We start from the raw sequence: 115,343 nt of genomic DNA, 5'->3' as shown, positions 1-115,343 counted from the left end.
AAAGATTTATCTTTTACAATTGGAAAAGGAGAATTAGTTGGCTTAATCGGCTTAAATGGAGCTGGTAAAAGTACAACGATTAAACATATTATCGGAACGATGTTGCCAAAGGAAGGGGACATTCGTTTAAATGGTGTGACATTGAAGGAAGATACGGACAAATATCGGACAGCATTTTCCTATATTCCTGAAACTCCTGTATTATACGATGAATTAACATTAAGAGAGCATCTAGAATTGACAGCGATGGCTTATGGGATTAATAGGGCAACCCTCGATGCTCGTTCTGAGGTGCTATTAAAAGAGTTTCGAATGGAGAAAAGATTAAATTGGTTCCCTTCACACTTTTCAAAGGGAATGCGTCAAAAAGTCATGATTATGTGTGCTTTTTTAGTGAATCCAAGTCTATATATTATTGATGAGCCTTTTGTGGGATTAGATCCACTAGGTATTCAATCATTACTAGATCAGATGGATGAAAAGAAAAAAGAAGGTGCTTCTATATTAATGTCTACGCATATTCTATCGACGGCTGAAAAGCATTGCGATCGAATTATTTTATTGCACGAGGGAAGAGTGCGAGCACAGGGGACGATGGCGGAATTGCGCCAATCATTTGCTATGCCGAATGCGACATTAGATGATCTTTATATTGCCATGACAAAGGAGCGGGACCATGAAGAATTTGCGTGATGTATGGTCCTCTCGCTTCATGCATTATATAGGAGAAGTACAAAAGTATATGCAATTTATTTTTACAGGGCATATTGCAATTGTACTTGTATTTCTTATTGGAGCAGGGGGCTACCAATATAGCGAATGGCTGAAAGTTGTCGAAACAGACTTTCCAGCAGAAATCGTCATAGCTGTTATGATAGGCATTTTATTGGCCTTTAGCCGTCCTACTACGCTGTTGAGAGAACCAGATCAAGTATACTTATTACCTTTAGAATCAAAAATGTCTCAATATTTTAGCAAGGCATTGGCTTGGACGTTCTGGTCTCAAGTGTGGATTGTAGCGATTGTTTATATTGTATGTATTCCATTATTGAAAGCCGTAACGGCATTAACAACAACTGAAATATGGACGATCTTTTTACTTGTCATTGTATTGAAATATATAAGTGTGCAAGGAGAATTCAGCTACCGATACAGTGAGCGAGGTCAAATGGTTTGGGTGGACAGGCTTATTCGAGCTGTCATATTCGGGGCTGTTTTATACATGGGTCTTCATGCTCAGCTAATACTAGCGGTAATAGCGACAGTTATTAGTGTGATTTATATAATTATCTTTAGGAAAAAATCAGTTGGCGAACCTGTGCCTTATGAACATTTTGTCAAAATTGAACAGAATCGTATGATGAGCTTTTACCGTTTTGCTAATTATTTTACAGATGTACCTCATCTACACGGAAGTATCCGACGTCGACGCTGGATGGACTGGCTATATAGATTTGTGCCATATGGTAAAGAAAATGCTCAAAAATATTTGGTGTTTCGTACCTTTGTCCGTACAGATGACCATTTCTATTTATGGCTTCGTCTTACGGCCATTTCGGCAGTCATCGCAGCTTTTGTAGATATTCCTGTAGTGATATGGATTGTTGCTGGTGCACTCAGCTTTGCGACCACAATTCAGTTAAAACAAGCCTTACTATCAAGTGGTGAATTTCGAATGGACATGCTCTATCCTTTACCAGAGCATGCCCGTCAATTAGCTGTAAAGCAAACTGTCCGTTTAGCAATGGTTACACAAGCTATTATTGTTGGTTTATGTGCTATCACACAGCCAATGTTTTATCTAGCCATTGTCATTGTTATTGTGATTAGCGAATTAACAGCGAAAATTTCCAAATAAACAGATTGTAGCTGACAAATTGAAAAGCTCATTTTCCAATGCTAGTATTCGGAAAATGAGCTTTTATTTTATCTACTATTCTGTATCCTCATTTGGCAGAGCGCTATAAGTTGTTACATAGGAAGCTGCTGAAAAGATATTTTGCTGGCTTACACCTGATGAATCATCTCTTTTAGCATGTGCAGATTCAAAGGCTCTAGAGCTCTTCCATGCTTCAAATGAATGTGGTCCATTCCACTGCGTCATGACAATGTAAGTATCACTCTTGATCGGACGTAATAAACGGAACGCCACAAAGCCAGGCTCATTTTCAATGGCGCGTGAACGCTCTAAAAAGCGGTGTTCGAAAACAGGTCGTCCTTCATCTGTCACAGGAATATTATTAAAAACAAAGAAGCCTCGTTCCTCTAATTCATTTACTGAATCCAGTACCTCAAATTTACGTGGTGTCGCAAAAACTGTCTTTCCTTCTGCCTCATGAATCAGTACAGAGTTTCCATCCCCATGAATTAAAATCATATGCTCATTTGGATACTTATTTTTTACCTGTTCTAAAAAATCACCAGTGCCAGAAGTTAAATAAATATACATCAATTTATCCTCCTTACGATCTTACTAATTATAGCGTGATTATACCCTTTTCAGCGTAAGTCTAACGCTCTGTTCAAAAAGAATCTGCCGAGAAAGAACAATTTTATGACATTTCACTAGGAAAACTATACAATTACGGAGGAAGCGTTTACTATTGGAAACGGATATCAATAATAAAGGAATAAACAAAACATTTTTTAAGACAATTTTATAGTATGAATTTATCGAGGGGAAGGAACTATTCATGACAACTTTTAATGATACACTCCTGCGTGCTGCACGTGGAGAAAGGACAGCACATACGCCAGTATGGTACATGCGTCAGGCAGGACGTTCTCAGCCAGAATACCGTGCCATTAAAGAAAAATATTCCTTAGAGGAAATTACACATCAACCTGAGCTATGTGCATATGTCACTCGTCTACCTGTAGAAAATTATAATGTCGATGCAGCCATTCTATACAAAGATATTGTGACACCTCTTCCGGGGATTGGGGTAGATGTAAAGATCAAAGCAGGCGTTGGTCCTGTTATTTCAAACCCTATCCAATCAGTAGCAGATGTAGAAAAATTAGGTGAATTCAATGCTAATGAGCATACACCGTTTGTATTAGAAACAATCAAGATGTTGGCAGAAGAGCAATTGAATGTTCCTTTAATCGGTTTTGCTGGAGCACCATTTACACTTGCAAGCTACATGATTGAAGGCGGCCCTTCAAGAAACTATAATAAAACAAAATCATTTATGGTATCAGAGCCACAAGCTTGGTTTGCATTAATGGATAAACTAGCTGACATGATTATTGCAGATGTAACTGCTCAAATTAAAGCTGGTGCAAAGGCAATCCAAGTATTTGATTCTTGGGTAGGAGCCTTAAATGTTGAGGATTACCGTGTATTTATTAAACCAATTATGACTCGTATTTTTGCAGAGCTGCAAAAAGAAAATGTGCCACTCATTCAATTCGGTGTCGGTGCGAGCCATTTAGCAAAGGAATGGAATGATTTACCGATTGATGTTGTAGGCTTAGACTGGCGTTTGCCAATAAAAGAAGCGCGTGCGAATGGTATTACAAAACCGGTACAGGGTAACTTAGATCCGTCCCTTTTATTAGCAGATTGGTCAGTCATTGAGAAACGAACAAAAGATATTATTGAACAAGGTTTAGAAATGCCAGGTCATATCTTTAACCTAGGACATGGTGTTTTCCCAGAGGTTGACCCAGATATCTTAAAACGTCTCACTACACTTATTCATGAATACAGTGCACAACAAATTCAAGCTCGTTCTTAATAGAAGTGAATCAAATGTGAAAAATATGTCCCTTTCTACATAGGAAATTTTATTTTCCATATAGAAAGGGAGCTGTCCAATATTAAAGATTGGGCAGCTTCTTTTTGTCACATAATGTATGAAAACATAAAACAATTTTAGAGGTGAAAAGGGTAATGAAAGAAGTTAAAGGCTTATTGGTAATGGCATACGGAACACCTTATAAAGAAGAAGATATCGAACCTTACTATACGCATATTCGTCATGGACGTAAACCTTCGGCAGAGCACTTAGAGGATTTACGTAGCCGCTATGAAGCTATCGGTGGTTTATCTCCATTAGCTGCGGCGACACAAGCACAAGCTGAAGCCCTATGTGCACGTTTAAACGAGGTGCAGGATGCTGTAGAATATAAATTGTTTATTGGCTTAAAACATATTCATCCATTTATTGAAGATGCAGTAGAGCAAATGGTGGCAGAGGGCATAAAAGAAGCGGTTTCTATTGTTCTAGCCCCTCATTTCTCTACATTCTCTATTAAGTCTTATAACGGTCGTGCTGAAGAGGCTGCAGGGGGTCGCTTAACGATTACTTCTGTAGAATCTTGGTATGATGAGCCGAAATTCATTGAGTATTGGGAACAACAAGTAAATGATACATTTAATGCAATGCCACAAGAAGAACGTGAAACAGCTTGTTTAATTGTGTCAGCACATTCATTGCCTGAAAAAATTAAAAACTTGGGCGATCCGTATGAAGATCAATTAATTGAAACAGCACGTCTTATTCAAGCTGCGACAGGTCTAAAAAATGTAGAGGTTGGCTGGCAATCAGCAGGCCAAACACCAGAGCCTTGGATTGGCCCAGATGTGCAAGATTTAACACGTGAGCTATTTGAAGAAAAAGGCTTCCGTTCATTTGTTTATACACCAGTAGGTTTTGTAACAGAACATTTAGAAGTGTTATATGACAACGATTTTGAATGTAAAGTTGTTTGTGATGAACTTGGCGCAAAATACTATCGCCCAGCGATGCCAAATACACACCCATTATTTATTGATGCGATGGTAGATGCGATTCATAAAAAATTAAGCTAAGCGAAAAGAAAGTGATGATGTTGGTGACTCAGAAAAGACGAAAGGTAGTTGTCGTAGGCGGTGGCATTACAGGCCTTACAGCTGCATTCTATATGCAAAAAGAAGCAGGCGCAAAAGGATTGCCATTAGATATCGTACTTGTCGAGTCGTCATTACGTCTTGGCGGAAAAATTCAGACTTTAAGAAAAGATGGTTTTATTATTGAGCGTGGGCCAGAATCTTTTTTTGATCGTGAAAATTATGTTAATGATTTAGCAAAGGATCTTGGGATTGAACAGAAATTATTGACAAGCAATGCAGGGCCTACTTATATTGCTGTTGGTAGTCAGTTATATCCAATACCTAGTCATCTCTTGTCAGGAGAGACACCACATATCTCATCCTTTATAGCATCAGGTCTGTTTTCACTTAGCGGTAAAGTTCGTGCGGCTGGGGATTTTTTCATCCCTCGTTCTGCACAAGATGACGATCAGCCGTTAGGCGCGTTTTTTAGAAGAAGATTTGGTTCTGAAATAGTAGAAAATCTAGTAGAACCATTATTAGCGGGAACATTTGCAGGGGATATTGAGCAATTAAGTATGAGCTCGACTTTCCCGCAGCTTTATAGTTTAGAGCAAAAATATCGGAGTTTGTTGATTGGCATGAAAAAGTCAGGAACAAATTTCTTAAGCAATCATCATATTGATGAAAACAAAGGGATTTTTCAAACTTTTAGTAATGGTCTTGAAACACTCATTGAAAGTATAGAAGAATCACTACTTCCAGGGACAGTCATGAAGGGTGTCAAAGTAGAAGAAATAGAGCATGGCAAAGATGGATCAGTTCAAGTAATGCTCAATAATTTCTCACATATAAAAGCAGATGCTGTTATTATTGCTACTCCCTTTAATATGGCAGAAAAAATGTTTAGTAAGCAAAATCTGTTACATGAATTGGGAACAATGAAGGCTGCAACGATTGCAACCGTTACAATGGCCTTTAAAAAGGATCAGCTTGGTGATCTAGATGCCCTTTCTTTTTATGTCTCTCGAAATAGTGATTTTTCAATCACTTCTTGTACATGGATGAACAGAAAATGGCTAGCTACTACACCAGACGATTATGTACTATTACGTAGTTATATTGGGCGAGTGGGAGATGAAGCGATTGTGGCACTATCTGATACTGAAATCGAAAAAACCGTGCTACAGGATTTAAAGAAAACGATTGGTATAGATGGAGCCCCTCTAACGACAGTGGTTACACGTTGGAAAAATGCGATGCCTCAATATACAGTTGGACATGAGGCGAAAGTTCAACGTATAAAGCAGGAATTACAAGAACATTTTCCAAATGTAAAGCTTGCAGGAAGCTCATTTGAGGGAATATCAATTCCAGAATGTGTGCAGCAAGGTAAACATGTTGCAGATGAAGTATTAATGGAAATGTTTAAATAATAGATGAAAAATAGTACAAACATGCATAACAAATGTTTGTGCTATTTTTTGTTTTTTTGAAAAGGAAAAAGCAAACCACGATTTCGTAGTTTGCTTTTCCACTTGCTTCAAATAGTGATGCCCATCTAAATCTAAGAAATTCGATGACATGACCAAACGATACCACCAGAGTTAGCACCACCTAGTGTAAGACCGATTGTCAAACCATTGGCTTCATAGAACAGATCGATAGTGTCTCCAGCGTTTAATTGTACTTCTCCTGCCAAAGTTACCGTCCCATTTCCAAGAACCGCACGCAATGTTAATATGAGCGCGACGTTTACGTTTAATACAGGGAATAAGCCACTGATTAAATTCGTAGTAGTATTTTGTCGTATTGCAAATGAAGGGTTTATTCCACCCCCTAAAGTGACACTAATAGCCGCTGTAGTAGAGTAGTTAATGGTCGCTTCAAAGGAATATCTACCTGTAGTTGGCACAGTGAATATTCCAGTTGTTGGATTGAAAGCAGGCGTTGTAAAGTAAGGTGATGCTACACTCCAGTTAGTGATGGAGGTAGAAGCATTAACAGCTAAAGTATTTTTAAATGCAGAGAATCCTTCTGTAAACGCTGGTCCAGTAGGTCCGGTAACGCCAGTAGCCCCAGTAACGCCAGTAGGTCCGGTAACGCCAGTAGCCCCAGTAACGCCAGTAGGTCCGGTAACGCCAGTAGCCCCAGTAACGCCAGTAGCTCCGGTAACACCAGTAGGCCCGATATCCCCAGTAGCCCCAGTAGGCCCAGTAACACCGGTATCCCCAGTAACGCCAGTAGTCCCAGTAACGCCAGTAGCTCCGGTAACGCCAGTAGAACCGGTAACGCCAGTAGGCCCAGTAACGCCAGTAGAGCCAGTAACACCGGTAGGCCCGATATCCCCAGTATCCCCAGTAGGACCAGTAACACCGGTATCCCCAGTAGCCCCAGTAGCCCCAGTAGGACCAGTAGCCCCAGTAGGACCAGTAGCCCCAGTAGGACCAGTAACACCGGTATCCCCAGTAGCCCCAGTAACGCCAGTAGGCCCGATATCCCCAGTAGCTCCAGTTACACCAGTAGGCCCGATATCCCCAGTAGAGCCAGTAGCCCCAGTAGGACCAGTAACACCGGTAGGTCCGATATCCCCAGTAGAGCCAGTAGTCCCAGTAGGACCAGTAACACCGGTAGGTCCGATATCCCCAGTAGGCCCGATATCTCCAGTAGAGCCAGTAGCCCCAGTAACGCCAGTAGCTCCGGTAATGCCAGTAGAACCGGTAACGCCAGTAGGCCCGATATCCCCAGTAGCTCCAGTTACACCAGTAGGCCCGATATCCCCAGTAGAGCCAGTAGCCCCAGTAGGACCAGTAACACCGGTAGGTCCGATATCCCCAGTAGGTCCAGTAACACCGGTAACCCCACTAGCCCCAGTAACGCCAGTAGCTCCGGTAACCCCAGTAACGCCAGTAGCCCCAGTAGCCCCAGTAGCCCCAGTAACGCCAGTAGAGCCAGTAACACCAGTAGGCCCAATATCCCCAGTAGCTCCAGTAACGCCAGTAGAGCCAGTAACCCCGGTAGGTCCGATATCCCCAGTAGCACCAGTAGGACCAGTAACCCCGGTAGGTCCGATATCCCCAGTAGCTCCAGTAGCTCCAGTAACACCAGTAACACCAGTAGGCCCGGTAACGCCAGTAGAGCCAGTAACACCAGTAGGTCCAATATCCCCAGTAGCACCAGTAAGTCCAGTAGAACCGGTAACCCCAGTAGCCCCAGTAACGCCAGTAGCACCAGTAGGTCCAGTAACGCCAGTAGAGCCAGTAACACCGGTAGGCCCCGTAACGCCAGTAGAGCCAGTAACACCGGTAGGCCCGGTAACGCCAGTAGCGCCGGTAACCCCAGTAGGCCCGATATCCCCAGTAGCACCAGTAACGCCAGTAGGCCCGGTAACGCCAGTAGAGCCAGTAACACCGGTAGGTCCAATATCCCCAGTAGGCCCAGTAACACCGGTAACGCCAGTAGGCCCAGTAGCGCCTGTAACCCCAGTAGGACCAGTAACCCCGGTAGGTCCGATATCTCCAGTAGCACCAGTTACACCAGTAGGCCCAGTAACGCCAGTAGAGCCAGTAACACCGGTAGGTCCAATATCCCCAGTAGGCCCAGTAACACCGGTAACGCCAGTAGGCCCGGTAACGCCAGTAGAGCCAGTAACACCGGTAGGCCCGATATCTCCAGTAGAGCCAGTAGGACCAGTAACACCGGTAACCCCAGTAACGCCAGTAGCTCCGGTAATGCCAGTAGAACCAGTAACGCCAGTAGGTCCAGTAACCCCAGTAGCACCCGTAGCTCCGGTAACGCCAGTAGGTCCAGTAACCCCAGTAGCACCCGTAGCCCCGGTAACGCCAGTAGCTCCGGTAATGCCAGTAGAACCAGTAACGCCAGTAGGCCCGATATCCCCAGTAGCTCCAGTAACACCAGTAGGCCCGGTAACGCCAGTAGAGCCAGTAACACCAGTAGCCCCAGTAACGCCAGTAGAGCCAGTAACACCGGTAGGCCCGATATCTCCAGTAGAGCCAGTAGCACCAGTAGCCCCAGTAACGCCAGTAGCTCCGGTAATGCCAGTAGAACCGGTAACGCCAGTAGGCCCGACATCTCCAGTAGCGCCGGTAACCCCAGTAGGCCCGATATCCCCAGTAGGCCCGGTAACGCCAGTAGAGCCAGTAACACCGGTAGGTCCGATATCCCCAGTAGAGCCAGTAGCCCCAGTAGGTCCAATATCCCCAGTAGAGCCAGTAGCACCAGTAGGACCAGTAACACCGGTAACCCCAGTAGCCCCAGTAACGCCAGTAGCGCCGGTAACGCCAGTAGAACCGGTAACGCCAGTAGGCCCGATATCCCCAGTAGAGCCAGTAACACCGGTAGGTCCGATATCTCCAGTAGCACCAGTAGCCCCGGTAACGCCAGTAGAGCCAGTAACACCGGTAGGCCCGATATCTCCAGTAGAGCCAGTAGCCCCAGTAGGACCAGTAACGCCAGTAGGACCAGTAACCCCAGTAGCGCCCGTAGCTCCAGTACTACCTGTAGGTCCAGTTATCCCCCCAGTAGGTCCTGTAGGTTTTACAGGCCAAATTGGACAACTGGGAATTGGTCCAGTTTTGCAACAACAAGGGTAAGAATGACACTTAGTGCAAACTCTATCTATAAATTTTCCAAAATGCATAATCTCACCTCCTCTCTCAAATATCGTATTCTGCATAATGATAGAGGAGGTAGACACATATCTACTTATTACTTGTAAATAGAAAGTTATTTATAGATTCGTTGAAACTGCGCTTAAAAATAGTAGAAGTTTTCTATATCGATAGGGGCTAAATCCTTTTTATTTGGTTATTGATATTTTCTAAGAGTCGTTTTGATCGATTGTTAAAATACGATTGAAATATTCTTTATTGTGTAAAATTTTTGGATCATTTGGAATGAAGGAGCTGGCTAGCTCATTATGGGTATTTGCTAGTTCGTATTGCTGTAAACGGTCGAAAAGTACGCACAGCTGCAAGTGTGGGAGCCATGTTGAAAAGCTTTTATTTTGAAAAGGAGCGTTTGGATTTTGTTTAATTACCAGTGCTTGTTCGTACCAAAAAATAGCTTCGTAATTCCTGAATTGTTCCATGAAGTGGTAGCCAAGGCGACAGCAGGCTTCGGGGCGGGGGACATCGTATTCAAAGCTTCGTAAAATAGCACTGAAGTTGTTTTCTCTATCGTCTAAATTGGAATAGCAATCTGCTAATTTAAAACAGGCGCGAATATTATCTTCTACCCAGCCTAACTTTGAGGTTAAAAATAATTCGTAATAGTAAATGGCATCCTCAAACTGACCATGATCTAGTAATTCATTAGCAAAATAAAATGTATCTCGCGGTGTTAGTGTTTCTCCTGCTTCAATAAGTTGCTTATAAATCGTAATATTACGTGAGTGATCATGTGTTAATGGTAAATGGCTAACGGCTATATCACTATCAAACAGCACGCCTCCTACTTCTAAATATTCATGAACTGCACCAATCCATTGAAAATGCTTTTCTCTTTTTACAAGGCGATATCTTCTTATTAAGGCGTCCACATTTCCCTCATGATCATAGCTTAGATGATAATTCATGGACACGGCATCTATATCAGAGGTTAGAGAGGCTTTGAGCAACTTCAATTTTTCTCGATCCTCCTCTAAAAAAACATCATCTGCGTCTAGCCAGAGGATGTATTGCTTTGTTGCTTGTTGAAAGGAAAAGTTTCGTGCCGCTGCAAAATGATGTATCCATTTAAAATCAAAAATTCGGTCTGTAAATTGTGCAACCACTTGTTTTGTACTATCGGTTGAACCGGTGTCAATAATATTAATTTCATCTACTATATCTTTGACGGACTCAAGACATCGACCAATAACATCTTCTTCATTTTTTACAATCATACATAAGCTAATGGAAATCACACTATATTCCTCCTTACCAGTATCTTTGTAGTATATGTAACGCTGACAGTATGGGTTGGATGATTGAACTGAGAGGAGGTTTGTGAGTTTGAAATGTGAAAAGTATTTTTATGGTTTGTCATAAATTTACCTTCCAAGTTTCACCCGAATTTCACAATTGTGAAGTATAGTAAAGGGGCAGAGGTGATAAAGTTGAAAAAATGGGCATTCTTCATTTTTTCGTTACTACAAATTATATGGTTAGCTGGTTGTACTGAAAAATCATATGAACCCATTGAAAGGGATCGGAATTTTATAGCTTCGTTAAACATACAAGAACCATCATTAGATTTTATTGACGAAGATGGCAATGTACTTGCTACTTGGTCATTTGATAAAGCTTATTCTGGGGCAATACTGTTAGGGAATGACCAAATCTTATTGTATGGACACCAATTAAATAATATCGACGTCTATACATTATCGACCGGAGAAAAGCGCTATTCCAAAAAAGTAGAGATTGGTACAACGAATGTGTACTATGATGACAACATTAAGCAATTTTTTATAACGAATAGTAAAACGAATACGGTGACAAGCTTTGATCAAAAGGGAAATGAACTAGTCAGACAACAACTTGGCAATTATCCTATGTCAATGGCATCGTATAAAGATAAACTGTATGTTATTAATTTTAAAGATACAAAATTATCAGTGTTAAACATGAAGGATTTGACCATTGAACAAGAGTGGCCAATTCAAAAATCCGCACATGGCATAGCTATTTTAGAAGAGACACATGAGCTATGGGTAGGTGGGCATGGGGAAGGAAGTAAGCCCAACAGCTCCGTTAAAAAATATGATTTGACTACTGGCCATCTGAACGGAGAGATTGATATGCCTTTAATGCCAGTAGGGTTAAAAAAGACCAAGGATGCCGTTCTTGTTGTAAGTCATGGTCACAATGAGTTGTATGTTGCTGATTTTGATGGCCATATTAAATGGCACCAAGAGGTTGGTGCAAATCCCTTTGTAGTGAACCAGTTTAAAGACTATATTGTTGTCGCTGGTTATGACGATCACACATTGTACTTTATAAAGGGTGATCAGAAGGAAAAAACAGTTGATGTAGGGAAAGGTGCTTTTCAACTGTTAGTAAGGGAGGAACAATGATGACAACTGTGTTAATAGTTGATGATGAGCAGGATATGCGTAATTTAATTGAGATGATGCTAAATAATTCGGATATAGAGACATTTACTGCCGCAAGTGGTACTGAGGCTTATGATGTGATAGTACGTGAAAATATTGATTTAGTATTACTTGATGTGATGATGCCCCATGAAGATGGCTTTGTCGTTTGTCAAAGTATTCGTGCTATGTCCAATGTACCGATTATTTTCCTGACAGCACGTGATGCCAATGAGGACAAGGTGAAAGGTCTTACACTTGGTGGAGATGACTATATTGTTAAGCCTTTTACACATGATGAACTAGTGGCGAGAATTTATGCTGTATTAAGAAGAAGCGGCGCGAATATTACAGAGCTACAGCAAAAATACGTGATTATTGGTCCAATTAAAATAGACGAAATTGCACGTAAAGTATCTGTTGATGGAAAGAGTATTCCGCTTACCTTAAAGGAATTTGAGCTCTTGCACTTATTTATGAAAAATCCGGGAAATGCCTATACGAGAGAGCAATTACTAGAGCGCATTTGGGATATTGATTATGTAGGTGGCACACGCACGGTCGATACACATATTAAAACTTTACGAATTAAGCTTGGAAAGGATGCGGCTGCGCATATTCAAACCGTTTGGGGAGTGGGCTATCGCTTTGATCCTGGCGAATGAAAAAGATTGCCACGCGCATTTGGTTGTTAATTTTTGCATTTTTAATCATTACCGTTGTCTTTATGTATGTTCTCACAAACTTTTTGTATCAACGTTTATATGTCCAAGATACAGAAGAGACAATGGTCGAAGTTGGCTTGAAGCTACAGACCATGTATGACAATGGGAAGGTTACGGATGAATTTATTGCAGATATTGAACAATTTAATGATTACTCAAATTTAAATATATTTGCGGTAAGGAATCCACGTGAGTTAAGTGCCTGTGTTCCATTTGATATAGATTATGAAACCCTGATTGGCCCTGAGGAAAGACAGAAATTATTAGCAGGAAAATATGTGCAAAAAATTGGATATGAGCCAAGGTTTGATCGACAACTTATTTCCGTAGTTATACCGCTAGTTGATCAAAATCGATTAGAGGGTATCATTTATATTTATTTCCCATTAGCCAAAATTAGTGAGTTAGCTAATAGTGGCGTGATTTTGTTGTTTATTAGTGCTTTCATATTTTTAGTAGTGGCTAGCTATTTGATTTATAAAGGTATCCGGCATATTATGCGGCCATTAAACGATTTACAACTTGCAGTGGAACAGATGTCCTATGGGAATTATGAGACACGTGTGCCTGTCAATTCACGAGATGAAATTGGTAAATTATCTAGTACCTTCAATAAAATGGCAGAGGCCATTCAGCAGGAAGATGAAGCACAAAAAACGTTTCTAGCAACCGTTTCGCATGAATTACGCACACCTATAAGCTATGTAAAAGGCTATAGCGAGGCTATGCAAAATGGCATCATTACAGAAAGTCAAAAAGAAGATACCATACAGTTGATCGTCCGTGAGGCGAATCGAATGGAGCGGTTAACAAACGAATTACTTCAACTGGCAAGAACAGAAAATGAACAAACCAATTTAGTTTTATACCCTATTCCACTAGGGGAGACATTACGAGAGGTTCAAAAAATCCTAACACATCAAGCAGATAAAAAGAACATAACATTACATGTAGATGTAGATGATGCGCTCATTATTGAAGCGGATGAAGTAAAGCTAAAGCAAATCTTTATTAATATTATTGAAAATGCAATTAATTACTCGTATGAAAATTCTAAAGTGGAAATTGTTGCTGTTGAAAAGACTGGCAGTGCACAAATTACAATCAAGGATTATGGAATCGGTATTCCATCCGAGGATTTATCACATGTCACAGAGCGATTTTATCGTGTTAACAAAGCACGGAGTCGTGCAGACGGTGGTAGTGGATTAGGGTTATCCATTGTTGAACAGTTATTAAAGCAGTTACAGGGATCGTTAGAAATTGAAAGTGTTGTTGAAAAAGGCACAACCGTTAAAATCCGGTTGCCATTAATGGAGGATTAAAAGATGAAAAAGTGGTTATTCGCGCTAATTGCAGTGCCTACATTATTAGTAGGATGTGGAGAAAAAAAAGAGGCTTTACCAGAACCAGTTGTACCTCAAATTCCAGAGGTAGAGATTTTAACACCAAAAGAAGTAGTACTCAATGAAACAATTGAGCTGGCGGCACACGTTGAACAAGGTGGAGAAAACGTTGATGATGCTGTAGTAGAATTTGAAGTTTGGGAATCAGGGAAACGGGATGAAGGACAAATGATTGATGGGAAATTAGAAAAAGACGGCGTCTATAAAGCAACGACTACATTCGATCATGACGGTGTTTACTATATGTATGCACATACTACAGCTAATGGTGTTCATAATATGCCAAAGCAGCAAATTATTGCTGGTAGCCCAGATATGACACAGGTTTTACCAGAGGATGAGAAATCTAATAACAGCATGGATAACAATATGATGAATCATGGTAATGGTACGTCAAATGATGCTGATCATGATGACGAAGAAAAAGATGAAAAAAATCATCATTAAATGCTTGCATTTTTTTAAAAATAGGAATATGATAATGACCAGATGACCGAAATGGTTTTCTGGTCATTTTTATTGAAGTGTACATTAGAGGTACATAACCTAACAAGAAAGGATGTTACTAATGGATCGTAGGCAGGAAATTCTTGAAGCAGCTGCAAAATCTTTTACATTGTTTGGCTACAAAGCAACAACGATGGAGCAAGTGGCGAAAATCGCTAATGTCGGTAAAGGTACGATTTATACATTCTTTGCAAATAAAGAAATTTTATTTCAAGAGATTGCTATGTCACTTGTACGAGAGATGAAGGCGGAAGCAGATGCAGTGTTGGATGCATCAGCAAGCTTTATGGATAATGCGCATAATGCTTTAATGAAAATGCTACAGTTCCGTGAAAAACATCTATTATTTGCAAAGCTAATCGAGGAAGAAAAAGAATTACGAACACCAGCTGTTAAACAGGTGCTACTTCGCATCGAAACAGAAATCTTATCGTATGTTTCAGAGTTAATACAGCGTCGTATTAAAAAAGGTGAAATTAGAGATTGCGATGCAGAACTGGTCGGTTACTTATTGTTAAAGGCATATCTTGCTTTTGTTGTCGATTGGCATGAGTTACACGGTGATGTAATCCCCGAAGAAAAGATTCTTAATCTTTTCAAGGAAACAATCTTTCGAGGTTTGATTCTAACTTGATTCGATAAAAGACAGATATAAAAGTGTCGAATCAAGTGTCTTTTTGCAAAATTGCCGAGGTTGACTATTTTTTTTGAATGAAAATGACCAAATGACGTTTTCGGTCAAATAGTTTAGGAGTGAGGATATTATATGATTAAAGCTGAGTGGCTGAAGATCTTTAAAACAAGAAAAATGCTTGTTTCAATCATTGCTGTATTATTTATTCCAGTAATGTATGCGGGTATGTTTTTATGGGCGTTTTGGGATCCTTATGCAGGGCTTCCTAATCTCCCAGTAGCTGTAGTTAATGAGGATACTGGTGCTGAGATGGATGGCGTTAAATTAGACTTGGGGGATACCTTAGTTGATAAATTGATAGATAGCGAACAATTTAACTTTATAGAGGTTTCAAAAGATGAAGCTGAAAAAGGTTTAAATAGTCGTGATTATTATATGATTTTAGAAATTCCAACAAATTTCTCTGAGCATGCTACAACATTATTAGATGACAAACCTTCGAAATTAGTGATGAACTACATTCCAAATGAAGGTCTTAACTTCCTTGGTGCTCAAATTGGTGAGACTGCAATGGATCGTGTACGTGCTGAAGTAAATTCACAAGTATCAGCAACATATGCTGAAAAATTATTTGATTCTATTGCAACACTTGGAGATGGCTTTACAGAGGCAGCTGATGGCTCGAATAAGTTAGATGAGGGTGCACAAAAAGTAGCAAATGGTGCAAAAGATTTAAAAGGCTATCTAGAGCAATTAGCTTCAAGCACAGTTGAACTGTCGAATGGGACAGATAAACTGACAAAAGGTGCTGGAGATGCTGCGAAAGGTGCGAATGATTTATCAAGCGGTTTAGTCAAACTACAAGATGGTACTGTCCAATTACAACAAGGTGCACAGCAAGCAGCAAATGGTGCAACTAGTCTTGAACAAGGGTTATCACAATATACTCAAGGTGTTGCAAAAGTTGGTGCAGGTTTAAACACTTTAAACGATAAACAACAACAAATTAGTGCAGGTGCAGCTTCTATAGCTGAAAATGCAGGTTCATTAAATGGTGCAGCCAACCAATTAACAGCTGGTTCTGCGAAAGTGGAGGCAGGTATTACAGCCTTAACTAGCCAACTACAAACGATGATGGCTTCAATGCCTGAGGAACAAGCAGCAGCATTAAAGCAAACATTAGCAGAGCTGCAAGCTGGTAGTGCTAGCGTGCATAACGGGTTAACATCTTTATCTGCTGGTACAGAAAAATTACAAGCTGGTGCTAATCAAGTAAGCTCTGGTGCAAGTCAAATTGCAGCAGGTCAGGCAGAAGTATTAGCTGGTGCAAACGCATTAACGGCTAAAAGCAATGCTTTAATGGAAGGTGCAAAAGGTCTACAAGCAGGTAATGCGACATTAGCTGCAAAATTAGGTGAACTACATGCAGGTGTGAATACAGCTGTAACAGGTTCAAAAACATTAGCATCTGGATTAAATGAATTAGCAAATGGTACAACAACATTAAATCAAGGTACTTCTACGCTTGCTTCGAAATCTGGTGAACTAGCACAAGGTTCCGCAACACTTGCAGATGGTTCTACAGAGCTTGCAGATGGTACGACAACGTTATCTAGCAAATTAGGTGAGGCTAGTGAAAAAGCAAATGAAGTCAAAGCAAATCAAGACACGTATGATATGGTAGGTAGTCCAGTAGAGGTTGAAAAAGAGTCTGTAAACCATGTTCCAAACTATGGTACAGGTTTTGCACCATACTTCATTTCTCTTGGCTTATTCGTAGGGGCATTATTAATTTCGATTGTGTTCCCATTTGTTGAACCAGCTATCCGACCAAAAAATGGTGCAGCTTGGTTTACAAGTAAAGTGACTGTATTAGCCGTTGTAGGTTTAGTGCAAACATTACTAACAGTAGTTATTGTAAAATGGGGTCTAGGACTTGAAGTAAATAACATGGGCTACTTTATCATAACTGCATTATTAACAAGCTATGTATTTTTAGCCTTAATTCAAATGCTTGTTTCGATCTTTGGTGATCCAGGACGTTTCATCGCAATTGTTGTGTTAATTTTACAATTAACAACAAGTGCAGGTACGTTCCCACTAGAATTAATTCCATCACCATTACAAGTATTTAACAAGCTTTTACCAATGACATATACGGTTCAAGCATTTAAATCAAGTATTTCAACTGGCGATATGACATTCTTAATGCAAAACTATGGTGTTCTAGCTGGATTCTTAGTAGCATTCTTAGCCATTACATTCGGTTACTTCATGCTACTTCACAACAAACGTTACTCTAAAGTAGCAGAAGAAAACTAATAATACACTTGAAGCACTCATCAACTATTCGGTGAGTGCTTCTTTTGGTAAAAAGATATATAGACAACTATTGGTTTTCTCTATGAATTGGCGTTTTCCTTGCAAGCTAGCCCTATTGGAGTCTCCACTAAATCCACAATACCTCTCTATATAAATAAAAACAAAACCATCAATAGCATATTTGTGAAAGGTGAAAATAGATTTCCGTTGGCTTTCCTGTGGGCGAGCTGCTTCCTCCGCTACCGCTCCGTTTAGGGGCTCGCCTGTCTTGCTATCCCACGGGAGTCAAGTAGCCTTCCACGCCAATCTATAAAAATGTTAACTTTTTAGCAAAGGTTCAAGGGAAGATGTTCACTACTCATTTTATGAAGGGGTGTTGTCACGCAGCACTTCTCCACATGCTTGATTGGAGCGAACGCAGTGAGTGAAGCGGCTCATCGGACGTCCCCTGGAAAGGACGCTGACGGAACGGAAATTAATCCCTCGCTTGACACTACCTTTTTTCAATAACATAAAACAACAGCTGATATGAGCGTATCAGCTGTTGTTTTTGTAAGTGTAAGAGATTTAATTAAGGGTTCATCAAAATATGATGAAGTGTGTCATAATTGCTACGTGTGGGGCACGTATATGACAAATTACAGTATAGGCAAATGCTTATAGGTGGTTACATTTTTCACAAGTGTTGCTGTAGCATTCACTTTGTTCTTCCATTTTTTCACCGCACTCAGTACATTGCTTTGCAGGTAAATTCTTGAAAAATTCAACTACGTTTTCTAACATTGTGGACTCCTCCTTTAAGTTCATCTGTACTATTACTGTTTTGATATTTCCTAGTGTATTATAACAGATGCTTTTCGTCAACACAAAATGCCTAATTTACGTTAAAATAAATATGGATAATTTGTGAAGGAGGAAACGTGAACTATGATTTTCGTTGATAATAAAGGGATCCATGATCCACGTATTAACCTTGCTATTGAGGAGTATTTATTAAAAACAATGGACGTTGAGAAAGAGCCAGTGCTTCTTTTTTATATTAACCAACCGTCCATTATTATCGGTAAAAACCAAAATACAGTTGAAGAAATCAATACAGACTACGTAGAGGACAATGGCATTATTGTTGTGCGCCGTTTATCAGGTGGTGGTGCTGTCTATCATGATTTAGGGAATCTTAACTTCAGCTTTATTACAAATGATGATGGTAATAGCTTTATGAATTATAAAAAATTCACACAGCCAGTAGTAGATGCTCTAGCTAAAATGGGTGTCAATGCAGAGCTTTCAGGACGTAATGATATTCTAGCAGAAGGGCGAAAGGTTTCTGGAAATGCTCAGTTCTCTACAAAAGGGCGTATGTTCAGTCACGGCACATTAATGTTTGATACAGAAATTGATGCAGTAGTGTCAGCTTTGAAGGTCAAAAAAGATAAGATTGAATCAAAGGGTATCAAATCCATCCGTTCACGAGTAGCAAACATTTCGGAGTTTTTAAAAGAACAAATGACAGTAGAAGAATTCCGTCTTGAAGTTTTGAAATCCATTTTCGGTGGGGAAGAAAATATTCGCTATTATGAGTTAACAGAGGAAGATTGGGCAAATATACACAAGCTATCCGCAGAGCGTTATCAAACATGGGAGTGGAATTTTGGGAAATCACCACGCTTTAATATTCAAAAAACACATCGTTTCCCAACAGGTGGCATTGATATCCGCCTAGAAGTTAATCATGGTGTGATTGAAGAGGCACATATTTTTGGTGACTTCTTTGGTGTAGGGGATATGGCTGATATAGAACAGCTTTTAGTTGGGACAAACTATGATAGAGCTGCCATTGCTAAGGCATTAGCAGATATCGATATTCCTACATATTTTGGTGGAATCTCAACTGAGGACTTTTTACAATTAATTTATTAAGGAAAATACGTTTTCGAGTAATGTTTTAGCCTAAAGGTTCGCTGACAATTATGTCGTCGAACCTTTTTTTGATACAATATAGAAAGAAAGGAGTGTTGATATGGAAAAGCATCGAATATTCATAGTAGAAGATGATGTCAAGATTGCATCATTACTAGCGGAAACGCTTAGAAAATATCAATACGAAGTTGCAACAATTCAAGAATTTGATCATCTCATCGAAGAATTTACAGCATTTAATCCCCATATGGTGCTGCTTGATATAAATTTACCTGCTTATGATGGCTATTATTGGTGTCGCCAGCTACGCCAGCTTACAACATGCCCGATTATTTTCATTTCTGCTCGCTCTGGAGAAATGGACCAAATTTTTGCGCTTGAAAATGGGGGCGACGATTTCATTACAAAGCCATTTAACTATGAAATTGTTTTGGCTAAAATCCGTAGTCATCTACGCCGTACATATGGTGAGTATGCAGCAAGGCAAGAGGAACGGACAATCAAGCAAGGACAGCTTGTACTTCATTTAGAAAGAATGGAGCTACATAAAAATGATTTAGAAATTCCACTTCAGAAAAAAGAATGCATCATTTTAGAACTGCTTATGGGAAATGCACCAAAAGTCGTGACGCGTGAACAGCTACTAGAGGAGCTCTGGGACGATCAGGCATTTGTCGATGAGAACACGTTGAATGTTAATATGACGCGAGTACGAAAAAAGTTAGCAGATTATCACATAGCATCAACAATTGAAACCGTACGTGGTGCGGGCTATCGGTTCATATTAAGCGCAGGTGAGCTATAGTGGGCTGGAAATTATTTTTACGTGACTATGCATCATTTATTGTGTTCCAGCTCTTATTAGTTGGCTTCATTATGGTCATTTATATGCTAGATGGCTTTCGAAATATTGATACGGCTATTTATTCCTTCTGTATTAGCCTTGTCCTATTAGCTTCATTTTTACTTGTGCGGTATTTAATGCGCCAACGTTATTTGATGAAAATCACTCATCTCCCAACAGCAATGGAGGATGTGCTACAAAAAAACGCAAAAACGCCAGAAGCTATGCAAACCGAAAAGTACATGCACGAGTTGTATCGCCTTTATCAGCATGAGCTGCATGCGCTATATGCAAGTCAAAAAAGACATGATCAGTTTATGAACCAATGGGTGCATCAAATGAAAACACCTATTTCAGTGATTGAATTATTATTACAGGATGACCGACCTCTGGATAAAAAGAACGTACAGGAGGAAATTGATCGTTTACGTAGAGGCTTGGACATGGTGCTTGTTAATGCACGTTTAGAAAATTTTGAGGATGATATGCAAGTGGAACAGGTTGCGTTGAAAGCAATTGTCACTGCAACTGTTAATGAAAATAAACGTTTATTTATTACGAAAAGAGTTTTCCCTGAAATTCATATTGAGGATGATCTTATTGTTGCCAGTGATTCAAAATGGCTTCGGTTCATTCTTGGCCAATTTATTACAAATGCGGTGAAATACACGTTTGAAAGCAATAAGAAAATTGTGATTTCTGCCATTGAAAAGGATGACTATGTACAGCTAGCTATTTGCGATGAGGGAATTGGGATTCCAGCTTCCGATCTTTCACGTGTTACGAAAGCCTTTTTTACTGGTGAAAATGGGCGGAAAACAGGAGAATCTACTGGGATGGGCCTTTATTTAGCCAAAGAAATCTGTGAAAAGCTAGGACATGAATTGGCTATTACATCAGAGGTAGGAAAAGGGACAATTGTGACAGTGACATTTACAAATTAGGGGGCGCTAGGATGGGAGAAGTACGTATAGAAGATTGGGTATTAACTATTGATAAGGAGAAAACAAAAGCTCTTTATATGACACAAATGCAAGAGGGTGATCATTTTGCCTATCAAAATTTCTTGAAGGCAAATGAGAGGCTCGATGAAGAACTATTGCATTTTTCAAATAAGCTTGGGTTAAACTTACAGCAACCTACATTATTGAATGCATTTCCTATCGAAGGTCAACAGATGATGTACAGTGGGTATTATACTGTGTGCGGTGAGATCCTAGAGGGAGAAATAGATGCTTGGGATGTGATTGTTGGGGAGCATTGCTTTAGTTTAGTAGAGGAAGAGTCCGTTCTGACATTAACAGAGCCTCATTTTCAAATCGGCTTTGAGGTCGTATTACAGTGGCTTTTACCACAATCCTTAGAATTAATGAAGAAATAAGGTGAATGACGTATGCCTATTTTACAAATTAAAGATGTGACAAAAGTATATGAAGGTAAAGTGACACATAGGGCATTAAATCAGTTGAGCTTTGATGTAGAAGAAGGGGAGTTTTTAGCTGTTATGGGCCCTTCTGGAAGTGGCAAAACGACCTTGCTGAATATTATCTCGACAATTGATGAGCCTACTAGCGGTGAAATCATACTGGATGGCATGAATCCACATAAATTAAATGCAACAGAGCTTGCCTACTTCAGAAGAAGACAGCTCGGTTTTGTGTTTCAGGATTTCAATCTTTTGCACATGTTGACGGTCGAGGAAAATATCGTGCTGCCATTAACATTAGACCAACAGCCTTTAGAAGTAATGGAGGAACGTCTAGCTAGTATTGTAGAAAAGCTCGACTTAACTTCTTTCCTTCATAGACGTCCTAATGAAATATCTGGTGGACAGGCACAAAGAACGGCTATTGGTCGAGCACTTATCCATAATCCGAGTCTGATTTTAGCGGATGAGCCTACGGGTAATTTAGATTCGAATTCTTCACGTGATGTGCTCGAACTTCTAACAAAAGTCAATCAGGATAAACAAACGACGATTGTAATGGTCACACATGATCCGATTGCAGCAAGCTATTGTGATCGGGTGTTATTCATTAAAGACGGTGAATTTTTCAATGAAATTTATCGAGATGATCGTCGTCAAATGTTTTTCCAACGTATATTAAATGTTTTGAGCTTACTAGGAGGAGGGCAAGTAGGTGACCTTTCGACAATTCGCTTACCGTAATGTCGTGCGGAACAGCCGGATATATGGTGCCTTTTTCATGGCGAGCTTTTTTTCTGTGGCTGTATTTTTTATCTATTCAATGCTGATGTTTCATCCTGATATTGAGCGCGGGATATTAGGAGAGGTATCACTTATCGGGATGGTGGGTGCTGAAATTGTCCTCGTCCTCTTTACATTATTCTTTTTGTATTATTCCATGAGTGCCTTTTTAGAGGCAAGATCACATGAATTCGCCATTTTATTGCATTTAGGAATGGAAAAGCGCCAGATGAATAGACTTGTCTTTTTAGAGACAATGATTATTGGGTCAGGCTCTATTATTGTAGGTATCGTATTTGGCTTCTCGTTTTCAAAATTCTTTTTTATGATCGTACGAGAAATTTTACATTTAGATGAGTTACCATTATATGTTTCCTGGCAGCCGTTTTTACTAACAATTGGTGTTTTTACAAGTGCGTTTGTCGTCATTTCATTTATTAGTGTGTATTTTACACGAGAGAGAAAATTACGAGATCTTATTAAAGGTAGTGATTATGTAAATAGCTTAACAACGTATTCCAAAATCCGAGCTATTTACGGTATTGCTTTAATTTTAACGACATATATTTTAGCGTTTATTGTAGGACATACGGCATTCATCTGGCTAACGTTGTTAATACCATTTTCAGCAACATTCGGCACATATTATTTTTTCAGTGATTCCGTTCCGTGCTTTTTAGATTTAGCGCGTGGAAAACGCAAGTTTCATTGGCAACGTTACCGTCTTCTCTCACTAGCTGAACAAACCCATATTATGATGGATAATGTAAAAATGTTTTTCGTTGTTACGATGGTATCAACACTTGCCTTTTTATCTGTGGGCGTTTTAGCGACTATGTCCTCCTATACAACTCAATATGATCGCTTAAATCCATTAGGGCTGGTTTATAAAGGAGATGTGGACAATCCATTTGAGCGAGAGCACATCAATTTATTGCGACTGCAATTAGAGGAGAAAGGTTTATCTTATCAGCTGTCCCGTTTTATTGTTGTGAAGCAAACCTCTTCTTTCACTCGAAATGAAGTGGAGGTATTTCGAGAGTCCGATATGAATGTTTTGCTTTCTTCGTATAGTTATCCATTACTGAATCTGGGAGCTGGTGAGGCAGTATTTATCCCTTATTCAGAGGATTCGTTAAAAAAATTAAAAAATAGAATTGTGCACACCGTTTTAGAAGAGAATAATATTCCGATTACCATCGATAGTGTCTATCCAAAAATAGTGTTTCCAGGTTCAATTGTAAGTGTCAATTCAATTGTCATTAGTGATGAGGACTTCGCAAAGCTGATTCATCCGATCTCTGATCAAAATATTATTCAACCTAGTTATCATCTATTTACATTCGTTATACCACAATGGATGGAAACAAAAGATATCGGGAGGGCTATAGACCATCTAGAATCCAATTTATATTTTCTTAAAAAGGATAAATTTAGTCCATTTTACTTTGAAAATGCAGGATTAAATTATTCTTATATACTAGCTACCTACTCATTATTTACTTTGGTGGGTGTATTGGTTGCCACTGTATTTTTACTTGCGGCTGGGAGCTTTATCTATTTTAAATTGCATACATCACTTGAACGTGAAAAGCGTAAATTTGATGTGTTAAAGCGCATGGGCTTAACTGATGCGGAGCTGAAAAAGCTTGTTAATCGTCATTTATTTCCTCAATTCTTTTTGCCTTGGGGTGTTGCAATGATGCATAGTGCCTTTGCTTTTCTAATGGTACAAGGTATTTTGAGAGACATAGCAAATATTTCGATTGTAAAAGAAGTATTCTTTGCTTTTGGCTTCTTTGTGTTAATACAAGTAGTCTACTTTTATTTAATTCGTTGGCGTTACATCTCACATATCCGCTCGTGATGTCTTTGTTTAAAAGAGAAAAAAATGAATTATTTAACGTAATTTATGACATGAAATAAAAAGATTCATTGTCTTTTAGATACATTTCTTATATAATATTACTGAATAACGATTCATTTTATACGATAAGGGGATGGTGTAATTGAATTTAGTTTCACGTGTTCGTCAACAGGCAACAGAGCAGCCGGAAAAAGTTGCGTATCATTTTATGGGGAAAGATACAACTTACGGGGAATTTGAGCATACGGTTGGTCGTTTTGCAAAGGGATTACAAGATTTAGGTGTTGAAAAAGGGGATCATGTGGCGTTTTTACTCGGCAATACGCCACACTATTTAATTGCCTTGTATGCAACAATGCGTTTAGGGGCAACAGCAATACCAGTTAACCCAATCTATACACCAGATGAAATTTCTTATATTTTGCATAACGGGGATGTAAAAGCAGTCATTGCACTCGACGCTTTGCTTCCATTAGTTGAAAAGGGTGTACAAGCATTTCCACAAGTAAGCACATTTATAGTTTGTGAAACGACGCCAGATATAGCGGAAAAAATGGCAGCGTTATCACCGCAAGCACAAGAAAAAACGCATTTATTTACACAGGTCATCGCCACTGCTGCTGAATCTTTAGAGCCTGTGGAAGTTGCAGATGATGACAATGCTATTATTTTATATACTTCAGGAACTACAGGTAGTCCAAAGGGTGCTATGCTGACACATGGTAATGTGTATTCAAATGCTCGTGATGTTGCCCATTATTTAGGAATCAAGGCAGATGATCGCGTCATTGCTACATTACCAGTGTTTCATGTATTTGCCTTAACGGTTGTGGTCAATGCACCTTTATTAAGCGGAGCAACAGTTTTACTTACACCTCGCTTTAGCCCTACTGAAATTTTTGCTTTAGCGAGAGAGCAAAAAGCAACGGTATTTGCTGGTGTTCCAACCATGTATAATTTCTTGTATCAATTACCTGAAGGTGATCCTGAAGATTTCTCGACAATTCGTTTGGCCATTTCAGGTGGGGCATCTTTACCTGTTGCACTCTTACATAATTTCGAACAGAAATTTAATGTGCGTGTGTCAGAGGGATACGGCTTATCGGAAGCTTCACCTGTTACATGCTTTAATCCACTTGATCGTGATCGAAAAGCTGGCTCTATCGGTACATCGATTAGCAATGTGGAGAATAGAGTGGTCGATGTGAACGGTCAGGAAGTACCTGTTGGCGAAGTTGGCGAGCTGATTGTACGTGGCCCTAATGTGATGAAGGGTTACTATAAAATGCCTGAAGAAACGGCCATGGCGATTCGCGACGGCTGGCTCTATACAGGGGATTTAGCTAGGGTAGATGAAGAAGGCTATTTTTACATTGTCGATCGCAAAAAAGATATGATTATTGTAGGTGGCTTTAATGTTTATCCTCGTGAGGTTGAGGAAGTGCTTTTTGCCCATAATAATATTGTAGAGGCGGCGGTGGTAGGCTTTCCAGATCCTAACTTAGGGGAAGCTGTACATGCATATGTTGTGTTAAAAGAAGTAGCAGCCACTACGACAGAAGATCTGCTATCTTATTGTGCCAAACATATGGTGAAATACAAGGTACCGAAGATGATTGAGATACTAGATGAACTTCCGAAAAACACAACAGGAAAAATATTACGACGTTCATTAAAAGAAAAAGTTTAAACGAGTATAGCTACTATTGAAAAATGGTAGCTTTTTTTTATGTACATTATTCGTATAATAGTAAAATCAGTTGAGAGTAGTTGTCTGTAAGTGATAAAATCAAACATGTGAAATCTTCTACATACTTTTCAAGAGCTTGTCATATAGTGAGGAAGTAATGTAAAAAGACGTACAAAACTGGAACCCTTTGATGTGAAGCTACGTCAAAGCTTTTAGGTAAAATACTATTGAAAGAGAGCATACAAAAACATGTTAGAACTCATTAAGGAGTTAATAAGCTTTATTGTGCATATCGATGTGCATTTAGAAGAAATTATTCGTGATTTTGGCAATTGGAGTTATCTGATTTTATTTGCGATTGTTTTTGTAGAGACAGGCGTTGTCATTTTCCCATTCCTACCTGGTGATTCATTGCTATTTGCAAGTGGAACATTAGCAGCTGCAATGGGTGCCTTTGATATGTGGATTTTAATTCCTGTATTTTTAGCAGCAGCTATTTTAGGAGATACGATGAACTATCATATTGGTCATAAGGTAGGAACATCAATCCCTCCAAAGAGCCTCCTCGGAAGAGTTGTTAAAAAAGAACGTATGGAGGCAGCTGAAAAATTCTTTAATACACATGGTGGGAAAACGATTGTTATAGCTCGTTTCATGCCATTTATTCGTACATTTATCCCGTTTGTGGCGGGTGCAAGTAAAATGAAATATAGTTATTTCTTATTTTATAATATCTTTGGTGCAATATTATGGGTATTCAGCTGTACATTACTAGGTTATTTCTTTGGTAATATTCCTATTATTAAAGATAACTTCTCGGTTGTCCTTATTTTGATTATCTTTATATCAGTTGTGCCTGCAGTTATTGGTGCTATCAAATCTAGAGTAGGTAAATAATGAGGACAGTCCTAAAGTGGTCAATGGATATCACTAGGACTGTCCTTTCTTGTGTTATATGTCTAATAGTGACCATACTAAATTAGTGTGAAGTATAAACAACAGGTCGTAAAAATGATATACTATATATTACTAGAATATGAAGAAATGGGGGCAGCGAAATGGAAGTATTTATTGGCAGACAGCCTATTTTTAATCTTCATGAGCAGGTAGTTGCTTATGAATTATTATATCGTGGCAAAAACGTCAATGCCTTTCCAATGGTCGATTCAGATGCAGCAACGATTGACGTACTTGTGAACTCATTTCTTTCAATTGGTTTTGAAGAGGTAACAAAAGGTAAACCAGGTTTTGTTAATTTTACTGAAAACTTATTGATGAGCTCCATTCATGAATTTTTAAATCCTTCACAGGTTGTGATTGAGATACTAGAAGATGTTCCACTTACTCCTCAGTTAGTGGAACGTGTAATTGAGCTAAAAAAACATGGGTTCCAAATTGCTTTAGACGATTTTATTATGGATGAGCATGTGGAAATTTATGATGAATTATTTGAGCAGATTGATTATATTAAGGTTGATTTTTTAGCATCATCTATCGTTAAACGAATGGAAATTGAAGTTAAAGTAAAGGATAAGTTTCCAAACATTCAATTACTCGCTGAGAAAGTAGAAACGCGTCATCAGTTTGAAGTAGCTAAATCTTCTGGCTATGTGTTATTTCAAGGTTATTTTTTTGAACAGCCTCAAATAATACGAGCAACAGACATTCCAGCGAATACAATTCAATATATTCACATCATCTCTTTATTAAAAGAAGAAGAGCCAAATATCCAATTATTAGCGGAAAATATCGAACGAGATATTTCATTGACGTATAAATTATTACAAATGATTAATAATTCATCTAAACGATCTAAATCGAAGGTACGCTCCATTAAACAAGCCATTGTGTTACTGGGCGTATCAAATTTACGAAAATGGATCTATTTATTGGCCATGCGAGAAATCGATATAGACGCCAATTCTGATCTTTTTAAAGAAGTGCTGTGTACATCTTTATTCCGAGCAAAGGTCTGTGAAAAGCTAGCGAAGCTTTCTTACAAAAAGAATTTCTCAGAATATTTCTTAGTAGGCATGTTTTCACTCATTGATACGTTGCTTCAAAGACCTATAGAGGTTATTTTACAACAATTACCGTTCTCAGAGGATATTACGAGCACCATTTTGGGCATTGAAACGGACATGACACCCTATCTAGAGTTTAGTATCGCACTAGGGAAGTTAGATTGGCCACGTCTAGAAGAGCTAGCGACACAGTTGAATATTCCACTAGTTGATATTGATCATTTATATTATGAAGCCATGGAATGGGCTGAAAAATCATTTTAAACTGTGCAAAAGCTATCTTAACGTTTCATTTAAGATAGCTTTTTTTATATTTCCACAATGGCATGTTCCCTTCATCAAGATGAAGTTCTCAATATGAAGAGTATTTGCTATAATCATCTCGTCTTTAAAAAATTCTGATAGTTGAAGTGGGCGTGGGGAAATGAGACATGATGTGAGAGATAACATTGTGGAGTATGTGTATGTGATTGTTGGAGCGGCAGTAATTGCTATTGGTTTTAATGTTTTTTTATTACCAAATCAAGTCGCTTCAGGTGGGGTAAGTGGAATTAGTACGATTTTGCATGGTTTGTTTGGATGGAATCCGGGAATTGTTCAATATGCATTTAATGTACCATTATTTATTGCTGGTGTATTATTGCTAGGCAAAAAATTTGGGATTAAATCATTTATCGGTACCATTACGTTACCTTTTATTGTCTTGTTAACGAATAGCTGGGAGCCTTGGACTGATAATGCTTTACTGGGAGCTCTTTTTGGTGGAATTGTTGTTGGCTTAGGAATAGGACTGGTCTTTAAAGGGAATGCTTCAACTGGTGGCACTGATTTACTAGCGCAAATCATAACGAAGTTTACTGGGTTGTCGCTTGGAACAAGTGTACTGTTAATTGATGGAATCATCGCAATTAGTGCAGCAGTTGTTTTTGATTTAGAGAAAGGTTTGTATGCTCTGATTGGACTTTATGTTACAACAAAAACGATCGATATCATTCAGTTAGGTTTTAGTCAATCTAAAATGGTCTATATTATTACATTGAAACAAGATGAGGTAAGGGAAGCCATTTATGCTGAAATCAATCGTGGTATAACTAAGTTACCAGCAATCGGTGGCTATACAGGAGAAGCACGACCAGTTCTCATGGTTGTTGTTTATCAAACAGAATTCACAAAGCTGAAACAACTCATTAAAAGCGTTGACCCATCAGCGTTTGTCATCGTTTCTGATGCTTATGAGGTATTAGGAGAAGGTTTCAAACGTGCATAATTTTGGTATAATGGCGGCGTAAGGTATTTATTATGAGGAGGGGTACTAATGAAAAAAGCAATGTTAACATTAGTGTTCGGATCAGCAATCTTCTTAGCTGCATGTGGTGGCGGAGATAAAACTGCAAGTAATAATGAAGGTGCTACAGAGCCAGATGGTGAAGCGATTGCCATGAAATCTTGTGTTTCTTGCCATGGTGGCCAGTTACAAGGTGCAAGTGGTCCAGCATTAAATGACGTAGGTGCTCGTTTATCTGAATCAGAAATTTTAGATATTATCAATAATGGTAAAAACGGTATGCCTCCAGGGGTTGTAAAAGGGGCAGATGCTGAGGCAGTAGCCAAATGGTTGGCAACTCAAAAATAGTATTTATAAAACTAGCGGGCTGGAGAGCCGCTAGTTTTTTTATGGAGGTAAACGCTGTGTTGAGAGTAAATACATTCCTTTTAGACATAGACATGCTAAAATAAGAAGAACCTTATCCATTGATTGGAGGCTTTTTCATTGGTCGTAGTATTAACAAGAGATGTTATGGAGAAATTTAAGTTAGAGTTATTAGCTGGCGAGGAAGGAATTGGAAGAACGATCGTCACTAGTGATATTTCAAGACCAGGACTTGAAATGGCAGGATACTTTACACATTATCCGGCAAATCGTGTCCAATTGCTTGGCAAAACTGAACTGTCTTTTTTCGAAATGCTGCCAGCAGATGTCAAGCTTGAGCGTATGCGTTTACTTTGTTCGCAAGATACACCTGCTATTATTATTTCTCGAGATTTAGAAGTCCCCGAGGAACTGATTCAGGCTTCCAACGAAAAGCATGTTCCTGTCTTTAAAACACATATGACGACAACCAAATTTTCCAGTAGATTAACAAACTATCTAGAGGGACGCTTAGCACCAATGACAGCAGCGCATGGCGTGCTTGTCGATGTGTATGGAATTGGTGTGCTTATTATTGGTAAAAGTGGCGTTGGGAAGAGTGAAACAGCACTTGAGCTTGTTAAAAAGGGTCATCGTTTAGTAGCGGACGATTGCGTAGAAATTCGTCAAGAATCAGAAAACCTTTTAATTGGTAGTCCCCCACCTTTACTAGAGCATTTATTGGAAATACGCGGAATCGGCATTATTGACATTATGACGCTATTTGGTGCAAGTGCAGTGCGTCCGTATAAACGGATTACACTCATTATTGAGCTGGAAATTTGGGACCCGCAAAAAGTTTATGATCGATTAGGCTTAGAAGAAGAGAAAATGAAAATAATTGATACGGAACTAACCAAACTAACGATTCCTGTAAGACCAGGACGGAATGTTTCCGTTATTATTGAAGTGGCTGCAATGAATTACCGCTTAAAGAGAATGGGCGTAAACGCAGCAGAGGAGTTTTCAAGACGTTTAGATGAAGTAATTTCATCTAATGATGAGTTAGATGATTAAACAGTTGTGAACTAAATTATGTTAATGACATATTGAGAGGAGCAGAAGATGGATTTACTACTATTACAGATTGACCCGATTGCCTTTCATTTAGGGCCTATTCCGGTTCGTTGGTATGGATTGTTAATTGTGTCGGGAATCATTTTAGCATATATTGTCGGGCAGAGAGAGGCCGTTAAGCAAGGATTGCCTGAAGACTTCCTGGCAGATTTATTGTTATGGGCAGTTCCTATATCCATCATCTGTGCACGTATTTACTATGTGACCATGCGATGGGATTACTATAGTGAAAATCCAGGTAAAATCATTGAGATTTGGAATGGCGGTATTGCCATCCATGGTGCACTTATTGGAGCATTTGTCACAGCTTACATATTTACTCGTATAAAAAATGTAAGCTTTTTACGAGTAGCAGATATTGCAGCACCTAGTATTTTCATTGGACAAATTATTGGTCGATGGGGCAACTTTATGAACCAAGAGGCTTATGGTGGAGAAGTATCAAAAGCCTTTTTAGAAAATCTAATGCTACCAGATTGGATTATCAATCAAATGTATATCGAAGAATTAGGTTCTTATGTACATCCGACATTTTTATATGAATCCGTTTGGAACCTGATTGGGCTTATCATTTTATTAGTCTTACGTAAAGTAAACTTAAATCGTGGAGAAATTTTCTTTAGCTATCTAGTTTGGTATTCTATTGGTCGCTTCTATATAGAAGGTATGCGTACAGATAGTCTCTACCTAGTAGGCGATTTACGCTCAGCACAGGTAGTGTCCATTATTGGTATTGTAGTTGGACTAGGTGCCATTATTTATCGCAGAATAAAGGTAAAACCAGCCGTAAAATACTTGGATAATAAATAAGGGGATGTAAAATATGGCTGTTAAAGCACTATTGTTTGATTTTGATGGCACGTTACTTAATACGAATGATTTAATCATTCAAACATTTATGCATGTATTAAATGAGCGATTTCCCGGGCAATATTCGCCAAAAGATTGCTTGAAATTCATTGGTCCATCACTCAAACAGACATTTAATGACATTGCACCAGGTGAAGAGGAAGCTTTGATCGCAAATTATCGCGCTTGGAATATAGAGCATCATGATGAACTAGTTAGCGAATATCCTGATGTTGTGTCAACACTAGAGCAATTAAAAGCACAGGGTATTCGATTGGCTATCGTTTCAACAAAACGTAATGAGACTATTGATCGTGGGCTTTCTATTATGGGTGCGACACATTTATTTGATGTGCGTATTGGCACAGATGATGTAAAAAATGTGAAGCCTGACCCAGAGCCAGTACTACTTGCTTTGCAACGTTTAGGAATAGACAAAGAAGATGCCATTATGATTGGTGATAATTCGCACGATATTGAAGCAGGACATCGTGCAGGTGTAAGAGCAGCAGGTGTTGCTTGGGCAATTAAAGGTGAGGCATACTTACAGCAATATCAACCAGAATATATGCTACAGTATATGACAGATTTATTGGATATTGTGAAAGAGGGGTAAGGGCAGATGGCGCGTAAAACAGAACGTTATCGTGTCGAAGGAGCCAATTCGCTTTGGAATATATATGACACGGTGTCCTTTTGGAAGGTGATGAAGTGTTTCATTGTCATTCAAATTGGACGCTTCACACCATTTTTACGTGTGAAAAACTGGCTTTATCGTACATTTTTAAACATGACTATTGGCGAGCGAACTTCATTAGCCTTAATGGTCATGCCAGATACCATGTTTCCCGAACGTATTTTCATTGGTGAAAATACAGTGATTGGTTTTAATACGACAATTTTAGCGCATGAGTATTTAATAGAGGAATATCGCTTAGGTGATGTTTATATTGGAAATGAAGTAATGATTGGCGCAAATTCAACGATTCTACCAGGTGTAACAATCGGAGACGGTGCCATTGTTTCAGCCGCCACCCTTGTACATAAGGATGTGCCGGCAGGGTGTTTGGCAGGGGGCAATCCTATGCGAATTATTTATACGGCTGAACAAATGGCTGAGCGTAAGCGCAATGAGGTTGTAGAATGGTGTACACCCAAAAAATAATAAAAACTCACGTTGTATGACTACATACTTCGTGAGTTTTTTCATATTAAAAAGCTACTCCGGTTTTGGAGTAGCGTTTAATATTTATGCAAGCGCTGCGTCATAGTCTGATTTGAATTCACAATTGTCGTGATCACCTAAGCAAGTTGATTCAACAAAGGTTGATTTAATTGCAGTCCCATCTATGTCTTCTGTTGTATGAAGTGTTACTTTGTCGCCAGGGTAAAACTCACCTTTACAAATACTTACGATCATTTGCTCACTTAGTTGTACGAATGGACATGCCATAATAAATCCCTCCAATGTGTAGTTTATATGTGCTTTTTGTTATTAATGCTATTCTATATTAAGCTTTTTAAAAAGTAAAAGAAAAAATAGAATGAGAGTAATAATCAATAGAAGTATTGATGTTAAGGTATTCTCATTGATAATGAGATTGAGAATCATTTTTAATATTTCATTCAATAATATTATATCTATATAATATATGTGTGACTGTATTGAGAATAGGTTGTTGATAAAACTTATTTTTTTCCAACAATTGTATAAGAGAGAATCATTCTCAATTTTTTAGTGAATACTTTAGTTGATTTATAATCATTGTGTCACATTTTAGACACATTCTCATTCTCAGTAACACATTTATCAAAATCTAAGAGAAATGATGTCTTGTTTTTATACCGTTGTTCACTAAGTAATAGGTATAATTAACAGAATAATAAGTATTTAAATGTTTTGATAATTAAAGAAGAAAAGTTGACTGCTTAAAAGAAATAAGTTAGAATTCTTTCGTAATCTAATTCTCTAACACTCTAGTGAATTAAAGTGAAATGTGAGGAAGTGTTCATATGTCGTCGATAAAAATGTTTGAAAAACCACTTGGAATGCGCGATACATTTCCGCAAATCTATGAGAAGGTTGAAGCCGTTAGGCATGCTGGCAGAGACTTTTTATATAAAAGGGGTTATGAGTTCATTAAAACACCCGCTGTAGAGTATTTCGATACAGTGGGGAAAGCTTCAGCTATTGCTGATGCTCATTTATTTAAGCTAGTGGATAGCCAAGGAAATACATTAGTATTACGACCTGATATGACAACACCGATTGCTCGAGTAGCTACAGCGAAATTATTAAAAGAAATGATTCCTTTACGTCTTGCTTATTTCGCAAGTGTTTTTCGAGCTCAAGAAGCGGAAGGTGGAAGACCAGCGGAGTTCGATCAAATGGGGATTGAGTTAATAGGGGATCAATCTGTATTTGCCGATGCAGAAGTTATTGTGACAGCAATGGAGCTATTAAAACATTTTAAATTAGAAGAGTTTAAAGTCACGATTGGTCATGCGGGTATACTAAATTGCATTTTACAAGATTACACAGAGAGTATTGAACAGCAAGCAACACTTCGAACATTGTTGGTTCAACGAAATTATGTAGGGTTTGAAGAAGCAGTAGAATCATTTGATCTACCCAAAGCTAAATCTGATGCCCTCCTACAATTTATTGGGGAGGCAATGAATGTTAAAGACATCCGAGATATTGAAAAATATGTGCGTAAAAATGATGCATTAGAATACATGCAACAACTTGCTCAACTGCTGGAATTGGCTGACTTAGCTGAGTATGTAGCTTTTGATTTCACCCTTTCGAGTCATATGAGTTATTACACTGGTATGCTTTTTGAAGTTTTTGCGGTAGGAAGTGGCTTTCCATTAGGAAATGGTGGTCGCTATGATGGTTTATTAGAAGTATTTGGCTCAAAAGTTGGTGCAACAGGTTTTAGTATTCGAGTTGATCGTTTATTAGAAACCTTCAAAGGCCAGTCAGAGAAACGACAGGAAGCAACAGTTGTGCTTTTTGAAGAAGAACAATTCGAGGCAGCATTATTAAAGGTGAAAACATTACGGGCAGCAGGAAAATTAGCTACTTTACAGTTACGTAGTAGCCTAGTTGATGAAGCAGCCTTTTTAGCATACTTTACAGAAGTGGTGGTTGTTGGACAGGGGGAAGTAGGCGGTGAATGAATTAACAATTGCAATGCCAAAGGGACGAATCTTTGAAGAGGCATATCAAATGCTGTTAGAGGCAGGTTTTAATTTACCAGAAGAGGTAGAAATGTCACGAAAATTAATGATTGAAATACCAGAGGAAAAAATTCGCTTTATTTTATCCAAGCCAATGGATGTTCCTGTCTATGTTGAACATGGTGTTGCTGATATTGGCATTGCTGGGAAGGATGTTTTGTTAGAACAACAGCGTGAAGTGCATGAGTTATTAGATTTAAAAATTAGTCATTGCTATATCGCATCTGCGGGATTACCGAACACATCAATGAATGAAATTGCGCCTAGAATCGCTACGAAATATCCGAATATCGCAATGAAGTACTACAAGGGCATTGGAGAGCAGGTTGAAATCATCGAGCTGAACGGTTCTATTGAATTAGCACCAATGATAGGTTTAGCTGATCGTATTGTCGATATCGTTTCAACAGGGCGTACCTTAAAAGAAAATGGCTTAGTAGAATATGAGTTTATTACAGCTGTTTCATCACGATTAATTGCAAATCCCGTAAGTTATCGTATGAAGGGTGAGCGTATTATTGATCTTGTGAAGCGATTAAAGAAATGTGTGAATGAGCAAAAAAGGAATCATATTTAGCTACATATGAAGGACTAAAGGGGATTAATCCTATGAAAATAACAAAGCTTGAAAAAGGCATTTCCTTAAAAAGACCACTTGATGGGGGAAATGAGGAACAATTAAAAGTTGTGCGACAAGTGCTAGCGGATGTTAAGACACAAGGAGATGTAGCGCTCCGTACTTACACTGAAAAATGGGATGGCTATGTCCCTGAGAGCTTACGTGTTACAGGGGCAGAAATCGAGGAAGCAGTAAATACGCTAGACCAGCAACTTTATAAGGATTTAGCAGAAGCAGCCGAAAATATTCGTCTTTATCACGAGCAACAAATACGTTCAGGCTATCGCTTAGAGCTAGGACAAGGTTCTTGGCTAGGTCAACGCGTAACAGCACTAGACGCAGTAGGATTGTATGTTCCAGGTGGTACAGCAGCATATCCTTCATCTGTATTAATGAATGTGATTCCAGCTCAGGTAGCAGGTGTGAAGCGTATCGTCATTACTTCTCCAGCAGGTCAGAATGGGAAACTGCCAGCAGGTGTCCTTGTGGCAGCTCATCTTTTAGGGGTGGATGAAATTTATAAAATTGGTGGTGCACAAGCGATTGCTGCACTTGCATATGGTACAGAAACAATTGCTCCAGTTGATAAAATTACAGGTCCAGGGAATATTTTTGTGGCTCTTGCCAAACGTGAGGTATTTGGAGAAGTAGCAATTGATATGATCGCGGGGCCAAGTGAAATTGCGGTTTTGGCAGATGATACAGCATATCCTGATGAAATTGCTGCAGATCTTTTATCACAGGCAGAGCATGATGCATTGGCTTGTGCCATCCTTGTCACTACTTCAGAGCCATTAGCTCAAAGGGTAGCTGAGGAAGTAGAGAAGCAATTGCTGGAACTGCCACGTCAGGCAGTGGCTCGTGCCTCCATAGAAACCTTCGGGGTCATTTATGTAGCTGAAACGATGTCAGACGCGGTGGAAGCCATTAATTCATTAGCGCCTGAGCATTTAGAAATTGTGACGGAAAATGCTGAGATGATTGTTGAGCAAATAAGACATGCTGGCGGTATTTTTATAGGTCGGTATAGCTCAGAGCCTGTGGGAGATTACTTTGCAGGGACTAATCATGTATTACCAACGAATAGCACGGCTCGTTTTGCAAGTGGCTTAAATGTAGATGATTTTGTAAAAAAATCAAGCATTGTTTATTACAGTGAAAAAACATGGCAAGAAAATGCACCGAAAATTGCACGTTTAGCACGTATGGAAGGCTTAGAGGGGCATGCACGTGCAGTGGAATCACGCGGATGGGAGAAGGAATAGGGCGATGACAGAAAAGAAGAGATATGCAAAGGTAGAGCGTACAACAAATGAAACGCAAATTTCAGTAGCAATCGATTTAGATGGTGAAGGGCAAGCAAATATTCAAACTGGTGTGGGATTTATGGACCATATGCTCGATTTATTTATGAAGCATGGATTATTTAATGGGACCGTACAAGCAAATGGTGATACCTATATCGACGATCACCATACAACAGAGGATCTTGGCATTGTCTTAGGGCAGGCTGTTCGTGAAGCACTTGGTGATAAGAAGGGGATAAAACGCTATGGCACAGCATTTGTGCCGATGGATGATGCACTAGCACAGGTAGTTGTAGATTGCTCCAATCGTCCACATTTAGAGTATCGTGTGCCAACTTTAAAGGAAAAAGTGGGAACATTTGATACAGAATTAGTGCATGAATTTTTATGGAAATTTGCGCTAGAGGCACGCATGAATGTTCACGTGATTGTACCTTATGGCCATAATACACATCATATTATTGAGGCGATTTTCAAAGCATTAGCACGTGCGATTGATGCGGCAGTTGAAATTGACCCACGTGTTAAAGGAGTACCATCGACTAAGGGGCTGTTAACGTGAAGATAGGTGTTATTGATTATGGAATGGGCAATTTATTTAGTGTAGAACAAGCATTAAAACGACTAGACTGTGAGGTTGTTGTGACGGCTGATGAGAGCGTGTTAGATGCAACAGGTGCACTACTATTACCGGGGGTTGGCGCATTTCCTGATGCTCGCAAGCGTTTAGCAGAAACTAAATTAGACCTTTATTTACAAAAGGCACAAAGTGAAAATCGCCCTCTATTGGGAATTTGTCTAGGCATGCAATTATTGTTTGAGCAGAGTGAAGAAGTAACCTCAACACAAGGGCTAGGTTTTTTCAAGGGACATATTCAACGCTTTAGTGGTATCGAAGGAGATCAAGCATATCGTGTGCCGCATATGGGCTGGAATGAACTGATCTTGACGAATCGCCCTGCATGGTTGAACGGTGAAGTATCAGCGAAGCATGTCTATTTTGTTCACTCATTTTATGCGACACATATTCAGGAATCTGAGCTTGTTGCCTATGCAGACTACTGTGGTATAAAAGTACCTGGTATTGTAACGAATGGTTCCGTGACAGGCATGCAATTTCACCCTGAAAAATCGGGAGAACTGGGCATTTATTTATTAGAGCAATGGCTGAAAGGTGTGAAGGCATGCTAACAAAACGTATTATCCCATGTCTTGACGTGAAGGAAGGTCGCGTTGTAAAAGGTATCCAATTTGTATCTATCCGTGATGCAGGTGATCCAGTGGAGCTTGCAAAGTTCTATGATGAGCAGGGCGCAGATGAGCTTGTATTTTTAGATATCTCTGCTTCACATGAAGGTCGAGAAACGATGATAGATGTTGTTCGTCAAACAGCTGCTACTCTTGCAATACCTTTTACAGTTGGTGGTGGTATTCGTACGTTGGAAGATATGAAGCGTATTTTACGTGCAGGTGCTGATAAAGTATCCGTGAATACGTCTGCTTTGGAGCGACCAGCTCTTATTCAAGAGGGCGCTGATTTCTTTGGTGCACAATGTATCGTTGTTGCAATCGATGCTCGCTATAGTGAAGAAGATGACACATGGATGGTTTATACACATGGTGGACGCAATAAAACAACTTGGTCAGCCGTTGAGTGGGCACAAGAAGCCGTGCGCTTAGGAGCAGGGGAAATTTTATTAACAAGTATGAATCAAGATGGTGAAAAATCTGGCTTTGATTTGGCCTTAACTAAAGCGGTAAGAGAGGCAGTGACAGTCCCTGTTATCGCTAGCGGTGGAGCGGGACATGCCGAACATTTTTACGAAGTATTAGCACAAGATGTAGATGCAGATGCTGCACTGGCGGCTTCAATCTTCCATTACAAAGAAACGAGCGTATTACAAGTAAAAGAATACTTACGTGACAAAGGAGTGGCAGTAAGATGATAGAGAATATTCGGTTCGATGAGAAAGGTCTTGTTACAGCTGTTGTACAAGATGCCAACACAAAAGAAGTGCTAACAGTGGCCTATATGAATAAAGAATCATTGGCTAAAACAATTGAATCAGGAGAAACTTGGTTTTATTCTCGTTCTCGTCAAGAGCTTTGGCATAAAGGAGCGACAAGTGGTCATAGACAACAAGTGGTGTCCATAAAAACAGACTGTGATCAGGATGCATTAGTGGTGGAAGTGCTACCTGCTGGACCAGCTTGTCATAATGGTACAACTTCTTGCTTTACAGAGGTGATTCAACAACATGAGCAAATCGGCTCTGTAGACATCATCGCTAAGCTTGTGCGTGTGATTGCAAAGCGTGAGCAGGAAATGCCAGAAGGAGCCTATACTACATATTTATTTGATAAGGGTATCGATAAAATTTGTAAAAAGATTGGGGAGGAGGCAACTGAGGTTGTCATTGGGGCTAAAAATCGTGATGCCGAAGAAGTAAAATGGGAGGCAGCTGATTTAATCTATCACCTCCTAGTATTGCTACAAGAACAAAAAGTAAGTATTTATGATGTTCTACATGTGTTGGAAAAACGTCACGAGGAGAAATAACAGCATATTATTGATTGTATGGTATAATAGAAATTACTGTGTAAAGGAACGTAAAATGCGTTCCTTATTTCTTGTTTCGGAGGAAATATATTGGAAAAGAAACGTCAAAATGAGACTCAATCGAATATAGTGTCGTTCATTCCAACAGGCGACTATTATTATAAAAAATCAATTCAAGCAATGAATAGTGGACAAATGAATAAAGCTTATAAATATTTACAGCGTGCGGTAGATTTAAGCCCTGATGATCCTATGATTATCTTGCAGCTAGCCATCGTAGAGTTAGAAGGTCAACGTTTCGAGGAAGCGTATGATCTGCTTCGTCATGCCTATCAAATTGATCCAGATAATCCAGAAATCATTTTCTATATGGCAGAAGTATCAGGATGTGTGGGCATCATGCATGATGCGAAACGTTTTGCAGAAGAATATTTGCGGCTAGAACCAGAGGGTGCTTATGCAGATGAAGCAGCAGAAATATTAGAATTTGTCGCTTTCGAGCAGGATGATTTGGAAGACCCTGAAGAATCTGGTGAGGATTTGTATCGTCAGGAGCAAGCTCGTCGTTGTATGGAAAAAGGGGATTTTCCAGAAGCTATTACTATTTTAGAAGATTTAATTGAAGATCGACCAGCCTTTTGGTCAGCCTATAATAATTTAGCACTTGCTTATTTTTATGTAGGAGAAGAAGAGCAGGCGAAGGCTCTCTTACATACCGTGCTACGTGAAAATAAGGGAAACTTACATGCGCTATGTAATTTAACGGTGATTGCTTATTATGAAAAAAATGAAGAGGATTTACAAGAACTATTAAATATACTTGTCAAAATTCAGCCATACACATGGGAGCACCGCTATAAATTAGGGGCTACATTAGCCTTAATAGGACAGTATGAATTAGCCTATAAATGGTTGCGCAGTATGCAAAAGAGAGGCTATGTTGGAGATGCTGGTTTTTACTTTTGGTTGTCACATGCGGCCTATTTCTCAGGTCATGAGGAAGTATCGAAAAGTGCATGGGATCAGCTACTAGAGCTAGATCCTGACAAAGAGGGCTTCGAGCCATGGCGCCAACAAGAAAATGAATTTGCACTTGATGCACTGGAGCATGACCGTGATTTTATTGTTGAAAAATTAGAAAGCACTTATACGAGTGAGCGCATTTTTGGTTTGTTTTTACTGAAGGGTACTGCACATAAGCAAGAAATTATCGCTCATCCGAAATTGGTTAATGTTGAACAATTAGACACATTTGAGAAATTGTTTTTAGCTTATTCACTCGGCCATGAATTTGATAAGAAGAACAAAGTAGAAGCGAGCTTTTTACGTGCTGTCAACGTACCAGAAATTTTATTAGAACAGTATGGAAAGCTCTCATCACTCATTGTACCAATGTTTCAAATGTGGTTTGTACTATGTGAACAAGCACTAATACAAAACTATCGTTTTACAAACCCTACAGCAATTGCAGGAGCCAATGATTATTTATTTAGATCATCACAGATGCTCAAAGTGACAAAAAAGGAAATTGCCCAACAATATGGAGTATCTGTATCAACGTTATCGAAGTATATTGATGAAATTCTAACGTTTTTACCTAATAGTCATAATTAACGTGTGAGCAACATAGTTGAATAACTTTATACTTTCACATACGATGAACATACTAACGTTATCACCAATGTTCCTTGGCGACATTATCCTATCCGTCAAGGGCTTTATCTTCTTCTGTAGGTGACGTTACACTTATTGGTTGAATGAAGATAAAAAGTATTCTGTTTAGGGGGAAGTATTGATGTCAGAAGAAAAAATTTATGATGTAGTAATAATTGGTGCAGGTCCTGCTGGGATGACTGCTGCTGTTTATACATCTCGTGCAAATTTATCAACATTAATGATTGAACGTGGGATTCCTGGTGGGCAAATGGCAAACACAGAGGAAGTAGAAAATTACCCAGGTTTTGATACCATTTTAGGGCCTGAGCTATCTACAAAAATGTTTGAGCATGCTAAAAAATTTGGTGCAGAATATGCCTATGGTGATGTATCAGAAATCATTGATGGTGAAGAATATAAAACAATTAAATCTGGTGCAAAAGAATATAAAACACGTGCCATTATTATTACAACAGGTGCGGAATATAAAAAAATGGGTGTGCCAGGTGAAAAAGAGCTAGGCGGTCGTGGTGTCAGCTACTGTGCAGTATGTGATGGGGCATTCTTTAAACAAAAAAATCTAGTAGTTGTAGGCGGTGGCGATTCAGCTGTAGAAGAGGGCGTTTATTTAACTCGTTTTGCTGATAAAGTAACGATTGTCCACCGTCGTGACAAATTACGTGCTCAAAAAATTCTACAAGATCGTGCCTTTGCCAATGACAAAATTGATTTCATTTGGAATGCAACTGTAAAAGAAATTAATGAAGCTAATGGTAAAGTTGGTAGTGTCACATTACAATCAACTGTTGATGGTACAGAATCTGAATTTGCAGCAGATGGTGTCTTTATCTATATTGGTATGTTGCCTTTAACTAAACCATTTGAATCATTAGGCATTTTAAATGACGCTGGCTATATTTTGACAAATGCCAATATGGAAACTAAAATCCCAGGTATCTTTGCAGCTGGAGATGTTCGTGAAAAAACACTTCGCCAAATTGTGACAGCGACAGGTGACGGTAGTATTGCCGCACAAGCTGTACAGCATTATGTGGAAGAGCTATTAGAGAAAATTAATGCCTAACATGGCTATTTAAAGGAAAAAAATACAATTTTAATGTGGTTTTAATATTGCTGTAACTTGAATGACATATAAAAGGTGTATGATAAAAATGTAATTAGCAATCCCCCTTTTATTTTGTTTAGTAGGTTGTTTCCGCCTCAATTAGGTGGGAGCAACCTACTTTTTTATTTGTATAAATTAAAAAAATAAACGTATTTTTCGCCTAACATAAAAGCATTACACATGAATAAACCTAAATTGTTAATTGTCTTCACTTGAGAGTTGTAAATGAGGACAAATCTTGCAAGGTCTTGCTATAATGGGGAGTAGAATGCAAAAGTGATTAGAGGTGTGCCTATGCAAAGAATTGCAAATTTAATTGCCATAAAAGACGGTAAAGTATTATTACTTCAGAAACCAAGACGAGGCTGGTATGTTGCTCCAGGAGGGAAAATGGAGAGCGGTGAATCCATCTTTGAGGCTGCTGTACGTGAGTTTCAAGAAGAAACAAATGTCACACCTTTAAATGTTCATTTAAAGGGTGTTTATACGATGATTATTAAAGAAAATAATGATGTAGTGGATGAGTGGATGCTCTATACATTTGTTGCGAAGGATGTAGAAGGTATACCATTCGAAGAAACGAGAGAAGGCAAGCTTGCATGGCACCGGGTAGAGGATTTAGCACATTTGCCAATGGCTGAAGGAGATCGAACTAATTTACAATTTGCGGTTTCGCAATCAGGCATTCAATATGGCACGTTTGACTATACAACGAATTTTGAATTACTTCATCAGAAAATACAAATATCAAAAGAACAATAAAGGAGTTGCATGACAGTGGTGGTTGAAGGCCAACAATGTACACACGAATTGGTTATTATTACAGGAATGTCTGGGGCTGGGAAGACCGTAGCTATTCAAAGCTTTGAGGATTTAGGGTATTACTGTATTGATAATTTACCACCAGCGTTACTTACAACTTTTTTAACTCTGCTAAGAGATTCTGGTAAAAATAGTACGCGTATTGCAGCCGTAATGGATATGCGTGGTGGCGACTTTTTTGATGCTCTTATTGGCGCGTTAGACCATATACTAAAAGAAGGCGATATTGATACTCGTATGTTATTTTTAGATGCAGACGATGCCACATTAGTTAGACGCTATAAAGAAACAAGACGTGCCCATCCACTAGCAGTCAATGGTTTACCTTTAGATGGCATTAAACAGGAACGTGCACTTTTATCTGAAGTAAAGGGCCGTGCTAATTTTGTGTATAACACATCGAACATGAAACCGAAGCAATTACGTGAAAGAATTGTCAATGAATTTGCTAGTGAGGCAGATACTATTTTTACCGTGAACATTATGTCCTTTGGCTTTAAACATGGGATGCCTATTGATGCAGACTTAGTATTTGATGTTCGTTTTCTTAAAAACCCTTATTATGTGGAGGAGCTACGTCCCAAAACAGGACTACAAACAGAGGTATCCTCTTATGTTTTAGCTTTGGAAGATACGCAAATACTCATAAAAAAACTAACGGATTTATTAGATTTTATGATTCCTCTTTATCGACAAGAAGGTAAGTCACAGCTTGTCATTGCTTTTGGTTGTACTGGCGGTCAGCATCGCTCAGTGACATTAGCAGAATTTTTTGGGGCATATTTAGCAGGTAAGGAAAATACGGTTATTACGCATCGTGATATTAATCGTAGAAAGGAATGAGTGAATGGGGAAAAAGCAAACAAGGCTTGTCGTAATAGGTGGTGGTACAGGGCTTTCCACATTACTACGCGGGCTGAAGCATCACCCATTTGATATTACTGCCATTGTGACAGTGGCAGATGATGGGGGTTCTTCAGGCCGTTTACGTGATGACTACGATATTCCGCCACCTGGTGATGTACGTAATGTGATTGCGGCATTATCAGACATTGAACCACTTGTAGAGCAAATGTTTCAATATCGCTTTTCAGCATCAGAGGATTTAAAAGGTCACTCCTTAGGAAATTTAATGCTTACGGCACTTACTGATATTACTGGAGATTTTAACCATGCTATAAGTGAAATGGGCAAGGTTTTAAAAGTTCATGGTCGTGTCATACCAGCTGCAAATAAAAAAATAAACTTACATGCTGTGCTAGAGGATGGTTCAATTATTGAAGGAGAATCAAAAATTCCAACAGCATCAAAGCGCATTGACCGTGTTTTTTTAGTACCAGAAAATGTGCAACCGTTACCAGAAGCCATTCGTGCGATTCAGCGTGCAGACTATATTTTAATAGGTCCAGGAAGCTTATATACAAGTATTATTCCAAATCTGCTTGTGAAGGAGATAGGGGAAGCTGTTGTGAAAGCGAAAGGCAGAAAAATATATGTTTGTAATTTAATGACGCAAAAAGGTGAAACGATTTCTTATACAGCAGGTGATCATGTAACAGCCATACATAAGCATGTTGGCGGCGATTTTATTGATTCTATTTTAGTAAACGACGAAGAACTCCCTAATCCTGTAAAAGAACTATATAAAGAAGAAAGAGCAGAGCCAGTGACATTTGACGTGGCAAAGCTTGAAAGTATGGGCTTAGAGGTTATACAACGTGATATTGCTACAATTCGATCAGATGGAACTGTTCGACATAATGCTATCAATGTTGCAGAATGGCTGGTAGATTATGCTGATATTTACCAGCAAAAAGTAAGAAGACCCATTATAGAAACATAATGGATTGATTGTATATGGTAAGATGAACATATACATAGAAATCATGATTGAAAGGGGGGCATGATATGTCTTTTGCTTCTGAAACAAAAAAGGAATTAACGCAAATAGAAGCGGACAATCATTGTATGAAAGCAGAAGTTTCTGCCCTAATTCGTATGAATGGTTCATTATCCTTTGCAAATAAACAACTAAGTTTAGACGTGCAAACTGAAAACGCTGCAATTGCTAGAAGACTATATACGATTATGAAAAAATTGTATCCGTACAATGTAGAATTGCTTGTTCGTAAGAAGATGCGACTGAAAAAAAATAACGTGTATATTTGCCGTGTAAGAGAAGGTGCGCGCGAGCTGCTAATTGATTTAGAAATCATCTCAGACGACTTTCAATTTAACCATACAATCTCAAGAAAGCTCATCAAAAAGAGTGGTCAAAAAAGAGCTTATTTAAGAGGAGCATTTTTAGCAGGAGGTTCTGTCAACAACCCAGAAACATCAGCCTACCATTTAGAGATTTATTCTTTGTATAAAGAGCATGGTGAGGCATTGATGGATTTGATGAATGAATTTGAACTTAATGCCAAAACAATTGAACGAAAAAAAGGTTTTGTCACTTATTTAAAGGAAGCAGAGAAAATTTCAGATTTCCTTAATATTGTTGGCGCACATCAGGCCATGATGAAGTTTGAGGATGTGCGAATATTGCGAGATATGCGCAATAGCGTCAACCGTATTGTGAACTGTGAAACAGCCAACTTAAACAAAACTATTGGTGCAGCATTACGGCAGGTAGAGAATATTCGATTTATTGAAAATTCAATTGGTCTGGATCAGCTACCAGAAAAGCTACGTGAAATAGCACGTCTACGTGTAGAATATCAGGATGTGACATTAAAAGAGCTTGGTGAAATGGTATCAAGTGGAACGGTTAGTAAATCAGGTGTTAACCATCGATTGAGAAAAATTGATGAGATTGCTGATGCATTAAGACGCGGTGAAAAAATAGGTGGTTAAGTTTTCATACTTTTCAGGTATGAATGTCATGCGTAATCGCTTATTGTTCTTTTGCTAGTAAGTGAGGTAAGATAAAACTAATAGATGAACGGTAGTGAAGGGGAGTTTTGAGTATGATTGAGAGAAGAGTCCAGGTCAAATTAAAATTAGGACTACAAGCTAGACAAGCAGCACTATTTGTGCAGGAAGCAAATCGTTTTAGTGCTGATATCTTTCTGGAAAAAGACGAGAAAAAAGTAAATGCCAAATCCATTATGGGTGTCATGAGCTTAGCAGTCGCTAAAGGCACTGAAGTTACTTTAAGTAGTGACGGCAGCGATGCGGAGCAAGCGGTTACAGCATTGGCTACAATTATCGAAAATGAAGACTAACATTCATTGAACACAAAAGGCATCACAGAGCAAATCTGTGATGCCTTCATAGTGTTGAAAAACAAAACCATCCATAGCATTTTTGTGAAAGGTGAAAATGGATTTCCGTTGCAGGCTACTTGCTTTCCTGTGGGTGAGCGCTGAGCCGCTTCCTCCGCTACCGCTCCGTTTAGAGGCTCGCCTGTCTCGCTATCCCACGGGAGTCAAGTAGCCTTCCACTCCAATCCATAAAAATGTTTCTTTTTAGAAAGGTTTTCAAATAAAGTGAAGGTATTCACTACGCTTTATGGAACGGAAATCAACCCCTCGCCTTTCAAAATGGCTGTTTCTGCCGTTGACATCACCTTTTTTCAACAACACGAAAGGCATCACAGAGCGAGTCTGTGATGCCTTCTCATTTTTATTTATTATCGCTACGGTGCATAATGTGATCGATTAAACCATATTCTTTAGCACGCTCAGCAGTCATGAAATTATCACGATCTGTGTCTCTAGCAATGACTTCAAGTGGTTGGCCTGTGCGTTCAGATAAAATGCCATTTAATTTTTCACGTAAGAATAAAATACGTTTAGCAGCAATTTCAATTTCTGTCGCTTGACCTTGTGCACCACCTAGTGGTTGGTGAATCATTACTTCTGCATTTGGTAATGCAAAACGTTTACCAGGCTCACCAGCAGCAAGTAAGAAAGCACCCATTGATGCAGCCATACCAATACAAATTGTTTGAACTTGCGGTTTAATGATTTGCATTGTGTCATAAATAGCCATACCAGCCGTAATTGATCCACCTGGTGAATTAATGTAAAGAGAGATATCTTTATCTGGATCTTCCGCTTGTAGGAAAAGAAGTTGTGCAACAATGGAGTTAGCTACATTGTCATCAATAGCGCTTCCTAAAAGGATAATACGGTCTTTAAGTAGACGTGAATAAATGTCATATGCACGTTCACCGCGACTTGTTTGTTCAATAACTGTAGGAATTAAATTCATGTTAAATCCTCCTTAAAAAACTAAATTCGAATACCTTTGCTGAAAATTTCCATTGTTATTTCAGCTGTATCCTTATCATACACATTATAGTCAGGGAAGGTCAAATATTAACCCTGCTAAAGTGAAATAAAAAAAATAAAATGTTTTTGCATTCTATGGTTGAATTATATATGATAGGCTTGTATAATAATTAAGGTTATAAGTTTAAAGTACAGTACACTATTTTGCAGGTATGCTTCAAAAAATGAGGGTTATCTACATCATGCTTTTCGTAAGCCTAGAGTGAGTACTTTTTTTTTGTGCTTTTGCCCTCGTGGTGTAATGGATAACACGTAAGATTCCGGTTCTTGCACTGGGGGTTCGATTCCCTCCGAGGGCGCCATTTTACTGAATATAGATATACTTGTTATAGCTCATCTCCTAATAAGTAGTTTAGCAGCCTGCTTAGTGGAGATCGAGAGGGAGATATAGGCGCAATACTGTCCTATTTGGCATTATTCCCCTATTTATTCCTTTCAAACCTTCAAAAAAGCAATAACTCCAAATTATTTTTTAGTGGACATACTGTACGTGAAGACTAGAAATAGTCGAAAAAAAAGAATCCTATCTGAGGGGATTCTTTTTTTTTGCCAAAATTTATCGAAATTTGGTGTGGTTTGTAGTGTATATATATTAATTTTAGATTAGATTTCTTGTTATTTATACATGTTTCTTCTAATTATATAAGTTTATTATAAATTAATATGAAAAAATATTTAGTTTTATGCGAAAAGTTGTTGTCTAAATACTATAATATTAATATAATTGACCTAATAGTCTAACATTTCCGAATTGCGAAAAATAATACGCATTTCGGAAAATTATCGAAATAGGGGGAAATACAATGAAGAAAACAGGTTGGATGCTACTGATGATGGTTGCAGCATTAACATTAGCACTTGCAGGATGTGGTACAAAGGGTGGTTCATCTTCAGGAAGCTCATCTTCAGAAGATGGTAAGAAAATATATAAAGTTGGTACAGAGGCAACTTTCGCACCATTTGAATCTGTTGACGATTCAGGGAAAATTGTGGGGATTGATGTCGATGTTTTAAAAGCTATTGCTGATGAAATGGACTTTGAAGTTGACTGGAATAACATTGGTTGGGAGCCAGTTTTCCAAACAATTAAAAACGGCGAAACAGATATTGGTGCTTCAGGAATCACAATTACTGAAGAGCGTAAAGAATCATTTGATTTTACAGAGCCTTATTATGAGTCTCAATTATTGATTGTTGTAAAAGAAGATTCAAAAATTAAATCTCTAGCTGAACTAAAAGATAAAAAGGTATCAGTACAAATTAATGCTACAGGTCATATGGCGGCGAAAAAGCTACAAGGGGAAGCAAGTACAAATATTATGGCGTTTGAAAGTCAACCAATCGCAATTCAAGAGATGTTAAACGGTAACGTTGATGCAGCTATTGGAGACAATGCGGTAGTTTACGAATACATTAAAGCGCATCCAGATCAAAAATTAAAAGTAATCGAAGATGATGCGTTTGAAAAAGAATATTATGGCTTTATGGTTCAAAAAGGAAACAAAGAGCTATTAGATAAATTAAATGAAGGTCTTAAAAAGATTAAAGAAAACGGTAAATTAAAAGAAATTACAGGTTCTGATTTCAAGTAATAAATGAATGATGACGCCCCTAGCATGGTTACTATGCTAGCGGCTCATTCACTTTAAAGGGGAAATGGGGTTTTCGGATGGACATCTTTGACTTACGCTGGGACATTGTCTGGAACTACCGAGATATGTTTATACGGGGTATTGGCGTAACAATTATTTTGACACTTAGTGGTTATTTTGGAGGTATTCTATTAGGACTATTTTTAGGCCTAGGAAAATTATCGAGTAAAAAATGGATTTATTGGCCATCAAAATTATATATCGATTTATTCCGTGGAACACCAATGCTTGTGCAAATTTTATTAATTCACTTAGCAGTTATTCCAACAATTTTTGGTCATTCTTTAGGATATATGGTGTCAGGGATTACAGCGCTCGTATTAAACTGTGCTGCTTACAATGCGGAAATTTTCCGTGCAGGTATTCAAAGTATTGCAAAGGGGCAAATGGAGGCAGCTCGTTCTTTAGGGTTAACACATAACCAAGCGATGCGTAAGGTCATTTTACCACAGGCATTTAGACGTATGATTCCACCATTAGGGAACGAATTTATCGCATTATTAAAAGATTCTTCATTAGTAACAGTTATTGCAGCACCAGATATTTTATACGCAAGTAAGGTAGTAGCAGGTGCAAGCTTCCGCTTCTGGGAACCGTACATCGTTGCTGCACTACTCTATTTAGTTTTAACATATGGTGTAACGAAAATCGTGGCATTTATCGAGAAACGATTTAGCAATAGTTATGTCCCTCGTAAAGCTAAGGCAGAAGGGCGGGAAGCAAGATGATAAAAATTGAAAACCTACACAAATATTTCGGAAAGCTTGAAGTATTAAAAGGCATTGATTATGAAATCCAAGAGAAACAAGTTGTTTGTGTGATTGGACCATCTGGCTCAGGCAAAAGTACATTTTTACGATGCATCAATATGCTGGAAGATGTAACAGATGGTGCTATTTATATTGAAAACGTGAAAATTAATGCTCCAAAAACGAATATCAATGAGATTCGGGCAGAAGTTGGCATGGTGTTTCAACAATTTAATCTATTCCCGCATATGACAGTTATCGATAATGTCACGATGGCCCCTATGCAAATTCGCAAAATGAGTCGTCCAGAAGCTGAAGAATTAGGGCATGAGCTGTTAAAAAAGGTTGGACTCGACAGCAAGGCATATAACTATCCTGAGCAGCTATCGGGTGGTCAACAGCAGCGTGTAGCCATTGCACGTGCCTTAGCCATGAAGCCAAAAGCCATTTTATTTGATGAGCCCACTTCAGCACTTGATCCTGAAATGGTCAAAGAGGTGCTAGATGTTATGAAAAATCTAGCAGCTGAAGGGATGACCATGGTTGTTGTTACGCACGAAATGGGCTTTGCTCGTGAAGTAGGGGATCGAGTAGTCTTTATGGACGGTGGCTATATTGTAGAAGAAGGCTCTCCAGAGGAACTCTTTGGCAATCCACAAAGTGACCGTACAAAGGCGTTTTTAGGAAAGGTATTATAATCTTAATGAATAAAGAGCAGTTTCTGGTGTTTACCACCAGAGACTGCTCTTTCGTGTTAATGAAGGGGATTAGTTGTTGTGTCATATGCATTCAGCATCGTTTGCATATCCTGTTGTGAGTATTGAGGTACCTGATAATAGCCATGTTTATTTTGATAGATGGATAATTCGTAGCCCATTTCAATGCAGTTAGGAATACTATCAGCAACAACGCGACGAACAACTGGGTTTGTTGTCTCTAAAGCAGCCGTTGTCATACATTTTGCTGAACCTTTTTGAGCACCAAGTAAGAACCCTGAAATAGCTTCATCATTAATTTCATTGGCATTTTGCATTGGCTTTTTTGGTTGACCAGGATTTACGCCATATTTAAAGTCATTTCCTGTCTCCATTTGGTAACGTCCTGTTGGAACAGATGGATCATGTCCTGTTTTGAAGGACTCTACAATTGTATTGTACATACCTAAAGTAAAATTATACTGGCGATCCAAAATATTCAATAATTCAGGATCTTGTACATGTGGGCGTAAAATTATGGCTTGGTTCATACCTGCGATAATTTCGCCAATTGTTTCATGCATGTCCATCATTTCATGGCCACCATGATTTAGACTATGTTGTTGATTGAAATTGGTTTGATTTGATGATTCATTGTAAAACGATTGTGACAAAAAAAACGCCTCCTCAATGATTTTTTGATGCAGTAGTTAGTATGTCAAGTCAAATGAAATTCATACGGTATAAATGTAAAGACAAAAATGTAGACTATTGAAGAAAGGAAAAGTAGGTCGAGGAGGTTCTATAAATTGAAAAAGTTGCTTGGACCAATTGGGATAATTGTTCTTATTCTTGTTCTATTCGCCTTATTATTCATTCCTAAATATAATAGCCTGGTGACTGCAGAGGAAAATGTAGATTCGAAATGGGCACAAGTGGAAAATCAGCTCCAACGTCGTTATGATTTGATTCCAAATTTAGTCGAATCAGTGAAAGGCTATGCGAATCATGAGCAAGAGGTGATTGCAAGTATTACACAAGCACGTGCACAAATGGGTAGTGCAAACACTCCAGAGGAGCAAGCTGCTGCAAATGATGCTTTAACTGGAGCACTTAGTCGTTTACTTGTAGTTGTTGAAAATTATCCAAACTTAAAGGCAGATACAAACTTTCGTCAGTTAATGGATGAGCTAGCAGGCACTGAAAATCGCCTGGCGGTAGCACGTGAGGATTACAATAATGAAGTTCAGCAATTTAATAAGCAGGTTAAACGTTTCCCAGGTAATTTGATGGCAGGAATGTTTGGCTTTGAACAAAAAGAATACTTTAAAGCCGCAGCAGGAGCTGACAAAGCACCATCAATCGATTTTAGTCAATCAGGTACACACTAATGAAGCGTAGCCTTGTACAAATAATCATCGTTTGTTCGGTGTTTCTTTTATTTACGAACATGGCAAAGGCAACTATGCCGTCACCGATGAAAAATACGTATATACATGATTTTGCCAATGTATTATCAGCAAATATCAAAGAACAATTAAATCATTACTCCGCGCAATTGGATCAAGGCACAGGCGCTGAAATCATGATTGTAACCATTGATAGTCTAGATGGACAGGAGCCAAAGATGTATGCTACAAAAATGATTCGGTCTTGGGGAATAGGTGACGAACAGAAAAATAATGGTGTTTTAATTTTAGCTACATTTGGACAGAGTGAAGGGAATAATGACGTAGTAATAGCTGTTGGTCAAGGGTTAGAGGGGCCATTACCAGATGGAAAATTAGGACGTATTTTAGATGAGGCATTTTATCCTTCTGCAAGTACGGGCGACATAGATCAAGCCTTCCAATCCACATATGCTGAAATATTTCGCACTGTTGCCGAGGAGTATAATTGGAATGGTGAATTACCAGCGACAGCAGACGAAGGTGAAGACATGCCAACTTGGTTAATTATCTTAATCGTTCTCGTTGTTCTTATTATTTATACGTTCTTTTCGAAAGGTGGGGGAGGTCCTCGTGCTGGAGGCTATGGTGGTTATCCAGGTGGCTTTGGCGGAGGGCGTTCAGGCGGAGGCGGCTTTGGAGGATTCGGTGGAGGATCTTCCGCAGGCGGAGGAGCGAGCAGAAAATTTTAATCGTAATACCTAGCGAACTAATTGTTTAGTTCGCTTTCATTATGAGTGAAGAAAAAGTAATGATCATAAAAAAATATCATTCATTGACAATAATACAAAAATTGGTATAATTTGAATATATCGACTTTCGATATAACGTAAACTGATATAGGGAGGAATCATTTTGAAAAAAAGATTTTTATCTGCATCATTAGCGATCATTTTAACAACATCTGTAGCTATTCCTGCAACCATGCAAGAAGTACGTGCTGCCAATGAAACAAATAGCGTCGTAATAGCGCAGGAGCAGCGCATTTCAGTGCAGGAATTTTTGAATTTAGCTGTAACAGCATTAACTTTCCAACACGGATCAGATTCAATGCGGCAACAAATTATTGATACATGGGTAAAGGCTGAGGAGTTCACGGATTTAAATTTATCGATTAAACGTGATGAAGCAGCTCGTATTTTAGTAAGAGCTTTAAATAAAGAAGAAAAAGAAGCATCGCTTGCTGAGTATTTAGAGAAAGCCAATAAGCTTGGTTTATTTAATAACGTGTCAGTAAGCACTGATACAATTGCTAAACAAGATGCAGTTAAAATGTTAAACAATGCAAAACAAATTAAAAATGGTTCCAATAATAAAGGTGTAAAGGAAATTTCTGTAGAAGATTTCATGAAGAATCCTGGAAATTTCGGCTATGAACTTTCACCTGATGGTAATTACATCACATTTGCCTCTGCATGGAAGAACAGATCCAATGTTTTCGTAAAAAAAATGAATGATGATAGTGAGCCTGTTCGCGTCTCGAACTCTAAAGATCGTGATATTGCAGGATTTTTCTGGAAGGAAAATAGTTTATTATATTTAAAGGATAAAGGTGGAGATGAAAACTTCCATATTTATTCTACTACATTTAATGGGTCAAAGGAAAAAGATTTAACGCCATATCCAAATGTAACAGTAGGAATATTAAGTGGCCTACAAGGTGTTAAAGATGAAATTCTTATAATGATGAATAAAGAAGATGCCACTGTCTTTGATGTGTACAAGCTGAACGTCAAGACAGGTAAAACAAAGCATGTTGCTAAAAATCCAGGTAATATTACAAACTGGTTAGCAGATCGGAATGGAAATGTACGTGTTGCCGTAGCAACAGATGGTGTGACAGGAACAATCCTTTATCGAGATTCTGAAAAGGATGAATTTAAACCGTTTATTGAGGTGGAAGCAGGGGATGAAGTAGTGCCACTGGCTTTCTCTAAAGACAATCAAACAATTTATGCAACTTCCAACAAAGGTAGAGATAAAGTAGAAGTTGTAAAATATGATTTAGAAGGCAATGAAAAAGTTATAATGTCAAATGATGAAGTAGATGTTTCGGGTGTTTTATATAGCGCTGAACAAGATAAATTATTATATGGTGCTTATGTTACTGATAAGCTGTATTATCAATTCTTTGATAAAAAGTTTGAAAAGCTGTTCCGTAAAATACAAAATAAGCTTGGCGTGCATGAAAGTGAATTAGGTATCAATGATTACAATAAAGAGATGACAAAATTTATTGTGAGCGTTTCAAGTGATACCGTGTATGGAAAATATTATTACTATGATTCCATAACAGGTGACTTAACAGAGTTGGCTACTTTAAGCCCTTGGTTAAAACCAGAAGGGCTTGCTGAAATGCATCCAATTTCTTATAAGAGTCGAGACGGTTTGACAATTAACGGCTATTTAACTTTACCGAAAAATCAAGAAGCTAAAGATCTTCCTCTTATCGTTAATCCACATGGAGGACCTTGGGCACGCGATATGTGGGGCTTCAATCCAGAAGTACAATTATTAGCTAATCGAGGCTATGCCGTACTGCAAGTGAATTTCCGTTCGTCAACTGGCTATGGGAAGGAATTCCTTCAAGCTGGTAATAAGCAATGGGGTCTTAAAATTCAGGACGATATTACAGATGGTGTGCAATGGGCGATTGATCAAGGTATTGCAGACCCTGAGCGTATCGGCATTTATGGTGCATCTTTTGGTGGTTATGCAACATTAGCTGGTATTACGTATACACCTGATTTATATGCTGCAGCAGTTGATTATGTAGGAGTATCTAATATTTTCACTTTATTAAATACCATTCCTCCATACTGGGAAACGATGCGTAACTTGTTTTATGAACGCGTAGGTCATCCAGAAAAGGACAAAGACTTATTAACAGCTGTTTCACCTATTTTCCACGCAGATAAAATCAAAACACCATTATTTGTCGCTCAAGGTGCAAATGATCCACGTGTTAACAAGGCAGAATCCGATCAAATTGTGGAAGCCTTACGTGCTAGAGGTGTGGATGTTGAGTACATGCTAAAGGATAACGAAGGACATGGCTTCGCTAATGAAGAAAACAGAATTGAATTCTACAATGCCATGGTGAAATTCTTCGACAGTCATTTAAAATAATTATAATCGAAAGGCATTGATGTGCGGCTTCCGCACAGTCAATGCCTTTTTTATTACAATAGTCCATTATAAGGATGCGAAAAGGGAAGCTAAGACAGTTCAATCAATAGTTATTAAAGAATAGAAGTCATTCCTTCATCACACTTTCGTTTATAATAAGATGAGGAGGTGCTATCGATGATTGTTAAATTTTTTAGTCGAGCAAATTGTCCATTATGTGTGGAAGGCTTGCAGACATTAAAGCTTGTACAGGAGGATCTACCATTCGATATTGATATCGTTGATATCGAACAGGATGATGATATACATGAAAAATATATGCTAATGATTCCGGTAGTTGAAAAGGATGGTGCTGTGATTCAGTATGGCAATCTAGATTATGCTACATTGCTGGAGCAATTAAGTAGTTGATGCACCAGACTAATAAAGAATTAATAACGGTATAAATGACACTATTGTTAGCTGTATTCCACACAATTCACAAATTGTTCAATGAAAGCGTTTTGAATTTGAACAGTTTGTGAAGACCTTCACATTTGACTTCCTTTTCATAAAAAACGGAGTAGAATAGGTATCAAGTAAGAAGTTGTTATAAAACAGATTATCAGATGTATCACAGAGTTTCGTGATTGTTATATTACAAAAATAAATGATGTGAAGGGAGATTTTACAATGTGGGTTATTACAGTATTTGAGAAAAAGGATGTTCGTATTTTTGAATTTACAAATAAAAGTGAAGCAACAAAAGCTTTAGAAGGATTTAAGAAGAACGCAATTTTATCTTTCACAAAATAAACGCAACAAAGTCTCGTAGCTGTTTTCAAAGCTATGAGGCTTTTTTTTAGCCAAAACTATACATTTACTTGCGCTTTAAAACAATGCATATTATAATAAAACCATAAGTGGGACGCAAAATAATGTTGTGGGATAAAAAATAACCCACACCTATTAATAAGGGAGTAGATAAATATGTTCACTGTTCCAGAGGCACAACAAAGGCTACTTCCTGAATTGTATCCGCTTCTGCAATCAAGATATCGAATTTTACAAGCTGTTCAGCTCATGCAGCCAATCGGACGACGTACACTTGCCGATTCACTGAAAATGACAGAAAGAGAAATTCGTAAAGAAACTGATATTTTACGCGAGCAAGGGTTATTAGATTCACAAAAGTCGGGTATGGTATGTACAGATGATGGTGAAATAGTTATTGAAAAACTAAGAGCTATCGTTTACGAATGGTCTGGCTTAACTCAGCTTGCGAAAAAGCTGGAACAGCATTTTGGTATTGAGCGTGTAGTTGTAGTTCCTGGTGATTACAATGAAGACGATACGATTTTAACCTTACTTGGCAAAGAAGCGGCTCTACAATTTATGTCTTCAGCCTTTGATGGGCAGGTAGTAGCTGTCACAGGTGGAAAATCTGTTGCGTCTCTTGCACAATTTTTACATCCTGGCGATGTACAAAAGGATATTACATTTGTTGCTGCACGTGGAGGCATTGGACATGAAATGCAAATGCAAGCCAATACACTTGTTGCAACATTTGCCATGCAGATGGAGACACAGTACCGTACTTTATTTTTACCAGAGCATTTAAGTGAGCAAGCTTATCAAGCCATGTTAACAGAGCCTATGGTCACAGAAATGATGGCATTTTATGATCAAGCAGATTGTGTCATTCATGGAATTGGCTCCGCAGAGGAAATGGCGATTCGTCGTAATTCATCTCCTGAGGATTTACGAATTCTTGAGGAGAAAGGTGCTGTAAGTGAAGCTTTTGGCTATTATTTTAATGCAGAAGGTGAAATTGTCCATCGTATACGCACGATTGGTATTCAACTGGAGCAGGTACAAAATAGTCAGCAAGTTATTGCAGTGGCAGCGGGGAAACAAAAGGTCAATGCTATGCTTTCTTATTTTAAAGTAGCACCCAAACAAACAATATTTATAACAGATGAAGCAGCTGCAAAAGCCATTGCGGCGAATTTATCTTCTATAGAAAACAACCATCTTAAATGATGGGTTAGTACCAAACTTGTCACTCGATCTCAGAAAGTGGTGAAACACTTTTTGAATGAGCATAAAGCAAATTTAAAGTTTCTATTCATTTAGAAACAGACATTACACATTATTGGAGGAATTAACAATGGCATTAAAATTAGCGATTAATGGATTTGGACGTATTGGACGTTTAGTATTTCGTGAGGCAATGAAGCAAAATGAATTTGAAGTAGTAGCTGTAAACGACTTAACAGACGCAGGTCAGCTTGCACACTTATTGAAATATGATTCAGTCCACGGTATCTATGATGCTGAAGTCAATGCAGATGAAGATTCTTTCGTAGTAAATGGTCAACGTATAAAAGTATATGCTGAAAAAGATCCTTCACAATTACCATGGGGTGAATTAGGAGTAGACGTAGTTCTTGAATGTACTGGTCATTTCCGTTCAGTGGAAGAAGTAGGTAAGCATATTGAAGCAGGAGCTAAAAAAGCAATCCTTTCTGCACCAGCAAAAGGAGCAATGCCTACATTTGTGATGGGTGTTAACCATACAGACTATAACCCAGCAACAGATGATGTTATCTCAAATGCTTCTTGTACAACAAACTGTCTAGCACCAGTAGCTAAAGTGCTTGATGGAAAATTTGGCATTGAACGCGGTATGATGACAACAATTCACTCTTACACAAATGACCAACGAATTTTAGACTTCCCACACTCTGACCCACGTCGTGCTCGTGCAGGTGCGGTATCTATGATTCCAACAACAACTGGTGCAGCAGTAGCTGTATCAAAAGTATTACCACAATTAAAAGGTAAGCTAGATGGCTTCTCTATGCGTGTGCCAACACCTAACGTATCATGTGTTGACTTAGTAGTAGAGCTAAAAGCAGACGTAACAAAAGAAACAATTAATGCTGTATTAAAAGAAGCTTCTGAAAATGAATTAAAAGGCATTTTAGATTACAATGAGCTACCATTAGTATCGATTGATTATAACGGTAACCATCATTCTTCTACTGTTGATGGTCTTTCAACAATGGTATTAGAAAACAAAATGGTGAAAGTTCTAGCTTGGTATGATAACGAAATTGGTTACTCTACTCGCTTAATGGATTTAGCTTTATACATTGCTGAACAAGGATTAAACCATAAATAAGTATCATATTTCGACATTTTGAGTAAAAAGTGTGACATATTACTGCTTTTTATGCACAAAAAGTATAGCCTTTATAATATCGAATAGATATAATATACAAGGGTAAAGAGAGTAAGGGATTTTACCCTTGCTCTCTTTTTATACAGGACAAGCAATTGCAAGACATAACACTTAACTTTTGCTACTATAAAAACAAGTATTAGGGTGCATTATCAAAAGTTGGAGATTGAAATTCTTTTAGCTGATGTGCCAAAAAAAGTGCCAAAGTGCCTTTTCAATTTAGCAAGCATGGTGTCGCGCCAAGATGGGTAAAACACAAAGATGTAAGACTAAAACAGCTTTGAAGGGAGTTTCTTCATGTTAAATAAGAAGACGATGAAAGATATTGATGTAAAGGGTAAACGCGTATTTGTACGTGTAGATTTTAATGTTCCAATGGCAGATGGTGCCATTACAGACGAAACGCGAATTCGTGCAGCTATTCCTACAATTGAGTATTTAGTAGAGCAAGGTGCGAAAGTTATTTTAGCCTCTCACTTAGGTCGTCCAAAGGGTGAAGTAAAAGAAGATATGCGTTTAACAGCAGTTGGTGTTCGCTTAGCAGAATTAATGGGCAAGCCTGTTACGAAGCTAGATGAATCTATTGGTCAAGTGGTGGAAGAGGCTGTTGCTAGCATGCATGACGGGGATCTTCTTCTTCTGGAAAATGTACGTTTCCATGCAGGTGAAGAGAAAAATGATTCAACATTAGCACAGCAATTTGCACAGCTAGCTGATATCTATGTCAATGATGCTTTCGGGGCAGCTCATCGTGCACATGCTTCTACAGAAGGAATTGCTAAGCATATTCCAGCTGTATCTGGTTTCCTTATGCAAAAGGAATTAGATGTACTCGGTAAAGCATTGTCGAACCCAGAGCATCCCTTTACAGCGATTATTGGTGGTGCCAAAGTAAAAGATAAAATTGGTGTTATTGAAAGCCTATTAGAGAAAGTAGATCACTTAATTATCGGTGGTGGTTTATCCTTTACATTCATCAAGGCGCAGGGCTACGATATCGGTAAATCATTGTTAGAAGAAGATAAAATTGAGCTAGCAAAGTCCTTTATTGAAAAGGCAAAAGCAAAAGGCGTGCAATTACATATGCCAGTCGATGCTGTTGTGGCAAATGAATTTTCACAAGATGCTGAAACACAAATCGTTGATGTAGATGCTATTCCAGCTGATTGGATGGGTCTAGATATTGGACCAAAAACAGCTGCAAACTATGCAGAAGTTATTAAAAACTCTAAATTAATCATTTGGAATGGACCAATGGGCGTCTTTGAAATGGATAAATTTGCTAACGGTACAAAAACGGTTGCTGATGCAATGGCAACAACAGCAGGCTATACAGTAATCGGTGGCGGTGATTCAGCAGCTGCTGTTGAAAAATTTGAAGTAGCAGATAAGATGGATCATATTTCTACAGGTGGCGGTGCTTCTCTAGAATTAATGGAAGGTAAGGAACTTCCAGGAATTGTAGCACTAAACGATAAATAAACTAACTAAACAATCGGAGGCAACATGATGCGTAAACCAATTATTGCGGGTAACTGGAAAATGTTTAAAACATTTGAAGAAGCTATTCAGTTTGTAGATGCAGTACAGGATAAACTTCCTTCCAATGACAAAGTAGATGCTGTTGTTTGCGCACCAGCTCTTTACCTACCTACACTTGTGCAAGTTGCTAGTGAGTCAGAGCTGGCGATTGGTGCACAAACAATGCACTTTGAAAATGAAGGTGCCTTTACTGGTGAAATTAGCCCAGCCCAGCTAGCAAGTGTAGATGTTGACTATGTCATTTTAGGGCACTCAGAACGTCGTGAATACTACAATGAAACAGATGAAGCGATTAATAAAAAGGTAGCAGCAGCGCTTGCACATAATATCGTACCAATTATTTGCTGTGGTGAAACGCTAGAGGAACGTGAGGCTGGCACGACAGAGCAAAAGGTGGCTGGACAAATTAAAGCGGCACTTGCTGGTTTTGATGCACAGCAAGTTGAGCATATGGTCATTGCCTATGAACCGATTTGGGCGATTGGTACTGGTAAAACTGCTACAGCAGACGATGCAAATCAAGTATGTGGAGCGATTCGTGCAGTTATCGAAGAGCTATATAATGCTGAAACGGCGAATGCTGTACGCATTCAATATGGCGGCAGTGTGAAGCCTGATAACATTCAGGAGCTTTTAACGAAAGAGCATATTGATGGTGCTTTAGTTGGTGGAGCAAGCTTACAGCCAGAATCTTACTTAACATTATTGGAGGCGGCAGCAAATGCCTAAAAAGCCAGTAGCATTAATTATTTTAGACGGCTTTGCATTTCGAGATGAAACATTCGGGAATGCAGTAGCACAAGCCAACAAGCCAAATTTTGATCGATATTGGAGTCAATATCCTCACGCTACATTAACTGCGGCGGGAGAAGCCGTTGGATTACCTGACGGACAAATGGGGAATTCTGAGGTAGGGCACTTAAATATCGGTGCTGGACGAATTGTTTATCAAAGCTTAACACGCTTAAATAAGTCGATTCGTGAAGGGGATTTCTTTACGAATCAAGCATTTTTAGATGCAGTGGCATATGTAAAAGCTCATCACTCCAAGCTCCATGTTATGGGCTTATTATCAGATGGTGGTGTTCATAGTCATTATGAGCATATGTTTGCGCTATTAAAGCTAGCTAAACAGCAGGGATTAGATGAAGTTTATGTACATGGCTTCTTAGATGGACGTGATGTTGGTCCAACAACGGCATTAGACTATATCGAAGAAACAGAAAAACAAATGGCTGAAATTGGTATTGGTCAGTTTGCTTCGATTCACGGACGTTATTATGCAATGGATCGGGATAAGCGCTGGGATCGTGTCGCCCTCACGTACAATGTACTTGTTGATGGTGTTGGTCAAACAGCAGAAAGTGCAAAAAGTGGTGTAGCAGCATCCTATGAGCGTGAAGTAACCGATGAATTTGTGATTCCCTTCAGCATTCAAGAGCATGGTGAGCCAGTAGCAACAATTAACGATCATGATGCAGTGATTTTCTTTAACTTCCGTCCTGATCGTGCTATTCAGCTATCCACAGTGTTCACAAATGAAGGATTTGATGGTTTTGCTGTATCTGCAAAGCATCCAAAGAATTTAAAATTTGTGTCCTTCACACACTATAGTGATAACGTCAATGCACAAGTTGCTTATGAAAATGACAACTTAAAAAATACGATTGGTGAAGTACTAGCAACGAATGGGAAAACACAGTTACGCATTGCTGAAACTGAAAAATACCCACATGTTACATTCTTTATGAGTGGTGGACGTGAGGAAAAATTCCCAGGTGAAGAACGTATTTTAATTGCCTCTCCAAAAGTGGCAACATATGATTTAAAACCTGAAATGTCTGCCTATGAGGTAACAGAAGCCTTGCTTGCAGAAATTGCTGCTGAGAAATTTGATGGCATTATTCTCAACTTTGCCAACCCTGATATGGTGGGTCATAGTGGAATGCTTGAGCCAACGATTAAAGCGATTGAAGCGGTAGATGAATGTTTAGGCAAAGTAGTAGATGCTCTTCTTGCAAAAGGAGGCGCAGCTATTATTACAGCTGACCATGGTAATTCTGATGAAGTATTGACTTTAGCAGGTGAGCCTATGACAGCTCATACAACAAATCCTGTTCCAGTAATTGTGACAAAAGCAAATATAATGTTAAGAAATGGTGGTATTTTAGCCGATTTAGCACCAACCATGTTAGAATTATTAAAGGTGTCACAGCCTACTGAAATGACAGGACAATCATTAATTGAAAAAGAGGAGAATTAATTATGCCATTTATTACACAAGTTTATGCGCGCGAAGTTTTAGACTCACGTGGGAACCCAACAGTAGAGGTTGAAGTATTTACAGAATCAGGCGCATTTGGACGCGCAATCGTACCATCAGGTGCATCAACAGGTGAATACGAAGCGGTGGAATTACGCGATGGTGACAAATCTCGTTACCTAGGCAAAGGTGTATTAAAAGCAGTTGAAAATGTAAACACAATTATTGCGCAAGAATTAGAGGGTAACTATTCAGTTCTTGACCAAGTTGTCATTGACAAAGCTTTAATCGAGCTAGATGGCACAGAAAACAAAGGCAAGCTAGGTGCCAACGCAATTCTAGGTGTATCGATGGCAGTTGCACATGCTGCGGCAGATTATTTAGATGTACCTCTTTATCAATATCTTGGTGGGTTTAACTCTAAACAATTACCAGTACCAATGATGAACATTTTAAATGGTGGAGCTCACGCAGATAACAATGTAGACATTCAAGAATTCATGGTTATGCCTGTTGGGGCTGAATCTTTCCGTCATGCATTACGCATTGGCGCTGAGATTTTCCATAGCCTAAAAGCGGTTCTAAAAGCAAAAGGCTACAACACAGCAGTAGGTGATGAGGGTGGTTTCGCACCAAACCTTGGCTCTAACGAAGAAGCGATTACAGTTATCTTAGAAGCGATTGAAAAAGCAGGCTACAAACCAGGTGAAGAAGTTCGACTTGCTATGGACGTAGCATCATCTGAACTATTCAACAAAGAAGATGGCAAATATCACTTAGATGGTGAAGGTGTTGTGAAAACTTCTGAAGAAATGGTTGATTGGTACGAAGAGTTAACAAACAAATACCCAATCATTTCAATTGAAGATGGCTTAGACGAAAACGACTGGGCTGGCCACAAGCTATTAACAGATCGCATCGGTAGTCGTGTGCAATTAGTAGGTGATGACCTATTTGTAACAAATACGAAAAAATTATCGGCTGGTATTGAGCAAGGTGTAGGAAATGCAATCCTAATCAAAGTAAACCAAATCGGTACATTAACAGAAACATTTGAAGCAATCGAAATGGCAAAACGTGCTGGTTACACAGCTGTTATCTCTCACCGTTCTGGTGAATCAGAAGATGCAACAATTGCAGATATCGCCGTTGCCACAAATGCTGGTCAAATTAAAACAGGTGCTCCTTCACGTACAGACCGTGTAGCAAAATACAACCAACTTCTTCGCATTGAAGATCAACTTGGTTCAACAGCAGAGTTCCTTGGATTACAATCTTTCTACAACCTTAAATAATAGACAAAAAATGCCTCAAAGTTTATTGATACTTTGGGGCATTTCTTTTTGTGCCTATTGAAAAGATTTTCTTATTCCATAATTCTTCAGAAAAAAAGGGGATAGATACTGAACTGAGCGGCAGTAACGAAGCGAGAGAAGCAGCTCGCCCCAGCCCCAGCCCGTGTTGGAAATCAAAGGCTTTACTTTATGTCATTATAAAAGAAAAAAACTGTAGGCAAACTCTCAATTTTTTTGAGTTTGTCTACAGTTCCTTTTTATGGCTGTGCCCAATGTTGGTCTAGTTCTTGATCGAGATAGACCCAGCCCTTCCAGGCAATATGAATCGTATCCATTATAAAATAAGGGTCATATTCATGGTCTGTAAAATCAACGTAGTCAACATTGGCAGCCTTTAATACTTGCTGCATCTTATCATAGTACTGCTGACGACGCTCCTCTGGATAGCCATTATAATCATACCAGTAGCCATTAACCGGAATGGATACGAATAATGGCTTGGCACCAGCATCTTTTAACACATCCATGACCAATTGAAAATCTTCATATTCGGGAGACTTCGTGTAATCCTCCTTCTTTCGCATTTCTTTAAACTTTGAAAAATTAGCATTAACAAGTCGCTGGTAAGCGCGATTTTCAATCATGTAGTCATTGGAAACCCGTTTCTTTCCGTACGCCTCAGCATGCTGTAATTGCTGTTCAAAGCTTTGATTAGCAATGAGCTTGTCATTGCTTTTTAAGTGATGACCTTTACGTGGGAAAAGGGAATAATATAAATCCTTCTTTTCTAGCAATTCCTTATGGAAGCGCCCTGCCACCATCGCCAAACGTCCCGTAATCGGCTTTTCCTTACCGTTTGACATTTGATATTGATACATCGTTTTTAAGAGACGATCCCGCTCAACGGTATCAAATTCTAGCAGTCGTTCCATGGCGCGTTTACGAAGGTCGGCATCCATCTCTTGATTAAAAGCTAAATCATAGGCATGTAACATCGAATAATTCGGTGAAAAGTGAAATTCACCCATGCCCTTTTCTGTAAACCATTGTGGGGAGATGATGAAAACTAATTTTTTATCCTTTAAATTTCCCTCTTGAGCAGCAAAATTTAAAAAATGAGTAATGGACTGCATTCCCCCACGCCCAATCATAAATGTTGAATACGGCGCTTCAGATGCTCGCGCATAATTATAGGGATGGAAAGGGTCAAAACGATTTAATTCAGAGGAGCCATACAAAGGCATGGAATGAGGCTCCTGTAACATGCGTTCCTGTAAATACGTACCTTGAAAGACAAGTGGAGACATGTTTGTTTTGGCTTGCTCCACATCCTCATCGGAAATCCACGCCTTGATCCATGCATTCGGAAAGAAGACAAAGCCAGTAAAAAGAGCAAAGGCGATAAATAGAGAGAGAAAGCCTTTCTTCATCATTGTCTTTCAGCTAATTTCCCTACAATTCGATTCGGTGTATTCCATTCTTCACGATTAAAATCAGTTATAGGTACAGAAATATTAAAGCGGTTTTCAATTTCTACTAATAAATTAATTGTCCCAAACGAATCTAGCAAACCTTCTTCAAATAAATCAATATCTGGGTTCTCTACAATAATTTCATCTTCACATAACTCGACTAGCATTTCTAAAACTTGTTGTTGATTCATTAATAATTCTCCTTTATTGAACAGGCTCTTTCAGCCCTTGGTTAAAATAATTTGCCAGAAAAAATATAGAAGCCAAAGCATACGGCATTAAATGTAATGAAGACGCCAATAGCATGGGTCCACTTATTTTTAGGCCAGCGCTTATGCTTTTTATTCCAGCGTTCAAACTTATCAAAACTAATAATTAATAGGGCATGATAGAGTCCGTAGACCACAAAGTGCCATTCTAGACCATGCCAAATACCCATCAAAAAGAATAGTAAAAAGAAGCCTATATACGAAATACCGAATTTATTTTTCAGCCACTTTTTCTTCGTCATCCAAAGCACAAAGCGCATATAGACGTAATCTCTAAACCAAAAGGAAAGACTCATATGCCAACGGTTCCAAAAGTCTTTAATATTGCGACTTGCGAATGGACGATTAAAGTTAATAGGCGTTTGTATGCCCATTAGTCGGCTCACACCAACAGCAAATGCACTATAGCCAGCAAAATCAAAGAATAAGTAAAAGCTATACATATACATATACGCTAATTGCCCCTGGAAAGGTGTCAAATAGTTATACGTATGATTTGGCAAATAAATGAGGGTGTAGTTGTAAATTAAATACGCCAAAATAAATTTATATAAAAAGCCGACAAAGATATAGTTGATCCCACTTAACAGCAGCTTTTGATAATCCTCTGGGGAAGGTACAGTATGAAAATCCTTTGTAAAACGTCGCCAGCGATCGATCGGCCCTGATGATACTGTAGGGAAGAATAGTAAGAAATACGCTAGCTCTATGACAGGAATTTTCTCTTTCATTAAGCCGTCACGGGTTTCTAAAATCATTTGCACTGCTTTAAATGTAATGTAGGACACACCAAGGAAGCCAAATAAATGATGTAATCCAAGAATCGGTAGTACCTTCACAAGGACAAGTGGTAATATCGACAAGAGTACAGCTATTATAAAGATTGTTCCACTATTTTGCTGAAGGCGGTAACGCTGATAAGCCACAATAAGGACTATCTGAAAGACCGTAAATAGAATGAGCGAAATGGACCCATTCAATGAATGTCCAAAGATAAGAGCTAAGACAATCAATGACACAAATAGATTATAGTATTTAGAAGATTTGCCTTGTAAACCCAATAGGATTGTTGGTAGTAATAAAAGTCCGATGATCACAAAGAATGCTATATTTCCATAAGGCGTCATACTGTTTCCATAACCGCCAATCCTTTACGATCAACCTTACCGTTCGGGTTTAATGGTAAAGCGTCCATATATTTAAACGTTTTTGGTACCATATAAGCAGGCAAATACTCTGATAGAAGTATTTTTAACTGCTTTGTCATTTTGAAGGGAGAGTCTGTTAATGGCTCGCGCAAAACAACATGTGCACTGAGCGAGATGATCTCTTTTTCCTTATAAATCGGTACAACGACACAGCTTGAAACAGATGGTAGGTTGCTAATTTGTTTTTCAATTTCCTCAATTTCCAAACGATAACCATGTAGTTTAACCTGGAAATCCTTACGCCCAGAAAAGAATAAATAACCATCCTGCTCATAGCCTAAATCACCTGTTAGATAGATGCGTTGTTCAGCTACTGTTGGAAAAACCTTCGCTGTCAAATCAGGCGCTCCCAAGTACCCTGCACTGACAGTTGGGCCTGAAATAACAATTTCACCATCTTCTAATAAAGCTACGTTCGACTCCGTTATAGGGGCAATCGGTAATTGTTCAAAGCGTTCCACTAATGCTTTGGACACCTCTACATAGGATACCGCGACCGTTGTTTCTGTAGGACCGTATAAATTATAAATGGTAGCCTGTGGAAAGCGTGACATTAACTCATTACATACCGCTATTGGTAAAACCTCGCCGCAAAATAAAAAAGTATCTAATGTCGGTATGAGCTGCTGGTTCCACTCTTTGTTCATTAAACACATCTTGGCGAAGGAAGGTGTAGAAGTCCAAACACGAGTATTCGACGTAGCTAAAGAATCAAATAATGCTTTAGGGTTGGCGATTTCCTGCTGTGTAATCGCGTAAAGTGTGTGTCCTCCAACAAGAGCTGGGTACAAATCCATGACAGATAAATCAAAGGAATAAGGCGCTTGATTTAAAAATACACCGTCGTCCTGTAAAGGGAAGTTTTCGTGCATCCAAGAGACAAAATATGCTAAATTACTAGCTGTTATTTGTACACCTTTTGGTTGACCAGTTGAACCAGAAGTGTAAATAATATAATGGATTTCCTCGTTTTGCACCCATGTCGCTGATGATAGGGTAACGTCCTTTGAGGAACTCGCTAAGACATCACTCACCGCCATAATAGGGATATTCGTGAGCATGTGTAATGGCTCTGTTATCAATAATAAACCTGCTCCAGATGCTTCTAAAATAAGCTGTAATCTTTCTATTGGCGTTGAAGAGTCAACAGGTACGTATGAGTGACCAGCTTTTACAGCACCTAAAAAGGCGACAATTTGTAGGGGGGACATATGTCCATAAACGACAATAGGTTGTTGTCTCCGCAAGTTAAGCTTCATCAGATAATCAGCTACATTATCCGATAAGTGCCAAAGCTCACCGTATGTTAAGGAAGCATGGTGCGTTTGATAAGCAGTTTTTTGTGGCTGCTGGAGGGCCACGCGTTCAATAGCTGCTAAAATACTTAACATTATAAAATCTCCTTTATTTAAAATTCCGTATATATAAATGGTCCAGCGTTCATATCATGGAAACCATGTATAAGAAACAGCAGTACCAAAACGATCAAATAAAATAGCGTCAAGGCAATAAAGCGCAAAGGCTCGTTATTTTTGATGGATTGCATTTGTCCACCTCCAATGAAAAAGTATAGGATTAAATTTTCAAAAAATAGTAATTTACTAGTGAAAAATCCTTACCTTATGTTTTTAACACTGATTTGACGGAATGTGGAGAAAAATGTTGCTGAATTAAGGTGAATTCAGTAAATCATAAGATTAATTTAAGGTAAATTTAAGGTTATGGGGGAAAGTGTGGATTTTACAAACTATTGGTTGGTCTTTTTATGTAAAAAAAGCACGAACATAAGGGAATAATCTCAACTTATGTTCGCGCTATTGGTTTTATTTCACGGCATTCAAAACTTTTTTTGATACATAAAATTCAGAGCCATTATAGATATTTATTGTGTCAAATGTATGGGTCTTTACAGTGTTTGTTGAAGTTTGCTCATACAGCATTGTGTTTTTATTGACTGGGATTTTCACCATCACATCTGCCTTTTGTGCAATAAATGTTGGGTTTTCTTTATCGGATAAGTCAATTTTTGTTGTAAAGCCTTTTTCCGTAAATGCCTTTGTTGCTGGCACATATAAATCATTTGTAAGTGTATTTAAGTCAAAGCCCATGAATTGCGCCATTGTATGAGCTAAATCAGTGTTTTCTACTAGCCCTGTCAGCTTAGATGGACCGAATGAATATAAAAACACATCCTCACCGGTATGACCACCTGTCGTATAGCCAATGTTCGCACGATTTGCCAGCATTTTGACCATTTCACTGCCTAAGTCTTTAGAAAGTTTTAGTTTAGTCAATTCAGTCTTTGTTAATTGATCTAAGCCATAAAGGGCAGCCACTTCTTTTAAATTAGAACGGTCTTCTTTTAATTGACTTAATGCTCCCTCAACGGTCATGGACGCTTTTTTCAACGGATCAATGTAAGCAGAGACTGGAATACTAGAGTAGGTACTAGTCGTGTTGGCATTCCCCATCGTAATCCCGCTATTTCCATGGTCTGTTACGGCAATAACTAATGTATTGCCATCTTCCTTCGCAAAATTAACCGCTTCTTTTACAGCATCATCAAACGATAAAATATCGCTAATGATACCGATTGTATCGTTGGCATGTGCTGCCCAGTCTACCTTGCTACCTTCAACAAAGAGGAAGAAGCCATCCTCATCCTTTTTTAGCGTATTGATTGCCTTGTTCGTCATTTCAGCAAGTGTAGGTTCGGATGCTCTTGTTTTAGCGCGATCTAAATCATAGGCAAGTGCACTTGGTGCAAAGCTTCCCCAAATTTTTGAAGACTGGCTTTTGAATAGCTCATCACGTGTTTGAACTAAATCATAATTTTTTTCTTTCAGAACCTGGATTAAATCCTCGCCATCTTGACGGGCATTTTTTGTAGTTCCCGGTGACAGCGACTCTAAGCCACCACCTAAAACGACGTCAATATTTTGGTAAACTTGCTGTTCAGCAATATCACCATATTGACTTCTATTGTTAACATGCGCTGAAAAACCAGCTGGCGTTGCATGTTGAATTTCAGAAGTAGAAATCAGTCCAGTCGCCTTGCCCTTTTGTTTAGCTCCTTCTAGCACATTGGCTACAGGTCGGAAGGCATCTTCTTGAGCAATTTGTGCTAAACCAGGGGAATTAATCACGGATGGTAAAACGCCTACATATTTATCATTCGATTTATGACCAGTTGCTAAAGCCGTAGCAGCAGGCGCAGAATCTGTAATGGCTGATTCAGCAGAATACGTGCGCATAGCACCAGATAAAATTTCATCCATTGCTAAGCCCTCACCCTTATACCAACGAGAAAGGGTAACCGCATTATTACTGCTCCCATCCATTACAAGCATAATAACATTTGTCGGTTTCTTTACTTCCGCTGCTTCTACCTCTTGTTGTGGGATACTAACTGCGGATAACGTTACAGCACTTGCTAAAAATAATGAAGTCCATTTTTTTGCGTATTTCATGATTTTCCTCCTTTAAATGATTTCAATTGTAAGTGTAAAGGAAGGGTGTAAAGCTACTGTTAAATATTTGTTAATAAAATATGGTAATACTGTAAATGAAGAGATAAGAATGGAAGGAATCTGTGCATTTATCACATGGATTCGATTGAGGCAGTATACACTTTGGTGATGCTGTGAGCCGTCTATCGTTCCGTAATATAAAATGTCATCTCGGATGTTTAAGTTAAGAACTTCATCCTCGATTAATACTTCTTCAACCGTTTAAATTTCAATTTTTGTTAAATAGCCAGCATTGTCATAGTCACTACAATAAATGGAGTCTTTGCATAAGTATAGTTGGCACTAGTCGCAGCAAAATAAATATCAGTAGTCCATAAATGACTTAACTTAGTTTTTCATCACAAACTAAAAAATATTCGTAGGAAGCTGCAGAGGGTAGGGTCAAATGAAGATGATACCAATGACCATCAACACTAACTTGCCAAATACACTTAACTTCTGCGCATTTAAAATCATTTGGTTCAACAGTGGGTTTGCTTAGTTTGAAAGCCGTAGCTAATGATGCCGCCAATAGGTAACTTTCATTGCCGATTAGTTCACTAAATATATGTTGCCTCAGAAGTATGTAAAAATGCTTTGGAGGCAACTTTTTATTACCGTGTATAGTACAAGTTCTATTAAATGGCAAGCCGTCACCATGCCATAGTTCAATTATTAATAAACAATGGCATGAAGCAATCTATATAGATATTTCCCTTTTTAGCTTATAAACAGGCGATAAATAGAAATATTTTTAGATTTTTCAGTTAATTCCAGTGTGAATCGATAAAAATATTGATATAGTTTTAGATAAAGAGAGTTCAAACGAAATATAACATATTAAACTAGCTGATTATCAAATCGAACAAGAATATCATTTTGTTAAAATAGATAAAAGTGATTTTTTATAGAAAAAAGAGGTTTAAAGTAGAAAAATAATTTTATTTGATTTCACTATTTGAAATATAATGCATTTCAAGGAGAAGAGAAGTTGTTATGATACTGATAATAAATTAAAGGGGGGTGCTATAAATGGATACAAAATTACTTAGACAAACATTTGGAAAATTTCCTACAGGTGTGACGGTCGTTACTTGGTTTGATGGTGTGGGGATTAATGGGATTACAGTGAACTCATTTACTTCAGTTTCGTTAGAGCCTGCTCTAGCACTAGTATCTATTGATAAAAAAGCAAATGCGTTATCTCAAATGAAAAACAATGCATTTACAATTAATATTTTATCAGATCAACAGGAGTCTATAGCATGGCAGTTTGCAGGTCGTAAGCAAGAAGGGCTTGAAATTACATGGATTAAAGATGGTATAGCTCCAAAAATTGAAGATGTTTGTGCTTTTATCGAATGTAAGCCATGGAAAGAAGTGGATGCGGGAGACCATGTTTTATTTATAGGAGAAATCCTTAATTTTGGACGCACTAATAGTGAAGCGCTTACATTTTTTGAAGGCAAGATGGGCTCGACAAAACAGTTCATACAACAATAGTTATTTAGTAGAGGGGGATTATTAATTATGGGAATTAGAACAGGGCAACAATTTATGGATGCATTAAAGTCAAGAAACCCGGAAGTATGGCTAAATGGTCGTTTAGTAGAGAGTGTTTACGATGAACCCTATTTTCAACAACCAATTAAAGAAATTGCAAAGTTATATGATTTACAACATGATCCAAAATATCAAGAAGATTTAACGCATGTATGTGATGAAACAGGGGAGCGTGTAGCCACTTCATTCCTTTTTGCAAAATCCTACGAAGATATTATGAAACGTAGTAAAGCTTTTGAAGTAGTAGCTCGCCAAACTTTTGGCTTGATGGGGAGAACACCAGATTTTTTAAATACAGTGGTAACTTCTTTAGCACAAAATTCTTGGTTCTTGGCGAAATACAACCAAGATTGGGCTAAGAATATTGAAGCTTATTATCGCTATATACGAGATAATGATGTGTTCTTAACTCATGCCATTGTGAATCCACAAAATGACCGAAGTAAAGCATCACATGAACAGACAGATAAGTTTACGCACTTAGGTGTAGTAGAAGAACGTCCAGAGGGATTAGTCGTTCGCGGAGCAAAAATGCTAGCAACATTAGCGGCGTTTACGGATGAAGTCATTATCTATTCATACCCAGGATTTGTACCAGGAGACGAGCGTTATGCATTAGCTTTTGCTGTACCGATTGATGTGAAAGGATTAAAAATTATTTGTCGTGAACCCGTTCAAGATGGTACACGTTCAACATTCGATCATCCACTGGCTTCTCGCTATGAGGAAATGGATGCACTACTCATTTTTGAAGATGTATTAGTACCATGGGATCGTGTGTTTTTATATAACAACGTTGAGGCTGCGAACTTGCTGTATCCAATGACAGGTATTGCTGAACAGCCCGCACATCAGTCAGGGGTTAGAGGATACATTAAACTGGCATTTGCTGTAGAGGTGGCTTGTAAGGTTGCTGATTCGATTGGTGTAGATCAATATTTAAATGTGCAACGTGATCTCGGCGAATTAGTGCAATATGTAGAAGTCATTCGTGCATTGATTCGAACAGCGGAGCATGAATTTACGGTAACAGAGCATGGTGAAGCGCGATTAAATCCAGATGCTTTAGAGACCATTCGCGGCATGATGCCAGAAATATATCCGAGAGCCATTGAAGTCATGCAAACAATTGGGGCAGGCGGTTTACTAATGATGCCAACTGAAGCTGATTTCTTAAATCCAGAGCTTCGCCCAAGCATTGATCGTCATTATGGTGGACGAGAAGGTGTAGATGCAGAACTAAGAATGAAAATCTTTAAGCTAGCCTGGGATTTATGTGGTGAAGGGTTTGGTATGAGAGCGCTTCAATACGAACGCTATTATACAGGAGATCCAATACGGAAACGTGCTATTTACTACAATAAATTTAAGAAACGGTACTCCTTTGATTTAGTTGAATCCATTCTTGCGAAAGAAGATGTAGGCGAGAAACAAACAGTATAAATTGAACTTGGAGGTGAAGCATTTGATTTCATCGGTAAAAAAAATCTCACGCATTATCGATTTATTTTTGGATGGCGAACCATCTTTAAGTAATAAAGAAATCGCAGATAAGCTAAATTTACCTCCGAGTTCAGTCCATCATTTCTTAAAAACAATGTGTCAAGAAAGTATTCTCTTGCAAGGCAGTGATAAGCGTTACCGATTAGGCTGGAAAATTCTTGAGTGGAGTAACAAAGTTATGTATTACCAAGAAATTAATTTTGAAGCAGGCCCTATAATAAGTAATTTGGTTGCGCGTTTTAAAGGTACTTCACATATTGGGATGTTTGATAATGGGGAAGTTCGATTTGTATACAAGGCTATGTCTCCACATGCGGATATAGTACCAACATTTGTCGGTATGACTCGTTATCCTGCTTATTCAACAAGCATTGGGAAAGTATTATTAACGTATAATCCAGCATTTATGTTGCCGATGTTGGAAAAAGGCATGTTTAAGCAAACTGCCAATACTATCACCTCTGTAGAGGATTTGAAAAAGGAGCTTGAAGTAGTTTATAAAAACGGCTATGCCATTAGCGATCAGGAAAATGCGTCCAATACTTATGGGGTTGCAGCACCTATTAAAACCTATAATGGTCAAGTTGTAGCAGCCCTTAACTTAGTAGGTGAAAAAAGTTATATGAACGGTAAGGATAAACAGGCGATTGTTCGTGAGGTAATTCGTTCAGCAGAACTAATTTCGAGACAACTAGGCTATATGACAATAAATTATTAAATTTAAAATTAGGAGGAATTCAATTATGTCCAATTCAACGCAAGTAAGTAAATTACAAGCCCGTTCTCAAAACATTTTTAAAATCATTGAGGAGAACAAGCATTTACTAAAACCGCCAGTGAATAATAAAGTGCTATGGGAAGACTCTGAGTTTTTAATTATGTTGCTTGGTGGCCCTAATGCTCGTCGTGAATTCCATGTTGACCCATCAGATGAACTATTCTATCAAATTAAAGGTTCTTGTTTTGTAGAGGTTATTAATGATGAAGGTAAACGTGAAGTAATTGAAGTGAAGGAAGGCGAAATGTTTATGCTACCAGCAAACGTCCCTCATTCACCACACCGCGTTGCAGACACATATGGAATTGTCGTGGAGAGAAAACGTAAAGAAGGCGAGTTAGAGGATTTAGTATGGCTATGCAGTGAATGTGACCATGAATTGTATCGTCTACGCGTACAAGTAACAAACATTGGGAAACAAATTTCAGATGGTATTGATTACTTCAACGCTTCTAAAGATTTACGTCAATGTGATAGTTGTGGACATGTAATGCCTGAGACTGTAAGTGAATGGCAATGAGAATCGATTTTCATACACATATTTATCCGAGAGATTTACCGAATTTTGCTAGTAAGTATGATAATGATAAGTGGCCTGTCTTAGAGCAAAAATGTTCTTGTGGAGCGGATATTATGGTAAGTGGTGAAGTATTTAGGGAAGTGACCAATCAAGTGTGGGACACAAAAAAACGCATTGAGGATATGGATCATGAGGGTGTAGATATGCAGGTTATTTCACCCGTACCTGTCACATTTTCTTATTGGGCACCTATTGAACAAGCGGTAGAGCTTGCACAATTCCAAAATAACTTTATTGCAGATGTTGTTAAAGCACATCCAGATCGTTTTATCGGCCTAGGAACTGTACCGTTGCAAGATGCAAAAGCGGCAGTTGTGGAGTTAAAACGGTGCAAAGAAATAGGTCTAGCCGGAATTGAAATTGGCACTAATATCAATGGAGAAAATTTGGACAGCGAGTATTTACTGCCATTTTTTGAAGCGGCAGAACAATATGAAATGCCGCTCTTTATTCATCCTTGGGAAACCTTAGCACAAGAGCGAACACCAAGACATAACTTTTTATATACAATTGGCATGCCGAGTGAAACAGCTTTAGCTGCAGCGAGCTTGGTGTGGAGTGGTGTAATGGAAAAGTGTCCGAATTTAAAGGTTTGTTTTGCCCATGGTGGCGGATCATTCCCTTATATTCTTCCACGTCTAGACCAAGGTTGGGATGTTTGGCCAAGCCTTAGACGTACAAAATATCCTCCAAGCCACTACACGAAAAATTTTTACTTTGATTCATTAGTATATGAATCACAAAATCTACATTACTTAATTGAACGTTTTGGCCATGAGAAAATTATGATGGGATCAGACTATCCATTTTTACTAAGAGAAATTAACCCTGGAAAAATCATAGATGAAACCTTGGACTTATCAGAAGAAGTACGTAAAGCCATTCTAGGTGAAAACGCTATGTCATTTTTAAATGTAGAAAGGAGCAGGGTTCTAAATGGTAAATCAAGTGAAAACGCCTGAAGAACGCTTGCAAGAGCTTGGAATAGAACTTGCTGAGCCAAGGGAAGCAGTTGGAAATTACGTTGGTTGTGTGCGAACAGGTAATTTAATTTTTACATCAGGTCAAGGTGTCGATCAGTATCATGGCAAATTAGGTGAAGATTTAACAGTAAATGATGGCTATGCAGCTTGTCGCCAATCGATGATTAACCTGTTATCTGTATTGAAATCTGAATTAGGTGATTTATCGAAGGTGAAGCGTATTGTAAAAATTTTAGGAATGGTCAATTCTACGCCTGATTTTACACAACAGCCAAAAGTTATGAATGGTGCATCAGATTTACTAGTGGATGTTTTTGGAGAACGAGGCAAACATGCACGTTCAGCAGTTGGGATGGCCCAACTTCCTAATAATACAGCCATTGAAATAGAAATGGTTGTTGAAATTTCAGAATAATCAAAAAGCGACTTTGAGAAAAAGGTAAAACACTCTTTTTCTTAAAGTCGCTCCATAATTGAGGGAGTGAAAAGTGATGCAACATGCAACGTTTAAAACGAAAAGTATTAATTGTCGTAATTTCATAAACGGTGAATTCATTGACGCTACAGATGGGAAAGTGTTTGAAAATATAAATCCTGCTACAGAAGAAGTCATTGGATGGGTAGCAGAAGCGACTAGGGAAGAAGTCGATGCAGCAGTACAATCTGCAAAAGCTGCTTTGAAAGGACCGTGGGGAAAATTCACTGTCAAAGAGCGCTCTCTACTGTTACGACGTATTGGCGACCTCATTCTAGAAAATGTTGAAGAACTTACTGCTTTAGAAACGATAGATACAGGCAAGCCGTATCATTTAGCGATAGAGATGGATATTAAACGTGCAGCACATAATTTCCACTTCTTTGCGGATTACGTTACTTCACTTGGTAATGAATCTTATAACCAAGACAATATGGCACTTCATTATTCAGTGACACGACCAGTAGGTGTCGTGGCCATGATTAATCCTTGGAATTTACCATTACTACTTTTAACTTGGAAATTAGCCCCTTGCTTAGCAGCAGGTAGTACTGCTGTCATGAAACCGGCGGAGCTTACACCAATGACAGCTACTCGCTTGGTTGAATTATGTCAAGAAGCGGGGATACCAGATGGTGTTGTAAATTTAGTTCACGGTTTTGGTGGGAATTCAGCAGGTGCTTTTCTATCAGAACACCCTGATGTAGATGCTATTACATTTACAGGGGAAACTAAAACAGGCACTACTATTATGAAGGCTGCTGCCCCTACATTGAAAAAAGTTTCATTTGAATTAGGGGGCAAAAATCCTACTATTATTTTTAAAGATTCGGACCTAGATGAAGTTCTTGCAACAACGTTAAAATCAAGCTTTACAAACCAAGGGCAAGTGTGTCTCTGTGGTTCTCGTATATATGTAGAACGTGATATTTATAAAGAATTTGTGGAGAAATTTGTAGCTCGTACAAAAGAATTAAAAATTGGAGATCCATTTGATGCAACGACAGATATCGGCTCTGTCGTAGGGAAAGAGCATTATGAAAAAGTAATGGGTTACATTCAAATTGCCAGAGAAGAGGGTGGCAATATTCTTACAGGCGGTGGTCGCCCAGCTACTATCGATAAAGGCTACTATATTGAGCCAACAATTATTACAGGTTTAACGGATGAGGACCGTTGTGTACGCGAAGAAATTTTTGGCCCAGTTGTTACAGTATTACCTTTTGATACAGAAGATGACGTGATTTCTCGTGCAAATGATACAAATTACGGCTTAGGTGCAACTATTTGGACAAATGATTTAAGACGTGCACATCGTGTTGCAGGTCAAATTGAATCAGGCATCGTTTGGGTAAATACATGGTATTTAAGAGATCTTCGAACACCATTTGGTGGGATGAAACATAGCGGAATCGGGCGTGAAGGTGGCGCACACAGCTTTGAATTCTACTGCGAGGTCTCAAACGTAACAATTAAATTATAACTTGGGGGGAAAGCATGGTAGTGAATCTAATTGAATGGTCTAACAAATTATTAGAAGCAGAAAGAACACGCATTGGCATTGAGCCGATTACTCAATCAGCTAAAGATATTTCATTGAAAGATGCTTACTCCATTCAACTTGAAATCATTAATAGGAAGTTACTGAACGGCCATAAAATTACAGGTAAAAAAATTGGTTTGACATCTTTAGCAATGCAAAATCTATTAAACGTGGATGAACCAGATTATGGGCATCTTTTATCGAATATGGAAATTACAGAAGGAAAAACAGAGCGATCAAGTTATTTAAAGCCGAAAGTCGAAGGCGAAATTGCGTTTGTACTGAAGTCTCCTTTAAAGGGACCTAATGTCACTGTTAAGGAGGTACTTGAAGCAACAGATTATATTGTAGCTAGTCTTGAAATCGTAGATAGTCGCATTGCCAATTGGCAAATAAAATTGCTCGATACCATTGCAGATAATGCTTCCTCTGCAAAATACGTACTAGGTCAAGTGAAACGCGAGGTCTTCAATGTTGACTTACCAGCAATCGAAATGCAGCTTTATAAAAATGGAGCGTTTATGAATGAAGGAAAGGGAGAAGATGTTTTAGGCAATCCAGCAAGTTGTGTCGCTTGGCTTGTAAACCGTCTAGCAGATTTCAATATTGGTGTTGAAGCAGGAGAGGTTATATTATCAGGTGCTTTATCGGCAGCATTGGATGCTGAACAAGGTGATAAGTTCACAGCCGACTTCGGTGAATTATTAGGTACAGTCGAACTAGAGTTTGTGTAAAGGGAGGAAGCTACCATGACAAAAATAAAAGTGGGCATTATTGGTTCAGGTAATATTGGTACGGATTTAATGATGAAAATTCAAAGATCTCCGTACTTAGAGATGTCAGTACTTATTGGCATTGATCCTGAATCAGATGGCTTAAGACGTGCACAAGAGGCAGGTTTTCAGACGATTTCCAATGGGATTGAAGGATTTCTAGAGCAATCACATTTGGCGGATATTTTATTTGATGCAACATCAGCAAAGGCACATATTGCTCATGTGAAAGCTTTACAAGGTTTAAACAAAAGACTAATAGATTTAACGCCAGCCGCTGTAGGTCCATTTGTTGTACCGACGGTGAATTTGACAGAGCATATGGAAAAGCCTGTTGTAAACATGATTACGTGTGGAGGTCAGGCGACGATACCAATCATCTACGCCATTAGCCGTGTACAAAGTGTTGATTACGCTGAAATTGTTGCAACAATTGCTTCGAAAAGTGCAGGTCCAGGAACACGAGCTAATATCGATGAATTTACAGAAACAACATCCAATGCAATTGAGCTGATTGGCGGTGCAAAAAAAGGAAAGGCAATTATTATTTTAAACCCAGCAGAGCCACCTTTACTGATGCGTGATACGGTGTTATGTCTCCTTGAAGAAGAAGCGAATACGAAAGAAATTATTAAATCCGTAAAAAATATGGTTGCAAAAGTAAATGAATATGTACCAGGTTATCGCTTGAAGCTAGATCCGATTGTAGATGGAAAGAAAGTTACCGTATTTATTGAAGTAGAGGGATTGGGAGATTATTTACCGATCTATGCTGGAAATTTGGATATTATGACGGCCGCTGGATTGAAGGTGGCTGAAGAAATGGCAAAAACAATGAGCGTTAGGGAGGTGGAAGTGCGATGAGTCAAATCTATTTAACAGAGGTTGCACTTCGTGATGGTAGTCATGTGGTTGCCCATCAATTTTCTTCTGAGCAAGTTCGTTATGTAACGAAGCAATTAAGTGAAGCCGGTGTACCGTATATTGAAGTCACGCATGGAGATGGTTTAGGAGGCTCGTCCCTTCAATATGGTTTTTCTAAAGAGCATGATATTGCGTTAATTAGAGCGGCAGCAGAAGTTGCTGGAGATTCTAAAATAACGGTTTTGCTTATTCCTGGAATTGGCACAATACATCATTTGAAAGAGGCTTATGAGGCAGGTGCTCGAGTTGTTCGTGTTGCTACACATGTAACGGAGGCAGATGTATCAAAGCAACATATTGAAACAGCGAAAGCACTAGGGATGGAGGCATTTGGGTTTTTAATGATGTCACATTCTGCATCACCTGAAAAAGTATTAGAGCAGGCGTTGTTAATGGAATCATATGGGGCTGATGCCGTGTATGTTACGGACTCAGCAGGGGCTATGCTACCGTCTGATGTACAGAATCGTATTCGTTTATTACGTGCTCATTTAAACATTGAGATTGGTTTTCATGCGCATAATAATTTGTCTCTGGCTGTTGCCAATACACTTGTAGCGATTCAAGAAGGTGCTACACGTATCGATGGCAGTATTTGTTGTTTAGGTGCAGGAGCAGGCAATACACAAACTGAGGTATTGGTCGCAGTATTAAATCGCATGGGTATTGAAACAGGCATAGATTTATACCAAATACTCGATCTGGCTGATTATGTTCGTGCCAATATTTTGCCACATCCACAAGATATTACGACAGGTAGTTTAGTAATGGGCTATGCAGGCGTATATTCGAGCTTTTTACGTCATGCCAATATAGCTGCTGAAAAAGTGGGTGTTGATGCTAGAGATATTTTAGTAGAGTTAGGCAAATTAAATGTTGTAGGTGGACAAGAGGATACGATCATTGAAGTAGCACAAAAAATTGCACAACAGAAAGTGGGGAGTGCATAGTGTCTTTATTTGAATATGCTGAGCGGGTGGCGGAAGCACAAGCAACAAAAGAGGCAGTTGAAAAGATTACTAACTCAAAACCAAATTTGACAGTAGAAGAAGCCTATGAGATTCAAAAAATTAGTATGGAAAAAACGATGACAGCTGACAATCGGTTTATCGGTTGGAAAATGGGCCTAACAAGCATTGCTAAACAGCAACAAGTAGGGGTGGATTCTCCAATTTATGGGCGTTTAACCTCACAAATGAATCTTAGGACAAATGAAATTATAGCTGCTGAATATATTCATCCACGTGTGGAAGCAGAGGTAGCCTTTGTTTTTAAAAAAGAGCTACAAGGTGCGGATTTAACACCATTAGAAGTATGGGATGCGATTGAAAACGTATTTCTAGCACTTGAAGTCATTGACAGTCGCTATAAAAACTTTTCATTTACTTTACCTGATGTAATAGCTGATAATGCTTCTTCATCGAAAATTTGGCTGAGTGCGCAAGCATTTTCACCTTATACATGTGATTGGGCTTCTATAGAAGTCATTTTGAAGCAAAATGGAGAAGAGAAGCTACATGGTACAGGAGCTGCGGTACTTGGTCATCCCATTTATTCGGTCATTGAATTATTAAAAATGTTAGCAAAGGAAGGTAGAGGTATTTTGCCTGGTCAACTCGTTTTAACAGGTGGCATAACAGATGCAATTCCAGTAAAAGCTGGTGATGAAATAGAAGCAGACTATGGGACACTTGGCAAGCTAACATTAGTTGTGAAGTAGCGAGGACTAAATATGCCAATTGTTCAAATTCAGTTATTAGAAGGACGGTCTGTGGAGCAAAAGAAAAAAATTATACAGGAAGTTACAACTACCATTGTTCAAACGGCACGAGTTCCAATTGATAGTGTAAGAGTTATTTTAATAGAAGTGCCACCCGTTCATTGGGGAATTAGTGGAAAGACGAAGGCGGAGCCATAACCAATGCAACATATTAAATCAAAAATAGAGGGGATATTTTATGATAAAAAAACCGCTAAAGTTTATGCTAGTTAGTTGTTTATTCGCACTTTTATTTGCTTTGGCAGCTTGTGGTAACTCAAACACAACAAATGAAACAGATACAAAGACGACGGACAATAAATCAGCTGTGTCAGCAACTAGTTCGGATAAAGATATTCCAAAGAAGAAATTTAAGCTTGCCCATATTACATCAACAGATCATATGTGGCATAAAGCTGCTGAAAAATTTAATGAAGAATTAAAAACACGCTCAGATGGCAAAATGGAGCTTGAAATTTACCCTGCAAGTCAATTAGGGACTGAAGCGGATATGGTACAACAAGTAGAGGCAGGCTCGATAGACTTTGCTTTTATTACAGCCGCTTTTTTAAGTACGCGCACACCTGAGATGGCTGCATGGTTCGCACCATACACGTTTGAAAATTTACAAGAAGCCTCTGATGCAAGTCAGACAGATATTGCACGTGAGATTTTAGGAAAAGTAGATGGAACAGGATTAAAAGGGTTAGATTACCTTTTCGCTGGTCAACGTACGATGGTATTGAAATCAAAAGAAGTTAAAAAAGCTTCGGATTTAGCAGGTTTAAAAATGCGAGTAACACCAAGTCCGCCGCTCCAAAAATTTTATAAAGATGCGGGAGCTGCGCCAGAGGGATTACCATTACCAGAAGTATATTCAGCATTACAAACAGGCGTTATTGACGGAATGGATATGGATTTAGATGCGACAATCACAAATAAATACTCCGAAGTAGCCAAATATGTAGCTGTAACAAACCACATGGTATGGCCATCAATTGTCGTAGCAAATGAGGGAATGTTTGATGGATTATCTGAAAATGCTCAAAAAATCATTAATGAATCCTTACAAGCAGCAATAGCTTATGCAGTAGAAACACGAGTTGGACAAGAAGAAGAATTCAAAAAAGAACTTGCCAGTCAAGGAATGACTGTTTATGAGTTGGGGGCAGATGTATTTAAAGAGCAAATCGAAGCATTTGACGCCGAGTATAGTGCAAAATCTGCTTTAATTAAACAGTTTATTAATGAATTCCGTAAGTAAATGGGGGAATGGCTAGATGGCGAAAATTAGTCAAGTTATTACTAAAATCGAAGAACTACTGATGATCATTTTAATGGCTGCGCTTGCTATCTTAATGATATTTGCGGTTATTTTTCGTTATTTCTTTAAAGATCCCATCCCTTGGGCTGGTGAAGTTTCGATTTTCTTATTAATATGGACTTCGTTTATTGGAGGAAGCTGGGGTCTGAAATATGGTACTCAGGCTTCAGTTACATTTTTATATGATGCTGTATCTAAGCGTAGTAAAAGGATTTTTAAAATTGTTCAGGATTGCATGATGATTGCGTTCTTATTTATATTAATCTATTACGCTTACAAATGGATGATGAATCCTGCCATGTTGCTACAAAAATCGAGCTCCTTACAATTACCAATGTGGATTCCTTATAGTGCAGTATTAATTGGATTAATTTTTGCAGCAATCCATCTTCTTTCACATTTAATTGACACACTTAAAAATAGAGAAGGAGAAAATACATGACTTATATTGTACTCGTTATTTTCTTTCTTTTACTTATCATTGGTATTCCCATCTCAATGGTGCTTGGTATTACGACAGTTATTTATTTCATCTTAAATGGTCAGGTGACATTATTAGATTCTACACCATTACGTATGTATTCAGGGCTTGAAAATTTTGGCCTATTAGCGATTCCGTTATTCATGTTAATGGGTGAAATTATGAATGAGGGCGGTATTACAACGAGGCTTGTTCAATTTGCTCGTGTCCTTTTTGGGCATTTTAGGGGAGGGCTGGCCTATGTGACAGTTATTGCTAATATGTTTTTAGCATCGATTCTAGGTTCAGCAAATGCTCAAGCTGCAATGATGAGTAAAGTAATGGTACCGCAAATGGAGAAGGAAGGCTATAAACGTGAATTCGCAGCGTCTATAACATTAGCATCTTCTATTATCGCACCTATTATTCCACCAAGTATGATTTTCATTATTTACGGTACGTTATCAAGTACATCTGTTGGCGCTCTATTTATGGCTGGGATTCTCCCAGGGATTATTTATGGTCTTGTTTTTATTTTAGTTATTTCTTATATGGGCTATAAACAACAATTCCCGAAAAGTGAACGGGCTTCGTGGGCAGATATTCGAAGCAAGTCATTAAAAGTAATCCCAGCACTATTAATACCCATTACAATTGTTGTAGGTATTCTAACAGGTGTATTTACAGCAACAGAATCTGCTGCTATCGCTTGTTTACTAGCAGTAATTGTCGGTTTATTTGTCTATAGAGAGTTAAATATCAAAAAGCTCCCTAAAATGCTAATCAATACGGTGACAAATACAGCTACAGTAACGTATTTAATTATTATGGCCAATATTTTTGGATGGATGATTGCCTTTGAACGAATTCCACAATTGTTAGTAGAAAGTATGTTAAATATTACAGAAAGTCCCTGGGTATTCTTATTATTAGTGAATTTAGCATTGTTACTAGTCGGGATGCTACTCGATGGAATTGCCGCATTAATTATTCTAGTACCTGTCATGATGCCACTCGTAATTGCATTTAATATTGACCCGGTGCATTTTGGAGTCATCATTTGTATTAACTTAACGTTAGGCTTATTAACACCGCCAGTAGGGACAGGACTTTTCATCGTATCATCGATGGCAAAGGTGAAGTTTGAAACGCTAGTAAAGAATGTTTTTCCTTTTATTGTTATTTCTTTTATCGTGCTACTATTCCTAACATATATTCCAGACCTTGTTTTATTCGTACCAAGATGGTTGGGGATGTAGGGAGTAGCAGGTGCGTTAATTAGGAGAATATTAGGTGATCTTATGGTTGCTTTTATAGTCAATTAATATATGATACTACATTTTTTTAGTTATTTGTGGAGGAGGATGCACGACTTCTGCTTGCCCTGAAAACGAGCATCCCGTAGCGGGAATCAGCCACAACTTTAATAGTAATAGTTAAAGTAGGGTAATCACAACACACTTGAAAAAATCGACCACTGTATTAGGTGGAAATGAATTGGCTCATCGAGCGTAAAAGGTGGTTTTGATGGATTATGCAACAGATGAAACGTATTGCAATGTGGATCATCATTGCTCAATTTTTAACTGCCTTTGTTGGGAGAAGCATTAGTCCTCTAATGTTCTATATTAGTGCAGACTTATCATTGAATAAAGGGCAGTTAGGATTTCTTCCAACTGCTCTTTTTATTGGTCAATTTATAGCAACATTGCTAGTTGGCTATTTAGCAGATCGATTGAGTACCCGTAAAATAATGGTTTGCTTAATGATTATTGTTGGAACAGGCTTTTTAAGCTTTGCTTGGATAGACAATTATACGTTGGCCTTAGTATTTGTTGTACTAGCAGGGATGGGTTATGGAGGAATGCATCCTGTTACAAATCGTTTCCTTATGAACATACTTCCAGTAAATCAAGTTTCATTGCTAATGGGGTTAAAACAGATGTCTATTACACTAGGTTCAGCAGGCTCGAGTGTTGTCCTGATTCCATTAGTAGCTTTCATTGGTTGGCGTTATACATTGTCTGTAGCGGCAGTAGTATTATTAATGTTTAGTTTCATAATGCCTTTTGTATTAAAAACAAAAGAAGATTCACAAACTGAGATAGCTACTAAATTGCCTTTACGTCAGCAGTTACGCATTTTCCTTCATTCAAAATGGCTCTTTTTTACGAATAGCTCTGCATTCATCTTAATGGGTATTCAAATGACATTTAACACCTACATTATATTATTTTTGTATGAAATAAAGGACTGGCCCATTTATAGTGCTGGCATATGCTTGGCTATTTCTGAAATTAGTGGGGCAAGTGGGCGAGTGTTGTGGGGAATTATTAGTGATAAATTTTTAAATAAAAATCGATGGGCTGTATTATTAATTATTACTATACTAAGCGCAAATGGGATAATGCTTATGTATTTTACCTATTCCACCTTTTTTATAGTGATGTGTATAGCAATTATAGGTTTTTCTCTTGCGGGCTTTAATGGTATATGGATGACGCTAGCTGTTGAAAGTGTAGAAAAATCGATGAGTGGTTTTGCAAGTGGGTTTAGTATAATGGTGGCATCCATAGGTGTATTTTTAATTCCACCTGTTTTTGGCTCACTTGTGGAATATTGGGGTTATTTGGTAGGCGGGATTTTTTTAATTAGTCTATTTGCCTGCTGTGCCATATTCATGGTAATGGCGCTATTTACTGTCAAGAAAGTCCAACCATCATAGCTGATAGTCACCACGTTGAATGCAGTACCACAAGAGCATGTATACTAACTGCGACCTCAGGAAGAATTTTTCTAAAATAAATGCTAGCCCTGACCATACGAGGAAATTGATAAAATTCAAGATTCTAGTAAATTTTCAATAGAGCTTGTAAATGATTTCATCATGAAAGTTGTCACATAATCCACTTTTTGTTATACTAAAAGGTGTTGTGATGTTTCAAAGTTCGGGAGGTGCAGTGAATGCATACAGTAGTATTAGTTTCATTAGTTATCGTATCATTAGCGTTGATCGTTGTGGTATTACTTCAATCTAGTAAAAGTGCAGGCTTATCAGGTGCCATCTCGGGTGGAGCTGAGCAACTATTTGGAAAGCAAAAAGCACGTGGTATGGATTTAATCCTTCACCGTGCAACAATTGTGTTAGCTATACTATTTTTCATTTTAGCAGTTGCTATTACAAAAATCTAATAGTTGAAGATATATCGCCTAACCAAATTGGTTGGGCGTTTTCTTTTATCAAAACTAAATGGTAAATTCTCTCTCCATAGCAAAAATTGAATTATAATTTACGATCCAGCTTGTTATTCGCTAGACATAATCGAGATGGCTATAATGGGTATAGTATGGATGAGTGTTTTAGGATGAAGGAGTGCTTACAATGAATAAATCATTATCACAGCCATTTTTCTTTCAAGCAGGACCACGTGCTGTATTATTATTACACGGCTTTACTGGTAGCTCTGCAGATGTACGAATGCTTGGTAGATTTTTAGAGAAAAAAGGGTATACTACTTTGGCACCTCACTATAAAGGTCACGGTGTGGAACCAGAAGAACTAATCACAACAGGTCCAGCAGACTGGTGGCAGGATGTCGTTGCCGCCTACAAACAGTTACAGGATGCTGGCTATCAAGAAATTGCTGTCGCTGGTCTTTCATTAGGCGGTGTGATGGCACTAAACGTGGCACTAAATAATCCTGTTAAAGGAATTGTCACAATGTGCGCCCCTATGACAATGCGTACAACAGACATTATGTTTGAGGGTGTTTTGAAATATGCAAGGGATTATAAAAAGTTCTTAGGAAAACAAGATGAGCAAATTGAAGCAGAAGTAGCATTCATTGCTGAAAAAGGGATGCCATCTCTACAGGAGCTACGTGAATTTATTGCCCGTACACGACAAGAAATTGACATGATTTATGCGCCTATTTTTGTCATACAAGCTACAAATGATGAAGTAATAGAGACAGAATCTGCCAACATTATATATAATCAAACTGAGTCACTTGAAAAGCATATCAAGTGGTATGAAAACTCAAAACATGTTATTACATTGGATCAAGAAAAAGATCAATTACACGAAGATATTTATCGCTTTTTAGAAAGCCTAAATTGGGCACAATAATTATAAATAGGATTTTCTCATGAAGGAGGGAATATGTATGAAAGACCAAAAAGATACACTACAAAGTCGTTTACTCGATTTTTTCAGCAAAGATGATTATAAACCATTAACTGTCGGTGAAATCGAGGATGAATTCGGTTTTGAGGATGCTGAGGAGTTCAAGGAGCTTGTCAAAACCCTTGTCCGTATGGAAGGGCAAGGCTTAGTTGTGCGTTCTCGCTCCAATCGTTATGGCCTACCAGAGCGTATGAATTTGCTAAGGGGTAAATTTATCGGACATGCGAAGGGCTTCGGTTTTGTGACACCTGATGTCGAGGGCATGGATGATGTATTCATTCCACCGCATGAAATTAATGGTGCGATTAATGGAGACATCGTTTTAATTCGTGTCTTAAAAGAATCATTTGGGGACCGACGAGAAGGGACTGTCACAAAGGTCGTCGAGCGCGGTCAAACAAGCTTTGTCGGCACATTCCAGGCTAATCGAGGCTTTGGCTTTGTTGTCTTAGACGATAAAAAGCTACCGATGGATATCTTTATCGCAAAGGGAGACACATTAGGAGCTGTTGACGGTCATAAGGTTGTTGTTGAGGTTGCGACATGGCCAGAGGATTTAAAATCCGCAACAGGCTATATTACCAAAATTTTAGGGCATAAAAATGATCCAGGTGTGGATATTTTATCAATCTTATATAAGCACGACATTCCACCTGAATTCCCAGACGAAGTCATCGCAGCTGCTCAACGCGTCCCAGATGAAATTACAGAGGCAGATTTAGTAGGTCGTCGTGATTTGCGACATGAAACGATCGTGACAATTGATGGTGCAGACGCAAAAGACTTGGATGATGCGGTAACCGTAACGAAAAATGTAGATGGTACTTACAAGCTTGGCGTACATATTGCAGACGTTAGTTATTATGTTACGCAAGGCTCAGTCATTGACATCGAAGCTTATGACCGTGCGACAAGTGTCTATTTAACAGACCGTGTAATCCCAATGATTCCACATCGTCTATCAAATGGTATTTGTTCATTAAATCCACAGGTTGACCGTCTAACACTATCTTGTGAAATGATTATTGATGGAAATGGTAATGTCATTTCACACGAAATTTTCCAAAGTGTCATTAAAACGACAGAGCGTATGACATATAAGGACGTTTACATGATTTTAGAGGAGCAGGATGAGGCACTAATCGAACGCTACGAGCCACTTGTGCCAATGTTTAAAAATATGGCTGAGCTATCTGGTATATTACGTCGTAAACGTGAAACACGAGGGGCGATTGACTTTGACTTTAAAGAATCCAAAGTCCTTGTCAATGACGAAGGCTGGCCAGTTGATATTGAATTACGTGAACGTACAGTAGCGGAGAAGCTAATTGAGGATTTCATGCTTGCTGCCAATGAAACAGTTGCAGAGCACTTCCACTGGATGAATGTACCGTTCCTATACCGTATTCACGAAGATCCAAAGCCTGAAAAGCTCCAACGCTTCTTTGAATTTGTTACGAACTTCGGTATTTTAATTAAAGGTACTGGTAATACAGTGCATCCGAAGGCACTGCAAGATGTTTTAAAAGCCATTGATGGTATGCCAGAGGAGCCCGTTATTTCAACAATGCTACTACGCTCGATGCAACAGGCAAAATATTATCCTGAAAGCCTTGGTCACTTTGGCTTATCAACGGATTTCTATACACACTTCACATCACCAATTCGTCGTTATCCAGACTTAATCGTACATCGTTTAATTCGTACGTATATAATTAATAAGGATACTTCTAGAGAAACGATTGCACAGTGGAGTATGGCAATGGATGAAATTGCTGACCATACTTCTGAGCGTGAACGTCGTGCTGTTGATGCAGAACGTGATACGGACGCTCTGAAAAAAGCACAGTACATGTCTGATAAAATTGGCGAGGAATTCGAAGGGATCGTTTCATCCATTACAAACTTCGGTATTTTCGTGGAGCTGCCAAACACAATCGAAGGACTTGTTCACATCAGTAATATGACAGATGATTACTACCGCTTCGATGATCGTCAAATGATTATGATTGGTGAACGAACAAATCGTCAATTCCGTATTGGTGATGAAGTGACAGTCCGTGTTGCCAATGTCATTATTGAGGAGTCATCCATTGACTTTGAAATCGTTGGAATGGTAACTTCATATGGACGAACACGTAAAGCAGCTCCTACTGTCATCCATGCACGTAAAAATTATAGTGATAACAAGGGTGGACGCAGTCAACGAAGCACACGCAGCGACGAAGAAAAAGGCGGACGTGGTGGCAACCGTAGAGGCGGTCGCCAAGAGGATGACCGTGGAAGTCGTAGCGCCAAGCAAGGTGAACGTCGTGAAAGCGATCGTGACCCGCGTGGTCGCCGCAAAGATGACTCAAGCCCAGGTCCTAAAAAACGCGTGAAACAAAAGCAAAAGTTTTACGAGGGCATTGCAAAGAAAAACAAAAAGAAAAAATCAAAACGTAAATAAGCATTAGCGAAAGTGTCCTAAGTAAGGATGCTTTCGCTAATGCTCAACCTTTAAGTAGAGGGTGAAGAATATGGCAAAAGGTTCTGGAAAAGTATTAGCACAAAACAAAAAAGCTGGACATGATTATTTTATTGAGGAAACAATCGAAGCAGGCATGGTCCTAACCGGCACAGAAATTAAATCCATCCGTGCAGGCAAGGCACAACTAAAGGACTCCTATGTCCGAATCACCAATGGCGAAGCATGGATTAGCAACATGCATGTCAGCCCCTTCGATCAAGGCAACCGTTTCAATCACGACCCACTACGCGCCCGCAAGCTGCTGCTCCATAAAAAGCAAATCGGCGAGCTAGTCGGTGCCGTAAAACGTGACGGCTACACAATTGTTCCGTTGAAAATGTACATCAAAGACGGCTATGCCAAGCTTTTAATCGGCGTCGGCAAAGGAAAAAAAGACTACGATAAACGTAACGACATGCGCAAAAAAGAAGCCAAACGCGAAATGGAACGTACCTTCAAATCAAAAAATCAATATTAATAGATTTCGAGAAAGCTCACCTTGTTGTTGGTGAGTTTTTTTAGGTGTTGATGCTGGGCGAGGCGGATAGAACGGCGAAAGTGACGGATAGAGATTGAAATGTGGTGGATAGCAAAGAGAAAGTGATCGATAGAAAGCCCAATCTAGCGGATAGCCTAGGTATCTAAGCCAATTTTTTCTACAATAGCGGGATACTTGAACTATCGCTAGTTTTGTTTTATAATATGTATTACTGATTGCCAGATTTCATGGAAGCGTACTTTAAGCTCCCACCGTACTAGAAGCAATTCTAGCTCTTTGTTTGAACGAAGCCCAACCGCTTCGATTCATATATCAAGGGGACGTTACGGATTCGACAGGGATGGTTCAAGCTTTAGTCGCGCGTCGGAGGGCTCGGCTCCGTCATCAACGACAGTTATATAATAACTGGCAAACAACAAAACTTAGCTTTCGCAGCGTAAGCTCGTAAGCGCTCTGCCTCTCTATCGCCCATGTAGAGAACGTGGGGCCCAACTTTAGTGGGATACGGTCGATGGTACCACCTGAGTCATCGACAAGAGATTTCCAGGTTAGCGTACAGGACGCCTGTTTGTCGGCATAATGTTACGTGAATCCTAAATAGGCAAACTACACGCGTAGAAGCTGAAGTATTGGAGTCTTTGGACGCGGGTTCGACTCCCGCCGTCTCCATTTTGTAGAAATCAAATGATTTCAATGAGTGTCTGTGACGTAAAGCATAAAATTTCCGTTTGGAAACTTTATGCTTTATTTTATTTTTGGAAGTTTTATGCTTGATTTTGAAAACTATACCGCAATCGGGCGCTCTCCTCGATAAAGGAAAGTGTTTTTTCATTAGGGGACCAGGTGCTTGTAGAGAAGGTAAGGAACTAAGAAGATTGAGTTAAAATCCTGTAATATACTGCAGGATTTTTATTTTGAAGTGAAAATAGTGCCAATATTGCAATTATCTTATTCTGTTGTTTATTTACCAAAAAGGTTTTAAGATTTAGTTATTTTCTTGTTATTGATGATAGGTTTTTATGACTATTTATATCCATAATATACTATCAAAAATAGATAGTTTAGCACCATCTTAATAGTGAGTGTCTGTCTATAATAGATAATGTTTCAAAAATTACAATTATTAGGAGGAAACTAATTGCTAAAGAAAATTTTCATTCAATTGATTGTTTTGGCAATGTTTATTGCCTTTATTCCTTTTGGGAATTTTGCAAGTGTTGCTGCCAAAGAATCTCCCAAAACAAATACGAAAGGAAACGAAAAAACTGAAGTAGTAGGAGAACGTACGCAAACTTCTAAAACGTTTAACAATTCTGATGGTACTTATACAACTGAAATATATGAAACTCCTATTCACTTTAAAGATAATAAAGGCAACTGGAAAGATATTGATAACGACCTACAAAAAAAGAAAAATAATGGCAAAGGGCAATTTGAAAATAAAGCCAATAACTTTGCTGTGACATTTGATGAAAAAATTGAAGAGGAAACAAACAACGTACAAGTAGCCGATAACCAATACAACCTTAATATTGGATTAAAAGAAATGGAACAAAAAGGTGAAATCATTCCTGCTAAAGAGGTTATCGGGGTTGCTACAGATAATCAAATTCAGTACCAAAATGTTTTTGATAATATTTCGACTACATATTCTGTTGGAGAAAACTTTGTAAAAGAAGATATTATAATTAACAAAAAGCCCGAAAAAGGGATACCACAAACCTTCTCATATCAGCTATCCCTTGAAAGTTTGACATATGAACAAATTAATAATCAAATCCATTTAAAGGACGCCAAAACAGGTGAGTTGGTTTATGTTATAGAAGCACCGTTTATGTATGATGCTTATAAACCTGCAGGCTTTCAATCTATTGACGGTACAATTTCTATACCAGAGGAAGCAAAATCTTATAATATCTCGTTAAAAACACGAAAAGAAAACAATACTTTATGGATTGATTTAACTCCAGATACAGCTTGGCTACAGGATACTAAAAGACAATACCCTATTGTCATTGATCCAACAATTGTACGTATCCAAGGAAACTCTAAAATGGTGGATACAACAATACGTAAAAAATTCCCAACCCAAACTGAAGGAAATGACACAGAACGCTCTTTGGAATTCTAAGAAAATATTATCGACGTTAATAAATATGGCTTTAATGGTTGCTGTATCTGGTTTGGGTGGCTTAGTCAGTGGTAAACTCTTTTTGAAAAGCGTCAAACAACTTGCCCAAGCTAAGAAACATATATTCGCTAAAAGTATTAGAAAATCCCTTCAAAGAAGAGGTGTGTCTAATTTAGTGATAAGTGGTATAATTTCAGGTTTAGTTGTGTTTACCGATTTCTTGGTTAATATAGGTAGCCCAGGTGAAATTCTATTTGATTATCTCGATCGAAGAGATGCAAAACGTAAAAATGGTTATTTCAATGGTTGGTAGAATAGATAAGATTACTACAGTAAAAAGAAGGGGAAATATAGGCGTTCTCTAACCTATAATTCAATTTTTAATGATAACATTTCTTTCAATGAGAGTATTTTTGTATTGTATATTTTTAATGATGTTTACAGTAATATTTACTACAAAACAAAACTTTTATATCATTTATATTTTTATTTGGATTTTTTGGATGTTTGAGCTTTATTTAATCCATTATAAAAAAATAAATAATAAAACAGGTTCAAAGTGGCTTAACAACCTGTGGATTGTGATAGTATTAATTACTTTTATTACAATTCAATTGTATTTGGAGTTCAAATTGTAAGAATAAATAATAGAAACTCATAGTATATTACTTATGCACATTTTTGTAATCATGAGGTAATAAACAGTAAATGGTGGGTAAAGCTGGCTTATTAAAGTCAGCTTTATTTTTTTTATACGATGGTTTGTCAAATTAAGTGCAACAATTGCTCATTAAAAGCTTCGTTTGCAGTTTTCCAACCAAGACATTTTCTTGGTCGATTGTTGATATAGTTTAATGGTTCTGTAAGTTCTTCTGGTGATACTTCTTCGAAATTTGTTTGCTTAGGGAAGAATTCGCGAAGTAATCCATTTCCATTTTCGTTACTTCCGCGTTGCCAAGAAGAATATGCGTCCGCAAAATAAACATCAATTTTCAAGTCTTTTTCTAATACTTTATAGCAGCTAAATTCTTTACCTCTGTCTGTTGTGGCTGTTTTTATAGTGCCTTTTGGTAATTTAGTATGAAGAAGACGTACTGCTCTTGAGCAATCTGGTATCAAAAAGCCAACATACCACCGTGTCATTCGCTCAATACATGTTGCTACACAACCTTTTGCTTTCCCACGTCCAGATACAATTGTATCTAACTCCCAATGTCCAAAGGTTTCACGTTTACGTACTTCTTTTGGGTGTTTAGAAATTGGTGTACCAATGTTAAATCTACCCCTTGTTTCGCGGGGCTTTTGACGCTTACCTTTTTGACGGAGAACGGTTATAGGCACTTCTAAAAGACCATCCTAAATCCAGCGATAGATGGTTTTAAAACGCAGATGTCCTTGATACAAGCGGCCGACAATTTGTTCAGGTGACCAAGTATCCCGCAACTTTTCTTGAACAGCTTATTTCGAAAAAAAATGCTTAGAAAGAATGCGCCAGATTTATGCGAAAAAATTGTTAAGCGATACAAAGCATACTCATCTGAATTGAGAAAAATAAGAATAGCTAAAATTGTAGCTGAAATAGAAGTTGCTGCTACCATACTACATAACCAAGGTTTTTATCCAAGTATAGGAAAATCCAAAGGGAATTAGGTAACAAAAGTATTTTTCAGAAGGAAGAATTAGGCAATGTTGGAGATAGGTAGTAATAAGTTTAGGTTACAAAGTGGATTAAACCATAAGATTTCCTAAAATAAAAATATCAAACATAATGCTTCCAAAAGTTTAAATTCTAGTCGAATTTGGAGTTTCGGAAGCATTATTTTATGAACTTTTATGATTTATCTAGGTGTTTTATATTAATTTGGAATGGGATTTTCCCGAAAAGCTCTTTTGTATTAATGCGTGGAAACTATATCGTTTATTGAACGGAAATTTTACGATTTACGTCACATAAATAAGAATAAAGGTAACATCATCTGAAATGTGTACGGATACAAATATTTTAAATACATTTGGCTATGAATTATTTACTAAGCTTTTACTGAATTTAAGGTTAGGCAGTACACCAATATAGTAAAAATGTATACATCAGCAAAATAAGGTATATTATATTTGTTGAATAGATTTTCTTTAAGACAGGAAAAGTAGGTGAACCAAAGTGGGGAAATATCAATTGGATACCAAAGGTAAGGCAGCTGTGGCTAAGTATCATGAAAAACACAAACCTGCCAAATTCGATAAAAAGCAGCAACTTGAGAAAATACGTGCAGAGTATTTGAAAAAGAAGCAAGAACAAACAGATCAATAATATGAATGAAAACATAGGAAGATTAATATCTCCCTATGTTTTTTCTTTTCAATTGGTCGTAGAGTTAATATTCTCCCGAATTTTAGATGTGGTGATAGAAACTCGTCATTAGATATCCGTTCCTCGATAATTTGAAACAACATAGCCATGTAGCTGGGGCCGACTTCTTCGATTGAGGACAGAAATTACATGATTTGACTGCATTTTTCTGTTTTGATAAAAAGCTTAAAATCTGCTGTGTGATATTGCAATTACAATTAAGCCCCAACTACGATTGAGGGGGAGATAGTCATGAGGTGAGATAACCAAGTGTTTTTCTCTTTAAACTGAGATCAAACTTTTTGACTCAAAGGAAGGTAAAAGAATTTAAGTGAATGTATGTTTCAAACTCTTCAATGCTCTAACCTTTAGTATTAATTTATATATTTGTTTTTTAAAACCTGAATGTCTCAGCATCTCCATCTTTAAAACATCGGATTCAATAATAGAAAACAATGGTTTTAAAAAGGTTTATCTAATGAAAAATTAACTTTATTTATAGCATCCCTGAAACCAGAGCGCAACTAAGTAAGTAACTCTTAATTGAATTAAGTGATAGATTAAATATATGATTCGAATAATAATTAGCTTCCATTTTGGTTAGCGGTCTTTACAAACAAAAAGGGGTAATTATGATAAAATAATAACGTGAAATTTAGTTAGAAAGTTCTATAAATAATGATTCTTAACTAGGGTATTGTGATAAGGAGAAAAGAAATGACAGCTATCGAAATACTATCATGGCCTTTTATACAAGAAAGTATCAATCAAATTAACAACAAAGAGCAGTATTTAAATTATCCAGTTATCTATGTTTTGAATGGCAATAAAGAAGCTTATATTGGTGAAACGGTTTATTTTAAAAATCGTATGAAAGCTCATTTAAAAGCCCGTAAAAATATTCAACAAGTAAATTTGATTAAGCACGAACACTTTAATCGATCAGCAACCTTTCATCTAGAGACAAAACTGATTAACTATTTCCTTGGTGATGAAAAATATACGCTTCAAAATAAAAGTAAGACGGCTAACGATTTTACTCATAACTACTACAATAAACCTTATTACGATCAACAACTATTTAAAGAACTTTGGCAAAAACTATATGAACAAAAGCTTGTTGACAATGAGTTACATGTAATTGAAAACAAAGATATTTTTAAATTATCTCCTTTCAAAGATTTATCTTTAGAACAACTTGAATTAAAAGATAAAGTACTCGAGTTTTGTGAGAAACGAGTTACTCAAAACACAAGTGAATATGGAAGTCTATTAATCATTGAAGGTGAAGCGGGCGTTGGAAAAAGCGTTGTGTTAAGTTCTATTTTCAATACGATTCAAGAAAGAGTAGAAGAAGCATCTTCAAATTTATATCGTACAGAAAATTATTTAGCTGTAAACCATGAGGAAATGTTTAAAACATATAAAAACATAGCAAAACAGGTGAAACATTTAAAAGGGAAAAACTTTGCAAAACCTACATCTTTGATTAATATGTTGCAAAAAGAGGGAAAAAAGGCTGATATCATTTTCGTAGATGAAGCACATTTATTGCTAACAAAGCCAGATACTTATAATGGCTTCCACGGCAATAATCATTTAGATGAGTTTTTGAAGCTGGCAAAGGTAGTTGTCATTATTTATGATCAAGATCAAGTACTAAAACTGAAGAGTTTATGGGGAGCAGCAACATTAGAAGGGCTTAAGAAATTAAGTGCTTTTCACGAAGAATACCAGTTAACAAATCAATTCCGCATGCAAGCAAATGATGACGTAATCAATTGGATAAATGAATTCAAGCGAAAAAAATTATTGCCCCTTCCTAAAGACAAAAACTATGAATTTAGAGTATTTGAATCATTGAAGGACATGCATGATGAAATTAAACACAAAAATACTCAGCACGGTTTAAGTCGTGTTGTATCAACGTTTGATTACATACATAAAAAAGATGGTGGAACCTACTACGTGAAGGAATCAAATGGTGAATACCAACTGCCATGGAATACAACAAGTACGAAATATACATGGGCAGAAAAAGCAGAAACCGTTCATGAGGCTGGATCAATTTATACAATACAAGGCTTTGATTTAAATTATGTTGGCGTTGTGCTTGGGCCATCTGTTCAATTTGACGCTACTAAAGATGAAATCATCATTGATACGAGTAAGTATATGGATAAAGGTGCATATACAGGTATGGACGGAATTGAAAATGTAAATGGGGCAAAGGAAAAAATCGTCCTAAACTCAATCAATATCTTGATGAAGCGTGGAATTAAAGGTCTGTACATTTATTCAAGTGATGAAGCGTTGCGCAATAAACTTCTAGAATATCAAAAAGCAGGTGAATAGTATGAGTGAGTTAGAACAACTACGTGAAAGTATTTTGCAATTCCGAGACCAACGTAACTGGCAGCAATTCCATAATCCTAAGGATCTAGCACTCTCCTTATCATTAGAAGCAAGTGAATTATTAGAGCTATTTCAATGGAAAACGAGTGAGGAAGCAGTTGAAAAGAATGTAGATAAGATGAAGGAGGAGCTAGCGGATGTTTTGATTTATGCGATATTGTTTGCGAATGAAACGGATTTGGACTTAGTAAAAATAATAAATAATAAACTTCAAAAAAATAATGAAAAATATCCAATTGAAAAGTTTGCTGGAAAAAATACTAAATACAATGAGATATAAATATAGGAACAAACACTAGTAAATTGCTTTAAATATATATGATCTCTTACGTACAAGAGAGGTTTTTTGTCAAGTGATTTTTTTGTGGGTAAATAAAAGATTTTATTAGTGTGAGTAATCATCGGAAGACATTACAACTGGAAATTGGAAGTGGATGGTATATGGAATTTGATCCAGTATTAAAGATTGGACAAGTAGTTACTAATGATGTAATAAAAGATATATTTAAATGTGGAAATATGGGGGGAATGAGAAAGTCAAATAAAACAAACACGCTCGTAGTTGTGACTGATCATACAAAAGGATTATATGATGATCGCTGGGAGGGAGATATTCTTCATTATACCGGAATGGGTAAAAATGGAGATCAAAATATTAATTTTGCACAAAATCGTACATTAAATGAATCAAGTACAAATGGAGTAGAAGTTTTCCTTTTTGAAGTTATTAAGAAAAATGAATATACATATCTCGGTCCTATTTTTCTTTGTGATGTGCCTTATCAAGAAGAACAGCTAGGTGAGGATGGACGTCAAAGAAAAGTTTGGGTTTTCCCTGTTAAATTGAAATATAGTGAAGAGGCTTCATTTATATCAAAAGATTTAATGGAACAGTATTTATTTGAAAAACAGAAGAAAATGAAACGATTATCAACTACTGAAGTAAAAGCGAGAGCAAAACAATTTGGTGCAAAAAAAGTGGGGTCTCGAAATACGGTTGTTAAAATTTATGAAAGGAATCCGTATGTAGCGGAATATGCGAAAAGAAGAGCTAAAGGAATATGTGAACTGTGTGAACAGGAAGTTCCTTTTTTGAATAAAAAGGGTGAACCTTATTTAGAAACACATCATATAGAATGGCTTTCAAATGGTGGTGAGGACACAGTTGAAAATACTGTTGCTTTATGTCCGAATTGTCATAGAAAGATGCATGTTGTTGAATCGGAAGAGGATATTAAAAGACTTAAACAAATAGTAAAGGAATGAGATAATGGAAATTTCAATCATATGACTGGAGAAATAATTTTGTGATCATTATAAAGTAATTTCTAGAGAACTAAATCACAATATATTTCTTTATTAGAGATTGAAAACGTTTCATAGGATTCAATGGTTTTTACCCAAGCTATATTGTCGAGGCTTATTTATCAAAATGAGATAAAGGAGCTCTAAGGAAAAATATGTAACAGCTGGGCAGATTTCTTTGTTGGGACAGTTCTATTCTAGATGAAGTTTTTACTCTGTGCGGACTTGATATTTGCTTAGAAAAAGTACTCGAGAGAACGAACATAGTCTCCATATATCGAAATCAAACGATCTCAAAAAAGTTTAAATCCTTATGTGAACAGACCCCTAAAAGTTAGACACGGTTATTTCATTGAAAAGCTTGGATAAAACGAGTCCGGTATTGCACTAAGGTACTGAAAAAGTACAACATAATATTAAAAGGATTGGAGAAACAGAATTAATTCTCCAATCCCTTTTTCTGTTCGTTCAATTTCTTCTCAATAGTATAATAAAAGGAAAACAAGCTCGATCGAGGTGGTTCGATTATGATTTCTAAACAAGAAACGTTGAACTTAAATCTGATATGGCATTATATAATTTAATCATTCCAAATGATAATATGCTTCGCCAAATCAATGAACTGGTAGATTTTTTAGTGATAGTAGACCAACTAAAATCAAAGTACTGTTTGGATAAGGGCGAAATACGATTCCATCCATTCGTATGTTCAATTATATACTCCTGAAAGCCATTTATGATTTATCAGATGTCGATTTAGTTGAACGTTAAATCTGATATGGCTTTTAAATATTTCTTAGGGATGGCACCGGTAGATGATGAGATCGATTCTAGTTCGCTCACAAGATATAAATTTATTGGGGTGACCTCGCACCGTACTCATTTTTATTTTGGATAATTATTTCCATTTCAATGGCGTAGCAATGTTGCTTCTATTTGATGATGTCAATTCGTAAATTATTGTGAGCTAGGAGTGGAGTTAATAAGTGAGCCAAGTACCACAATCATAAATACAAAACAAATGATAGATAAGAATGTGATTTGTATTATAGGCCAAACAACTATCATTGCTTTTATCAACATAGCTATTAATAGCAACGATAATATTCCCATAATAATTTTGATTGATGAAGTATCTTCACATAGAAAAATACTTTTTACTAAACACAAAAAAATAATTACCAGAATGATTATTCCAACTATTTGTAGTAATAAAGGAACAATCAAGTTTAAAGTGAAATTTAAATGATCATCTTTGTTAAAAAATAAGTTAATAATTGATTTTCCAGAATTGACTTCAATTAAAAGAGGAGTAAAAAGTTTATTAGATAATAATAAAAGTAAAACTGCAGTAATCAATCCAATTGCATAGACTAATATAATAAAGCCACTAGTCCCTTTTTCGTCCATTTCCTTACCTCGCTTCACATATAGTTGGAAGAGTATATGTTAAAAATATCATTGCAATTACACTAGTTTGTTAAGAAATTCTCTTCCTCGATTTGTATGAAAACATTTATATTGTTGGAATGGGAGTTTGCTATTGAATACTCTCCACGACAATATACTTTGTGACTTCTCTCTTTGTAACATTTTCAAAATCCTTTATATCGAACTGCAACCTTATTTTAGGCACAACCTAAAATAAGAGTGCAGTTTTTCTATGGTCAAATCATCGTCAGTACAAGCTGTTGATCATTACATTAAATGGAAATGAAAGTTCTCGTGAAATAGCTAAGTCTAGGAATTATAATAAGATTAAATTTAAGATGTAGAAATAGGGAATGGCTGCGTCCCAAAAGTTGCCACCAGTTTATAGATAACTTTTACGCATGTGCCGCCAAGTAAATTTACTTAATAACCATCGCTGGTACGGTGGTACGGCTTATTGCCTTTTCCCACAACAATCAAAACATATGGTACGCTACTACTAAACAGGGCACAAAGTATAGGAGGGTTTCGCAATGCATGAGGTATTTATCCAATCGTATTTTTTGAAAAAAGATGAGTTGATTGAAAAGGTAGAACAGCAAGAGCAACTATTTGTTATGACGATTGTCAAAAAGACGGCGCGTACATTCCGTAAAGTCGCGCATTTAAAGTTGACAATGCATACAGAATTTACTTCCCCTCTTCCTAAAAAATTAGCATCTTATAAATTCACACCAAATGCGAAAAGAACATTACATGAATCGAATGACACGATTCAACAGTGGTTACAACAGGGCTGGATTGTGCGCGAAATTCGTTATCACACGGACGGCATTAGCGTTAAGGAGGATTATTACCGCATTGGCCCGGCTTACATAGAAGAGCAACAAAAAAACGAACAACAACAGTTCACAAAACAACAGCAACAGATGCAGGCGTTACAACAAAAGGCCGAAAAACTAGCGTTACCAGAGATATTTCAACAGGCGATTGAATGGAATGCGCTGCCTAAACAGTGGACGGTGCAAAAGAGAATGAAATATATTGAGTTTTGTTTAGCGTTTTATGCGTTATCTGTGCAAAAGGACCTATTTGATTTTAAGGAGATCGGCGCGAGCTTACACGATAAGATAGGAGGTTCAAAAGTATTTGATCAAGAGCGGGAGGCTTTTTTAGCGCAGTTGGAGCAAAGTCGGATTGACCCGACGCTTTATGGGCTTGTAAGCATCGGAAAAATTGTGCCAATTTATTTTACTGGTAATATACAAAGCAGTGTTGCGACGTATGCAATTGGCGCGGTACATGCGACGACGGATAATGCGGTCTTAACATCACCTTTTACAACGACAAGTACAACATTATGGCTTGTTGAAAACCGTGCTATTTTAACACGTATGGCTGTAGAGACGGAATTTTTGCGGCAAACGAATTCTTGTATCGTTTGTTTAGACGGACAAATTCGTTCGGCTCATAAACAATTTATAGAGCAATTACTGCAATCAGCTATTAAACAAACGATTATTTGGACAGATACTGATAACTCGGGCATCACGATTGCCAAATATGCCGCCGCTTTAGTTAAGGGATCGGTAAAAATTGTTGGGCGTGATTATAAATTGTATCATTCAATCGAAAGCTATGCAGCTCAAGTACAGGAGGCACATGAACAGGAGCAACAGTTAGGAGGAGTTGAACAGTGGATCAAATGGATGTAAAAGAACCGATTTCGATTTTTACAAGTGATTATCAAACCGCGGAATTCATGAAATCAATGCGTGATTTAGCATCATTAGCAGGTGTATTAAAGGAATTAAGTACTGAAAAAATGTACGATTCCCCAATCGAAACCATTCGATTTTTAAATGTCATTCAGTTAATTAATGAGGCCTCTCTGGGCATTAAAGATGCCATCGATAACGAAGAAGTGCTGTACTACCGATATCAGTCTACGTATTTACAGGACAATGATCCACCAACGTTAGCACAAATTACGAGAATGCTTATGATTTTAGAGCGTAATAATTGGATTGTTAAACAAAGCCGTCAAATTAAAATGCGTGACCGTGGAAAAAATCTAATGGATGGGTTAATTCGAATGGGTAACGATGCGCTTGCCTATTATTTGCAGGATGATATAGGACGCTCACTATTTCAAGCGAGACGCGATGCCGAAATAAGCGCTGCCTACGACGATCAAGGGATTTCTGGGGGGAATAAAATTGCATCGATGATATACAACGTTGAAGAGGCGATTAAGCAATTAGAGGAACGTCAGCTTGAACTCCTTGCTGATCGCAATGCCTTACCGCAGTTGGAGAAAATTAATCACCTAATGCAAGAGCTTGAAACAAAATTAAATGAGCGCTTACAACAGTTTGGCACTGTCGAAGAAAGTACGAAAATGAGCGATTTAATGCGCCGCGGAACAGCTGCCATTTCAAAAGGGGCTTCTCTTAGCTTAAGCTTGCTTACAAAATATATCCGCTTTGTCAATATGCAGCTCACACCTACCGCTAACACCATTTCACCTGAAAAAGTGCGCCAGTTTATTTTGGCGATGCATTCACCAGAAGCTAATCCGAATATCCCGACAGCCCATGATATTTTAAGTTTTATGGAACAAAATCAATATGAAGAAGAGGCGATGGATGGCCTGTGGGTCCCTGTGAAATTTGCTGCACCAATTGGTCCGCAGGATATTACAGATGCCATCCATTATTTGCAAACGTATGAACCGAAGCTAGAAAAGCCGATTTCTCATCAGCCTGAGCCTGAATATGAAGAGACCGAAATGGATGTTCGTCCAATAAAAGAAGCCTTGGAGGAGGTTTCATGGAAAATGACCCAATCACTAATTGATACAGAGCGAATTGAAAATTTTTTAAGTGAACATGGTGAAACAGAAATGGAAGAGCTCATTGTGGAATCAAGCTCAAATAGATGGCATGATGCAATTCTTTCATTATTAGCTGTCTCCGCATTAACTAGTAACAATAAGGTTGAACAGCAGCCTATCGAACAAACGAAAGATTATGAAAAACAATGGGAGTGGATAGACGATGACGACAAACGATTTACCGTTCGACAATACCCTCATGATGATGAATAGTTTAAAGGGTTATTTAACTACCGAAGAAGAATTAGCATTTATGCAGTTATTATTTTCTTCATCTGCATCGATCAAAGGGGCAAATTACGGCTTAGCTAAGAAGGATTTAGAAAAGTTGCTTGGCATTAAAAGTGGAGATGATGATGCTTTCCATTCATTCATCAATCGTTTAAATGCTGCGTTAAGTCGCTATTTCCGTATTATTTATGATGATCGTCGAGACCGCGTGATTGTCATGATGCATGTAACGGCAAAACATGCGAAATCAACATTAAGCAGTGAGGCACTCGCGATTATGTTGTATTTGTTTTATCACCAAGAAGTACTCGGGCATGAATTTACGCTGCTGCATCAAATCCTAGTTGATTTTGGCCATGAATCGCTAAATGCCAATCGCAAATTAAAAAATAATATCGACCAACTGAAAAAAATTGGCGCGGTTACAGACTACGAATCCGTCTCTGAAGAGGCATATATGTTAACAGCCATAGGAGTACATATGTTTTCAGAATCATTTTTACGACGTACAACGGAATTTGCCCAGGAAACACAGCTTAGTAAAGAAGAAGTAATGAAGTTTTTCAATCGTTATAACCTACATATCAAGGAGGAAAACGAATGATCCCGTATCAATTGAAAATTCATGGTGTTCGCGACTACTCACCGCGAAACATTGATTTTGGGGAAGCAGACGAGCATATTTTAATTACTGGTCCAAATGGTGTAGGGAAATCGACATTAACATTTTGCCTTGGTGCCGTGCTACATTCTTCGAAGGTAGAATTAGAGGGACTTCGTTCAACAAATTTAAAAGCAAATGACCCTTGGTATGCATGTATAACACTCGTCTTTTTAAATGAAGGACCTACGAAAATTGATGGTCCTAAATTTATCGCCTTTCAGCTGACAGTCAATCAAGATACGAAAAATAGCCCGATTCAGCGCGAGTATGAGGTGTTAAATGGGCAAGATACAGCTAATTTAACATCTCATGCCCGCTATACATCTGGTGGTACAGCGGGTCGTACACTCAAGGCGTATCGCGAGGATTTACGTGTGCGCTATAAAATTGAACCAGATGTTTATTATTTAATTTGGTATCAACAAGAAGTCAATCAATTTGCGGCGATGTACCCGGAAGAGCGTTTCCGCAAATTTAGTGACATGTTTGAGATTTCTGACATGCAAAAGGAATGGGAAAATTCATTAGAAAAAATTAAAGAAGTTCGCACGGAAATTGAATATTTAAAGGGTATTCAAAAAGGTGCGGAATTAAGTGTAAATGCGGCTCAAACCGAGCTCAATAAATATTTAGATAACAAAAAACGTATTTTCACATCCGGCCGAAAATACTATACGTTGCTCCATCAAATCATCACGTATTATAGCACCTCAATGGAAAGGATGGCTGAGCAAAAGGCTAAATATCAAGTGGAAAAGGAAAAACTAACGGTTACTCAGCAACAATTAAAGAGTAATATTGAAAGGCTAGAGCAACAAAAATTACAATTATCGGAGAATATTGCGACATTGTCACAGCAATTAATCAATATTACCAATAAATTACAGCGAAAAGAAGATGAAGACACACAGCAACAAGCCTTGCAGCAGCAGTTAGAGCAGCAGCTTGAAGAAATCGATGAAAAGCGAAAGCATTTACATTTTGATGCCGAAACGACACAACGTAAGCTAGAAGAAACAAATGAACAATTAGCTACAATTACAAACCAAATAAGTGGGCTCAGTAATCAGCACACCCAACTACGCCATCAACAACGCGAGCTCGATCAAGAAAAAGTCCGTTTAGAAATCACTTCATCAGAGCTAAAAGAAAAAATCACAAATGCAGAAAAGCACAAAGCAATTTATGGAAGCAGTGCGCAAATCGAGCAGCAAATTAACACTCTATCACGGCAAAATGAGCAAGGTTTTGAACAGATACAGCATCTTACAATGGAATTAAAAATGTTGGAACAGAAAGTGACACTGTATGAACAAAAAAAGGTTGTATCCAAACGCCAGCAGCAGGGACTACTTCATTTAAAGCAGCAGCAGCTAGAGGCGTATACATTACGTGAGTTGATCGAGCTTATGCCATCAGTTCCAGTGCAGCTAGAACAGCAGCTGGAGGCGATTAAATATACCATTTTTTATGTTGGGAAAAATTATAAGCCAGTCAATGATTTGTATTATGTATCACTTCAACAGCTTGTGCCGACTGAAAGTATCTCGAAGCTACCTGAGTATGGCTTACAAATTCGTAGCGATTTACCTGAACAGCAGCAGAATTATGCGAATAAGGCACTTTGGTGGGTGCAGCAATTTTTCTTAGAGAGCCCGAAAATCGAGCAAGGTCTATTATATGATACGCGCGGTATTCGCGGTGCGCAGGAAGCGGCTCAATATATTTTAAGTGATTTGGCCATCGAAAAGTTGTTACAGGAAGTACAACAGAAATATACAAAAACAATGAACGAGAAGCAATATTTAGAACAACAATACGAAGAAAATCAACAACAGTTGAAACAGCTACAAGGTCATCTTCATACGATCCAATTAGCCGAAAGTACTCTATTAAAACAAGCGGATTATGCATCTTATAGGCAGCAGCTTGAGCTTGTCGAGCAAAAATTGTCAGATATTGATGATGAGCAAACCATACTTGAAATCCAACTAGAAAAGCTGAAAGGCGAGCAAATTGATGTACAGTATCATCAGAATCTTTATAAGCAACAATGGCAAATTCATGAGGAGCTCGGTGCCTTTGCAGAGCAGCAAATGCAGCTACAACGGATTGAGCGGACAAGAAAATATTTGCAGCAAAACATTCGAAAACTTATTAAGGAACAAGAGACAAAAGAGCATGAAAATCATCAGCAAAAACGCAAGCAATCACAACTTGGTGAACAGCAACAACTATTCGAAAGCGATTTAAAAATCGTCGAAAGTCAAATAACAGGTTATGATTTATCGATTCAAAAGGCTAAGGAAAAGTTGGAGTTGGATGAAACGATGAAAAGTCGCTGTGAGCTTGATAAAATTGAACTTGAACAGGTTTTACCACAAGAAGCACAGCAACTAGACGAACAACTACTCATGACGAGCTTATCATTGACAATGCTACAGGCTGAAATTGAACAAGCTAAAGCAGAGCTACGCAATGCCCGCTTAGAAAAAATTAACGAAAATGCCCAGCAAAATTATGATCAACAAAAGGCTGATTTCGATAAGAAAAATGCTGATCTAGCGAAATCGGAGCAATTACTTGAAAGCAATACGATTCGTGCAAATGAGCTAGAGGGCCGTTTAGAAACCACGATTACGATGCACTTGATAAAAATCAATACGCTTTTCCAAAAGTATATGGATTTGTTTCAATTTGAGGGGCAAGTTGAAAAGGAACGCATTGAAGATAAATCAGGTCGTGTCAATTTCCGACTTTATATTAAAGCGCGTAAAATTGGGCATCAAGGTGCGCTTGAAGATGTGAGTATGAAGGCTCGTAGTGGAAAGGTGGGGCTAGGTGTATCAGGTGGGGAGGAATCACTAAGTTCACTCCTTTTTGCACTCGCACTACTACAAAACTTAGCCACTTCACCAGGCTATATCGTACTCGATGAGTTTGATAGCGCATTAGATGATGAGCGAAAAAATAAAGTGTTTAATCTCTATGCCGAAGAGCTACAACGTAAACTGATTATTGTGTCGCCAAAGGGACATGATGAAACGTATTACAACTGCTTCTCGAAAGTATTCATTGTGGAACATGATGCTACGATTCCAAAAAGTACAATTCGTGGGATACAGAATAAGAAGTGAATGTAATTGCTTTTGATTAGTGATTGTATAAGGGTGTGTTAAAGTTTGCTAAACTTTTAACATACCTTTTTCGTATTTAATTGAACTGACATAGTTATTTGTGATAAGGGACCCATACCATAAATACTTGAAGGTAGGTGATGCAGGGATTAGATCTAAATTTTTAAATTAAATATTAAATAGAGGTGCCTGTTTTATACTACATCATACAACATTGAACATATTCTTGATTGAAATAATAGTATCCTTTGGAAAGATAATGATATCGAATGAATTAATTTGGCAGGTAGTAGATGATTTTTTATTTCAAATGATTTAAACTTAAATCATTTGAACATGTAGAAAATATATAAAAGTTAAATATAAATATAGAGGACTGGTAAAAAGCGATTATTTATTCATCAATTAAGCCAGTCCTCTCGCTTTGTGAGGATCTTATTCGGGAATATAAATTTTTTTTAATGGCAATAAAGCTCGAGTTTCATTTGGCATCTTGTCATACCACTGAATAATTAATTCAACAAGTTCTTCTAAATCAAGAGTTTTAACTCCTTCTTGTTTGGCCACTGCTAAAGCTTGATTTGAAAACCCACCAGTTGATACAAAAAGAGAATTACCTTCCCTTGGATTTGCCCCAAGTAGCTGTTGTACTTCGGGGGATCCTGCAGTAGATTTTCTATGTTTAACTTGAACCTTAATGATAGGTTTTTCAAAACCGAACGAATCTTTATATGCTAAAACATCTACTCCACCGTCAGGCCCTTTTGGACTTACTCGTACATTGTAATTCATCGCTTGTAAAAGACCGCCAATAACCTCTTGGATTTGCCACGGGTCTAGTAAATCTATTTTATCGGAGATCATTGATATAGCTTTTCCTTCAAATTCCTCCAAAAAAGAATCGTCATTAGTTATAGGCATAATATTTTGCTGTACTCCAGAAATTTTTTGAGTAAATTCATTTGCTACAGAATCTGCTCTGAAAATAGTAAGAGTGGATCCCAATGTGTTTTTTGAAGAAGGTGTTAATTGATCACGGGAAACTTTTTCTTTTTGCCAGTCTACAGAGATATGGTTCGGATAATTTAAATTACCTATAGTAGTATCATTAAAATGAGTTTTTGTAACTGTACCAATAATATATTCGCGTTTTTCTTTTGAATAGGAAAGCACCTTATCTCCTACTTCTATCTCGTTAATAAATCGCCATAACTGACTCATCTGACTTAAGCGTGTAGCAGGCTTGCGCTCCTCATATTTTTCGTCAGCATATCTAATCATTTCTTCTTTGCTCTTAAAACGCTGTGGATTTCCTAATGCAGGCCATCCAATTGATGCAATTCCGTTATTTAAATAAGTATCAATTAATTCATTATTATCTCCCGCACGTACCATCCACCACTTAACCATAAAAAAACCTCCTACATTTAATTTATAAAAATTATACATTAATTAATAGTATAATTTTAGTAGATTATAAATAATTAGTGAGATAACTAGATGCTATGAATTATTAATGTTTTACAGTGAGTAATTAAATTTTGTAACCAATTTAAGATTGGAATGACTACAATAGATAACTTTGTACAGAGAGGGCTGTAAACATTTCATTATAATCCTTCCAGAATAAATTTTGCTTTTTTTCTTTCTCTTAATAGCCAATTTTCTGCCGTCTACTTTAATTAAACAAAAAAGGTCTTCCCCCCAACCTAAAATTCATATACATAAAATAAAAGCTAATAGGAGTAGTGATTATTGGATAAACAACGTCACAAGTACAGATGGGTTGTGTTTGTTGCTGTATTGTTTACCTATTTGTTAATGGCAAGTCAGCGAACTGCTCCAGGGTTAATTACGGATCAATTGATGAAGGATTTTGGTGTGACAGCATCGACGATTGGGTTATTGACGAGTATACAATTTTTTGTGTATACGGGTTTGCAGATTCCGATGGGTATTTTAGCGGATCGGTTTGGGCCGAACTTTTTTCTTATCGTTGGTGCCACCCTTACAGGATTAGGTACAATTCTTTATAGTCTAGGTACACATGAATTCGTGCTATTTTTTTCTAGAATGCTTACAGGGGTAGGGGATGCGACCATATGGGTGAATATGGTGCTCATTTTGGCGCAATGGTTTCAGAAAAAGGAGTTTGTCCGATTAATTGGTTTTGCTGGGATGACCGGGAGTCTTGGTTTCTTATTGGCGACAGTCCCTTTTGCGACTTTGATCCTGTTATTTGGTTGGCGGATCACATTTTTTTCAACGGGACTTTTATTATGCTTATGTGGAGTGCTTCTTTATTGTGTGCTTGTGAAAACTACAAAACGAATTTTTGCAGAAGAATCAGTAGTAGTAACTAAGGAAGTACAACGTGAAAAAACCTCTGTTTTATTACGCAGAATATGTTCGAGTCGACAAGCGTGGGCTTTATTTTTTTGTCATTTTGGCGTTGTGGGAGGCTATGTTGGTTTTATCAGCTCATGGGCTGTTCCGTATGGGATCAATATGTATGAGATGACACGTGCAGAGGCAAGCCAGCTCATTATGATTGGATTGATTGGGGCACTGATGGGAGCTCCGTTAACGAGCTGGATTGCAGGGTGGTTAGGAACGATTAAAAAGCCTTATATTGTTGTTCATATTGCAGTTTTAGTGTGTTGGTTTGCCTTTCTTTTATTGAAAGGGCATCCATCCATTTTCATGCTCATTGTCCTGTTCTTTATCATCGGCTTTGGATATGGTGCAAGTGCCCTAACTTTTGCAGCTGTTCGCCAAACTTTCCCTTTAGCTGAATCAGGTATCGTTTCGGGGTTTGCCAATACAGGGGGCTTTCTAAGTGCAGCATTATTACCCATTATGTTTGGCTATATTTTAGATTATTTTCAGTCTGCTTCAGGCAATATCGGTGAGGGATATTACTATGGTTTCATCTCGCCAGTCGCATTCTCTGTTATGGGCTTAATTGGGGTGATGTTGTTTAAGGAAAGGCGTGTGGAAACAGGAGGTTGAGAACATACTTTTATCCTACTTATAAACAGAGCATAGATTTTGAAGGTGAATAAAACTGCGCCATAATTTAATGACAAAAGGGAATACCTGTATTAAAGGTAATTCCCTTTTATTGTACAAAACGAATCCATATTACTTCTTCAACGTAATCATTGCAGTATAAATTTACTATCTTATTGATTAAAATTACATAGAAATATAAAATGTATATATTGAGCTTTTTGTAACATATTTCATAATTAGGTATTTAAAAAGATGTTTCCCCTGAATAGGATTTATTTTTTTATGTGAAGATTGATAAATAAGAATAGTACCAATGGATCATTATTATTTTTTGCATTCAAGAACAAAAGATTTTCTATAGCAATATTACATAATGGGGAAAGCGTAAAGGAGTAATGAACAGTGTTAAAAGTTAAACATGTTGCAATCGGTGTTGGTCTCATTTTAATGTTGTCTGCTTGTAATGATGAAAAAGTTATAAAAGAAAAAAGTATGGAAAGCAGTATTGAGGCAGAGATTTTAACATTAGAAACACTTATAAAAGAAAGGAAATATGAGGATCTTTTAGTTGAAATGGAAACTTTAGATGTATCAGAATCAGAACTTGATAAAGTTAGAGCAGTTGGTACAAAATTTGTAGATCAATTAATACAGGAAAAAAATGTTCAATTCTTGGGATCTAAATATAACAGAATGAGAATCGTTTTGAATCGTGAAGATTGGAATAAGGTTGTAAAAATTATAGAAGAAGAGAAAAAGTTAAAATTAGATGAGATGGAACAAGCAGTCAGAACAAAAGATTTCCTAAAAGTTCAAGAACTATATGAAAATACAAAAGTACTAGAAGACAATGAAGAATTTTTAGCAATGTATAATTATGCTTTATATTTACAAACCGATCAGAATTCCTATAAGGCTTCAGGAGCACTAGCGCTTGCTGTAAATCCTAAATACTTTGGAAGAATGAGGGATGAAATTGTAGCAGGAATAACAAATACGTCTTATGCCAATCCATCATCGTTTGGGCCAATAACTCTAAATGATTGGGGATGGATAGAACATGAATATCGAAGTAATTTATATACAATGGAGAGAAGAGCTGAAGAAAAAAAAGTAATGAATGAAAAAATTGAAAATGCAAGGGGGATGAATCCTACACTTGGAATGACATATGACGAAGTATTAGCATCACTATGGGGCGCACCTTATGATATTAATAGAACAGTAACAGAATACGGGTCTTATGAACAATGGGTTTATGGAAACGGGCAATATCTTTATTTTGAAGATGGTATATTAACTAGTTTCCAAGATTAAATAATTCTTTTAGGAGTTTAAATCAATTTCACTAATGCATTTTATTATTTACTGTTCGTAAATGTATAAAAATCGTTTGAACGTTGGTGCTCCATCCTCTGAATTATCCTAACTCAATTTCAAAAAGGGAACATCTAAGTTTTAGATTGTTCCCTTTTATTTCATTGGTCAATAATATGTTTTTTTTATGTTTTTCCTTATTTAAAAAAAGTTAATGCGAATAACTAAAAATGCGTAGCGAACTCAAATATTACCCTATCCCATATAAACACTCTCACAAGTATCTGGAGCTGGTTCATAGAAGCAATGATTTTTGAATTGACCAGTAAACGGTTGACCGTACCATGTTGGGGGACATGGGGCATATGGATTGAAGTACCAGAGTGCATATTTTGCTGGATGGTCTCGCCAGAAGTCTAAATTTTGTTTCGCTAATCTTTTTTCGGTTTCTCTCGCTCGTTGGTAAAACATATTGCCTTTTTGAACGGCTTCAAAAGAATAATTTCCACCTTGTACCTGGTAAATAACTTGTTCAATGGTTCTAACATCGTTGAAGTCTAAACAAGATGCTACTGCACGATTGACAATGACGTTGCCCACGTAAAGCATGCCTTGTTGACCCTCACCTTCAGCTTCTGCTCTCATCATCCTTGCCATTAAAGCAACGTCTGCATCGCGGTATTTTACTCTTGGCATTTTTACACCTCCACCCTATAGTATGAAAAAGATCAAGGCTAGTTTCGCTTTATCTAGAAATTCGTTGTTTTTCATACTACTCAATAAAAAAACGCCATCGTTGCAGTGTACAAAACAGTAAGATGGCGTCTTTAGATTAAAAATTCTTTTTAAAATAAGGTGTTTTTTTCAGTACAACACATACTGGCATGGCGATCATTAAGCCGACAAAGTTTTGAATGACGTCTCCTGGAATGGATGCCATCGGTGCAATCCAGCTATTGAACATAATGGCTTGCCCAACATAGTAAACGGCAATCATCACAGGCATGGATACGACGGCCCCTAAAATATTCAGCCCAAGATTATCACCTGTATGTCCTTTTGACCAAGCGATTTTACCAACGATGAAGCCTTGTAATGCACGTGAAATAATAGTAGTCGGTGCCCAGATTAACCAGCCACCTACGATATCGAATAAACCCATTCCGATGGCTCCAGCAAGTGCACCTTTTTTAGGTCCGAATAAAATGGCTGAAATGAAAAGCATGGATGTCCCTAAATGAATAAGTCCACCTTGCCCGATCGGTAGCTTAAGATTGATGAACATGGTAGCTACGAAAACAAGTGCTGCTAAAATAGCTGTAATGACTAAATCAAATGTTTTCGTGCGTGATTTTGTATAGGATGATGGCCTTTGTATATTTTGCATTTGTCTCTTCCTCACTATGATGAATATTTTGATGATTTTTACTTTAGCAAAGGACTGACTGTTGTGAAAGTGTCAATTTTATAAAAAAATTAGAGGTCAGATTGAGGTTATTTTCGCATCTTTCTAATTGTGATACGATGAGGTAAGTATAAGCAGGATGAGTTAGGTGGAATGAATGATGAAAAAAGTTGCTGTAATTCAAGATATGTCGTCCTTTGGGAAGTGCTCGTTAACGGCTGCGATACCTGTACTGTCTGTAATGGGCGTACAAGCAGTACCGCTTCCAACAGCTATTTTAACGGCGCAAACAGGGTATTCGAGTTTTTATTGTGAGGATTTAACGTCAAAGATGGACTATTTTGTAGATGAGTGGAGCAAGCTTGGAGCTACCTTTGATGGCATTCACACAGGATTTGTCACAGGGAAGGAGCAAATCGATAATATCTTTCGTTTTTTAGACGTGTTTCACGCCAATGAAACGACATTGCTTGTTGACCCAGTGATGGGTGATCATGGCGAGGTTTATAAAATGTTTACGGGTGAGTTACTTGATCGAATGAAAGAGTTAGTGAAGTGTGCTGACATTATTACACCAAATGTTACGGAATGCTGCTTGCTTACAGGTTTGTCGTATGAGAAGCTGCAGCGCTATCAAAACGATATCGAGTATATTCAGACTCTTGAAGAGGCAGGACAACAGCTACAACAGGCGACTGGAGCGAACGTCATTATTACTGGGTTGAATCCACCAACAGCAGCTGCGGGCAAGCGTTATGTTGGCAATATGTTTGTCGATGCGCAGCGGTCTTTCCACAGTATCCGCGACTATAACGGTGAGAGCTATTCAGGTACAGGTGATCTATTTGCATCCGTTGTGATGGGCGGTATGATGCGTGGGCAAGATTTAGTAGAGTCTATGAAGCTGGCAGAAACATTTTTAGCCGCCGCGATTGAAGCTACATCGAAGGAGCAAGTTCCACGCGAGGCAGGCGTACATTTTGAACAGTTTTTACGCATGCTACTTTAGATTACTATTGATTTTCTCTATTGGATATTTGAAAAAGGGTCATTTGATTTTCTTGAAGGATTGATAAATTTATGAGTGGCGAGGGGGCTAATATGAGCTTACACGCCGCTTTTATTTTAGGGCACTATTTGTTAGTAAATAATGTGTGTAGAATTTAAAGTTAAATATTAAAAAATACAATTGAGGTTATAAGTTTAATATGGGCAGCCTTTTTAATTTCTATTAGCCAAGTTTATTACTTAATCGTGTGCAAGCAGCGTATTTTTCTCGCAAGGTAGGGCTTAGCTGAAAAGAGGCAAAATCATCGTTATGGAAGTTAAAGGGTGCTTCGATTTTAGCCTCTAGGGGGTTTTTACTTTGTATTAAAATATATTGAACAAGCGATTGTGAGCTTACTCGTTTTTGGGAAAATTAAGTGTTGTTAGGGTGCAGAAAAAACGTAGTGTACTGTAATAAAAGGTTTCTTCTTATTTCGTCATAATAAAAATGTTATAATGAAAAGGAAAGCCAGTTTTGATTGAAGTACAATCAAAATTGGCTTTGGTTCTGTTCAACCTCATGTAATACCTTGTTATTTTTTATCACTGTATAATGAGAAAGTGGAAGTTGGTGTAATATGAAGAATCGTAGTCAAATTAAACAAGACCGTGCTCATGAAACGCGTAGGACATTAATTGAGGCTGGGAAAAAAGTATTTTTCGAACTGGGCTTTCAGAAATCAACGATGAAGCAAATTATTAAGGAAGCTGGTGTTGGGCATGGCACAGCTTATGTTTATTTTTCCAATAAAGATGCACTTTTAATAGAAATAATCGATTCTCTTCTTGAAAAAATGTACAATATTGCGAAGTTAAGCTTTGTTCCGAAATCAAAGGAAGAAGCAAGAGAGCAAATTACATTCCAGGTAAAGGCATTCAATAAGCAAGGTATAGAAAACGAGAAGCTCATGAAGCTGGTTCTTGAGGCAATAGGGAGCTCAGAGGAAATTCGTCAAAAATGGTCTCTTGTTCAGCAACACTTTATTGATCATATTGAGAAAGATATTTTATATGTGCAAAATAATAATATTGCATACTCCCATCTAAATGCCAAAGATGTTGCAAATATGTGGTATCACATTAATGAGAGTTTCCTTTGGCGTTGCTTGCAAGACCCAAATGTCTCAATCGAGCAAAACGTAGAATTAATGGTACATTTTTATATGAAAGGCCTCTATACTGATTAACCTCCCCTTGTTGGAGGTTTTTTTCTGTTTTATGTATTAAAAATCGATTTTAAAACATAAAAATTCTTTTTTTAAAAAATATTGACACTGTGTCACTTTTTGATAAGATGAATATAAGGTGGTTAAAAGATGACCATGCTACCAATATTTTAGAAAGGTGAGGTGTTTAATATGGAGTTTAATCCTACAAGAGAATACGCAGCTTTTTTAGACAAAAATGATGATTTAAAAGGATTTAGAGAACAATTTTATCTTCAGCCAGAGACCATTTATTTTGATGGGAATTCATTAGGGCTTTTATCAAAGAAAGCTGAGGCAAGTCTGTTGACGCTTTTAGATTCTTGGAAACAGTACGGCATTGATGGATGGACGCAAGGGGAATATCCTTGGTTTTATTTATCTGAGCAAGTGGGTGCTCAGCTGGCCAAGATTGTAGGCGCGAAACCAGAGGAGGTCATTGCAACAGGTTCTACTACTGTGAATATGCATCAAATGATTGCAACATTTTATAAGCCAACAGGTAATAAAACAAAAATTGTTATTGATGAATTAAATTTCCCAACTGACTTATATGCAGTAAAAAGTCAATTAGGTTTGCATTATGAAAATATTGAGGAGCATATTCAATATGTTCGTAGTAAGGACGGGCACTTTTATGCGCATGATGATATTGTATCTGCGATGACAGATGATGTGGCATTGATTATCCTTCCTGGTGTGTTATATCGAAGCGGCCAGATTCTTGATATGGAAGCGCTAACAAAGGAAGCGCATCAGCGTGGTATTCTAATTGGCTTTGATCTTTGTCATTCAGTGGGTTCTATAGAGCACTCACTACATGACTGGGATGTGGACTTTGCCTTCTGGTGTAATTATAAACATTTAAACGGGGGTCCTGGTGCTGTCGCTGGATTATTCGTCAATGAGAAGCATTTTAACACAAAGCCAGGCTTGGCAGGTTGGTTTAGCTCGGCTAAAGAAAAGCAATTTGATATGGAAACAAGCCTTATACAGGCACCAGATGCAGGTGCTTATCAAATGGGCTCACCACATTTATTAAACCTTGCGCCACTGCTAGGTGCGTTGGAACTCTTTAATGAAGCAGGTATTCAACGTATTCGTAAGAAATCAATTCAGCTAACAGAGTATTTCATTGCACTATACTATCAATATTTGGGTGAATATG

General features: G+C 37.9%; 106 protein-coding genes, 1 tRNA gene, 1 other RNA gene and 2 pseudogenes (2 of these 110 running past the window's edge). 93 read left to right on the top strand and 17 right to left on the bottom strand.

Annotated features, from left to right (window positions below):
• Positions 1-693 carry the 3' portion of an ABC transporter ATP-binding protein gene (locus V6670_RS18890; RefSeq protein ID WP_036117411.1) on the top strand. It extends 57 nt beyond the left edge of the window, so only the last 693 of its 750 coding nucleotides appear in the window; its start codon lies beyond the left edge, outside the window; its stop codon occupies positions 691-693.
• Complete coding sequence (locus V6670_RS18885; RefSeq protein WP_141904907.1) at positions 677-1,858, top strand: ABC transporter permease; 1,182 nt, start codon at positions 677-679, stop codon at positions 1,856-1,858. Before V6670_RS18890 ends, V6670_RS18885 begins: the two co-directional genes overlap by 17 nt.
• Before the next feature lie 75 nt (positions 1,859-1,933).
• Here V6670_RS18885 and V6670_RS18880 read toward each other — a convergent pair whose 3' ends face one another.
• Positions 1,934-2,449 (bottom strand): antibiotic biosynthesis monooxygenase, encoded by a 516-nt coding sequence (locus tag V6670_RS18880; protein WP_141904908.1) that lies wholly within the window; start codon positions 2,447-2,449, stop codon positions 1,934-1,936.
• Between the two features lie 244 nt (positions 2,450-2,693).
• Here V6670_RS18880 and hemE point away from each other — a divergent pair, with 244 nt between their 5' ends.
• The 4 genes from hemE to V6670_RS18860 all read left to right on the top strand — a co-directional run bounded on the left by hemE (position 2,694) and on the right by V6670_RS18860 (position 9,432).
• Entirely contained in the window at positions 2,694-3,743 is a 1,050-nt protein-coding gene (gene hemE / locus V6670_RS18875) for a uroporphyrinogen decarboxylase (protein ID WP_141904909.1), read from the top strand.
• A 155-nt stretch (positions 3,744-3,898) separates the two neighbouring features.
• A complete protein-coding gene (gene hemH / locus V6670_RS18870; protein ID WP_058843261.1) occupies positions 3,899-4,819 on the top strand; it encodes a ferrochelatase in 921 nt (306 codons plus the stop codon).
• A gap of 14 nt (positions 4,820-4,833) precedes the next feature.
• A complete protein-coding gene (gene hemY, locus V6670_RS18865; protein WP_338651859.1) occupies positions 4,834-6,255 on the top strand; it encodes a protoporphyrinogen oxidase in 1,422 nt (473 codons plus the stop codon).
• Positions 6,256-6,804: 549 nt separating this feature from the next.
• Positions 6,805-9,432, top strand: a complete 2,628-nt coding sequence (locus V6670_RS18860; protein ID WP_338654685.1) for a DUF4573 domain-containing protein — start codon at positions 6,805-6,807, stop codon at positions 9,430-9,432.
• Between the two features lie 227 nt (positions 9,433-9,659).
• Here the strand turns inward: V6670_RS18860 and V6670_RS18855 are convergent, their stop codons facing one another.
• The gene (locus V6670_RS18855) at positions 9,660-10,745 is read right to left on the bottom strand and encodes a glycosyltransferase family 2 protein (RefSeq protein ID WP_141904911.1); all 1,086 of its coding nucleotides are present in this window, start codon (positions 10,743-10,745) and stop codon (positions 9,660-9,662) included.
• 183 nt (positions 10,746-10,928) lie between these two features.
• Between V6670_RS18855 and V6670_RS18850 the strand changes: the two genes are divergently transcribed.
• The 6 genes from V6670_RS18850 to V6670_RS18825 all read left to right on the top strand — a co-directional run bounded on the left by V6670_RS18850 (position 10,929) and on the right by V6670_RS18825 (position 17,509).
• Positions 10,929-11,897: a YncE family protein gene (locus V6670_RS18850; RefSeq protein WP_338651858.1), complete on the top strand. Its 969-nt coding sequence runs from the start codon at positions 10,929-10,931 to the stop codon at positions 11,895-11,897.
• Positions 11,897-12,580: a response regulator transcription factor gene (locus V6670_RS18845; protein ID WP_036128542.1), complete on the top strand. Its 684-nt coding sequence runs from the start codon at positions 11,897-11,899 to the stop codon at positions 12,578-12,580. The genes V6670_RS18850 and V6670_RS18845 overlap by 1 nt, the downstream gene beginning before the upstream one ends.
• Positions 12,577-13,965 (top strand): ATP-binding protein, encoded by a 1,389-nt coding sequence (locus tag V6670_RS18840; protein ID WP_036128540.1) that lies wholly within the window; start codon positions 12,577-12,579, stop codon positions 13,963-13,965. The genes V6670_RS18845 and V6670_RS18840 overlap by 4 nt, the downstream gene beginning before the upstream one ends.
• Before the next feature lie 3 nt (positions 13,966-13,968).
• Positions 13,969-14,493 (top strand): FixH family protein, encoded by a 525-nt coding sequence (locus tag V6670_RS18835; RefSeq protein WP_036128538.1) that lies wholly within the window; start codon positions 13,969-13,971, stop codon positions 14,491-14,493.
• A 121-nt stretch (positions 14,494-14,614) separates the two neighbouring features.
• A complete protein-coding gene (locus V6670_RS18830; RefSeq protein ID WP_036128535.1) occupies positions 14,615-15,187 on the top strand; it encodes a TetR/AcrR family transcriptional regulator in 573 nt (190 codons plus the stop codon).
• 132 nt (positions 15,188-15,319) lie between these two features.
• Complete coding sequence (locus V6670_RS18825) at positions 15,320-17,509, top strand: YhgE/Pip domain-containing protein (protein ID WP_338651856.1); 2,190 nt, start codon at positions 15,320-15,322, stop codon at positions 17,507-17,509.
• Positions 17,510-18,166: 657 nt separating this feature from the next.
• Here V6670_RS18825 and yhfH read toward each other — a convergent pair.
• Positions 18,167-18,292, bottom strand: coding sequence for a protein YhfH (yhfH, locus tag V6670_RS18820; protein WP_004230455.1), 126 nt, complete (start codon positions 18,290-18,292; stop codon positions 18,167-18,169).
• A gap of 144 nt (positions 18,293-18,436) precedes the next feature.
• Here yhfH and V6670_RS18815 point away from each other — a divergent pair, with 144 nt between their 5' ends.
• The 15 genes from V6670_RS18815 to V6670_RS18745 all read left to right on the top strand — a co-directional run bounded on the left by V6670_RS18815 (position 18,437) and on the right by V6670_RS18745 (position 32,844).
• On the top strand, positions 18,437-19,429 hold the full coding sequence (locus V6670_RS18815) for a lipoate--protein ligase (RefSeq protein ID WP_036128038.1): 993 nt from the start codon (positions 18,437-18,439) through the stop codon (positions 19,427-19,429).
• 100 nt (positions 19,430-19,529) lie between these two features.
• Positions 19,530-20,234, top strand: coding sequence for a response regulator transcription factor (locus V6670_RS18810; protein WP_036128035.1), 705 nt, complete (start codon positions 19,530-19,532; stop codon positions 20,232-20,234).
• Entirely contained in the window at positions 20,234-21,217 is a 984-nt protein-coding gene (locus tag V6670_RS18805) for a sensor histidine kinase (RefSeq protein ID WP_036128032.1), read from the top strand. Before V6670_RS18810 ends, V6670_RS18805 begins: the two co-directional genes overlap by 1 nt.
• Positions 21,218-21,228: 11 nt before the next feature.
• Positions 21,229-21,654, top strand: a complete 426-nt coding sequence (locus tag V6670_RS18800) for a hypothetical protein (RefSeq protein ID WP_036128029.1) — start codon at positions 21,229-21,231, stop codon at positions 21,652-21,654.
• 12 nt (positions 21,655-21,666) lie between these two features.
• Positions 21,667-22,443, top strand: a complete 777-nt coding sequence (locus V6670_RS18795; protein WP_036128027.1) for an ABC transporter ATP-binding protein — start codon at positions 21,667-21,669, stop codon at positions 22,441-22,443.
• Positions 22,415-24,349 carry an ABC transporter permease gene (locus tag V6670_RS18790; protein WP_141904915.1) on the top strand — a complete coding sequence of 645 codons (1,935 nt, stop codon included), beginning with the start codon at positions 22,415-22,417 and terminating at the stop codon, positions 24,347-24,349. The genes V6670_RS18795 and V6670_RS18790 overlap by 29 nt, the downstream gene beginning before the upstream one ends.
• Before the next feature lie 142 nt (positions 24,350-24,491).
• A complete protein-coding gene (locus tag V6670_RS18785; protein ID WP_036128021.1) occupies positions 24,492-26,039 on the top strand; it encodes a fatty acid--CoA ligase family protein in 1,548 nt (515 codons plus the stop codon).
• 249 nt (positions 26,040-26,288) lie between these two features.
• Positions 26,289-26,936, top strand: coding sequence for a VTT domain-containing protein (locus V6670_RS18780; RefSeq protein ID WP_036128018.1), 648 nt, complete (start codon positions 26,289-26,291; stop codon positions 26,934-26,936).
• A gap of 161 nt (positions 26,937-27,097) precedes the next feature.
• Entirely contained in the window at positions 27,098-28,327 is a 1,230-nt protein-coding gene (locus V6670_RS18775) for an HDOD domain-containing protein (RefSeq protein ID WP_036128015.1), read from the top strand.
• Positions 28,328-28,487: 160 nt separating this feature from the next.
• Complete coding sequence (locus tag V6670_RS18770) at positions 28,488-29,330, top strand: YitT family protein (protein ID WP_036128012.1); 843 nt, start codon at positions 28,488-28,490, stop codon at positions 29,328-29,330.
• Positions 29,331-29,378: 48 nt separating this feature from the next.
• Positions 29,379-29,696 carry a cytochrome c551 gene (gene cccB, locus V6670_RS18765; RefSeq protein WP_141904917.1) on the top strand — a complete coding sequence of 106 codons (318 nt, stop codon included), beginning with the start codon at positions 29,379-29,381 and terminating at the stop codon, positions 29,694-29,696.
• 138 nt (positions 29,697-29,834) lie between these two features.
• A complete protein-coding gene (hprK, locus tag V6670_RS18760; protein WP_036126752.1) occupies positions 29,835-30,770 on the top strand; it encodes an HPr(Ser) kinase/phosphatase in 936 nt (311 codons plus the stop codon).
• Positions 30,771-30,818: 48 nt separating this feature from the next.
• Positions 30,819-31,640, top strand: coding sequence for a prolipoprotein diacylglyceryl transferase (gene lgt, locus V6670_RS18755; protein ID WP_141904918.1), 822 nt, complete (start codon positions 30,819-30,821; stop codon positions 31,638-31,640).
• 13 nt (positions 31,641-31,653) lie between these two features.
• The gene (gene ppaX / locus V6670_RS18750; RefSeq protein WP_141904919.1) at positions 31,654-32,295 is read left to right on the top strand and encodes a pyrophosphatase PpaX; all 642 of its coding nucleotides are present in this window, start codon (positions 31,654-31,656) and stop codon (positions 32,293-32,295) included.
• 6 nt (positions 32,296-32,301) lie between these two features.
• Complete coding sequence (locus tag V6670_RS18745; protein ID WP_036126746.1) at positions 32,302-32,844, top strand: acyltransferase; 543 nt, start codon at positions 32,302-32,304, stop codon at positions 32,842-32,844.
• Positions 32,845-32,928: 84 nt separating this feature from the next.
• Here the strand turns inward: V6670_RS18745 and V6670_RS18740 are convergent, their stop codons facing one another.
• A complete protein-coding gene (locus V6670_RS18740; protein WP_036126744.1) occupies positions 32,929-33,132 on the bottom strand; it encodes a hypothetical protein in 204 nt (67 codons plus the stop codon).
• Between the two features lie 560 nt (positions 33,133-33,692).
• On the opposite strand from V6670_RS18740, the gene V6670_RS18735 reads away from it, so the two are divergent.
• The 14 genes from V6670_RS18735 (at position 33,693) to V6670_RS18670 (ending at position 46,242) form a co-directional block, all read left to right on the top strand.
• On the top strand, positions 33,693-34,865 hold the full coding sequence (locus V6670_RS18735; RefSeq protein WP_141904920.1) for an ATP phosphoribosyltransferase regulatory subunit: 1,173 nt from the start codon (positions 33,693-33,695) through the stop codon (positions 34,863-34,865).
• A complete protein-coding gene (gene hisG / locus V6670_RS18730; protein WP_141904921.1) occupies positions 34,858-35,502 on the top strand; it encodes an ATP phosphoribosyltransferase in 645 nt (214 codons plus the stop codon). Before V6670_RS18735 ends, hisG begins: the two co-directional genes overlap by 8 nt.
• A gap of 32 nt (positions 35,503-35,534) precedes the next feature.
• On the top strand, positions 35,535-36,809 hold the full coding sequence (gene hisD / locus V6670_RS18725) for a histidinol dehydrogenase (RefSeq protein WP_141904922.1): 1,275 nt from the start codon (positions 35,535-35,537) through the stop codon (positions 36,807-36,809).
• A gap of 4 nt (positions 36,810-36,813) precedes the next feature.
• Positions 36,814-37,413: an imidazoleglycerol-phosphate dehydratase HisB gene (gene hisB / locus V6670_RS18720; protein ID WP_141904923.1), complete on the top strand. Its 600-nt coding sequence runs from the start codon at positions 36,814-36,816 to the stop codon at positions 37,411-37,413.
• Positions 37,410-38,042 (top strand): imidazole glycerol phosphate synthase subunit HisH, encoded by a 633-nt coding sequence (hisH, locus tag V6670_RS18715; RefSeq protein WP_141904924.1) that lies wholly within the window; start codon positions 37,410-37,412, stop codon positions 38,040-38,042. Before hisB ends, hisH begins: the two co-directional genes overlap by 4 nt.
• Entirely contained in the window at positions 38,036-38,797 is a 762-nt protein-coding gene (hisF, locus tag V6670_RS18710) for an imidazole glycerol phosphate synthase subunit HisF (protein ID WP_141904925.1), read from the top strand. The genes hisH and hisF overlap by 7 nt, the downstream gene beginning before the upstream one ends.
• On the top strand, positions 38,794-39,411 hold the full coding sequence (gene hisIE / locus V6670_RS18705) for a bifunctional phosphoribosyl-AMP cyclohydrolase/phosphoribosyl-ATP diphosphatase HisIE (protein WP_141904926.1): 618 nt from the start codon (positions 38,794-38,796) through the stop codon (positions 39,409-39,411). Before hisF ends, hisIE begins: the two co-directional genes overlap by 4 nt.
• 90 nt (positions 39,412-39,501) lie before the next feature.
• A complete protein-coding gene (locus tag V6670_RS18700) occupies positions 39,502-41,025 on the top strand; it encodes a tetratricopeptide repeat protein (protein WP_036126728.1) in 1,524 nt (507 codons plus the stop codon).
• A gap of 181 nt (positions 41,026-41,206) precedes the next feature.
• Positions 41,207-42,151 carry a thioredoxin-disulfide reductase gene (gene trxB / locus V6670_RS18695; protein WP_036126726.1) on the top strand — a complete coding sequence of 315 codons (945 nt, stop codon included), beginning with the start codon at positions 41,207-41,209 and terminating at the stop codon, positions 42,149-42,151.
• 336 nt (positions 42,152-42,487) lie between these two features.
• Positions 42,488-42,955: an 8-oxo-dGTP diphosphatase gene (locus V6670_RS18690; RefSeq protein ID WP_141904927.1), complete on the top strand. Its 468-nt coding sequence runs from the start codon at positions 42,488-42,490 to the stop codon at positions 42,953-42,955.
• A 9-nt stretch (positions 42,956-42,964) separates the two neighbouring features.
• Complete coding sequence (gene rapZ, locus V6670_RS18685) at positions 42,965-43,858, top strand: RNase adapter RapZ (protein WP_058844366.1); 894 nt, start codon at positions 42,965-42,967, stop codon at positions 43,856-43,858.
• A gap of 4 nt (positions 43,859-43,862) precedes the next feature.
• Entirely contained in the window at positions 43,863-44,858 is a 996-nt protein-coding gene (locus V6670_RS18680) for a YvcK family protein (protein WP_036126720.1), read from the top strand.
• Between the two features lie 65 nt (positions 44,859-44,923).
• The gene (whiA, locus tag V6670_RS18675; RefSeq protein WP_036126718.1) at positions 44,924-45,871 is read left to right on the top strand and encodes a DNA-binding protein WhiA; all 948 of its coding nucleotides are present in this window, start codon (positions 44,924-44,926) and stop codon (positions 45,869-45,871) included.
• Positions 45,872-45,984: 113 nt separating this feature from the next.
• Positions 45,985-46,242: an HPr family phosphocarrier protein gene (locus V6670_RS18670; protein ID WP_036126715.1), complete on the top strand. Its 258-nt coding sequence runs from the start codon at positions 45,985-45,987 to the stop codon at positions 46,240-46,242.
• 400 nt (positions 46,243-46,642) lie between these two features.
• On the opposite strand, the gene clpP is transcribed toward V6670_RS18670, so the two are convergent.
• Positions 46,643-47,233: an ATP-dependent Clp endopeptidase proteolytic subunit ClpP gene (gene clpP / locus V6670_RS18665; RefSeq protein WP_004228025.1), complete on the bottom strand. Its 591-nt coding sequence runs from the start codon at positions 47,231-47,233 to the stop codon at positions 46,643-46,645.
• Between the two features lie 307 nt (positions 47,234-47,540).
• Here clpP and V6670_RS18660 point away from each other — a divergent pair.
• The 4 genes from V6670_RS18660 to V6670_RS18645 all read left to right on the top strand — a co-directional run bounded on the left by V6670_RS18660 (position 47,541) and on the right by V6670_RS18645 (position 50,412).
• Positions 47,541-47,615: transfer RNA gene (locus V6670_RS18660), tRNA-Arg, on the top strand.
• A gap of 501 nt (positions 47,616-48,116) precedes the next feature.
• The gene (locus tag V6670_RS18655) at positions 48,117-48,905 is read left to right on the top strand and encodes a basic amino acid ABC transporter substrate-binding protein (RefSeq protein WP_141904928.1); all 789 of its coding nucleotides are present in this window, start codon (positions 48,117-48,119) and stop codon (positions 48,903-48,905) included.
• A 77-nt stretch (positions 48,906-48,982) separates the two neighbouring features.
• On the top strand, positions 48,983-49,693 hold the full coding sequence (locus V6670_RS18650; RefSeq protein WP_036125696.1) for an amino acid ABC transporter permease: 711 nt from the start codon (positions 48,983-48,985) through the stop codon (positions 49,691-49,693).
• Positions 49,690-50,412, top strand: coding sequence for an amino acid ABC transporter ATP-binding protein (locus tag V6670_RS18645; protein WP_036125693.1), 723 nt, complete (start codon positions 49,690-49,692; stop codon positions 50,410-50,412). The genes V6670_RS18650 and V6670_RS18645 overlap by 4 nt, the downstream gene beginning before the upstream one ends.
• A gap of 56 nt (positions 50,413-50,468) precedes the next feature.
• On the opposite strand, the gene V6670_RS18640 is transcribed toward V6670_RS18645, so the two are convergent.
• On the bottom strand, positions 50,469-51,083 hold the full coding sequence (locus V6670_RS18640) for a spore coat protein (protein WP_141904929.1): 615 nt from the start codon (positions 51,081-51,083) through the stop codon (positions 50,469-50,471).
• Positions 51,084-51,218: 135 nt separating this feature from the next.
• Between V6670_RS18640 and V6670_RS18635 the strand changes: the two genes are divergently transcribed.
• The 11 genes from V6670_RS18635 to eno all read left to right on the top strand — a co-directional run bounded on the left by V6670_RS18635 (position 51,219) and on the right by eno (position 63,312).
• Positions 51,219-51,800, top strand: coding sequence for a LemA family protein (locus tag V6670_RS18635; RefSeq protein ID WP_036125688.1), 582 nt, complete (start codon positions 51,219-51,221; stop codon positions 51,798-51,800).
• 59 nt (positions 51,801-51,859) lie between these two features.
• Positions 51,860-52,549 (top strand): TPM domain-containing protein, encoded by a 690-nt coding sequence (locus V6670_RS18630; RefSeq protein WP_338651852.1) that lies wholly within the window; start codon positions 51,860-51,862, stop codon positions 52,547-52,549.
• Positions 52,550-52,712: 163 nt separating this feature from the next.
• Positions 52,713-54,986 carry a S9 family peptidase gene (locus V6670_RS18625; RefSeq protein WP_338651851.1) on the top strand — a complete coding sequence of 758 codons (2,274 nt, stop codon included), beginning with the start codon at positions 52,713-52,715 and terminating at the stop codon, positions 54,984-54,986.
• A gap of 177 nt (positions 54,987-55,163) precedes the next feature.
• The gene (locus V6670_RS18620; protein WP_036125682.1) at positions 55,164-55,397 is read left to right on the top strand and encodes a glutaredoxin family protein; all 234 of its coding nucleotides are present in this window, start codon (positions 55,164-55,166) and stop codon (positions 55,395-55,397) included.
• A 261-nt stretch (positions 55,398-55,658) separates the two neighbouring features.
• The gene (locus V6670_RS18615) at positions 55,659-55,781 is read left to right on the top strand and encodes a hypothetical protein (protein ID WP_255358808.1); all 123 of its coding nucleotides are present in this window, start codon (positions 55,659-55,661) and stop codon (positions 55,779-55,781) included.
• A gap of 174 nt (positions 55,782-55,955) precedes the next feature.
• Entirely contained in the window at positions 55,956-57,008 is a 1,053-nt protein-coding gene (locus V6670_RS18610; protein WP_141904933.1) for a sugar-binding domain-containing protein, read from the top strand.
• Positions 57,009-57,135: 127 nt separating this feature from the next.
• Positions 57,136-58,152 carry a type I glyceraldehyde-3-phosphate dehydrogenase gene (gap, locus tag V6670_RS18605; protein ID WP_338651850.1) on the top strand — a complete coding sequence of 339 codons (1,017 nt, stop codon included), beginning with the start codon at positions 57,136-57,138 and terminating at the stop codon, positions 58,150-58,152.
• A 357-nt stretch (positions 58,153-58,509) separates the two neighbouring features.
• Positions 58,510-59,694: a phosphoglycerate kinase gene (locus tag V6670_RS18600; protein ID WP_141904935.1), complete on the top strand. Its 1,185-nt coding sequence runs from the start codon at positions 58,510-58,512 to the stop codon at positions 59,692-59,694.
• 27 nt (positions 59,695-59,721) lie between these two features.
• Complete coding sequence (gene tpiA / locus V6670_RS18595; RefSeq protein ID WP_141904936.1) at positions 59,722-60,483, top strand: triose-phosphate isomerase; 762 nt, start codon at positions 59,722-59,724, stop codon at positions 60,481-60,483.
• Positions 60,476-62,017 carry a 2,3-bisphosphoglycerate-independent phosphoglycerate mutase gene (gpmI, locus tag V6670_RS18590; protein WP_141904937.1) on the top strand — a complete coding sequence of 514 codons (1,542 nt, stop codon included), beginning with the start codon at positions 60,476-60,478 and terminating at the stop codon, positions 62,015-62,017. Before tpiA ends, gpmI begins: the two co-directional genes overlap by 8 nt.
• A gap of 2 nt (positions 62,018-62,019) precedes the next feature.
• Entirely contained in the window at positions 62,020-63,312 is a 1,293-nt protein-coding gene (gene eno / locus V6670_RS18585) for a phosphopyruvate hydratase (protein WP_036124037.1), read from the top strand.
• 257 nt (positions 63,313-63,569) lie between these two features.
• On the opposite strand, the gene dltD is transcribed toward eno, so the two are convergent.
• The 6 genes from dltD to V6670_RS18555 form a co-directional block, all read right to left on the bottom strand.
• Positions 63,570-64,745, bottom strand: coding sequence for a D-alanyl-lipoteichoic acid biosynthesis protein DltD (gene dltD / locus V6670_RS18580; protein WP_141904938.1), 1,176 nt, complete (start codon positions 64,743-64,745; stop codon positions 63,570-63,572).
• Positions 64,742-64,975 carry a D-alanine--poly(phosphoribitol) ligase subunit 2 gene (gene dltC, locus V6670_RS18575; RefSeq protein ID WP_141904939.1) on the bottom strand — a complete coding sequence of 78 codons (234 nt, stop codon included), beginning with the start codon at positions 64,973-64,975 and terminating at the stop codon, positions 64,742-64,744. The genes dltD and dltC overlap by 4 nt, the downstream gene beginning before the upstream one ends.
• 41 nt (positions 64,976-65,016) lie before the next feature.
• Positions 65,017-66,180 (bottom strand): D-alanyl-lipoteichoic acid biosynthesis protein DltB, encoded by a 1,164-nt coding sequence (gene dltB / locus V6670_RS18570; protein WP_141904940.1) that lies wholly within the window; start codon positions 66,178-66,180, stop codon positions 65,017-65,019.
• Positions 66,177-67,652, bottom strand: coding sequence for a D-alanine--poly(phosphoribitol) ligase subunit DltA (gene dltA / locus V6670_RS18565; RefSeq protein WP_141904941.1), 1,476 nt, complete (start codon positions 67,650-67,652; stop codon positions 66,177-66,179). Before dltA ends, dltB begins: the two co-directional genes overlap by 4 nt.
• Positions 67,653-67,669: 17 nt before the next feature.
• Positions 67,670-67,807: a teichoic acid D-Ala incorporation-associated protein DltX gene (locus tag V6670_RS18560; RefSeq protein WP_036121175.1), complete on the bottom strand. Its 138-nt coding sequence runs from the start codon at positions 67,805-67,807 to the stop codon at positions 67,670-67,672.
• Between the two features lie 277 nt (positions 67,808-68,084).
• Positions 68,085-69,731, bottom strand: a complete 1,647-nt coding sequence (locus V6670_RS18555; RefSeq protein WP_141904942.1) for an alkaline phosphatase — start codon at positions 69,729-69,731, stop codon at positions 68,085-68,087.
• 1,071 nt (positions 69,732-70,802) lie between these two features.
• On the opposite strand from V6670_RS18555, the gene V6670_RS18550 reads away from it, so the two are divergent.
• From V6670_RS18550 to V6670_RS18440, 23 genes are all read left to right on the top strand, one after another.
• Positions 70,803-71,273 carry a flavin reductase family protein gene (locus tag V6670_RS18550; RefSeq protein ID WP_036121167.1) on the top strand — a complete coding sequence of 157 codons (471 nt, stop codon included), beginning with the start codon at positions 70,803-70,805 and terminating at the stop codon, positions 71,271-71,273.
• 27 nt (positions 71,274-71,300) lie between these two features.
• Positions 71,301-72,776, top strand: coding sequence for a 4-hydroxyphenylacetate 3-hydroxylase N-terminal domain-containing protein (locus V6670_RS18545; protein WP_141904943.1), 1,476 nt, complete (start codon positions 71,301-71,303; stop codon positions 72,774-72,776).
• 22 nt (positions 72,777-72,798) lie between these two features.
• The gene (locus V6670_RS18540) at positions 72,799-73,554 is read left to right on the top strand and encodes an IclR family transcriptional regulator (protein ID WP_141904944.1); all 756 of its coding nucleotides are present in this window, start codon (positions 72,799-72,801) and stop codon (positions 73,552-73,554) included.
• A 25-nt stretch (positions 73,555-73,579) separates the two neighbouring features.
• Complete coding sequence (locus V6670_RS18535) at positions 73,580-74,134, top strand: 3-hydroxyanthranilate 3,4-dioxygenase (protein WP_036121155.1); 555 nt, start codon at positions 73,580-73,582, stop codon at positions 74,132-74,134.
• Positions 74,125-75,156: an amidohydrolase family protein gene (locus V6670_RS18530; RefSeq protein WP_036121153.1), complete on the top strand. Its 1,032-nt coding sequence runs from the start codon at positions 74,125-74,127 to the stop codon at positions 75,154-75,156. The genes V6670_RS18535 and V6670_RS18530 overlap by 10 nt, the downstream gene beginning before the upstream one ends.
• Entirely contained in the window at positions 75,131-75,592 is a 462-nt protein-coding gene (locus V6670_RS18525; protein ID WP_036121150.1) for a RidA family protein, read from the top strand. The genes V6670_RS18530 and V6670_RS18525 overlap by 26 nt, the downstream gene beginning before the upstream one ends.
• A gap of 76 nt (positions 75,593-75,668) precedes the next feature.
• Positions 75,669-77,135, top strand: coding sequence for an aldehyde dehydrogenase (locus V6670_RS18520; RefSeq protein WP_338651848.1), 1,467 nt, complete (start codon positions 75,669-75,671; stop codon positions 77,133-77,135).
• Positions 77,136-77,149: 14 nt separating this feature from the next.
• Entirely contained in the window at positions 77,150-77,929 is a 780-nt protein-coding gene (locus tag V6670_RS18515; protein ID WP_141904946.1) for a fumarylacetoacetate hydrolase family protein, read from the top strand.
• Between the two features lie 15 nt (positions 77,930-77,944).
• Positions 77,945-78,832, top strand: coding sequence for an acetaldehyde dehydrogenase (acetylating) (locus tag V6670_RS18510; protein ID WP_141904947.1), 888 nt, complete (start codon positions 77,945-77,947; stop codon positions 78,830-78,832).
• Entirely contained in the window at positions 78,829-79,842 is a 1,014-nt protein-coding gene (gene dmpG, locus V6670_RS18505) for a 4-hydroxy-2-oxovalerate aldolase (RefSeq protein ID WP_089933846.1), read from the top strand. Before V6670_RS18510 ends, dmpG begins: the two co-directional genes overlap by 4 nt.
• Complete coding sequence (locus tag V6670_RS18500; protein WP_141904948.1) at positions 79,842-80,612, top strand: fumarylacetoacetate hydrolase family protein; 771 nt, start codon at positions 79,842-79,844, stop codon at positions 80,610-80,612. Before dmpG ends, V6670_RS18500 begins: the two co-directional genes overlap by 1 nt.
• Positions 80,613-80,624: 12 nt before the next feature.
• Positions 80,625-80,810, top strand: coding sequence for a 2-hydroxymuconate tautomerase (locus tag V6670_RS18495; protein ID WP_036116769.1), 186 nt, complete (start codon positions 80,625-80,627; stop codon positions 80,808-80,810).
• A gap of 40 nt (positions 80,811-80,850) precedes the next feature.
• Entirely contained in the window at positions 80,851-81,915 is a 1,065-nt protein-coding gene (locus V6670_RS18490; RefSeq protein WP_141904949.1) for a TRAP transporter substrate-binding protein, read from the top strand.
• A gap of 16 nt (positions 81,916-81,931) precedes the next feature.
• Complete coding sequence (locus V6670_RS18485; protein ID WP_338651847.1) at positions 81,932-82,417, top strand: TRAP transporter small permease; 486 nt, start codon at positions 81,932-81,934, stop codon at positions 82,415-82,417.
• Complete coding sequence (locus tag V6670_RS18480; protein WP_338651846.1) at positions 82,414-83,694, top strand: TRAP transporter large permease; 1,281 nt, start codon at positions 82,414-82,416, stop codon at positions 83,692-83,694. Before V6670_RS18485 ends, V6670_RS18480 begins: the two co-directional genes overlap by 4 nt.
• Before the next feature lie 275 nt (positions 83,695-83,969).
• Positions 83,970-85,160, top strand: a complete 1,191-nt coding sequence (locus V6670_RS18475) for an MFS transporter (protein WP_338651845.1) — start codon at positions 83,970-83,972, stop codon at positions 85,158-85,160.
• 239 nt (positions 85,161-85,399) lie between these two features.
• Complete coding sequence (secG, locus tag V6670_RS18470; RefSeq protein ID WP_036116760.1) at positions 85,400-85,627, top strand: preprotein translocase subunit SecG; 228 nt, start codon at positions 85,400-85,402, stop codon at positions 85,625-85,627.
• Between the two features lie 190 nt (positions 85,628-85,817).
• The gene (locus V6670_RS18465) at positions 85,818-86,564 is read left to right on the top strand and encodes a carboxylesterase (protein WP_338651844.1); all 747 of its coding nucleotides are present in this window, start codon (positions 85,818-85,820) and stop codon (positions 86,562-86,564) included.
• A 37-nt stretch (positions 86,565-86,601) separates the two neighbouring features.
• A complete protein-coding gene (gene rnr, locus V6670_RS18460; RefSeq protein WP_338651843.1) occupies positions 86,602-89,070 on the top strand; it encodes a ribonuclease R in 2,469 nt (822 codons plus the stop codon).
• Positions 89,071-89,140: 70 nt separating this feature from the next.
• A complete protein-coding gene (gene smpB, locus V6670_RS18455) occupies positions 89,141-89,608 on the top strand; it encodes an SsrA-binding protein SmpB (protein ID WP_025116583.1) in 468 nt (155 codons plus the stop codon).
• A 337-nt stretch (positions 89,609-89,945) separates the two neighbouring features.
• Positions 89,946-90,301: a transfer-messenger RNA gene (gene ssrA, locus V6670_RS18450) on the top strand.
• Between the two features lie 466 nt (positions 90,302-90,767).
• Complete coding sequence (locus tag V6670_RS18445; RefSeq protein ID WP_338651841.1) at positions 90,768-91,760, top strand: hypothetical protein; 993 nt, start codon at positions 90,768-90,770, stop codon at positions 91,758-91,760.
• A gap of 25 nt (positions 91,761-91,785) precedes the next feature.
• Complete coding sequence (locus V6670_RS18440) at positions 91,786-92,073, top strand: hypothetical protein (protein ID WP_141904962.1); 288 nt, start codon at positions 91,786-91,788, stop codon at positions 92,071-92,073.
• A gap of 452 nt (positions 92,074-92,525) precedes the next feature.
• On the opposite strand, the pseudogene V6670_RS18435 reads toward V6670_RS18440, so the two are convergent.
• Positions 92,526-93,203: pseudogene (locus tag V6670_RS18435) on the bottom strand (IS30 family transposase); the annotation flags it as partial.
• Between the two features lie 715 nt (positions 93,204-93,918).
• On the opposite strand from V6670_RS18435, the gene V6670_RS18430 reads away from it, so the two are divergent.
• From V6670_RS18430 to V6670_RS18410, 5 genes and pseudogenes are all read left to right on the top strand, one after another.
• Positions 93,919-94,068, top strand: coding sequence for a hypothetical protein (locus tag V6670_RS18430; RefSeq protein ID WP_186436198.1), 150 nt, complete (start codon positions 93,919-93,921; stop codon positions 94,066-94,068).
• A 756-nt stretch (positions 94,069-94,824) separates the two neighbouring features.
• Positions 94,825-96,462: a DUF2075 domain-containing protein gene (locus V6670_RS18425; protein ID WP_338651840.1), complete on the top strand. Its 1,638-nt coding sequence runs from the start codon at positions 94,825-94,827 to the stop codon at positions 96,460-96,462.
• Between the two features lies 1 nt (position 96,463).
• A complete protein-coding gene (locus V6670_RS18420) occupies positions 96,464-96,802 on the top strand; it encodes a nucleotide pyrophosphohydrolase (RefSeq protein ID WP_338651839.1) in 339 nt (112 codons plus the stop codon).
• Between the two features lie 161 nt (positions 96,803-96,963).
• Positions 96,964-97,788 carry an HNH endonuclease gene (locus V6670_RS18415; RefSeq protein WP_338651838.1) on the top strand — a complete coding sequence of 275 codons (825 nt, stop codon included), beginning with the start codon at positions 96,964-96,966 and terminating at the stop codon, positions 97,786-97,788.
• A 566-nt stretch (positions 97,789-98,354) separates the two neighbouring features.
• Positions 98,355-98,680 (top strand): annotated as a pseudogene (locus V6670_RS18410) (transposase); the annotation flags it as partial.
• A 104-nt stretch (positions 98,681-98,784) separates the two neighbouring features.
• Here the strand turns inward: V6670_RS18410 and V6670_RS18405 are convergent.
• The gene (locus V6670_RS18405; protein ID WP_338651837.1) at positions 98,785-99,237 is read right to left on the bottom strand and encodes a hypothetical protein; all 453 of its coding nucleotides are present in this window, start codon (positions 99,235-99,237) and stop codon (positions 98,785-98,787) included.
• A 554-nt stretch (positions 99,238-99,791) separates the two neighbouring features.
• On the opposite strand from V6670_RS18405, the gene V6670_RS18400 reads away from it, so the two are divergent.
• The 4 genes from V6670_RS18400 to V6670_RS18385 are packed head-to-tail and all read left to right on the top strand — an operon-like array spanning position 99,792 to position 106,186.
• Positions 99,792-100,973 (top strand): DUF2399 domain-containing protein, encoded by a 1,182-nt coding sequence (locus V6670_RS18400; RefSeq protein WP_338651836.1) that lies wholly within the window; start codon positions 99,792-99,794, stop codon positions 100,971-100,973.
• Positions 100,964-102,367, top strand: a complete 1,404-nt coding sequence (locus tag V6670_RS18395; protein ID WP_338654681.1) for a hypothetical protein — start codon at positions 100,964-100,966, stop codon at positions 102,365-102,367. Before V6670_RS18400 ends, V6670_RS18395 begins: the two co-directional genes overlap by 10 nt.
• Positions 102,318-102,989, top strand: coding sequence for a hypothetical protein (locus V6670_RS18390; RefSeq protein ID WP_271910842.1), 672 nt, complete (start codon positions 102,318-102,320; stop codon positions 102,987-102,989). Before V6670_RS18395 ends, V6670_RS18390 begins: the two co-directional genes overlap by 50 nt.
• The gene (locus V6670_RS18385; protein ID WP_338651835.1) at positions 102,986-106,186 is read left to right on the top strand and encodes an AAA family ATPase; all 3,201 of its coding nucleotides are present in this window, start codon (positions 102,986-102,988) and stop codon (positions 106,184-106,186) included. Before V6670_RS18390 ends, V6670_RS18385 begins: the two co-directional genes overlap by 4 nt.
• A 435-nt stretch (positions 106,187-106,621) precedes the next feature.
• Here V6670_RS18385 and V6670_RS18380 read toward each other — a convergent pair whose 3' ends face one another.
• Positions 106,622-107,596, bottom strand: a complete 975-nt coding sequence (locus V6670_RS18380; RefSeq protein WP_338651834.1) for a restriction endonuclease — start codon at positions 107,594-107,596, stop codon at positions 106,622-106,624.
• A 345-nt stretch (positions 107,597-107,941) separates the two neighbouring features.
• Here V6670_RS18380 and V6670_RS18375 point away from each other — a divergent pair, with 345 nt between their 5' ends.
• The gene (locus V6670_RS18375; protein WP_338651833.1) at positions 107,942-109,198 is read left to right on the top strand and encodes an MFS transporter; all 1,257 of its coding nucleotides are present in this window, start codon (positions 107,942-107,944) and stop codon (positions 109,196-109,198) included.
• 405 nt (positions 109,199-109,603) lie between these two features.
• Positions 109,604-110,518, top strand: a complete 915-nt coding sequence (locus tag V6670_RS18370) for a hypothetical protein (RefSeq protein WP_338651832.1) — start codon at positions 109,604-109,606, stop codon at positions 110,516-110,518.
• Between the two features lie 255 nt (positions 110,519-110,773).
• Here the strand turns inward: V6670_RS18370 and V6670_RS18365 are convergent, their stop codons facing one another.
• Both V6670_RS18365 and V6670_RS18360 read right to left on the bottom strand, forming a co-directional pair.
• The gene (locus V6670_RS18365) at positions 110,774-111,214 is read right to left on the bottom strand and encodes a cell wall hydrolase (RefSeq protein ID WP_036122904.1); all 441 of its coding nucleotides are present in this window, start codon (positions 111,212-111,214) and stop codon (positions 110,774-110,776) included.
• Positions 111,215-111,350: 136 nt separating this feature from the next.
• Positions 111,351-111,905, bottom strand: coding sequence for an ECF transporter S component (locus V6670_RS18360; RefSeq protein ID WP_338651831.1), 555 nt, complete (start codon positions 111,903-111,905; stop codon positions 111,351-111,353).
• 178 nt (positions 111,906-112,083) lie between these two features.
• On the opposite strand from V6670_RS18360, the gene V6670_RS18355 reads away from it, so the two are divergent.
• From V6670_RS18355 to kynU, 3 genes are all read left to right on the top strand, one after another.
• Positions 112,084-112,932 carry a pyridoxamine kinase gene (locus V6670_RS18355; RefSeq protein ID WP_338654679.1) on the top strand — a complete coding sequence of 283 codons (849 nt, stop codon included), beginning with the start codon at positions 112,084-112,086 and terminating at the stop codon, positions 112,930-112,932.
• A 616-nt stretch (positions 112,933-113,548) separates the two neighbouring features.
• Positions 113,549-114,157, top strand: coding sequence for a TetR/AcrR family transcriptional regulator (locus V6670_RS18350; protein ID WP_338651830.1), 609 nt, complete (start codon positions 113,549-113,551; stop codon positions 114,155-114,157).
• 162 nt (positions 114,158-114,319) lie between these two features.
• Positions 114,320-115,343: the 5' portion of a kynureninase gene (gene kynU / locus V6670_RS18345; RefSeq protein ID WP_338651829.1), read on the top strand. It continues 263 nt past the right edge of the window; the window shows 1,024 of its 1,287 coding nt (coding positions 1-1,024); it begins with the start codon at positions 114,320-114,322; its stop codon lies off the right edge, out of view.

The sequence above is a fragment of the Lysinibacillus sp. Y5S-8 genome, assembly GCF_036894365.1.
GTDB classification, from domain to species: Bacteria; Bacillota; Bacilli; order Bacillales_A; family Planococcaceae; genus Lysinibacillus; species Lysinibacillus fusiformis_D.
This window is presented reverse-complemented; position numbering and strand designations above follow the sequence as displayed.

Excerpts from the sequence above, each read along its gene's own strand:
- V6670_RS18385 (WP_338651835.1), top strand. The coding sequence starts at position 102,986 with ATGATCCCGTATCAATTGAAAATTCATGGTGTTCGCGACTACTCACCG.
- hisD (WP_141904922.1), top strand. The coding sequence starts at position 35,535 with ATGAAAATAACAAAGCTTGAAAAAGGCATTTCCTTAAAAAGACCACTT.
- V6670_RS18475 (WP_338651845.1), top strand. The coding sequence starts at position 83,970 with ATGCAACAGATGAAACGTATTGCAATGTGGATCATCATTGCTCAATTT.
- yhfH (WP_004230455.1), bottom strand. The coding sequence starts at position 18,292 with ATGTTAGAAAACGTAGTTGAATTTTTCAAGAATTTACCTGCAAAGCAA.
- V6670_RS18490 (WP_141904949.1), top strand. The coding sequence starts at position 80,851 with ATGATAAAAAAACCGCTAAAGTTTATGCTAGTTAGTTGTTTATTCGCA.
- V6670_RS18810 (WP_036128035.1), top strand. The coding sequence starts at position 19,530 with ATGGAAAAGCATCGAATATTCATAGTAGAAGATGATGTCAAGATTGCA.
- V6670_RS18615 (WP_255358808.1), top strand. The coding sequence starts at position 55,659 with ATGTGGGTTATTACAGTATTTGAGAAAAAGGATGTTCGTATTTTTGAA.
- V6670_RS18775 (WP_036128015.1), top strand. The coding sequence starts at position 27,098 with ATGGAAGTATTTATTGGCAGACAGCCTATTTTTAATCTTCATGAGCAG.
- V6670_RS18495 (WP_036116769.1), top strand. The coding sequence starts at position 80,625 with ATGCCAATTGTTCAAATTCAGTTATTAGAAGGACGGTCTGTGGAGCAA.
- V6670_RS18425 (WP_338651840.1), top strand. The coding sequence starts at position 94,825 with ATGACAGCTATCGAAATACTATCATGGCCTTTTATACAAGAAAGTATC.
- lgt (WP_141904918.1), top strand. The coding sequence starts at position 30,819 with ATGGATTTACTACTATTACAGATTGACCCGATTGCCTTTCATTTAGGG.
- dltD (WP_141904938.1), bottom strand. The coding sequence starts at position 64,745 with ATGATGAAGAAAGGCTTTCTCTCTCTATTTATCGCCTTTGCTCTTTTT.
- V6670_RS18480 (WP_338651846.1), top strand. The coding sequence starts at position 82,414 with ATGACTTATATTGTACTCGTTATTTTCTTTCTTTTACTTATCATTGGT.
- gap (WP_338651850.1), top strand. The coding sequence starts at position 57,136 with ATGGCATTAAAATTAGCGATTAATGGATTTGGACGTATTGGACGTTTA.
- trxB (WP_036126726.1), top strand. The coding sequence starts at position 41,207 with ATGTCAGAAGAAAAAATTTATGATGTAGTAATAATTGGTGCAGGTCCT.
- V6670_RS18735 (WP_141904920.1), top strand. The coding sequence starts at position 33,693 with ATGTCGTCGATAAAAATGTTTGAAAAACCACTTGGAATGCGCGATACA.
- V6670_RS18645 (WP_036125693.1), top strand. The coding sequence starts at position 49,690 with ATGATAAAAATTGAAAACCTACACAAATATTTCGGAAAGCTTGAAGTA.
- V6670_RS18465 (WP_338651844.1), top strand. The coding sequence starts at position 85,818 with ATGAATAAATCATTATCACAGCCATTTTTCTTTCAAGCAGGACCACGT.
- dltB (WP_141904940.1), bottom strand. The coding sequence starts at position 66,180 with ATGACGCCTTATGGAAATATAGCATTCTTTGTGATCATCGGACTTTTA.
- V6670_RS18380 (WP_338651834.1), bottom strand. The coding sequence starts at position 107,596 with ATGGTTAAGTGGTGGATGGTACGTGCGGGAGATAATAATGAATTAATT.
- hemE (WP_141904909.1), top strand. The coding sequence starts at position 2,694 with ATGACAACTTTTAATGATACACTCCTGCGTGCTGCACGTGGAGAAAGG.
- V6670_RS18745 (WP_036126746.1), top strand. The coding sequence starts at position 32,302 with ATGGCGCGTAAAACAGAACGTTATCGTGTCGAAGGAGCCAATTCGCTT.
- dltC (WP_141904939.1), bottom strand. The coding sequence starts at position 64,975 with ATGAATCAACAACAAGTTTTAGAAATGCTAGTCGAGTTATGTGAAGAT.
- V6670_RS18390 (WP_271910842.1), top strand. The coding sequence starts at position 102,318 with ATGACGACAAACGATTTACCGTTCGACAATACCCTCATGATGATGAAT.
- V6670_RS18415 (WP_338651838.1), top strand. The coding sequence starts at position 96,964 with ATGGAATTTGATCCAGTATTAAAGATTGGACAAGTAGTTACTAATGAT.
- V6670_RS18400 (WP_338651836.1), top strand. The coding sequence starts at position 99,792 with ATGCATGAGGTATTTATCCAATCGTATTTTTTGAAAAAAGATGAGTTG.
- cccB (WP_141904917.1), top strand. The coding sequence starts at position 29,379 with ATGAAAAAAGCAATGTTAACATTAGTGTTCGGATCAGCAATCTTCTTA.
- eno (WP_036124037.1), top strand. The coding sequence starts at position 62,020 with ATGCCATTTATTACACAAGTTTATGCGCGCGAAGTTTTAGACTCACGT.
- V6670_RS18560 (WP_036121175.1), bottom strand. The coding sequence starts at position 67,807 with ATGCAATCCATCAAAAATAACGAGCCTTTGCGCTTTATTGCCTTGACG.
- V6670_RS18600 (WP_141904935.1), top strand. The coding sequence starts at position 58,510 with ATGTTAAATAAGAAGACGATGAAAGATATTGATGTAAAGGGTAAACGC.
- V6670_RS18815 (WP_036128038.1), top strand. The coding sequence starts at position 18,437 with ATGATTTTCGTTGATAATAAAGGGATCCATGATCCACGTATTAACCTT.
- V6670_RS18840 (WP_036128540.1), top strand. The coding sequence starts at position 12,577 with ATGAAAAAGATTGCCACGCGCATTTGGTTGTTAATTTTTGCATTTTTA.
- V6670_RS18825 (WP_338651856.1), top strand. The coding sequence starts at position 15,320 with ATGATTAAAGCTGAGTGGCTGAAGATCTTTAAAACAAGAAAAATGCTT.
- V6670_RS18485 (WP_338651847.1), top strand. The coding sequence starts at position 81,932 with ATGGCGAAAATTAGTCAAGTTATTACTAAAATCGAAGAACTACTGATG.
- smpB (WP_025116583.1), top strand. The coding sequence starts at position 89,141 with ATGGCAAAAGGTTCTGGAAAAGTATTAGCACAAAACAAAAAAGCTGGA.
- V6670_RS18690 (WP_141904927.1), top strand. The coding sequence starts at position 42,488 with ATGCAAAGAATTGCAAATTTAATTGCCATAAAAGACGGTAAAGTATTA.
- V6670_RS18655 (WP_141904928.1), top strand. The coding sequence starts at position 48,117 with ATGAAGAAAACAGGTTGGATGCTACTGATGATGGTTGCAGCATTAACA.
- V6670_RS18830 (WP_036128535.1), top strand. The coding sequence starts at position 14,615 with ATGGATCGTAGGCAGGAAATTCTTGAAGCAGCTGCAAAATCTTTTACA.
- V6670_RS18630 (WP_338651852.1), top strand. The coding sequence starts at position 51,860 with ATGGCAAAGGCAACTATGCCGTCACCGATGAAAAATACGTATATACAT.
- hemY (WP_338651859.1), top strand. The coding sequence starts at position 4,834 with ATGATGTTGGTGACTCAGAAAAGACGAAAGGTAGTTGTCGTAGGCGGT.
- V6670_RS18360 (WP_338651831.1), bottom strand. The coding sequence starts at position 111,905 with ATGCAAAATATACAAAGGCCATCATCCTATACAAAATCACGCACGAAA.
- V6670_RS18795 (WP_036128027.1), top strand. The coding sequence starts at position 21,667 with ATGCCTATTTTACAAATTAAAGATGTGACAAAAGTATATGAAGGTAAA.
- V6670_RS18555 (WP_141904942.1), bottom strand. The coding sequence starts at position 69,731 with ATGAAATACGCAAAAAAATGGACTTCATTATTTTTAGCAAGTGCTGTA.
- hisIE (WP_141904926.1), top strand. The coding sequence starts at position 38,794 with ATGATAGAGAATATTCGGTTCGATGAGAAAGGTCTTGTTACAGCTGTT.
- V6670_RS18550 (WP_036121167.1), top strand. The coding sequence starts at position 70,803 with ATGGATACAAAATTACTTAGACAAACATTTGGAAAATTTCCTACAGGT.
- clpP (WP_004228025.1), bottom strand. The coding sequence starts at position 47,233 with ATGAATTTAATTCCTACAGTTATTGAACAAACAAGTCGCGGTGAACGT.
- ppaX (WP_141904919.1), top strand. The coding sequence starts at position 31,654 with ATGGCTGTTAAAGCACTATTGTTTGATTTTGATGGCACGTTACTTAAT.
- hemH (WP_058843261.1), top strand. The coding sequence starts at position 3,899 with ATGAAAGAAGTTAAAGGCTTATTGGTAATGGCATACGGAACACCTTAT.
- dmpG (WP_089933846.1), top strand. The coding sequence starts at position 78,829 with ATGAGTCAAATCTATTTAACAGAGGTTGCACTTCGTGATGGTAGTCAT.
- tpiA (WP_141904936.1), top strand. The coding sequence starts at position 59,722 with ATGCGTAAACCAATTATTGCGGGTAACTGGAAAATGTTTAAAACATTT.
- V6670_RS18650 (WP_036125696.1), top strand. The coding sequence starts at position 48,983 with ATGGACATCTTTGACTTACGCTGGGACATTGTCTGGAACTACCGAGAT.
- V6670_RS18880 (WP_141904908.1), bottom strand. The coding sequence starts at position 2,449 with ATGTATATTTATTTAACTTCTGGCACTGGTGATTTTTTAGAACAGGTA.
- V6670_RS18800 (WP_036128029.1), top strand. The coding sequence starts at position 21,229 with ATGGGAGAAGTACGTATAGAAGATTGGGTATTAACTATTGATAAGGAG.
- V6670_RS18680 (WP_036126720.1), top strand. The coding sequence starts at position 43,863 with ATGGGGAAAAAGCAAACAAGGCTTGTCGTAATAGGTGGTGGTACAGGG.
- V6670_RS18350 (WP_338651830.1), top strand. The coding sequence starts at position 113,549 with ATGAAGAATCGTAGTCAAATTAAACAAGACCGTGCTCATGAAACGCGT.
- secG (WP_036116760.1), top strand. The coding sequence starts at position 85,400 with ATGCATACAGTAGTATTAGTTTCATTAGTTATCGTATCATTAGCGTTG.
- V6670_RS18770 (WP_036128012.1), top strand. The coding sequence starts at position 28,488 with ATGAGACATGATGTGAGAGATAACATTGTGGAGTATGTGTATGTGATT.
- V6670_RS18860 (WP_338654685.1), top strand. The coding sequence starts at position 6,805 with ATGGAGGTAGAAGCATTAACAGCTAAAGTATTTTTAAATGCAGAGAAT.
- V6670_RS18885 (WP_141904907.1), top strand. The coding sequence starts at position 677 with ATGAAGAATTTGCGTGATGTATGGTCCTCTCGCTTCATGCATTATATA.
- V6670_RS18780 (WP_036128018.1), top strand. The coding sequence starts at position 26,289 with ATGTTAGAACTCATTAAGGAGTTAATAAGCTTTATTGTGCATATCGAT.
- V6670_RS18530 (WP_036121153.1), top strand. The coding sequence starts at position 74,125 with ATGGCAATGAGAATCGATTTTCATACACATATTTATCCGAGAGATTTA.
- rnr (WP_338651843.1), top strand. The coding sequence starts at position 86,602 with ATGAAAGACCAAAAAGATACACTACAAAGTCGTTTACTCGATTTTTTC.
- hisF (WP_141904925.1), top strand. The coding sequence starts at position 38,036 with ATGCTAACAAAACGTATTATCCCATGTCTTGACGTGAAGGAAGGTCGC.
- V6670_RS18515 (WP_141904946.1), top strand. The coding sequence starts at position 77,150 with ATGGTAGTGAATCTAATTGAATGGTCTAACAAATTATTAGAAGCAGAA.
- V6670_RS18355 (WP_338654679.1), top strand. The coding sequence starts at position 112,084 with ATGAAAAAAGTTGCTGTAATTCAAGATATGTCGTCCTTTGGGAAGTGC.
- V6670_RS18405 (WP_338651837.1), bottom strand. The coding sequence starts at position 99,237 with ATGGACGAAAAAGGGACTAGTGGCTTTATTATATTAGTCTATGCAATT.
- V6670_RS18365 (WP_036122904.1), bottom strand. The coding sequence starts at position 111,214 with ATGCCAAGAGTAAAATACCGCGATGCAGACGTTGCTTTAATGGCAAGG.
- V6670_RS18670 (WP_036126715.1), top strand. The coding sequence starts at position 45,985 with ATGATTGAGAGAAGAGTCCAGGTCAAATTAAAATTAGGACTACAAGCT.
- V6670_RS18740 (WP_036126744.1), bottom strand. The coding sequence starts at position 33,132 with ATGGCATGTCCATTCGTACAACTAAGTGAGCAAATGATCGTAAGTATT.
- V6670_RS18510 (WP_141904947.1), top strand. The coding sequence starts at position 77,945 with ATGACAAAAATAAAAGTGGGCATTATTGGTTCAGGTAATATTGGTACG.
- V6670_RS18420 (WP_338651839.1), top strand. The coding sequence starts at position 96,464 with ATGAGTGAGTTAGAACAACTACGTGAAAGTATTTTGCAATTCCGAGAC.
- V6670_RS18395 (WP_338654681.1), top strand. The coding sequence starts at position 100,964 with ATGGATGTAAAAGAACCGATTTCGATTTTTACAAGTGATTATCAAACC.
- V6670_RS18620 (WP_036125682.1), top strand. The coding sequence starts at position 55,164 with ATGATTGTTAAATTTTTTAGTCGAGCAAATTGTCCATTATGTGTGGAA.
- V6670_RS18520 (WP_338651848.1), top strand. The coding sequence starts at position 75,669 with ATGCAACATGCAACGTTTAAAACGAAAAGTATTAATTGTCGTAATTTC.
- V6670_RS18525 (WP_036121150.1), top strand. The coding sequence starts at position 75,131 with ATGGTAAATCAAGTGAAAACGCCTGAAGAACGCTTGCAAGAGCTTGGA.
- V6670_RS18845 (WP_036128542.1), top strand. The coding sequence starts at position 11,897 with ATGACAACTGTGTTAATAGTTGATGATGAGCAGGATATGCGTAATTTA.
- rapZ (WP_058844366.1), top strand. The coding sequence starts at position 42,965 with ATGACAGTGGTGGTTGAAGGCCAACAATGTACACACGAATTGGTTATT.
- V6670_RS18545 (WP_141904943.1), top strand. The coding sequence starts at position 71,301 with ATGGGAATTAGAACAGGGCAACAATTTATGGATGCATTAAAGTCAAGA.
- dltA (WP_141904941.1), bottom strand. The coding sequence starts at position 67,652 with ATGTTAAGTATTTTAGCAGCTATTGAACGCGTGGCCCTCCAGCAGCCA.
- whiA (WP_036126718.1), top strand. The coding sequence starts at position 44,924 with ATGTCTTTTGCTTCTGAAACAAAAAAGGAATTAACGCAAATAGAAGCG.
- gpmI (WP_141904937.1), top strand. The coding sequence starts at position 60,476 with ATGCCTAAAAAGCCAGTAGCATTAATTATTTTAGACGGCTTTGCATTT.
- hisB (WP_141904923.1), top strand. The coding sequence starts at position 36,814 with ATGACAGAAAAGAAGAGATATGCAAAGGTAGAGCGTACAACAAATGAA.
- V6670_RS18835 (WP_036128538.1), top strand. The coding sequence starts at position 13,969 with ATGAAAAAGTGGTTATTCGCGCTAATTGCAGTGCCTACATTATTAGTA.
- V6670_RS18610 (WP_141904933.1), top strand. The coding sequence starts at position 55,956 with ATGTTCACTGTTCCAGAGGCACAACAAAGGCTACTTCCTGAATTGTAT.
- V6670_RS18440 (WP_141904962.1), top strand. The coding sequence starts at position 91,786 with ATGGCTTTAATGGTTGCTGTATCTGGTTTGGGTGGCTTAGTCAGTGGT.
- V6670_RS18535 (WP_036121155.1), top strand. The coding sequence starts at position 73,580 with ATGTCCAATTCAACGCAAGTAAGTAAATTACAAGCCCGTTCTCAAAAC.